General features: G+C 45.0%; 90 protein-coding genes, 1 tRNA gene and 2 pseudogenes (1 of these 93 running past the window's edge). 56 read left to right on the top strand and 37 right to left on the bottom strand.

Annotated elements, in window-relative coordinates; all coding sequences use genetic code 11:
• Positions 1 to 4,097, top strand: partial view of a PA14 domain-containing protein gene (locus RID09_RS19325; protein ID WP_446337549.1) — the 3' portion only. It extends 199 nt beyond the left edge of the window; only the last 4,097 of its 4,296 coding nucleotides appear in the window; its start codon lies beyond the left edge, outside the window; its stop codon occupies positions 4,095 to 4,097.
• A 175-nt stretch (positions 4,098 to 4,272) separates the two neighbouring features.
• Here the strand turns inward: RID09_RS19325 and RID09_RS19320 are convergent, their stop codons facing one another.
• From RID09_RS19320 to RID09_RS19310, 3 genes are all read right to left on the bottom strand, one after another.
• Positions 4,273 to 5,109, bottom strand: a complete 837-nt coding sequence (locus tag RID09_RS19320) for an ABC transporter permease (RefSeq protein ID WP_446337548.1) — start codon at positions 5,107 to 5,109, stop codon at positions 4,273 to 4,275.
• Between the two features lie 162 nt (positions 5,110 to 5,271).
• Positions 5,272 to 7,005, bottom strand: coding sequence for a diflavin flavoprotein (locus RID09_RS19315; protein WP_446337547.1), 1,734 nt, complete (start codon positions 7,003 to 7,005; stop codon positions 5,272 to 5,274).
• A gap of 57 nt (positions 7,006 to 7,062) precedes the next feature.
• Positions 7,063 to 7,656, bottom strand: coding sequence for a phosphate-starvation-inducible PsiE family protein (locus tag RID09_RS19310; RefSeq protein ID WP_446337546.1), 594 nt, complete (start codon positions 7,654 to 7,656; stop codon positions 7,063 to 7,065).
• 383 nt (positions 7,657 to 8,039) lie between these two features.
• On the opposite strand from RID09_RS19310, the gene RID09_RS19305 reads away from it, so the two are divergent.
• A complete protein-coding gene (locus tag RID09_RS19305; protein ID WP_446337545.1) occupies positions 8,040 to 9,719 on the top strand; it encodes an AIPR family protein in 1,680 nt (559 codons plus the stop codon).
• Positions 9,720 to 9,747: 28 nt separating this feature from the next.
• On the opposite strand, the gene RID09_RS19300 is transcribed toward RID09_RS19305, so the two are convergent.
• On the bottom strand, positions 9,748 to 9,900 hold the full coding sequence (locus tag RID09_RS19300; RefSeq protein WP_446337544.1) for a hypothetical protein: 153 nt from the start codon (positions 9,898 to 9,900) through the stop codon (positions 9,748 to 9,750).
• Between the two features lie 219 nt (positions 9,901 to 10,119).
• Here RID09_RS19300 and RID09_RS19295 point away from each other — a divergent pair, with 219 nt between their 5' ends.
• Both RID09_RS19295 and RID09_RS19290 read left to right on the top strand, forming a co-directional pair.
• Positions 10,120 to 11,022 carry an Rpn family recombination-promoting nuclease/putative transposase gene (locus RID09_RS19295; RefSeq protein ID WP_446337543.1) on the top strand — a complete coding sequence of 301 codons (903 nt, stop codon included), beginning with the start codon at positions 10,120 to 10,122 and terminating at the stop codon, positions 11,020 to 11,022.
• An 85-nt stretch (positions 11,023 to 11,107) separates the two neighbouring features.
• Positions 11,108 to 11,911, top strand: coding sequence for a PhzF family phenazine biosynthesis protein (locus RID09_RS19290; RefSeq protein ID WP_446337542.1), 804 nt, complete (start codon positions 11,108 to 11,110; stop codon positions 11,909 to 11,911).
• 86 nt (positions 11,912 to 11,997) lie between these two features.
• Here RID09_RS19290 and RID09_RS19285 read toward each other — a convergent pair whose 3' ends face one another.
• The 5 genes from RID09_RS19285 to RID09_RS19265 all read right to left on the bottom strand — a co-directional run bounded on the left by RID09_RS19285 (position 11,998) and on the right by RID09_RS19265 (position 16,766).
• On the bottom strand, positions 11,998 to 12,555 hold the full coding sequence (locus tag RID09_RS19285) for a hypothetical protein (RefSeq protein ID WP_446337541.1): 558 nt from the start codon (positions 12,553 to 12,555) through the stop codon (positions 11,998 to 12,000).
• 226 nt (positions 12,556 to 12,781) lie between these two features.
• Entirely contained in the window at positions 12,782 to 13,372 is a 591-nt protein-coding gene (locus RID09_RS19280) for a hypothetical protein (RefSeq protein ID WP_446337540.1), read from the bottom strand.
• A gap of 141 nt (positions 13,373 to 13,513) precedes the next feature.
• Positions 13,514 to 15,151 (bottom strand): WD40 domain-containing protein, encoded by a 1,638-nt coding sequence (locus RID09_RS19275; protein ID WP_446337539.1) that lies wholly within the window; start codon positions 15,149 to 15,151, stop codon positions 13,514 to 13,516.
• A gap of 59 nt (positions 15,152 to 15,210) precedes the next feature.
• Positions 15,211 to 16,608, bottom strand: a complete 1,398-nt coding sequence (mgtE, locus tag RID09_RS19270) for a magnesium transporter (protein WP_446337538.1) — start codon at positions 16,606 to 16,608, stop codon at positions 15,211 to 15,213.
• Positions 16,609 to 16,625: 17 nt separating this feature from the next.
• A complete protein-coding gene (locus RID09_RS19265; RefSeq protein WP_446337537.1) occupies positions 16,626 to 16,766 on the bottom strand; it encodes a hypothetical protein in 141 nt (46 codons plus the stop codon).
• A 384-nt stretch (positions 16,767 to 17,150) separates the two neighbouring features.
• Between RID09_RS19265 and RID09_RS19260 the strand changes: the two genes are divergently transcribed.
• Positions 17,151 to 18,782 (top strand): histidine kinase dimerization/phosphoacceptor domain -containing protein, encoded by a 1,632-nt coding sequence (locus RID09_RS19260; RefSeq protein ID WP_446337536.1) that lies wholly within the window; start codon positions 17,151 to 17,153, stop codon positions 18,780 to 18,782.
• 139 nt (positions 18,783 to 18,921) lie between these two features.
• Here the strand turns inward: RID09_RS19260 and RID09_RS19255 are convergent, their stop codons facing one another.
• Positions 18,922 to 19,212 carry a hypothetical protein gene (locus tag RID09_RS19255; RefSeq protein WP_446337535.1) on the bottom strand — a complete coding sequence of 97 codons (291 nt, stop codon included), beginning with the start codon at positions 19,210 to 19,212 and terminating at the stop codon, positions 18,922 to 18,924.
• 182 nt (positions 19,213 to 19,394) lie between these two features.
• Positions 19,395 to 20,354, bottom strand: a complete 960-nt coding sequence (locus RID09_RS19250; RefSeq protein WP_446337534.1) for a GAF domain-containing protein — start codon at positions 20,352 to 20,354, stop codon at positions 19,395 to 19,397.
• 771 nt (positions 20,355 to 21,125) lie between these two features.
• On the opposite strand from RID09_RS19250, the gene RID09_RS19245 reads away from it, so the two are divergent.
• The 3 genes from RID09_RS19245 to RID09_RS19235 are packed head-to-tail and all read left to right on the top strand — an operon-like array spanning position 21,126 to position 23,537.
• Complete coding sequence (locus RID09_RS19245) at positions 21,126 to 22,445, top strand: hypothetical protein (protein WP_446337533.1); 1,320 nt, start codon at positions 21,126 to 21,128, stop codon at positions 22,443 to 22,445.
• 12 nt (positions 22,446 to 22,457) lie between these two features.
• Positions 22,458 to 22,877: a hypothetical protein gene (locus RID09_RS19240; protein ID WP_446337532.1), complete on the top strand. Its 420-nt coding sequence runs from the start codon at positions 22,458 to 22,460 to the stop codon at positions 22,875 to 22,877.
• Positions 22,878 to 22,913: 36 nt separating this feature from the next.
• Positions 22,914 to 23,537, top strand: a complete 624-nt coding sequence (locus RID09_RS19235; RefSeq protein WP_446337531.1) for a hypothetical protein — start codon at positions 22,914 to 22,916, stop codon at positions 23,535 to 23,537.
• Here the strand turns inward: RID09_RS19235 and RID09_RS19230 are convergent.
• The 4 genes from RID09_RS19230 to RID09_RS19215 form a co-directional block, all read right to left on the bottom strand.
• Entirely contained in the window at positions 23,515 to 24,741 is a 1,227-nt protein-coding gene (locus RID09_RS19230) for a VWA domain-containing protein (RefSeq protein ID WP_446337530.1), read from the bottom strand. The genes RID09_RS19235 and RID09_RS19230 overlap by 23 nt on opposite strands.
• A 65-nt stretch (positions 24,742 to 24,806) precedes the next feature.
• Positions 24,807 to 30,578 carry a GAF domain-containing protein gene (locus RID09_RS19225; protein ID WP_446337529.1) on the bottom strand — a complete coding sequence of 1,924 codons (5,772 nt, stop codon included), beginning with the start codon at positions 30,576 to 30,578 and terminating at the stop codon, positions 24,807 to 24,809.
• Between the two features lie 266 nt (positions 30,579 to 30,844).
• The gene (locus tag RID09_RS19220) at positions 30,845 to 31,600 is read right to left on the bottom strand and encodes a Uma2 family endonuclease (RefSeq protein ID WP_446337528.1); all 756 of its coding nucleotides are present in this window, start codon (positions 31,598 to 31,600) and stop codon (positions 30,845 to 30,847) included.
• 165 nt (positions 31,601 to 31,765) lie between these two features.
• Entirely contained in the window at positions 31,766 to 33,118 is a 1,353-nt protein-coding gene (locus RID09_RS19215) for a histidine phosphatase family protein (RefSeq protein WP_446337527.1), read from the bottom strand.
• A gap of 390 nt (positions 33,119 to 33,508) precedes the next feature.
• Here RID09_RS19215 and RID09_RS19210 point away from each other — a divergent pair, with 390 nt between their 5' ends.
• On the top strand, positions 33,509 to 35,152 hold the full coding sequence (locus tag RID09_RS19210; RefSeq protein WP_446337526.1) for a CPBP family glutamic-type intramembrane protease: 1,644 nt from the start codon (positions 33,509 to 33,511) through the stop codon (positions 35,150 to 35,152).
• 152 nt (positions 35,153 to 35,304) lie between these two features.
• On the opposite strand, the gene RID09_RS19205 is transcribed toward RID09_RS19210, so the two are convergent.
• The 3 genes from RID09_RS19205 to RID09_RS19195 form a co-directional block, all read right to left on the bottom strand.
• Positions 35,305 to 36,381: a WD40 repeat domain-containing protein gene (locus RID09_RS19205; RefSeq protein WP_446337525.1), complete on the bottom strand. Its 1,077-nt coding sequence runs from the start codon at positions 36,379 to 36,381 to the stop codon at positions 35,305 to 35,307.
• A gap of 52 nt (positions 36,382 to 36,433) precedes the next feature.
• On the bottom strand, positions 36,434 to 36,583 hold the full coding sequence (locus tag RID09_RS19200; protein WP_446337524.1) for a hypothetical protein: 150 nt from the start codon (positions 36,581 to 36,583) through the stop codon (positions 36,434 to 36,436).
• A gap of 347 nt (positions 36,584 to 36,930) precedes the next feature.
• Entirely contained in the window at positions 36,931 to 37,056 is a 126-nt protein-coding gene (locus RID09_RS19195; protein WP_446337523.1) for a hypothetical protein, read from the bottom strand.
• 160 nt (positions 37,057 to 37,216) lie between these two features.
• Between RID09_RS19195 and RID09_RS19190 the strand changes: the two genes are divergently transcribed.
• The 5 genes from RID09_RS19190 (at position 37,217) to RID09_RS19170 (ending at position 41,608) form a co-directional block, all read left to right on the top strand.
• Positions 37,217 to 38,485: a GTP cyclohydrolase II gene (locus tag RID09_RS19190; RefSeq protein ID WP_446337522.1), complete on the top strand. Its 1,269-nt coding sequence runs from the start codon at positions 37,217 to 37,219 to the stop codon at positions 38,483 to 38,485.
• Between the two features lie 494 nt (positions 38,486 to 38,979).
• Positions 38,980 to 40,290, top strand: coding sequence for a URC4/urg3 family protein (locus RID09_RS19185; protein ID WP_446337521.1), 1,311 nt, complete (start codon positions 38,980 to 38,982; stop codon positions 40,288 to 40,290).
• Entirely contained in the window at positions 40,274 to 40,480 is a 207-nt protein-coding gene (locus tag RID09_RS19180) for a hypothetical protein (protein WP_446337520.1), read from the top strand. The genes RID09_RS19185 and RID09_RS19180 overlap by 17 nt, the downstream gene beginning before the upstream one ends.
• A gap of 446 nt (positions 40,481 to 40,926) precedes the next feature.
• Positions 40,927 to 41,226 carry a type II toxin-antitoxin system HigB family toxin gene (locus tag RID09_RS19175; protein ID WP_446337519.1) on the top strand — a complete coding sequence of 100 codons (300 nt, stop codon included), beginning with the start codon at positions 40,927 to 40,929 and terminating at the stop codon, positions 41,224 to 41,226.
• A complete protein-coding gene (locus RID09_RS19170) occupies positions 41,210 to 41,608 on the top strand; it encodes a helix-turn-helix domain-containing protein (protein WP_446337518.1) in 399 nt (132 codons plus the stop codon). Before RID09_RS19175 ends, RID09_RS19170 begins: the two co-directional genes overlap by 17 nt.
• 313 nt (positions 41,609 to 41,921) lie before the next feature.
• Here RID09_RS19170 and RID09_RS19165 read toward each other — a convergent pair whose 3' ends face one another.
• Positions 41,922 to 42,527, bottom strand: a complete 606-nt coding sequence (locus RID09_RS19165) for a hypothetical protein (protein ID WP_446337557.1) — start codon at positions 42,525 to 42,527, stop codon at positions 41,922 to 41,924.
• A gap of 193 nt (positions 42,528 to 42,720) precedes the next feature.
• On the opposite strand from RID09_RS19165, the gene RID09_RS19160 reads away from it, so the two are divergent.
• The 12 genes from RID09_RS19160 (at position 42,721) to thyD (ending at position 53,133) form a co-directional block, all read left to right on the top strand.
• Positions 42,721 to 43,116, top strand: a complete 396-nt coding sequence (locus tag RID09_RS19160) for a hypothetical protein (protein WP_446337517.1) — start codon at positions 42,721 to 42,723, stop codon at positions 43,114 to 43,116.
• Positions 43,113 to 43,328: a hypothetical protein gene (locus tag RID09_RS19155; RefSeq protein WP_446337516.1), complete on the top strand. Its 216-nt coding sequence runs from the start codon at positions 43,113 to 43,115 to the stop codon at positions 43,326 to 43,328. The genes RID09_RS19160 and RID09_RS19155 overlap by 4 nt, the downstream gene beginning before the upstream one ends.
• A 2-nt stretch (positions 43,329 to 43,330) precedes the next feature.
• The gene (locus RID09_RS19150) at positions 43,331 to 43,504 is read left to right on the top strand and encodes a hypothetical protein (protein ID WP_446337515.1); all 174 of its coding nucleotides are present in this window, start codon (positions 43,331 to 43,333) and stop codon (positions 43,502 to 43,504) included.
• A gap of 241 nt (positions 43,505 to 43,745) precedes the next feature.
• On the top strand, positions 43,746 to 43,973 hold the full coding sequence (locus RID09_RS19145; RefSeq protein WP_446337514.1) for a helix-turn-helix transcriptional regulator: 228 nt from the start codon (positions 43,746 to 43,748) through the stop codon (positions 43,971 to 43,973).
• Between the two features lie 277 nt (positions 43,974 to 44,250).
• Entirely contained in the window at positions 44,251 to 44,886 is a 636-nt protein-coding gene (gene upp, locus RID09_RS19140) for a uracil phosphoribosyltransferase (RefSeq protein WP_446337513.1), read from the top strand.
• Positions 44,887 to 45,081: 195 nt separating this feature from the next.
• Positions 45,082 to 46,119, top strand: a complete 1,038-nt coding sequence (locus RID09_RS19135; protein ID WP_446337512.1) for an acyltransferase family protein — start codon at positions 45,082 to 45,084, stop codon at positions 46,117 to 46,119.
• Between the two features lie 552 nt (positions 46,120 to 46,671).
• Positions 46,672 to 46,809: a uracil phosphoribosyltransferase gene (locus RID09_RS19130; protein WP_446337511.1), complete on the top strand. Its 138-nt coding sequence runs from the start codon at positions 46,672 to 46,674 to the stop codon at positions 46,807 to 46,809.
• 34 nt (positions 46,810 to 46,843) lie between these two features.
• Positions 46,844 to 47,374, top strand: coding sequence for an ureidoglycolate lyase (locus tag RID09_RS19125; RefSeq protein WP_446337510.1), 531 nt, complete (start codon positions 46,844 to 46,846; stop codon positions 47,372 to 47,374).
• A 43-nt stretch (positions 47,375 to 47,417) separates the two neighbouring features.
• A complete protein-coding gene (locus RID09_RS19120) occupies positions 47,418 to 48,599 on the top strand; it encodes an acyltransferase family protein (RefSeq protein WP_446337509.1) in 1,182 nt (393 codons plus the stop codon).
• 326 nt (positions 48,600 to 48,925) lie between these two features.
• Positions 48,926 to 51,715, top strand: a complete 2,790-nt coding sequence (secA, locus tag RID09_RS19115; protein ID WP_446337508.1) for a preprotein translocase subunit SecA — start codon at positions 48,926 to 48,928, stop codon at positions 51,713 to 51,715.
• Positions 51,716 to 51,830: 115 nt separating this feature from the next.
• A complete protein-coding gene (psb28, locus tag RID09_RS19110) occupies positions 51,831 to 52,220 on the top strand; it encodes a photosystem II reaction center protein Psb28 (RefSeq protein WP_446337507.1) in 390 nt (129 codons plus the stop codon).
• A 7-nt stretch (positions 52,221 to 52,227) separates the two neighbouring features.
• Positions 52,228 to 53,133: a thylakoid membrane protein ThyD gene (gene thyD / locus RID09_RS19105; RefSeq protein ID WP_446337506.1), complete on the top strand. Its 906-nt coding sequence runs from the start codon at positions 52,228 to 52,230 to the stop codon at positions 53,131 to 53,133.
• 186 nt (positions 53,134 to 53,319) lie between these two features.
• On the opposite strand, the gene murA is transcribed toward thyD, so the two are convergent.
• The gene (gene murA / locus RID09_RS19100; RefSeq protein WP_446337555.1) at positions 53,320 to 54,708 is read right to left on the bottom strand and encodes a UDP-N-acetylglucosamine 1-carboxyvinyltransferase; all 1,389 of its coding nucleotides are present in this window, start codon (positions 54,706 to 54,708) and stop codon (positions 53,320 to 53,322) included.
• A gap of 198 nt (positions 54,709 to 54,906) precedes the next feature.
• Here murA and RID09_RS19095 point away from each other — a divergent pair.
• Together RID09_RS19095 and RID09_RS19090 are read left to right on the top strand one after the other, a co-directional pair.
• Positions 54,907 to 54,990: transfer RNA gene (locus tag RID09_RS19095), tRNA-Leu, on the top strand.
• Positions 54,991 to 55,046: 56 nt separating this feature from the next.
• Positions 55,047 to 55,835, top strand: coding sequence for a TrmH family RNA methyltransferase (locus RID09_RS19090; protein WP_446337505.1), 789 nt, complete (start codon positions 55,047 to 55,049; stop codon positions 55,833 to 55,835).
• Between the two features lie 77 nt (positions 55,836 to 55,912).
• Here RID09_RS19090 and RID09_RS19085 read toward each other — a convergent pair whose 3' ends face one another.
• Positions 55,913 to 56,170 carry a hypothetical protein gene (locus RID09_RS19085; protein ID WP_446337504.1) on the bottom strand — a complete coding sequence of 86 codons (258 nt, stop codon included), beginning with the start codon at positions 56,168 to 56,170 and terminating at the stop codon, positions 55,913 to 55,915.
• A gap of 454 nt (positions 56,171 to 56,624) precedes the next feature.
• Here RID09_RS19085 and lpdA point away from each other — a divergent pair, with 454 nt between their 5' ends.
• The 4 genes from lpdA to RID09_RS19065 all read left to right on the top strand — a co-directional run bounded on the left by lpdA (position 56,625) and on the right by RID09_RS19065 (position 60,721).
• A complete protein-coding gene (gene lpdA, locus RID09_RS19080; RefSeq protein WP_446337554.1) occupies positions 56,625 to 58,058 on the top strand; it encodes a dihydrolipoyl dehydrogenase in 1,434 nt (477 codons plus the stop codon).
• Positions 58,059 to 58,171: 113 nt separating this feature from the next.
• On the top strand, positions 58,172 to 59,095 hold the full coding sequence (trpC, locus tag RID09_RS19075) for an indole-3-glycerol phosphate synthase TrpC (RefSeq protein WP_446337503.1): 924 nt from the start codon (positions 58,172 to 58,174) through the stop codon (positions 59,093 to 59,095).
• A 130-nt stretch (positions 59,096 to 59,225) separates the two neighbouring features.
• Positions 59,226 to 59,513 (top strand): DUF5340 domain-containing protein, encoded by a 288-nt coding sequence (locus tag RID09_RS19070; protein WP_446337502.1) that lies wholly within the window; start codon positions 59,226 to 59,228, stop codon positions 59,511 to 59,513.
• Between the two features lie 53 nt (positions 59,514 to 59,566).
• The gene (locus RID09_RS19065) at positions 59,567 to 60,721 is read left to right on the top strand and encodes a pyridoxal-phosphate-dependent aminotransferase family protein (protein ID WP_446337501.1); all 1,155 of its coding nucleotides are present in this window, start codon (positions 59,567 to 59,569) and stop codon (positions 60,719 to 60,721) included.
• 193 nt (positions 60,722 to 60,914) lie between these two features.
• Here the strand turns inward: RID09_RS19065 and RID09_RS19060 are convergent, their stop codons facing one another.
• The 10 genes from RID09_RS19060 to RID09_RS19015 all read right to left on the bottom strand — a co-directional run bounded on the left by RID09_RS19060 (position 60,915) and on the right by RID09_RS19015 (position 68,767).
• Positions 60,915 to 61,106 (bottom strand): DUF2949 domain-containing protein, encoded by a 192-nt coding sequence (locus tag RID09_RS19060; RefSeq protein ID WP_006100242.1) that lies wholly within the window; start codon positions 61,104 to 61,106, stop codon positions 60,915 to 60,917.
• 457 nt (positions 61,107 to 61,563) lie between these two features.
• Positions 61,564 to 62,130 (bottom strand): DUF192 domain-containing protein, encoded by a 567-nt coding sequence (locus RID09_RS19055; protein WP_446337500.1) that lies wholly within the window; start codon positions 62,128 to 62,130, stop codon positions 61,564 to 61,566.
• A 78-nt stretch (positions 62,131 to 62,208) separates the two neighbouring features.
• Positions 62,209 to 63,963: a hypothetical protein gene (locus RID09_RS19050; protein WP_446337499.1), complete on the bottom strand. Its 1,755-nt coding sequence runs from the start codon at positions 63,961 to 63,963 to the stop codon at positions 62,209 to 62,211.
• Between the two features lie 36 nt (positions 63,964 to 63,999).
• Positions 64,000 to 64,701, bottom strand: a complete 702-nt coding sequence (nblR, locus tag RID09_RS19045; RefSeq protein ID WP_446337498.1) for a response regulator transcription factor NblR — start codon at positions 64,699 to 64,701, stop codon at positions 64,000 to 64,002.
• A gap of 99 nt (positions 64,702 to 64,800) precedes the next feature.
• Positions 64,801 to 66,003, bottom strand: coding sequence for an RNA-guided endonuclease InsQ/TnpB family protein (locus RID09_RS19040; RefSeq protein ID WP_446337497.1), 1,203 nt, complete (start codon positions 66,001 to 66,003; stop codon positions 64,801 to 64,803).
• 383 nt (positions 66,004 to 66,386) lie between these two features.
• Positions 66,387 to 66,638, bottom strand: a complete 252-nt coding sequence (locus tag RID09_RS19035) for a UPF0175 family protein (RefSeq protein ID WP_446337496.1) — start codon at positions 66,636 to 66,638, stop codon at positions 66,387 to 66,389.
• A 15-nt stretch (positions 66,639 to 66,653) separates the two neighbouring features.
• Positions 66,654 to 67,265 (bottom strand): hypothetical protein, encoded by a 612-nt coding sequence (locus tag RID09_RS19030; protein ID WP_446337495.1) that lies wholly within the window; start codon positions 67,263 to 67,265, stop codon positions 66,654 to 66,656.
• Between the two features lie 12 nt (positions 67,266 to 67,277).
• Positions 67,278 to 67,829: a hypothetical protein gene (locus tag RID09_RS19025; protein WP_446337494.1), complete on the bottom strand. Its 552-nt coding sequence runs from the start codon at positions 67,827 to 67,829 to the stop codon at positions 67,278 to 67,280.
• A gap of 234 nt (positions 67,830 to 68,063) precedes the next feature.
• A complete protein-coding gene (locus RID09_RS19020; RefSeq protein WP_446337493.1) occupies positions 68,064 to 68,258 on the bottom strand; it encodes a hypothetical protein in 195 nt (64 codons plus the stop codon).
• A gap of 233 nt (positions 68,259 to 68,491) precedes the next feature.
• A complete protein-coding gene (locus RID09_RS19015) occupies positions 68,492 to 68,767 on the bottom strand; it encodes a helix-turn-helix transcriptional regulator (RefSeq protein WP_446337492.1) in 276 nt (91 codons plus the stop codon).
• Between the two features lie 247 nt (positions 68,768 to 69,014).
• On the opposite strand from RID09_RS19015, the gene RID09_RS19010 reads away from it, so the two are divergent.
• From RID09_RS19010 to RID09_RS18940, 15 genes and pseudogenes are all read left to right on the top strand, one after another.
• Positions 69,015 to 69,377 (top strand): hypothetical protein, encoded by a 363-nt coding sequence (locus RID09_RS19010; protein ID WP_446337491.1) that lies wholly within the window; start codon positions 69,015 to 69,017, stop codon positions 69,375 to 69,377.
• A gap of 4 nt (positions 69,378 to 69,381) precedes the next feature.
• A complete protein-coding gene (locus RID09_RS19005) occupies positions 69,382 to 73,188 on the top strand; it encodes a hydantoinase B/oxoprolinase family protein (RefSeq protein WP_446337490.1) in 3,807 nt (1,268 codons plus the stop codon).
• Between the two features lie 311 nt (positions 73,189 to 73,499).
• Complete coding sequence (locus RID09_RS19000; RefSeq protein WP_446337489.1) at positions 73,500 to 73,622, top strand: hypothetical protein; 123 nt, start codon at positions 73,500 to 73,502, stop codon at positions 73,620 to 73,622.
• Between the two features lie 385 nt (positions 73,623 to 74,007).
• Positions 74,008 to 76,164 (top strand): PAS domain-containing protein, encoded by a 2,157-nt coding sequence (locus RID09_RS18995; RefSeq protein WP_446337488.1) that lies wholly within the window; start codon positions 74,008 to 74,010, stop codon positions 76,162 to 76,164.
• Positions 76,165 to 76,452: 288 nt separating this feature from the next.
• Entirely contained in the window at positions 76,453 to 76,710 is a 258-nt protein-coding gene (locus RID09_RS18990) for an FmdB family zinc ribbon protein (RefSeq protein WP_446337487.1), read from the top strand.
• A 177-nt stretch (positions 76,711 to 76,887) separates the two neighbouring features.
• Positions 76,888 to 78,420 (top strand): hybrid sensor histidine kinase/response regulator, encoded by a 1,533-nt coding sequence (locus tag RID09_RS18985; RefSeq protein ID WP_446337486.1) that lies wholly within the window; start codon positions 76,888 to 76,890, stop codon positions 78,418 to 78,420.
• A gap of 264 nt (positions 78,421 to 78,684) precedes the next feature.
• A complete protein-coding gene (kaiC, locus tag RID09_RS18980) occupies positions 78,685 to 80,385 on the top strand; it encodes a circadian clock protein KaiC (protein WP_446337485.1) in 1,701 nt (566 codons plus the stop codon).
• Positions 80,386 to 80,474: 89 nt separating this feature from the next.
• Complete coding sequence (locus tag RID09_RS18975; RefSeq protein ID WP_446337484.1) at positions 80,475 to 80,789, top strand: circadian clock KaiB family protein; 315 nt, start codon at positions 80,475 to 80,477, stop codon at positions 80,787 to 80,789.
• Positions 80,790 to 80,857: 68 nt separating this feature from the next.
• On the top strand, positions 80,858 to 81,208 hold the full coding sequence (locus tag RID09_RS18970; protein WP_446337483.1) for a circadian clock KaiB family protein: 351 nt from the start codon (positions 80,858 to 80,860) through the stop codon (positions 81,206 to 81,208).
• Between the two features lie 106 nt (positions 81,209 to 81,314).
• Entirely contained in the window at positions 81,315 to 84,950 is a 3,636-nt protein-coding gene (locus tag RID09_RS18965) for a PAS domain S-box protein (protein WP_446337482.1), read from the top strand.
• The gene (locus RID09_RS18960) at positions 84,944 to 86,455 is read left to right on the top strand and encodes a diguanylate cyclase (protein ID WP_446337481.1); all 1,512 of its coding nucleotides are present in this window, start codon (positions 84,944 to 84,946) and stop codon (positions 86,453 to 86,455) included. The genes RID09_RS18965 and RID09_RS18960 overlap by 7 nt, the downstream gene beginning before the upstream one ends.
• Positions 86,456 to 86,484: 29 nt before the next feature.
• On the top strand, positions 86,485 to 88,059 hold the full coding sequence (locus RID09_RS18955) for an ATP-binding response regulator (RefSeq protein ID WP_446337480.1): 1,575 nt from the start codon (positions 86,485 to 86,487) through the stop codon (positions 88,057 to 88,059).
• Positions 88,060 to 88,144: 85 nt separating this feature from the next.
• Positions 88,145 to 88,297 (top strand): annotated as a pseudogene (locus RID09_RS18950) (HAD-IIB family hydrolase); the annotation flags it as partial.
• A gap of 393 nt (positions 88,298 to 88,690) precedes the next feature.
• Positions 88,691 to 89,026 carry a DUF760 domain-containing protein gene (locus tag RID09_RS18945; protein WP_446337479.1) on the top strand — a complete coding sequence of 112 codons (336 nt, stop codon included), beginning with the start codon at positions 88,691 to 88,693 and terminating at the stop codon, positions 89,024 to 89,026.
• 92 nt (positions 89,027 to 89,118) lie between these two features.
• Complete coding sequence (locus RID09_RS18940; RefSeq protein WP_446337478.1) at positions 89,119 to 90,534, top strand: MFS transporter; 1,416 nt, start codon at positions 89,119 to 89,121, stop codon at positions 90,532 to 90,534.
• A gap of 38 nt (positions 90,535 to 90,572) precedes the next feature.
• Here the strand turns inward: RID09_RS18940 and RID09_RS18935 are convergent, their stop codons facing one another.
• Positions 90,573 to 90,956 carry a response regulator transcription factor gene (locus tag RID09_RS18935; protein ID WP_446337477.1) on the bottom strand — a complete coding sequence of 128 codons (384 nt, stop codon included), beginning with the start codon at positions 90,954 to 90,956 and terminating at the stop codon, positions 90,573 to 90,575.
• A gap of 393 nt (positions 90,957 to 91,349) precedes the next feature.
• On the opposite strand from RID09_RS18935, the gene RID09_RS18930 reads away from it, so the two are divergent.
• From RID09_RS18930 to RID09_RS18910, 5 genes are all read left to right on the top strand, one after another.
• Positions 91,350 to 93,095 (top strand): LIC_10190 family membrane protein, encoded by a 1,746-nt coding sequence (locus RID09_RS18930; RefSeq protein ID WP_446337476.1) that lies wholly within the window; start codon positions 91,350 to 91,352, stop codon positions 93,093 to 93,095.
• A 220-nt stretch (positions 93,096 to 93,315) separates the two neighbouring features.
• Entirely contained in the window at positions 93,316 to 94,677 is a 1,362-nt protein-coding gene (locus tag RID09_RS18925) for a DUF3754 domain-containing protein (RefSeq protein ID WP_446337475.1), read from the top strand.
• A 158-nt stretch (positions 94,678 to 94,835) separates the two neighbouring features.
• Complete coding sequence (locus tag RID09_RS18920) at positions 94,836 to 98,216, top strand: ATP-binding protein (protein WP_446337474.1); 3,381 nt, start codon at positions 94,836 to 94,838, stop codon at positions 98,214 to 98,216.
• A gap of 260 nt (positions 98,217 to 98,476) precedes the next feature.
• On the top strand, positions 98,477 to 101,554 hold the full coding sequence (locus RID09_RS18915) for a type ISP restriction/modification enzyme (protein WP_446337473.1): 3,078 nt from the start codon (positions 98,477 to 98,479) through the stop codon (positions 101,552 to 101,554).
• Positions 101,555 to 102,030: 476 nt separating this feature from the next.
• The gene (locus tag RID09_RS18910) at positions 102,031 to 104,094 is read left to right on the top strand and encodes a prolyl oligopeptidase family serine peptidase (RefSeq protein ID WP_446337472.1); all 2,064 of its coding nucleotides are present in this window, start codon (positions 102,031 to 102,033) and stop codon (positions 104,092 to 104,094) included.
• A 47-nt stretch (positions 104,095 to 104,141) separates the two neighbouring features.
• On the opposite strand, the gene RID09_RS18905 is transcribed toward RID09_RS18910, so the two are convergent.
• The 4 genes and pseudogenes from RID09_RS18905 to RID09_RS18890 all read right to left on the bottom strand — a co-directional run bounded on the left by RID09_RS18905 (position 104,142) and on the right by RID09_RS18890 (position 107,409).
• Positions 104,142 to 104,492 (bottom strand): Mo-dependent nitrogenase C-terminal domain-containing protein, encoded by a 351-nt coding sequence (locus RID09_RS18905; RefSeq protein WP_446337471.1) that lies wholly within the window; start codon positions 104,490 to 104,492, stop codon positions 104,142 to 104,144.
• A 354-nt stretch (positions 104,493 to 104,846) separates the two neighbouring features.
• A pseudogene (locus RID09_RS18900) lies at positions 104,847 to 105,827 on the bottom strand (Rpn family recombination-promoting nuclease/putative transposase).
• Positions 105,828 to 106,289: 462 nt separating this feature from the next.
• Positions 106,290 to 107,222, bottom strand: a complete 933-nt coding sequence (locus RID09_RS18895; RefSeq protein ID WP_446337470.1) for an isoaspartyl peptidase/L-asparaginase — start codon at positions 107,220 to 107,222, stop codon at positions 106,290 to 106,292.
• 34 nt (positions 107,223 to 107,256) lie between these two features.
• Positions 107,257 to 107,409, bottom strand: coding sequence for a DUF2256 domain-containing protein (locus RID09_RS18890; protein ID WP_446337469.1), 153 nt, complete (start codon positions 107,407 to 107,409; stop codon positions 107,257 to 107,259).
• Positions 107,410 to 107,598: 189 nt separating this feature from the next.
• On the opposite strand from RID09_RS18890, the gene RID09_RS18885 reads away from it, so the two are divergent.
• Genes RID09_RS18885 through RID09_RS18875 form a run of 3 tightly spaced genes read left to right on the top strand, consistent with a single transcriptional unit; the run spans position 107,599 to position 110,843 of the window.
• Complete coding sequence (locus RID09_RS18885; protein WP_446337468.1) at positions 107,599 to 108,177, top strand: ATP-dependent zinc protease family protein; 579 nt, start codon at positions 107,599 to 107,601, stop codon at positions 108,175 to 108,177.
• Entirely contained in the window at positions 108,174 to 109,802 is a 1,629-nt protein-coding gene (locus tag RID09_RS18880; protein ID WP_446337467.1) for a UUP1 family membrane protein, read from the top strand. The genes RID09_RS18885 and RID09_RS18880 overlap by 4 nt, the downstream gene beginning before the upstream one ends.
• A gap of 6 nt (positions 109,803 to 109,808) precedes the next feature.
• Complete coding sequence (locus RID09_RS18875) at positions 109,809 to 110,843, top strand: alpha-L-glutamate ligase-like protein (protein WP_446337466.1); 1,035 nt, start codon at positions 109,809 to 109,811, stop codon at positions 110,841 to 110,843.
• Positions 110,844 to 110,857: 14 nt separating this feature from the next.
• On the opposite strand, the gene RID09_RS18870 is transcribed toward RID09_RS18875, so the two are convergent.
• Positions 110,858 to 113,920, bottom strand: coding sequence for a putative Ig domain-containing protein (locus RID09_RS18870; protein WP_446337465.1), 3,063 nt, complete (start codon positions 113,918 to 113,920; stop codon positions 110,858 to 110,860).
• Positions 113,921 to 114,338: 418 nt separating this feature from the next.
• Between RID09_RS18870 and RID09_RS18865 the strand changes: the two genes are divergently transcribed.
• Positions 114,339 to 115,127 carry an RNA methyltransferase gene (locus tag RID09_RS18865; protein ID WP_446337464.1) on the top strand — a complete coding sequence of 263 codons (789 nt, stop codon included), beginning with the start codon at positions 114,339 to 114,341 and terminating at the stop codon, positions 115,125 to 115,127.
• The last annotated feature ends 216 nt before the right edge of the window (positions 115,128 to 115,343 follow it).

Below are 115,343 nucleotides of genomic sequence, written 5' to 3'. Positions count from 1 at the left end.
GTCAGGTTCCTGGAACTGATGCTAAAGTCGTCATTTCTGAAGGTGTTCACGTCACCTACGACGCCGAGAGTGACACTCGTCTAGAAACCGTGCGTGTGGACGGAACATTGGAATTCGCCCACAACCGCAACACCAAAATAGTCGTAGACACATTCATCGCATCACCGACTAGCACCTTAACGATTGGCAGTGAAGCTAACCCAATTCAAGCCAACACAACTGCCCGAATTGTCATTGCCGACAACGGAGAAATTGATACCAATTGGGACTCAACCCTGATTAGTCGCGGCGTTGTTACTCACGGTAAAGTTAGAATTCACGGTGCAGAGAAACTCGATTTTATATCACTGGCGACAGATGCCTCAGTCGGTGACAATGAACTGGTGTTGAATCTGCCCGATGGCATGAATACACCCATAGGCTGGCGCGTTGGTGATCAATTAGTGTTAGGTGGAACATCCTACAATCCCGACGGTTCTGATGAAGATAACAGTCGGTTTCAAGATGAGGTGCTAACCATCACCGAAATTAACGGCAACCGGATTAAATTTACCAACAACGACATTACCTCTGGTGATAATAGCATCCTCCGATTTGACCACCAGCGTCCCCAGGGATTCGAGGACGAGGACTTAAAGCTTTACATTGCCAACACCAGTCGGAACGTTATCTTCGAGACCGAAAACGCTGAAACCGTACCCACTCAGCAACGGGGTCATGTGATGTTCATGCACAACCCCGATGTCGAGGTACAAAACGCTGGATTCTACAACCTAGGACGAACGGATAAAAATAGGTTGACTGATGACCCAATAGAAAATGTCGATGGTTCACCCGGTTCCGGGACAAATCCCCGTGGGCGATATGCCTTGCATCTCCATCGTACTGGGGCTGAGGATATTAATAGCACCCCCTCTCTGGTCAAAGGTAACGCCATTGTTGGCAGTCCGGGTTGGGGACTGGTGCATCATGACAGCCATGCCGTCTTAGAAGACAATGTTGTGTTCGACGTAGTAGGTTCCGGAATTGCCGCAGAAGCCGGAAATGAACTCGGTGCGTGGCGCAATAACATTACCATCAAAACTACAGGCGATGACCGTCCCCAAGCCGATTTTGATCTTTCGCCTCGCGTCCCGCTATTTGACTTTGGCTTTAATGGCGAGGGTTACTGGGTGCAGGGGGCTGCCCAAGTGGAAATGGTAGATAATATCGCTATTAGTGCCGCAGGTGGTGGTATTAATATCTTCAGTGGAGTTGATCAGGTGAGTCGTGTCAGAGACGCGGACACGGTTGCGGTTAAAAACCTATCACCGGAACTGCAATTCCTCTCCCAGGCTTCCTATGATAACGATGATCCAAACACCCTGGATGTAACCAACGTACCCCTACGTCGTTTATCTGGTTTCGAGAGTTATAACTCGGATTTGGGTATCGTCTTCTGGAATCACATGCGGAATAATGATGGTCAGTTGGGTTTTAACGGTCCAGGCACAAAAGAAGCCCATGACGCTCGCTCCCTGGTTGATAATTTCAAACTTTGGAATATCTATGGCGAGGGTATCTTTTTACAATACAGTTCACAGATTGATTTTGTTGATGGATTGATTGTCGGTAACCCAGAAAACCCTGTTCCTTTAAAGAAAGGAATAAACGGTAACGGTCGTGGTCATGGTATTGGTAGCAATACACTGTCTCAAAACCTTCTCTATAAAAACCTTCGCATCGAAGGATTTGAGCATGGTGTTCGTTTACCAAATGAAGGTAATAGGAGTAAATTAGTACCGTTTTTGGGTTCACGCCTTGAAGACAGTTATCTTGCAAACAATACCTATAACCTATCAAAAAAGGAGCATCAAGGTGACTTGCATGCCTTCCCAGATTCCTTCGATATCGTTAACACCGAATTTAACATCTCTGGTGCCAATATCGCTCCTACTGCTACTTTGAGCTATGAATCAATCGGCAGTCAGGGTGTTGTGACGTTTGATGCTAGTGATTCGTTCGATAGTGATCCACCAGAGGCACTAGAACTAGAAGGCAACGCGATCGCAAGTTACGGTTGGGATTTCGATAATGATGGTAATATCGACGAATTCGGTCGCCAAGTCAATCACAAATTTGACTCAACAGGTTCTCACGATGTTAGCCTGACTGTTTGGGATAGCCAAGGCGCAACCAGTACCATAACTCAACAGGTTCAGGTAATCCCAACACCATACCCTAACCTGATTACAGACGGCACGTTTAGTACCACTAGCGAATTGGGAAGGGCAATCAACCATACCTTTGACAGCACACGGACTAGTGAGGGCTGGATTGGGAACAATTGGTTACTCGATTCCAATATCGGCAATGGCGGTGCTGCGGTTGTCTCAGGTTCATGGAATGCCGGAATCGGTCAGATCTTTTTAGATAACGGTAGCCGACGTGGTAAGCAGACTCTCAGCATTGATATCAAAAACACCGAAGACACCAATAAAGCCAATGAAATTACCGTCAGTGTCTGGGGTGTCGATGGAGAATTTATGAGTACAGCCGGAAATCTCGACGGTCCCCAGCAGACTGGAGCGATCCCGATGACGAAGGAGAAGCTTTTGCAGCAGACTGTGGGTGGCTCTACTTTTGATTGGACAAGTTTCAATTGGGATGTAGATTTCGGCGAGGGTTACGAGTTCATCACTGTTCAAGTTGTCGCCAACGGAGTTCACCCGGATAATGGCGACTTCATTGCCATTGACAATATTTCTATCGGCGATCCTCCCGTTAATGGTAACGGTAACGGTAACGGGTTAAAAGCCGAATACTACAATAACCGCGATTTTACTGACTTAGCGCTAACTCGCACTGATGAAACCGTTAACTTTAACTGGGGTTCAGGTTCACCGGATGCAGCGATAGACTCCAATACCTACTCGGTACGCTGGACAGGTTCAGTCGCCCCCCTCTACTCAGAAACCTACGAATTCTTCACCAACTCGGATGATGGTGTACGCCTCTGGGTAGATGACCAACTACTGATTGATAATTGGACAAATCATGGGGCTACAGAAAATAGGGGTACAATTGACCTGCAAGCGGGTCAACAGTATGACATCCGCATGGACTACTACGAGAACTTTGGCAAATCAGTGGCACAATTGTTGTGGTCAAGTGAGAGTCAAGGTAAGGAGATTATTCCGGAATCTCAGCTTTATTCCCCTACTGTTACTGCTGCGAGTACAGATGTTAGTGATAACAGTCAAGGTAAGGAGATTATTTGGGAATCTCAGCGTTCTTCTCCTACTGTTGCTGCTGCAAGTCCAGATGTTAGTGGTAACGGTACAGGTTTAACTGCCGAATACTACAACAACCGCAATTTTACGGACTTAGCACTAACTCGCACTGATGAAACCGTGGACTTTAACTGGGGTTCAGGGTCACCGGATGCGGCGATAGATTCCGATACCTACTCGGTACGTTGGACAGGGTTTGTGGAACCCCTTTACTCAGAAACCTATCAGTTCAAAACCTCTTCTGATGATGGGGTTCGATTGTGGATAAATGACCAACTCCTGATTGATAATTGGACAGACCATGGAGTTACCGATAATCGTGGCACGATTGACCTACAGGCGGGACAACAGTACGAAATTCGCATGGAGTACTATGAAAACAAAGGAAAATCAGTAGCACAACTGGCTTGGTCAAGTGAGAGTCAATCGGAGGAGATTATCCCCCAAAGTCAGCTTTATGCTGCTAATTACAATGATTTTTCAGTGAATGAAACGATACAGAATAATGCTGGTACGTTGACAACTGTTGAGTCGGTGAGTGATGAACTTTTAGGCAATACAAGTGTTGATGTCTTCGACAATAGAGGAAACCCTCATCTGTTTATTGAGGAAGAGAACGGCAGTAATCAGGGTTTTGATGCTTCAATTGGGCAACCGACTTTAGCCAGTCATCAAGAAGTATTAGACTCCTTTACTGCGAGTGAAGCGATGCCAATTAACCTGATGAACAGTATCGGGATAGGATACTCTTCCACCAATGAGACGGTTGAAGCCCTCATTGAAATGCCCCAAGCTGAACTGCTGATGGTTCCAACTCTTGTGTAATATCAGATCCGGTTAAGTTTAGACGACGAGGGTGATATCGCAATCGCCATAGCGGTTAGGAAGCATCTTATGGTAGAGACGTTGCATGCAACGTCTCTACAACAGTTTGTTTGTCCTAATCGATGTGTCTACTGCTAGAATAGGGGACGGTATTGCCGTGTCCCTACCCTTCTACCTAACTATGGGGATCTAAAGCGTCTCTTAAACCATCTCCGAGTAAATTAAAGGCTAAAACGGTTAGGGTAATAAACAAACCAGGAAACAAAATTGTCCAGGGAGATGATAGAGAATAGCCGCCCTTAAATGCATCGGATAACATCGTTCCTAATTCTGGCGTGGGAGGTTGTGCGCCTAACCCTAAAAAGCCTAAACCCGCCGCTTCCAAGGTAGCCGTACCAATGGAAAGAGTCCCTTGCACGACTAAAGGACTCAAGCTAGCGGGTAAGATATGATAAAAAATAATCCGTCCCGGCGTAGCGCCAAACGATCGCACGGTTTGGACAAAATCCTGTTCCCGCAAGGATAGCACCATACTGCGAGTCAAGCGGATAAAAATGGGGACTTGCACCACACCCACAGCAATCATCACACTGGCGATACTTGGACCAGTTACCGTAACGATCGCGATCGCGAGTAAAATTGAGGGAAAGGCTAACAGGATATCGGTTACCCAACCAATCACAGTTTCTAACCCTCCCCGAAAATAACCCGCGATTAACCCCAACACGACTCCCACGATTAGCCCTAATCCCACGGAAACTAAACCGATAAACAAAGACGTGCGTAACCCATACCATACCAGGTCAAGAATATCTCGTCCTAAACCATCGGTGCCAAACCAATAATCTAAGTTGGGGGGTTGCAACCTGGCGGTATAATTCCGATCGGTTGCCGGGTTATAGGGATTGAGAATCGGTGCTAACAGCGCCAATATGATGATGGTGAACGTGATTCCCAGACCAATTTTGCCGGATGTTGATTGCCCAAATCGTTTAACGGCGTTGTTTTCCATGGAAACAGGGAACAGGGAGATAGGGGAGATGGGGGAGATGGGGGAGATGGAACGTCTGTTGTAGGGGCGGGTTTTACCATTAACGTTTCGTTTTCACCCTGATTTTACTAAACCCGCCCCGACTAAATAACAAATGACGAATGACAAATGACAAATGACAAATCAATAATGATTCCCCGATTTGCGGTGATGTACGGCAGTCATCCCCGTCGATTGCAATACTTTACCATTATCGATAACAGCATACACTAACCAGTGATCGCCACAGTCCATCCGACTCTGCACTGTACATTCTAAATAAGCCAAGGCATCTTTGATAATCGGACAACCATTTTCCGCTGTTTCCGTCTCTAACCCCGCAAATCGATCTTCCCCTGGGGCAAAGGATTGCAAGAAGTGTCGCCGGACATTCATCCCTTCTTTTAAAATATTCAGGACAAAGCTATCGCCCGTATGGCTTAGAGATTCAACTGCCCGATCTTTGGCAATGGCGACAGTGATCCCTGGCGGATTGAATGAGGCTTGGGTTACCCACGAGGCTAACATCCCACTGCGGACATTACCACGCTGCGCCGCGACAACACATAATGATCCGACAATTCGTCCCACAGCTTGGGCTGTTCGGTCAATTTGGGCACTGCTGACGGCTTGTTTGGGGGCGCGGAATTTCTTGGATTTTTTCAGCGCCTGGGCAAAGTCTGTGCCGACTTCTTTACAATATTGAATTGTCTCGTCGTCAGGTTTAAACTTAACCCGAATCGGTTCAAATCCCAGGCGATACCCCGCATCTAAGAGTTTGCTTTCAATTTCATCAACGGCTTCGCCACTCCAGCCATAAGACCCAAACACCCCTGCCAGTTTAGTTTTCGCGGCATTGGAGAGGACAATACCTAACGCCGTTTGCACTTGAGTAGGCGTATGTCCGCCCAGGGTAGGGGAACCAATTAAAAAGCCATCACAGCGTTGAATTGCGGCTTCAATCTCCCCAGGTTCGGCAAATTCACAGTTAATTGATTCGACGGCTGCACCGGTTTTGGTTATTCCTTTAGCGATCGCTTGGGCTAATGTGGCGGTATTTCCATAGGCTGATGCATAAATAAGCGCCACTGTCAAGTCTTGTTCGGTTTGCTGCTGACCCCATTGGCGATAGTCATGGAGGAATCGGCTGAGGCTATAGCGGACAATTGAACCATGACCCGGGGCATACATTTTAGCCGAGAGCGGGACTAATTTGTTCAGGGCGACTTCGACCTGTCGCGCTTGAGCGGCATGAAGACAATCATAATAGTAGCGTCGGTCTTCGTCTAGGCGTTTCCAGTTTTCATCAAAGAGTTCATCGCCGCAGACATGGGCGCCGAAGAGTTTATCGGTAAATAGAATACGGCTTTGGGGGTCGTAGGTACATTGTCCATCGGGCCAACGGGGTGTGGGGATGGGGATGAATTGCAGGTGATGACCTTGACCTAAGTCTAAGGGTTCCTCGCCTTTGGGTACCCAAACATTGCATTGGTGTTCCCGTAAGGCATTTTGTAACGCAACTGCACCGGCTTTAGAACAAACAAAGGTAATTTGGGGGGCTAATTCTAGCAAAGCTTTCAGCGTCACCATCCGGTTAGGATTAACGTGACCTAAAATTACATAATCCAATTGCTGCACATTCATGCATTGCTGCAATTGATTCAGGAAAATTTCGGTGAATGATTCCCCTGGCGGATCAATCAGCGCCGTTTTATCGGCTTGGATGAGATAGGAGTTTGCTGTTGTGCCACGTTGCAGGGAATATTCCACCTCAAACTTGAGTCTATCCCATGTCCGCGATCGCAACACGGTTGTATCCGTTCCTTCAATGGCGGCGACTTGGACATCACGGGGTTTAATCTCAGGTATTGTAGTCATAGATATTAGTGATTGGTGAGCAGTGATTAGTGATTGGCGAAGAGGTGACTTCTTGTATTAGTCTGTTGCATTGGTTATCGGATCTAAATGACCCATTTTATCTGCCACAGTAACAGTATGGGGATAAGGGTTTAACGGATTGTTATTAGAGTCTGGAACCTGACGCAGGGTCTGTTTTTTATATCGCAGTGATAACTGTTTCTCTGGGTCAATTCCATCGAAAGTTGGCGGCAAATACATCCGCACAATTAATAGTCCTGCCATCACAATTAAGAACGCACAGGCAGCTAAAATTTGAACCCATGAGGTTTCCAAGACTCCCCGCACAATCACTTCTCGCAGAACAGAGACAATCGAAACTTCTACCGCGACTCCAATCGATACACGCTGTTCTTGTAAGTAAATAATCAGCAGTCGGAATAACTCAACCAAAATCAGCAAGAACAGAATATCTGAAGTCACGCCTGGGAAATCTAACGGCGGTAGTAACTCCAAAAACATCTCGCGTAGCTGAATCGCCATAAAGGCAAATAAGCCAACACAGAGGGAAATGATAAATAAATCTTGAATTGTTTCCAGCGCCCGGACTATGCGATTCCGCTTGACCTGTTCATACCAGTTCGGCGGCGAGGAGGTTAGAGGATCGTGCATGGGAGGTTCCTTCTGTATCACTAGAACCTAGATTACATTTTATCCGCTTATTGCTGCAATACTTTTTCATTTGAAATTCTAATGTTTTGTATCAACAGATAGTGATGCTTCGGACTGTCCCCACCGTCCCCATTCAGGTGGTAATCTATCATTGAGAACGTCTCTGAGGGAAACAACCTGAAAATGCTTCGCCCCAACCAAAGGAATTTATGATAGAACGGTTGAGCAGTAATGGTTGACTAGGCGATCATCGCCGCTTCAATGAAGTTTGGCATTGTATGCTAGCCTCAAAATAGTCCTTCGCCCTGCATCAAGTCCTTAACTTTTCCCACATGAACCACTAGACTCCAGACTTCGTCTTGGACAGAATAGGTCGCGACTACATGAATATCAACGCATCTATTATTGATCAACGTTTAGAATCAGTTGTTAACGATATCCGTCAAAAGGCTGCTGAAGAGTTACGCATAAACGATCAAGGCAGACTCAAGTCTTTAGCGTTTGCTTACCTCTGTGTTAAAACCATCTTAGATTTAGAGAACGATAATGCTTTTGATTGCCTGACTGAAGGAGGTGGTGACTTTGGAGTAGATGCTATGCATATTTCTGAAGAATATGATGGTGAATTTACTGTTACTTTATTTCAAGCAAAATACAAAAATAATCTAGAAGGAAACTCGAATTTCCCTGAGCAAGGCATAGAGAGTTTAATAAAAGCCATTCAGTATTTGTTTAATCCAGCAGCTAGATTAGAACATATCAATCAACGACTACTTACCAAGGTGGAAGAAGCTCGTAGCTTAATTCGAGATGGCTATATTCCCCAAGTTCGAGCACTAGCCTGTAATAATGGACTGCCGTGGAATCAATCTGCTCAGGAAGCTATTGAACGTACTGGTTTCGGCGATCAGGTGACATGGGAACACGTCAATCACGAGCGCTTAGTCCAAATCCTTCAAGCTACTAGACCAGTAAAAGATACTTTGCAGCTAAGTGGAAAAGCTATAGTTGAAGATATGGAGTTTAGCCGAGTACTGGTAGGAAGAATTTCAGTAACTGAGATTGCAACTCTCATTGATCGGCATGGCGAACGATTATTAGAGCGTAATATTCGTCGCTATTTAGGCTTACAGGGTAATCGTGTTAACGAAGGTATTCGCCATACTTTAACCAGTCATGAAAAAAACAATTTCTACTTTTACAATAATGGCATAACTTTAACGTGCGACAACTTTTCCTATAACGCATTACAAGATGGTGATTATCAGGTGCGTGTCGAAAATTTGCAAATCATTAACGGTGGTCAGACATGCATGACCATATTCAAAACTTTGCAGGAACCAGATTTACTTCATCAAAATGCTCAAGCTTATGTTCTTCTTCGGCTTTATCAATTGCCTCGTGAAAATGAAGACTTAGTTAAAAGAATTACTTATGCCACGAATAGCCAAAATCCAGTAGATCTCAAAGACTTACGCGCTAATGATGAACGTCAGCAAAGATTAGAGATGGATATTCAGCAATTAGGATTTAATTATCGGCGTAAGCGCTCTGATACGAGTACCCGATCTACAGATATTACTTCAGGAGTAGCTGCTGAAGCCGTACTATCTGTCTGGAGAAAAAAACCGCATCAGGCTAAATTCTTCTCTCGTGAACATTTTGGGAAACTGTATGATTCAATATTTACGGATCAGTTGAACGGCTCACAGGTTATAATTGCTGTGCAACTATACAGAATCGCAGAAAATCGCCGCAAACGACCAGAGCCTAATGACCCGGAGTTCGTTCGCTATGCTTCATGCTTTATTGCTATGCAGATGGGGCGAAGAATGCTTGCTGATATGGGCATTCAAATGAGAGATATTAGCCATCACAATTTCCAAACTGCTAAACAGCTTATTGAACAAAATGCCGAAGCTTATTTCAACGACTCAGTACAGGATATTAACCAGGCGCTTCATAATCTTTATGGGGGACAAAACATTTCCTTGCAGCAGCTATCTGCAACCTTTCGACGCGGCGACTTAATAACTACGCTTCAGGAAAATGAAAACGACTAAAGAGTTAATTTGTCCATTTCCGACGAATTCATTTTATCGCCACACCAAAATACTCTACGCCATGCTTGGCGCTTGACCCAACTAAATCAGGAGCGTTTGTCCATTGCACTTGTTCCAGGAATCCTCCAAGTTGCTCAGGCAGAATACTCCAAAGCCACGGTTCCCCACTTACCTTGAGCATCCAAAGTAAAAGTCCCGTCCAAGAGCCAGCATCGGGCTGTCCGTCTGTACCTGTGCCAACATAGGTACAGCGTTTAAATGACCTTCAAGATGTCCGACTACTTATTTTTACAGTATAGTGTGTTTAAAATTATCAACTCTATTTTTTTGATATCCAAGGTATCAAGATGGGACAAAATCTGTCAAAATAGATTCAGTAGACGTTTCCATCGATGCCGTTATGCCCCAAACACACATCCGATTTGATTGGGCGATTAAAAAATTACTGAGAAACAAAGCCAATTACGGTGTTTTGGCAGGTTTCTTGAGCGAGTTGTTGAGGAAACCGATCACGATCCAATCAATACTTGAAGGTGAAAGCAATCAACAAGCCGAGGATGACAAGCTAAATAGAGTCGATATTTTAGCGGAAAATGACCAGGGAGAATTAATTCTCATTGAAGTGCAAAATAGTACAGAGCAAGATTATTTTCATCGGATGCTCTACGGCACATCCAGATTAATTACCGACTTTCTGGAAAGAGGAGAACCTTACGGCAACGTCAAGAAAGTCTATTCAGTGAATATCGTCTACTTTTCGCTGGGACAGGGAGATGATTATATTTACCAAGGGAGATTAGATTTTCGTAGTCTTCATTTAGATGATAAATTAGGTCTATCAATCAACCAGCGGAAGTTATTTAATATCCAAGAGGTCTATGAGATTTTTCCAGAGTATTATGTGATAAAAGTCAACAACTTTAACGATGTGGCGAAAGATACCCTAGATGAATGGATATATTTTCTGAAAAAGAGCCAAATCAAAGAAGAATTTACCGCCCAAGGTTTAGCGGAAGCGAAGGAAAATTTACTCGTCGATAGTTTGAGTGAAGAAGAAAGAGCCAACTACCTGAGATTTATGGAAAATCGGCGCTACGAAATCAGTCTAATAGAAAGTTCACGCTCAGAGGGAAGATTGGAGGGTTTAGAAGAGGGCATGGAGAAAGGTATCCAAGAGGGTATGGAGCAAGGCAAACAGCAAGAAAAGATTAACATAGCCAGAATCTTAAAACAACAAGGGACTGATCTTGACACAATCACAGCAGCAACTGGACTGACTAGAGAAGAGATTGAGAAACTGTAAATCATTTGAGTCTAAAATCGATGCCAGTAAGATCCGCGAATTCTTTGATAAATTGGGGATCGGGTAATCACTGACTGCTGAAACTATGAACCAGCCAATCATTCAAGTCGATGCCTTCACCCATACTCCATTCACTGGAAACCCAGCCGCTGTCTGTGTTTTGTCAACTCCCCAACCGGATAGCTGGATGCAGAATGTGGCACAGGAAATGAATCTGTCTGAAACCGCCTTTTTAGTTCCGCAAGACGATGGTTTTAATCTGCGTTGGTTTACCCCGACAGTAGAAGTTCCCCTTTGTGGTCACGCCACCTTAGCCAGCGCCCATGTATTATGGTCAGAAGGTCATCTTTCCCCCGATACCGCCGCCCGTTTCTATACCAAAAGTGGGATACTCATCGCCCAGCGTCAGGGTGAATGGATTGAGTTAGATTTCCCGGTGAATCATTCCCAACCCACAACCGCCCCCCCAGAACTTACTCAAGCCTTAGGCGTACCGATTAAAGCAGTTTTGCAGAATTCTTTGGGCTATTTGGTGGAAGTAGAATCGGAAGACATGGTGCGACAAGTGCAGCCTAATTTTGGTTTACTTAAAACTTTACCTATCTCCGATGTTATTGTTACCAGTCAGACGGATGCGGGTTCGGAGTATGATTTTGTTTCTCGTTTCTTTGCACCGGGATTAGGAATTGATGAAGATCCGGTAACCGGTGCAGCCCATTGCTGTCTAGCACCTTTCTGGCGCTTCCGCATCGGTCAAGATGAGTTTTTAGCGTATCAAGCATCCCGTCGAGGAGGCGTAGTCAAGGTACAGTATACTGGGAGCGATCGCGTCATTCTTGCAGGACTTGCGGTTACTGTCATGCGTGGGGACTTGATTTTAACAGATTAAATGAAGTGCGGAGTCTGGGTTTGAATTAATATCTCCATCTCCCTTGTTTCCCCCATACCCCACACCCCACACCCCACACCCTAGCTTCAGCGTCGAGAGGGTCCGGGATTGAGAAGTTGAACTTCGCTAATCCGAATCACGTAGGGATGATACTTATCTTTTTGAAAAGAACCAACCCAAACTTTATATTGTCCTGCTAACCACTGACCTGAAATTCCAGGATTTTTGCCTTCAGCGTCATCATTACACCAACTTCCGCCGGGTCCTTTAACCAATAGAGTTGTATCTTCAGGGCTTTCCACTTGCAAGCTGAGATAGTTGAAAAAAGAAGTTAGCTCTAGGATATGATCAGGCGGTTCATCAATATACCCAATACAAGAACCGGTTGGTGTTTCGGTACGACCCGAAACAGCTTGGGTTGAAACGGAACCGCCACTGATACCGCGAATGACCAACGGATCAGGTGAAAATCGTCGCCCCAGTTTTACGTTCTCAAATATTGGTTGCGGTGTGGCGGATTGAGCCTCAACGTCAGGAGTCATCACTAAGCCACTGGCAAATGCTGCTGTGACAAATGCTGTTCCCCAGCGCAAGAAGCTCAAGACACTCCCCGGAGAATGAGAGAGGATGGACAGAGGTGACATATTAGTAGGGGGAGTAGAGAGGGAAAGGTGTCTTTTATCCATAACTAACCGATTTCATCGTTTGGGAATCTCTGGTAATTGGGTTTTTGACTTGGGCACGAGGTTGTACTGATTGGCAAAGTGAACAGAGGCGTGTTCCTCTTGGATATTAACAACTCAATATGGTAGCTATGGACGCGGATGTTACAGGTTGGGTTCCAATCCTTGCCTAAGTCTCATAACGCGCTTACTGTTGAAGTTGCTCGAGTTCCTGTTGGATTTGCGCGATCGCACGTTCTAATCCTTCAACTCGTTCTGGGTTGAGAGCAACGGAGGTGCGCTCAGGCTGGGGAAGCTGATCAATGGTTTGTTTAAGTGCTACAATAATCCCGGCTAAAGTCTCAATCTGTTCTAACTCTGGACGTTGGGTAAATTTTTGATTCAATTCATCAAGTTTCGATTGTAGAGGAACCAAAGAACGTCGCAATCCCTTTTGCTGCTCATTAATTGCCTCAACGGTAGAGACAACAGCAGAAAGTTCCTCCCTAGATACCAGATTAGCCAAATCAGAATGATGTTGCTTCAGTTGAGCAAGTTCTGTACTCAAAGTTTGGATATCTCGGCTTAAGTTGTCAATTTGAGTGCGATCGCTGATCTTATGCCGAAGAAATCGGACAACACGACGGCGATTAATTAGATTGAGTAACAAGGAGATGGCTAAAGGCGCTAATCCATAAATCATCTGTCCAGATAGAACCGCTATGGCGACTCCCACAAATGAGACAGCAACAGCAACAGATTCAGCGATAAAAAGCCAATTATGTTTGTCATTCGTCATTTGTCATTCGTCAGGGAACAGGGAACAGGGATAAATACAGTAATAGTCGGGGCGGGCGTGAGTTACATCTTTTGTGAGCTAGGAAACGATAGTAGTGAAAAGAGTCCCTACACAAACCTGAAGACGCGCCATGGCACGCCTCTACAAACCTGAAAATTGCTGCCAAAGTTTAACTGTACCATCCCGATTGCCTCCAGCTAACCACTGACCATCTGGACTTAGAGCAACGGATACGACAGAACCAACAGTGTTATTGCCTAAGACAAGCAACGGCTCATCTATTCCTAGCCACCAGATCTTAATCGTACCGTCTGCATGAGCGGCGATCGCACTTTGCCCATTATCACTAAAAACAATAGACATCGCGGGTGCACAGGGACATTGCCACATCTCTACCAGTTCAGCCCTATCGAGTTGCCATACCTTCAGGGTACCATCAGTACAGGCGGCGGCTAACCGACGCCCATCGGGACTTAAGGCAAGGGAGTGAATCGAACTCAAATTGTCTGTAAGACTCAGTTCTAGATCAAAAGGATTAAAATGCCACAGATCAATAATGCCATCTCCGCCACCACTGACAAGGGTTTTGCCATCTGAAGTTAATCCAATCGCGGCTAATCGTCCAGCTTCTTGGACTAAATCCTGCAAAAATTCTCCCCGCTCTAATTGCCACAGCTTAATGGTTTGATCAAAACTAGCACTGATCAGGGTTTGGCTATCCGGCGTAATCACGAGCGATCGCACAGAACCATTATGACCCCTCAAGGTATGGGATAATTCTCCAGTCTCTAGATTCCATACCTTAATCATCTGATCAAATCCACCACTCGCCAGCCATTTGCTATCAGGACTTAAGGTAAGACAAAGAACTCCCTGCTGATGATCACTAAATGTGTGAATCAGATCACCCGTCTCTAGGTGCCACAGCTTCACAGTTTTGTCTAAACTACCACTAGCAATGATTTGCCCATCAGAACTCATTGCCAAAGCACTAATCCAATCCTGATGTCCTTTTAGGGTTAATCTAAACTTCCAATCGGGTATGATCGGTTCGGCGACAAAACGACTTGGATAAGCTCTAAAGTCCTCTCCCCCGGCTCCACCTGCTTCCCCTGTTTCCCCAGCTTCCCCAGCTTCCTCAGCTTCCCCAGCTCCCCCAGCTCTCCCAGCTCCCCCGGCTCTATGATCACTTATAGAAGAAACCGACTCGGAAGCGACAGGAAATAAAGACGGCTCACCCCCCGCCTCTGTGTACCAATGGGTTGAGCGTTCTGGATCGGTGGCAACAGGGATTTGGTACTGTATCTTATCAATATCGGCAGTGACTTGTGCGATCGCGGCTTCTAATTGCTCGATGTGGTGTGGCAATGAAGCACTATTGAGATAATCCACAACATTCCGCAGCGATTGTTCTACACTAACAATTCGAGCTTGAAGTTGTGCAATTTTGATCGCCCCTAATTCCGAAGCGGGGTTCTCAATTTGAGCCAGATAGTCGGGGAGTTTCGCTTGTAGAGATGCTAGCGCCTGATTAAGCTGCTGTTGGTACAAAGATTGACTCTCTTGGGACACTTGTCGATGCAGTTGAGCGATGGCTCCCGTGAGCCGATGTCGGCTGTGTTGCTCAAACCGTAGGCGATTGATCAGATTGAGCAACAGTGTAATCGACAACGGAACCGCTCCATAGACAATTTTACCAGACGCCGCTGCTACAACCCAGCCAATGATTGAGACAGCCACAAAGATACACTCGGCAATTTTAAGACGGTGAGTTAGCATTCCCTGTTCATGTCATGAGGATGTCACGAAGATGAATTATGAAAAAAATCGACAAATGACTAAAGAAGAACCATCTTGGCGATACTGAAATAAATCAACACACCTAACACATCAACCGCCGTCGTAATAAACGGTGCTGACATCAAAGCGGGATCTAATCCCAGGGAACGGAACAGAAAGGGTAACGCCGAACCCGCCACCGATGCAAGAATCGCGATTGCAACTAAACTGGTTCCCACCGCAAAGGCAACATTGATATCATCTCTGAGTAAATATGCCCAAACCGTCGCCACTACTCCTAAAATTGTACCCAGTATAGCTCCTGCCATTGCCTCGCGCCCGATCACCTGCAATGAACCCATATCGCGAATTTCGTCAGTGTTTAAACCACGAATCACCACCGTTGAAGATTGAGCGCCCACATTCCCCCCTGTACCCGTCAGCAGAGGAATAAATGCGGCAAGCGCCACAACTTTCTGTAAAATTTCGGATTGAGAGTTAATAATAGTGGCAGTCACACTGTTTGTCAGTAACAACACAAATAACCAAACCACTCGTTTACGAGCAACGGTAATTAAATTGGTTTGAAAGTAATTATCACGCCCGGATTGTACCCCACCGCCTAAGGCATAAATATCTTCCGTGGTTTCTCGTTCTAAAATATCGATCACATCATCAACAGTGACAATCCCCACCAAACGATGTTCTCGATCAACCACCGGTACCGCTAGAAAGTCGTAGCGTTGGATTAACCGCGCCACTTCTTCTTGATCCGTATCCGTGTGCACACAAACCACATCGCGAGTCATCACTTCACCCAGGGTTTTTTCCGGTGGAGACACGACTAAATCCCGCAATGAGACAATTCCACTTAGGTGTCGCCCTGCATCAGTGACATAAACATAATAAATCGTCTCTGTGGTACTGGCTAAACTGCGAATCCGTTCTAGGGTTTCGCCCAGAGTTAAGCTTTCTTTGAGGGAAATATACTCCGGGGTCATAATTCGCCCCGCTGTATCGACTCCATAACCGAGGAGTTGGGCGGTAGCTTGGCGTTCCTGGGGACTCAGTTGAGCAAGCAAACGGCGGACAACTTTTGCGGGTAATTCATCAAACAATCGGACTCGATCATCTGGGGACATTTTGTCCACGATGTCAAGTACATCTTGGCGTTTAAATTCCTCAATCAGCGACTGTTGGACGCTAGAGTCAAGGTACTCGTAAACTTCAATCGCCTCAGCTTTAGAGAGTAAGCGGAATGCGATAACCTGTAGGGCGTCTGGCAATCCTTCGATTGCGTCGGCGATGTCCACCGGTTGTACGGGAACTAATACCTGTTTAGCGCCCTGAAAATTTTCTTGTTCCAACAGCATTTGCAGTTGAGTCCGAACTAACTCCCGCAATTCACTGCGCGATCCCCTCTGGAGGGGAATTTTGTTTTCACTCAAGTCAGACATAATTAGCCTGGATATTTCTATACTGTGCTAGAGCCGGATTGCAAGAGTTGAATGGTTAGAGTTCTAGAAATAGATTGTTCCTCACTGAACCGGGCAAAGGAAATCAAGAATCGCTCAGCTAGCCATCGCCGCCGATGTCCGACAAAGATGTCGATCATGGATTCTTAAGTCTTCAGTTTAGCTTCAAGTGGTCTCTAGCTGTTTACTCAAGGATGAGGGATGAATGGTAAATTGTCCTCTAAAACTCAACGGGATCGCGATGAAATGCAATATTAGTGTTTAAATAAACTCACTATTTATGATGAAGTACTACAGCTTTTTTAGTCGTTGATTGGAACTCGACATTTGCGGCGTAAGTTTCCTACCCCCCAAGTCGGTTAAGAGTTCTCTTTAAGAAGTATTTATTTAGCATACCATCTTGGGTAGAACCAATATGCCTTGAGAGAGAGGCGAGAAAATTTAACTCCTGATACCTATTCAAAACCTGCCTTAATGAACTAAAATCAAATTTTTTCTGTTACATCCTTTCCCCGAGGAAAACCATGTCCGTTGATCAGCCATCCAACTCTCACCTAGAGGTAGACTCTCCTAACTCGACCCATATTACCGCATTAGAAAACGAACTTGTTGAACTGCGACGCCAAGTCTCCCGACAGACATTACTCAACCAAATTGTTCAAGCGATGCGGGGTACGTTGGTGTTGGAAAATATTCTCCAAACCACAGTCGATCAACTCCATGAAACGCTCAATGTCAGTCGCTGTTTGATTTTTCGACCGGATGATGAGTCGCAAATGAGGGCGCATCACGTTTCTGAAGCGACAGCACAACGGGAGAGTGTTTTGGGTGTCTACTGTGATTTTTATCGGTATCACCACCAGGAGTTAAGTCAGGGTCAGCCTGTGGTTTTCCCGCAAATTACTCCCCATTTGCCAGAGGTGTTAATCAAGGCGGCGCAGGATTGTGAAATTCGCGCTATTTTGATTGTGCCATTGCTTCACCAAAATTCCTATATTGGTGGAATTAGTTTACACCAGTGCGAGGATTCACGGGAATGGAACACAGAGGATATTGAGTTTGTCCAAGCTATTGCTGATCATTGTGCGATCGCGATTCATCAAGCCCAACTGTATGCTAAGTTACAATGTGAATTGAGGGAACGTCAACAGGTAGAAGAAGCACTACGGCAAAGTGAAACTCGCTTCCGCACGGCGCTCAAACATGCACCCTTGGTGGTGTTTAATCAAGATCATCAGTTACGCTACACTTGGGTCTACAATTCGGTTTCTGATGGCGAAGTGGATACTATCTTAGGAAAAACCGACAGCGAACTCCTAGCCCCCCAAGAAGCGCAACGGTTAATCTCCATTAAGCAACGTGTACTCAGCAGTGGAGTAGGAATGCGAGATCAAGTATCCCTTACCATTCATGGTAAACAGCGATACTACGATTTAACGGTCGAACCCTTACGCAGCTCAATCGGAGACATCGAAGGAATTACCTGCGCGGCAATGGATATTAGCGAGCGCAAACATATCGAGGATCAGCTTAAGATTTCTTTACAGCAAAAGGAAGTGCTGTTCCAAGAAATTCACCATCGCGTAAAAAATAACCTGCAACTTGTCTCTAGCTTGCTTGATCTACAATCCCAGCAAATTGATGATCCTGAGATTCTCGCACTCTTCCAGGCAAATCAGAACCGAATCAAATCCATGGCTCTTATCCATGAGGAACTCTATCAAGTCGATCACTTGGAGCGGATTAATTTTCTCAATTATATCGAAAATCTCACCTATCATCTGATTCAAACCTATACTATTCATCCCGAATCTATTATTGTAAAACTCAATGTTGATCAACAAATAAATTTTGATTTATCTACCGCAATTCACTGTGGATTGATTCTCAATGAACTAATTTCTAACGCATTAAAACATGCTTTGAGAAACAACGGACGCCAAGGGCACATTTGGATTGAAATTCATTCCCATAAAACAGAAAGTCACACAATTAAATTAATAGTGGGCAATACCAAGCCGACAAAAACTGAATTGATTGACTTTAATTCACCGAAAAAATTAGGATTACAATTGGTTTACGCTTTAGTCGCACAACTTAATGGTAGACTTGAAATAAAGAAAGCCCCTCACACAGTCTTTGAAATTAATTTTTAATGCTCTAATAGTTTATTCTTATCCATCTTACCAATAAACTTTCTATTTTCCGAGCTTGAGAAAAAGTTATTTTATTTTTTCAATGCCGGATAAGCTCGTGTTTCTCGCCGAAAACATTACCTGAATATCTATAGTTTAACTATCCTCCTTGTTCGCAAATTTCAAAAGCGTACTCTTGCGTTTCTTGCAGGTGTTGCAATATAGAGGTATCAATCGTCTGATTATCTGACTGACTTGAGTTAACTAATTTATCCTTAACTTGCTCAAATTGCTGCTGGGCTTCAGCAACAGCCGCTTCTGCCTCAGCGCAAGTTTGGGTAGTTAATGCATCGAGTTGATTATTGCATCCAGAAGAGAAAAGAACCAGCAATAATAATCCCGCACTGAACTGATTTTTTTTCGTTACCGGGGTCAGAGGATAAAATTTCATGACTAAAGAGTTAAAGACTTTAGAGTTACACTAATAGCTACTCAAACTCATCCAACTTTCAGGAATATTGATCGGTTTACCTTGTTTGTAAATAAATATTAAGTCAAAATTGAGGATGTTGATCCCATCCCTCCCAGACGTGCCATGGCACGTCTCTACAACCCCTGCTGCCCTTATTCCCTCTAGATCCGTTGGAGATGTTTCTGTAACTGTCGTTCTTGTCGCTGAAGTTGCTCGACCAATTCAACTTCTCGCAAACTACCGGGTTTAATATCAGTCGTTTCCCGGAGTTTTTGGGCAAGTTGGTAACAAAATTGACATCGTTCTATAATCTGGAGAATCGAAGGGGCAAACTTGGCAAATAGGACTTCATCGTCTGAGGTGAAGCCACGAGGATCAATCTTCTTGAGTAGATCATCTTCCGGCTGGTAGTTTGGCTTTAACTTATTAAGTAATTGCACCACCGCTACCAGATCTTTTTGCTCGTTTAATAGGGGCCAAGCCAGAATTGTATAAGTGCGGTATCCGGTGCGGCGATCCGTTTTCTGCGCCATCTCGGAGCGCGGATCATCATAGACATCAAAGGGAATGTTAATCACTTTTAAGGAAAAGGCGGCGAGACTGGCAATTCCTTTGTCAGCAGGAATATCAATTAAGAGACTACCACCGTCTCCATCCTCGGCAATCAGTGAACCTAATTCTTGTCGTTCTCGATCCAATAAGAAAATACTGGTGCGATCAGCACGAAGCAAACTCCCTACTTTGCGGGTGAGACGACCCAAGAGTTGACAGAGTGTTCTCACCAGTGTTTGTAAGGCTTGGTCAACCGCACTAATCCCATTGCTGTAGGAGTAAGCTAGGAACTTCCCCACTTCAAGCGGTGAGTCAAAAACCAGATCCGGCTGGCTATCTAAGCCAGCTACGTTCTGCCAGTCTAATTCTAAAACCTGACAAAGTTCGACAAAATTTAGTCCTTTAACGGGTTGTCCTTTGAGAAAGTGATTTAAGGTATCTAAGGATAGTCCTAGTGCTTCTGCTAGTTCGCGATCGCGTCCATGACTCTTATTGCGCCAAGCTTGTTTGACTGTGGGAATAGACTGGGGATGCACACTAAATGACCGAATCATCTTTCTTCGTGGCATTCCTCTCCCGTTTAATCAAAGATTATAATCGGAAAATAATGCCACGCCTCCATATAGGTTTACAAGTAGGTGACGTAACGAAGCAAGGGAGTGTGTTTGTCGGTTACACCTTGCTTGAGTCGCTTTTTGGTTGGAAAAAATCTTTCGTTCTTTAATCAGGGGTTAACTGTCTCTAACCCAAAGTCTTGCCCGTGATGCTTTGGTGGGTATCGCTGGCGTTCCATCCGGATTAAGACTGAGACAGGTTTGTTGAACATTTCTGTGCAAGCTTCCGTTATCATCTTTGATTTAACCAGAGAAGCTGACTGGTATCCATCTGAACGGTTGCTCTAATCCTAGATTAGAATGCTATCTGTTCCTTTTACTACGATTCGTGTGAAATCTTTACGCTATTGGTCATCTGTGAGGAGTAAGGATTGAGGAAAATTTACATAATGTAACATAGGGGCATGGATTGCCACCAACCTGCTGATCTGGGAATTTGACTAAAAAACAGAGTTTTCTTGAACTATAAAAAATACATTACGTTAATTAGTCAAAACGGCGAGTAAAAACCATAAATTGCCTAGCAAATTCTTCATTTTTGTCCGTTTTATACTAAATCCGGGTTAGCTACCCCCGTTATAACCTAGTCCGCGCAGGCGGACGAAAGTTTTTGTAGCAGCGATTCAATCGCCTCCTCTTGCATGGGGTAATGAAGGCGGATTTGGTATTACTGTTGATTTTTGACTTCACAACCTGTTGATTCCGGATCTTGTTCAGGAATCTCGTATGAATTACAGGAGAGAAGGCAAGACTTTTCTGGGGGAACATCTACGCCTACTTATCAACCCTTATGTATTCCGACTCAGTTCGGGTGAGATGAAAATTATGCGCCCTCCCAGTTTAGCAGTTTTTACCGTGACCGTAATTTTAGCTGGAGGCTTAACTGCACAAGCAGGTGAGACTTCAGATGCTGATAATTTTCCTTTAGAAACGTTTAATACTAATGGCAACCTGTCTGACATTACTCCTCAAGTCAGTCAATCCCTTGTTACTATTGAACAATTAGAAGAACAAGTGTTTTCCCAAAAAACCACCACGAACTCCTTACCTAAAACTGATCTGACCTCTCCTCCTGTTGTTCCAGAAACAGGGCAAATCAAAGGTGAAGATGAAACAGCAACACTAACTCCAACGAATCGAACAGAATTTTCAAATGCAAAGACGCTCAATCCTGAGACGATTCAGGAACAAACACTGAACCTGGATAGATTGGTTGCAGATGCTGCTACCAATACAAGGGTAAGTTGTCTAGAACAATCGACTGAAAATACTGACTTAGCTGGAGAAAGTACCTCTTATCAACTCGCTCAAGCTGGAACTCCTCGCCGTTGTCCTCGTCCCCAACCTGTTGCGCCATTAGTGATACCCGAACCTTTTGAAGAGTTTGGCGCGTCACCAGCGTTAAGCATTTATATTCCCGTGGGATATGGTGCCGATCGCAATACTCTATTTCTCAATGGTAGCTACCAAGCCACGGTGCGCGATGATGACGGTTCTGTTGGTACAGGCGGTGTCGGGATTGGCGTGGGTAATGCGGATAAAGCCGTGGGCGTTGAACTTTCCTATGCTTTAGAAACCACAGACGACAACTTCGGAGATGGTGGCTTTAATGCCAAACTTCATCGTCGGTTTGCACAAGATTTATCCGCTGCTTTGGGTTGGAATGGCTTTTTGAATATCACGCGCAACGATTTTGAACAGTCAAAATATGGAGTAATTACTAAAGTTTTCCGCACCCAAGAATCCCTTGACCAAGCATTCAGTCGCATCGCTGTTACTGTTGGTGTGGGTGATGGACAATTTCGTTCTAATGGTGCAGTAGATGATGGGGTTAACAATATTAACGTTTTCGGTAATATTGCCTTGCGAGTGGCGCGTCCCATCAGTTTTATTGCTGAATGGACGGGGCAAGATTTAGGCTTGGGGTTGTCCATCGCCCCCTTTAGAAATATTCCCTTTGTGATTACCCCCGCCGTGCGCGATGTTGCGGGTGCGGGTGATGAAGCCCGATTTGTTATTGGTGCTGGAACAGCACTGCGTTTTTAGAGGAATTAACCGATGGGTAAAATTCAATTTGTTCTGGTTGTCCCCATTTCAGCGATGGTTGCTAGTATTTTAACCGCGATGCCCGCCAGGGCTGACCGCAGTTATTCTGATATTACGGGGACGAATATTTGGAATAATACTGCACCCCTATTTGAAACCGATGGCGGCTTAGATCCGGCGTTACTAGAGAGAGTGCAACAGTTGAACCAAGAATCAGCCGACGCTTTTCAAACCTGCAACGCCGCGATCGCGCAACTTGAGCAAAATGCCGCAGATGTGCGTCGTTATGCCCGAGAGCCGGATACACAAATGTTACCAGTACCTGTTGCTTGTCAGCAGTTAGAACAACTCAGAACCGAAGCCGAAGCATTACGGGTCACCTTACAAGATGCTACCCGATCTCAATCAAATCCGGCGCTGTTGGGATGGTAAAGTTTTGAGGTTTTTTGAAAATAAAGGGAATTGGCAATGAAACAACTCTACAGCAAACATTGGTTAATTGGCGCGATCGCGAGTGGATTATTGGGTACATTGGCAACACCTGTACAAGCCCAGGATATCTTTGATAATCGGGCGATCCAATTCCCAGAGGATACGATTGTGGAATTTGAGTTCCTGCAATCTCACGGATCTTACCAAGCCGCCTTGGGTGTGCGGAATGAAACAACCGGAGAAGAAAGGATTCTGTTTCAGGAAGCCAAACCCTATGATGCTTTTGGCACAAACCAGTCTGTGGAAACCTCTCGCGGTCAAAATGATCTGGGGACTCGATCAGATTTTGTCGGAACAGTTGAGGGGGGAACTGTACCCAATCGATTCAGCGAGTTTCAGTTTAAAGCCAATAACCGCTATATTTTCTTCCTCGAATCGGTGAGCCCTACCGGTCAAACCCGACGCAGTATTCTTTCCACCCAAAACTTTGCTCGGTTTAATGGTAGTTTAGCCGGGGGGAGAAGTGGCAATATTACAGGGACTCGCGTGTCTTGGGAAGATGGAGGACAGGTGGAAGTCGGGAGTGATGATGATTTCGATGATTTTGTGCTTGAAGCAGGGGGATATTTAATTGATCTCAACTGTCCACGGATTCAGTAATATCAATTTCCCTGCGGCTTACTACAGATTCACTCCCCATTGTCACCATACCCCGTGCTGCCGCCCATTGAGTGATATCTTGCCGCTTAATTGCTGCTGCCATTAAATCTGGAAACTGGTTAGGTGTGCAAGCCATCGCCGGAATACCCAATCCAGCGAGTTTCTCAGCTACCCAATGATCATACATGGGCGCACCTTCGTCATTGAGGGCAAGCAACGTGATCAACTGAACTCCTAATCCCAGCAGTGCAGCCACGCGCTTGAGCATTTCTTCCCGGTTTCCCCCTTCATATAGGTCACTAATTAACACTAAAATAGTTTCCTGAGGGCGGCGCACCAGTCCTTGGCAGTAGGTGAGGGCGCGGTTAATATCTGTTCCGCCTCCCAGTTGAGTGCCAAAGAGTAAATCTACTGGGTCTTGTGCTGCGTCGGTTAAATCTACGACCGAAGTATCAAATACGACAATTCGGGTTTGTACTGCCCTGAGAGAGGCTAGCACCGCCCCAAAGATTCCAGCATACACAACAGAAGTTGCCATGGAACCGCTTTGGTCGATGCAGAGGATAATATCTTGTAAGGAACTGCGTTTGCGTCCGTAGCCAATTAGGATTTCGGGGATAATGGTGCCGTATTTAGGTTGGTAATGTTTGAGGTTAGCGCGGATAGTGCGGTTCCAGTCGATTTCATTATGGCGGGGACGGCGGTTGCGAATGGCACGATTGAGGCTACCGATTATGGCTTGGTGGGTGGGGTTGGTTAGTTCACCCTGCAATTTTTCAACCACCTGACGCACCACGCGGCGGGCGGTTTCTTGAGTTTTGCTTGGCATAATACTGCTGAGGGATAGCAGATTCGCCACAAGATGAACATCCGGCTCAACGGCTTCTAGCAGTTCCGGTTCCAGCAGCATTTGTTGTAGGTTAAGGCGTTCTAAGGCATCTTTTTGCATCACCCGCACAACTGATGAGGGGAAATAGGTGCGAATGTCGCCTAACCAACGGGCAACATTGGGGGAAGAACTACCGAGTCCGCCACTGCGGTCAGAATCGTAGAGGGCGCTTAGGGCATTATCGATCGCGTGGTCAGTTTGAGTTAGGCTGAAGGAACCTGCTGCTTCTGTCTCACCATTCCCCTGGCAAATACCATCGGCGTCTCCACTCCCTAACAGAAGTCGCCAACGGCGTAGCCGTTCTGGCTGGGTCATTGTTTTTAGAGTTAATTAGGGTCTGCTGATTGAGTTATTATATCCCAGACTCCGCACTTCAAGAGTCAACACATCAAAAGCTGACGTTTATTTTGTAACGCCACCTTTACCTGTTCATACTCCTGATCGATTTGTGTCAATAGATTAATGACTAACGTTAGTGGATTATCCGTTTCAGCTTTAATGTTGACCCTTTCTAACTGCTTACACAGTTCAGACAGGTAAATTGCCCCAACAGTGCCACTGGTCGATTTGAGACTGTGAGCAGATTGTTGACAAGTGGTTAGCGTCTGGGGTGAAAGTGTGGTTTTCTGTGAATCCAGTGCTTGGTGCATCACCCCCAATAACTGGGCGGCTTCTTCCAAAAAACTATCAATAACTTGGATTAAGACATGATCGTCTTTGACCATATCGCACAATTGCTGAAAAGCTTGGGCATCAATAACATCATGTCCGTTTAAACCGTGATTATGTCCTTCTACCTTGCCTCCTTGCTCCTTCCCTGGAAGCCTCTGCCCTCTTTCTGGCTTCTTGGATTGTTCTGGAACCCCCTTCAACGCTCGCACCAGTTCCTCAACCCGAATCGGTTTACTGATATAATCATCCATACCTGCGGCTAAACAGGTTTCGCGATCGCCTCGCATGGCATTAGCTGTCATTGCCACAATATAAGGACGGCTTTGGGGTGACCATTCCTGACAGATACGCTCAGTCGCGGTCAAACCATCCATTTCCGGCATCTGCACATCCATTAATACCACATCATAAGACTGACGGCGCAATGCTTCGAGAACTTCTAACCCATTGGCGGCTACATCCGCCCGATATCCCATGCGCCCCAGAATATGCAACCCCACTTGCTGGTTGACCACATTATCCTCCGCCAAAAGAATCCGCAACGGCAGGTTTAACCCCATATACGGATCGATCGTCGGTGAAATCTCACAGGCTGAGCGCACTTTCACCGGCTGACCGACTAATACGTCCATCAGCACATTATAGAGTTGGGACTGCTTAATCGGCTTAGTCAGAAACGCCGAGAACTTGGCTTCATCCAGTTGACAACTATTTTCCGGCTTGCCGATTGAGGTTAACATAACCAGGGGAATCTCTTTCCCCTGGGGCTGTCGGCGTATCTGTGAGGCGAGATTTACCCCATCCATTCCGGGCATGTGCATATCCAGAATCGCTAAGTCAAATGTCTCACCTTGCTGTAGCCAGCCTAATGCCTCACCCCCTGATGATGCTGCACGGGTAACCACACCCCAAGATTGACCTTGTAGGGTTAAAATGCGGCGATTGGTGGCATTATCATCCACAATTAACATCCGCTTGCCTTCAAGCTGAGGTTGTCTGAGATCCAAATGACTGGGATTATCAATTTGACAGACTGGGGCAATGATGGTGAAGTAAAAGATCGAACCCTTCCCCACTTCACTTTCCACCCAAATTCTGCCCCCCATCATTTCACTCAACCGCTTGGATATCACCAACCCCAATCCTGTACCCCCATAGTGGCGACTGGTGGAAGAATCGACCTGACTAAAAGCCTTAAATAAACGATCTAAACGATCCTGGGGAATTCCGATCCCCGTATCTTTAACTGCAAACAAAATTTCATACTGTTGTTCCTTGTGATTCGTGGAGAGGTGGTCTAGTGATTGGGGACTAACCGCCTGGGACGAAACCGAAACCGTAACTTCTCCGGTATGGGTAAACTTAAGCGCATTACTCAGCAAATTGACGATAATCTGGCGCAGTCGGGTAATATCGCCGCGAATGGTGCTGGGGGTTTGGGGATCAAACAGATACGCCAGTTCTATCCCCTTTTCTGCTGCTTTGGGAGTCAGCAGATCAAGAGATTCCTCAATGCAGGTTCGCAGATTAAAGGGTTGTTCCTCCAACTCCAGTTTGCCGGACTCAATTTTGGAGAAGTCGAGAATATCATTAATAATCGTCAGCAGGGCTTCACCACTGTGGCGGATGGTTTCGGCAAATTCGACTTGTTCGTGAGTCAGTGGCGTGTCCAACAGCAGTCCCGTCATGCCAATTACCGCATTCATCGGCGTGCGAATTTCATGACTCATGGTTGCGAGAAAGTCACTTTTGGCACGGTTGGCGGCTTCGGCGAAGTGTTTTGCTTTTTCTAAAGCAAGGTTTTGTTCGGATAATTGCTGGCGTTGACGCTTTTCTTGTTCCAGGAGTTGGGCTTGGGCAAGGGCAATCCCCACTTGATCGGCAACGGCTTCGAGTAATTCAATTTCATCATGACTCCATTGACGAAACTGATCACACTGATGCAGACAAATCACGCCATTGGGTTTTTCCTTATAGGATGTCCGCACGACGAGCATAGACTTCAGGTTAACCTGGTCACATACAACAGTAGCAGTTTGTAACCAGGGATCTTCGTAAACATTGTTCGAGGCGATCGCGCGATCTGCGGCTAACACCTGCTGAATGTGAGGATTTTGCTGAGTGGGAATCTCTACATCTAGGATGGATGAGTAACCGGGCTCTAAGTACTCAGCCACAACCGGAATTTGTGGGGAAGGCTCTTCGACGTAGGTATGAATCACACAACGGTTGACGCGAAAGGCTTGACCAATTTGAGTGGCGGTGGTTTGGAAAATTTGTTGCGCGTCTAAACTTTGGCGAATGTCTTGGGTAATTTGTTTGAGCAGTAGTGAGCGCTGGAGTTGCTGTTGTAATGCAGCTTCTGCTTGTTGGCGTTCGGTTAAATCTGCCTGGGCTTGGTGATACAGTTCCGATTGCTGTACAGCAATGGCGACTTGAGTGGCGAGTTGCACCAGCAATTCTGTCTCTTGAGACTGCCAATGTCTGGGCAGATGAGAGTGGTGGGCAATCAGCAGTCCCCACAGTTTAGCACCCTGTAGAATCGGGACGACTAAGTTTGCCCTCACCTGTAAATCGGCTAAAAAGTTGCGATAACAGGGTTCAATGTTAGCGGTGTGGATATCATCTAGGGTGTGAATATAACCCTGTTGGTAACGCACCGCCGACTTTTCACCAAAGCAGGGATCAAAAATTGTGCGTTCCAATACCGATAACTCGTTCACGGTGACAGACTCGACTTCTACCACGCCACTCCAGTCGGGATTGAAGCGATAAATTAACACCCGATCCGTTTGCAGGAACTGCCGCACTTCTGTCACCGTGGTGTTAAGAATCTCTTTCAATTCCAACGACTGACGAATGCGACAGGCGATCGCACTAATTAACCGTTCCCGTTCGGCTTGCTGTCGCAGTGCGGTTTCCACCTGTTTACGTTCAGTTAGTTCTGTGGATAACTGCTGATACAATTCAGACTGTTGAATCGCGATCGCGACTTGGGTGGCTAGTTGCTGAAGTAAGTCAATATCAACGGTTTGCCAATGTCTGGGACAATGACAATGGTGGGCAATCAGTAGCCCCCACAATCGGGTACCTTGTAAAATCGGTACGACTAAGTTTGCCCTCACCTGTAAACCGGCTAAAAAATCTTGATAACAGGGTTGAATGTTGGCGGTGTAGATATCCTCAACGAAGTGAATGCTACCCTGTCGATAACGCTCAGCCAATTTCTCACCAAAGCAAGGGTCATAAATGGTTTGTCCCAATACCGATAACTCTTGTGATTCAACCGCCTCTACCGCTACCACTCCACTCCAATCGGGATTGAAGCGATAAATTAATACTCGATCCGTTTGCAGAAACTGTCGCACTTCAGTCACCGTGGTATGGAGAATGTCCTCCAATTCCAACGACTGGTGAATCCGCAGCGCGATCGCTCGAATTAACCGTTCCCGTTCGGCTTGTTGCTGCAACTTGGTTTCAGCGTTCAGGCGATCCGTCACATCTTGAATTAAGGCTAAGATATGACTCTGACCCTCTGGGGTTTCGATTCTGGATGTGGAGAGCGATATTATGCGGTTACTCCCATCAGCACAAATGATTTCCCATTCCTCGCCGATTAAATCCTCCCCTCGTTGCATCTGAGCAATCCGCTTGATGGCTTTAGCTCGTTTTTGCGGATCGGGATAGAATGTCTGATACCAGCCCCGATGGTTGATTTCCTCAACGGTATACCCGGTAATCTCCACCATCTGCTGATTCCAAACCGTAAATCGGATATAGGGATACGTCTGAATACTATGGCAGACACAAACCCCTTCTGCCATCCGTTCAATTAGCTGGGTTTTAAAGGAATACTCGGCTTGTAGGATTGCCTCAGCTTGCTTGCGATCGGTAATATCGGTATGAGTCCCCACCATGCGGATCACTCGACCGGCTGCATCTTTCTGGTGAATCGCCCGGGACAAAACATAAACGGTTGAGCCGTTTTTATGATGGAAGCGTTGGATGGCTTGGAAGCGAGAAACTTTACCACTGTTATAGTCTTCAATCAGTTTTAAGGCGGCAATCCGATCCTCGTCAAAAATTACTTTCTCCCAAGAGGCTAATTCATTGGGTAATTCCCAATCGGCGTAACCCAGCATTTCTTTCCATCGGGAAGAGAAATAGATTTCCCCAGTCATCATATTCCAGTCCCAAAATCCATCCTGGGAGGCGCGGAGGATTAACTCCAGCCGTTCTGTAGCTGTTTTGACGATATGGGCAACCTGAGGCGGCTCAATTGGATGATCGCGGGGAATTTCGGCTAATGAGGAGGAGGGAAGACAAGGGGAGGCTGAGTCTCTGTCTGTCAACTCACCGAATTCACTTTGCCCGTCTCTCCCGTTTGATGTGGGAGTGCTGGCAATTTTCTGAATTAATTGCAAACGCTTATGGCTATTTTCTAGAGTCGTTTCGGCTTGGCTTAAGTCATGAATGGTTTGCTGAAGTTGGCTGGCTTGTTGGCTAATGGTGGCTCGTAATTGCTCAACTTGATTTAGCAGTGCGAGGGGGTTAAGGGCTTTTATGATGTCAGTTGGAGTAAAAATACCGAGGAGGTTTTCCGGAGATTGGTAGACTAATTGAGGGATTTGTCCGACTTGCCGCATCTGTTCAAGTCCCTGCCATAATGAATCATCGGGATGGAGACTAAACAGAGGTTTTTTGATCACCATAGAAACTGGCGTTTTTGACAAATCCAGTCCAAATACTGACAGTTGCAAACAGTGAATTAAATCATGTTCTGTAATTAATCCTACAGGTATAGAATTAGCAAAAACCGAGGATGAGTTTTTCGCGATCGCACTCTTTTGAAACTCTCTCCCATTGCTTTCATTCCCCATGTCCGTTTCCGGAATCACTACCGCACAATTTCCCTTAGCCTCGATTAGCTGTTTTGCCAGTTCCAGGATAGAGGTGGTTAACGGGACTTGCAGCACAGAAGTCGTCATTGTCGCCGCTACAGGTTGCGACTGGAGCAAATTCAGGGCAGGTAACCCTTGACAAATACTATTGGATGTGATTATACCGATAAGCTGACCCTTCTCATCCAAAACCGGGAGATGATGAATCGAATAGCAATCGAATAGGGATAATGCCGAAAAAAGATGACAGGAATCGGATAGGGTTAAGGTAACAGGCGATCGCACCATCACATCAGCCACCGTGGTGTCTTGGAAATTCACCCCAGCTAGGATCAGTTCAATCAGTTTTCCCGTTGTCACCATGCCAATCAACGCCGAGTTTTCAGTCACCAAGACGCAGCTACGTGAAAATTCCGGTTCTCTGGCAATTTGCCCAAACTTGTACCCCGACAAGGATTGTCCTTGATTTAATAACGCGATCGCTTCAGCTAGGGTTCCTTGAGCATTAATACTTAGGGGATGATAGTCGATGAAACAATCTAAAGCAGGTAAGGTGATGGGAGTGGTGTCAGGCTGCATAATGATTGGGTAGGGTGCAGGCTGTAGCTGGTACAAACAGACTCCAAGATAGGAGGCTCCAAGGCGCTCAAGTTTATGGTATTTACTTTTTCACCTCTTTATTAACTGTAGGGCTATTTCCGCCAAGCTGCATTCTTTGGCAGATCCTTATTCTTTATACTGCCAAAAGCTTTAAAAATCCGCAGCTTCTTCCCCAGCGGTGAAAACTTATTCTTTCTTAACTTGTCGTGGGGGTTTGGGGGAGTTTATGCTAAATCAAAAAACCCCTAAACATCCAAATCCAAATCCGGTTCAACACCAAGCGATCGCAATTGTTCAACCAACCTCTCTACCCGTCGCCTTTCTCGTTCTACTCCTTGTCGTTCTCGTTCTGAGGGAGTCAAAATCCAGTTACCCTGTGCATCATACCAACGCAACCAGATGCGATCGCATTCCCCATAGAAACCCTGCCACAGTCCTAACCCTAGCTGAATATCGTTCATCCACACACGCGGTTCGCTAACGTCTAACTCGGTGTAGCGACTACCCATTAATTGAAACGCTCTTAGCTGGTTCGTGCGACCATTAAACACTATATAATAGGGAACACGCAAAATCCGTTCATAGACATCCCACTTTGTTGGCGGTTGATTCGCTTCCCGCAGCGTTTGTCCCAAGTCTTCTTTCTCAGTACCCGGTGAAATCAGTTCTACCACGACAAAGGGATTAACTTCTTCTTGCCACACCACATAGCTCATTCGTAAATCCCGTTGTTCGTAGAGTCTATCAACCCCCACTACAGCAAACCAGTCGGGGCGTTTGTACCAATTGGGTTGGCGTGGATTGTAGTAAAGATTCAAATCGCTGGCAACAAAAATGCGATCAGTTGGGTAGTTGGGAGGATAGAATGTATCTTCAAGGAAACGCGCTTGTAGTAAATGATATTTGTCAGGCAAACCAGATTCCTCTGGGTCTTCACTCTTGAGCTCATACATTGTGGGCAAAACTTTTTTCGGGTCTTGAGGCGGGTCGGTTTGAAACATGATTTCCAACTACTAAGTAGGTAAGAACAATAAAAAACTCCAGAAACAGGGCGGGTTTACATAAGTTACCCCTTTTGGCTTGCATATTATCTGTAAAACCCGCCCCTACAGACGATTGGGTCGCCCTTTCCTCAATCTTCTATGTCAAAACTTATGTCTCAGGAGTTATAACGCACCAGCAGCCGTTCGGTCGAAAATATCTCCAGAAAGGTGAGTCGTGATATTCATCGCCTGAACAACAGGTAACTTCTCTAACCCTTGAGCATATTCAATCACACTCACACCCCCATTCCCTTGTTTAATACTCCAGAATGATTCTGAACTCAATCCCAAGACATGACAAAGAATAACTTTATTAATCGCATCGTGAGCAACAACCAGACCCGTTTTTATTTCTGTCGAAGCTGATACAGCTTTTGATTCAATCATCCTATCCCAAGCGGCTGTAGCTCTCTCCCATACCTGGGTTAAATTTTCGCCATTGGGCATTTGTACAGTAGCTGGGGCGACTTTCCACTGATGCAATAACTCAGCGTACTCCTGGTTAATTTCTGACTCTAACTTACCCTCCCAAAGTCCATGATTAATTTCGCGAAACTTTTCTTCAAATTCTAGCGTAATGCCACGGTGATGCTGGAGAATCAATTCAGCCGTTTCCTTGGGACGTAGCATGGGACTGGTAACGGCAAAATCAATGGGGATATCTTTGAGAAATTCAGCCACCCGCTGTCCCTGTTGGCGACCATTCTCATTTAATGGTATATCAATACCCCCTTGGAAGCGGGAGACACGATTCCATTCCGTTTCCCCGTGACGTATCAGTAGAAGACGCAAACCCCTATTATTAGGGCGAGGCGTCGGTAAAGGCGTACCGACATGAGAGGTTTGATTGAGAGACTCTAATTGTACAGATTCACCCCAACCGCCCGTAAAATTTAGAACATTAATGCAACAGTTTGATTGCAAGATGGATTGGTAACGGGCTGGAGAAATACCCAAGGCGCTACTAATCAAACAGCGATTAATGCCATTGTGTGCCACGATTAAAATCGCGCCGCCTTGGTGGCGGGGTAGAATCTCTTGCCAGAATTGCTGCGCTTGTTGATAAAGTGCCAAGACGGGAAAATGTTTCCGGGTTCCCTCCGGCGTAGAAATCTCCATATAGAATTCATCCGGGCGTTCTTTCCAGCACCGATATTCCGCCGGGAATTTTGCCTGGGCGTCTGATTTAGCCAATTTTTCCCACAAGGGTAAATCGACTTCCATCAGGTTTTCTGCTGCCTGGAGAGGGGGTGAGCCAGACAAATAGGGTAGAATGACCTCTGCTGTCTGCTTCGCTCGTTGGAGGGGAGAGCAATAGACAGCATCAAGGCTCAGGCTACTGAGAACAGCACCCACCTTACGAGCATCGGCAGCTCCTTTTTCGGTCAACACGGACTCATCACAGCGTCCTTGAATGAGTTGCTGGGAATTATAGCTGCTTTGACCGTGCCTTACAATAATGACGCGAGTAGTCAATCCTTTTGCTCCTCTGTTACTAAATCTATGAATAGTAGCCAGATTAACCCAAATCCTGGTAGCATCCTTGGGGTATCTTCAAATATCAGGGTCATTTTCAGTTTAACCGCACATCGGTTGTACAAAAAGGCGGGGGAGCTTGCTTTTCACGGCATCTGGCTGAATGAAGGTGAGGAACAAGTCAATTTATCCTCCTCATCTCCTCTATCTCCTAGACGTTCCACCGGAGGAGTCTCAGTTTCCTCATCTGGCTTACCAACTCAGTTGCAAGACTTCCCGTGAAAAGTCAAAACGCGACAGATCACGTCTGAAACAAAAACAGTGACATTTGTTACTAAACCTTTTTTTATAATTTATGACTTATGACTTGTTATTTTTTGGGGGGGGTTCATGAACACTGGGTTATTACTTAAACGCTTGATTTTGGCAGTGCTGACGATTGCTGTACTCTTACAAGTCAGCCTCTCTTTGGTTGAAAGCTGGGGTAAACCTCAAATCCAAAGTCGCTTAGAACTTTACCAAACAAATTTGTTACTCCATGCAGCCGAGGGGCAGAGTTTAGTTACATCAGGGGAAGAGGATTTGACAGCAGCGCGGAATGCATTGCTCGGTGATAATCCTTTTGAAAACGCCCAAAACCAATATGAACAAGTGCTGGAAACAGCTCAGACGACTCAATCGAAAATAATCGCTAAACTGGAACAACTCTCCTCCAACAAGGATGTCGCGACATCTATCGGTGATGAGCTGGCTAAACCGCAAATGCAAATCGCTCCCATTGACGAGGTTCCGATGACCTCCCAGCAGCGAAAGCAGTTGCAAAAATCATTGTCTCAGACAGAACAGCTCATTGATGAACTGAATGTGCGCTTGGGACTGCTGCAAGCTCAACAGGGTAAAACAGAGGTGGCGATTCAGACATGGAATGAGTTGATTGAGCAAGAAACTCTCGAAAGTACCGCTCCAGCGACAACGCCATCTGCCCAAATTGCAGCCGTATTAGCAGGTCTTTGGCATGATCCACCCCGTATCTTACCAGATGCTGAGTCAAAAATTCAACGAAATTTAGATAGCTGGTTCCAGTATCGAGCATTGCTTCAGCTTTATCAATTGCAACAGCGTCAAGATGCTTTATTGTCCTTACAAGCTCAAGAACAACAGAGAGCAAAACAAGCCCTGCTTAAGTTAACTCTCATTAGTGCCATTCCCGGAATTGGGGGTATTGTCGGGGTGGGACTCTTGCTATTTTTGCTGGGTCAGTGGCTACTTCAAGGAGAGCGATCGCTACTAGCCACCAACAGCGATATGCCTTGGGATACGCCTTGGGATGGAGAAACGATTTGGCAAGTCTTGATTCTCGGCTTTTTCTTTATTGGTCAAATCCTCCTTCCTATTTTTATCCTGCCAATTTTTCTGGTCGTGTTCCAGCTTGAGCCGGCTAATTTCACAGTACGGATGCAAGCCTTCTATATTTTAATGAGTTATGTCTTGCTAGCCGCCGCCGGATTGGGAGTACTTTACCTTTCAATCAAGCATTTTTTCCCCTTGCCAGAGGATTGGTTTCAGATTAAATTCCGCAGGAAAGGGATTCTTTTGGGCTTAGGTGGCTATCTTGTGGCTCTACCTCTGGTCATTTTGGTCTCACTCATTAACCAAAAATTATGGCAGGGGCAAGGGGGGAGTAATCCGATTCTTTCTCTGGTGCTAGAAGGACAGGATACAGTTGCTATCGTGATATTTTTTAGCACCGCTTGCATTGCTGCACCCCTGTTTGAAGAATTTATGTTCCGAGGGTTTTTATTACCTTCCTTAACGCGCTATATGCCTGTTTGGGGAGCAATTGTGACCAGTAGTCTCATCTTTGCGATCGCGCACCTGAGTCTGTCGGAAGTCTTACCCCTCGCCACATTAGGAATTGTATTGGGATTCGTGTACACGCGATCGCGTAATCTTCTAGCGCCTATGATCGTTCACAGTCTCTGGAATAGTGGGACGTTATTGAGTTTAATTATTTTAGGCAGTGGTGGAAGTTGAGGAAGCTGGGGGAGCGGTGTAGAGACGTAGCATGCTACGTCTGGGAGCTGGGGGAGAATGTGTAGGGGCGGGTTTTACAACTATCCTTTATGAACTTACCCAAATGTGACTAAACCCGCCCCCATACTGTTCATTTCCCCAGCTTCCCCAGTTTATTCCCTATTTCCTGTTCTCCAAATTGCGATCGCGCCATCATTACTCCCGCTAACCAATATCTGACCGTCACCACTAAAGCCGAGGGAAAAAATCGAACCTGAAAACCCTGTCAGCGTCGTCATCAACTCACCGGTTTGCAGATTCCATAATCCTAATCTGCCATAAGGACCTAACGCGCTTGCCAAGATATTACCCGATGGATGCAGCGCCAAGGCATTCACAAAGACAGGTTTAGGATTTGTTACAGGTGTCGAAAGTAATTCCCCGGTTTGGGGATTCCAAAGGTTAATAGTTTCGGCAAAACTCTCACTCACCAAGACTTGTCCATCCTGATTAAACGCCAACGCTCTTAAAGACTGAGGATGCTGGAGGATATGCCGGATTTCCCCACTCTGCCAATTCCATAAATGAATTGTACCGTCCTCAGAACCACTGGCAAGGAGTTCTCCATTGGGACTAAAAGCAAGAGATAGGGTTAAATTTTCAATATCAAACTGAAGCAGTTGTTTGCCTGTTTCTAGATTCCAAAGCGTAATTTCCGAGACAAAACCTAAACCTTCTCCTCTCCTCGCACTGGCGAGAGTTTTTCCGTCTGGGGTAATCGCCAAGGATGGAATCATGCCTTCTTTCTTCTGGAAAGTATTGATCAATTCACCAGTTTTCAGATTCCAGAGTTTAATTGAACCGTCCTCGATACCCCCCCCACTCACCAGTATTTCTGCATTTGGACTGATGGCTAAGGCAGTAATTTGATCAGAATGTCCAGAAAACGTCCGCAATGGCTGACCTGTATTTAGGTTCCAGAGTTTAATCGTTTGATCATCGCTACCCGTGGCGAGGAGTTGTCCATCTTGGCTAATCGCGATCGCGCCTACTGCGTCTGCATGTCCCTTAATATTACGCAACAATTTGGCATCTTGCCATTGTTGAGTCGGCGTAGCGGCGATGAGAGCAGCATTTCCAGAACTGGGGGATAGAGAATGCGATCGCGGCACGTTGGTGACGATGACAGACAGGACAGTTATAACCGTCAGTACGACGAAAACCGCGTAAGAACTTGACCTGCGACTCATACTTAACCCTTAAGAACAACACCATCCCACCTGAATTGGTGAGATTGTTCCCTTAGACGACAGATAATGCCAAAAAGTATCCCATAAATATTATTCCCGTGCCAACAACAGCACAAAAAATCAGAGAAATTAATTCGGCGACGGTATAACTTACAGAGAGTCCAAGCATCGTGACAATCCAACAATACGGTAACGATGCCATGATCACCTGAAATGGAGCGTTCAACCTCATACTTTTGGGTTAAATTAAATAATCTGGTTAAAAAATTTAATGAATATTTAATTTTTCAGTCGGATTAGTTGGGCGTTGCTGGCGAATAATATTCACAGTCTTGGTTGTTGTGTAGGGGCGGGTTTCACTACTATCATTTATGCCCTCACCCAAATGTAACTAAACCCGCCCTGACTAAATTGATAAAATTTTTAGTCAGCATTTGGTCAAGCCTAGAATGACTCAAGATGCAAGATGGGCAAGAGTGTTCACAAATTGACAATGGATAATGAACAATGGATAATGACCTCTCCTTAAATTAAAACCCTTGCTCCAGGCTAAGTTGCACCATCAAAGAGTGCTGAAGGCATCGCCATAAATCCAGGCGAGCCATCTGCCATCTGCCTTTGTTGTGTCAGTGACGGGGAACCAGAATTCCCCTGTGGTTGTGTTCCTCGCACCATAGCCTCTGAGTCATTACGTTGTATTTTGAAATACTACAGGGTGTTGACACCCTGTTCCATCAGGTTCATCCATAACCAAACTCTAATTGCTATGATTGGAGCTTGCTTGAATTAAACGACTCATACGTTAATTTGAGGTGCATTCTACATAGGAGCCATCATGCAACTATCACAGCCTTTGTCGAAGTCGAAACTAAAGCATATTGTTTTGACCTCTCATCCAGGGCGTTCCCGGGAACAACCCCCTCGCCTGCATTGGGGAGAAATCGACCCCCTCAAGCGCAGACCCATTATTGGTACGGTGACGAACCTCGCCCATCGTAACGTGATCGGCACTCACTCCGGTTCCTATTCCGTCTATCGGGCATTAGCCGTTGCCAGTGGAGCGCTGCATCCCAATCACAGAGCGGATTTGACCAATACATCTCCCGTTGTGGCGATAGGTCCCCATCCCAGTTGGGCTAACCCTAATCGCATTGTGTCTCTTGATCCCTTTGGGGGAATGGTGGGGGATGTCTACGCCAATTTCTATGAGCAAGGATACGACATTCGACCCACGATCGCAGTCACCCAAGCCCATGTCAACTTGCCGGAAATCCAAGAAGCGATCCAGAAAAATCGCTTATCAGTTGACGGTAAAATTGTCAAGCCCAATGGCAGTTTAGTGGTCACCAAAGTAGCCATTGACCCCGTGTGGTATCTGCCAGGAATTGCTCACCGACTCAACGTCAAGGAAGGAGAATTACGCCGCGCCCTCTTCGAGCAAACCGGGGGAATGTTCCCTGAACTGATAACCCGCACAGATTTACAGGTTTTCTTACCTCCGATTGGTGGAATTACAGTTTATTTAATTGGTGAGGTTGACGCGATTACTGATCCCAATCGCCAACTTGCGGTGCGAGTTCATGATGAATGCAACGGTTCCGATGTCTTTGGTTCCGATATTTGCACCTGTCGTCCTTATTTAGTACATGGGTTGGAAGTTTGTGTGCAAACTGCACAAGCCGGAGGTGCAGGGGTTTTGGTTTACTTCCGCAAAGAAGGGCGGGCATTAGGTGAAGTCACCAAGTTCCTGGTTTATAATGCCCGCAAGCGACAAGAAGGCGGCGATAGCGCTTCTTCCTATTTCAACCGCACCGAATGTGTCGCAGGTGTTCCCGACATGCGTTTCCAAGAACTAATGCCGGATGTACTACACTGGTTGGGAATTACACGGATTGATCGGTTTGTCTCCATGAGCGACATGAAATACAATGCGATCACCAACTCTGGCATCGAGATTGTCAAGCGCGTCCCGATTCCTGACGATTTAATTCCCGAAGATGCCATGGTCGAAATTGCTGCCAAGCAAGCGGCGGGCTATTATACCGAAACAACCGCACCCGATGCAGTAAAATTAGCGACGATTAAAGGGCGTAGTATTGGCTGATGGTTTTGGATTCGTTATTGCAAATTGGGCATTTGAGTAGAACCAATGACGAATAAAATGCCGAAAACAACAGATGATTGCAGATTTGATTTCAGGCAACTTCTTTGTTATTCTTGATCCAGTGACTTAGCTTCCTCATAGTCAGCAGTGTTTCCTTCAATTCAGAACAGTAAGTGTGTCTAATCACAAGTAGAGTGTGTACTCCCGCACTGGCGTCTGTAGTAAGTTATACCGACAGACAGTTATTCAGGGGTACACACCTATAAAATAGAAATTATGAATTATGAAAAAGTTTTGAGTATTGTGTAGGGGCTCTTTTCACTATTATCGTTTCTGACCTCACAATAAATATAACTAGACCCGCCCCGACAAATCTAAAATTTATCCATAAACGACATCACCGGAACTGGGCGAAGCATTTGGGTAAAACATTTTGGACAAGTATTATAAGATGGCTCCCCAAATGCTTCGCCCCTACAGGTTACAAATGACAAATGACAAACGATCAACAAACTATTGCTTACCTGAGAACACCAAAGGCGATTCGAGAACGGTGCGATCGCGTCTTGGATCTCGCTGAGGCAAATCGGTTGCATTACTTCCGTTGCGATTTAACCCAGCTAGAAAATGTAGCCAGTTATGTGATTCAAGTGATGCAGGATGAATATCCTGATTTTAATATCCCGTTCCACAGTCGCTGGCGACATTTTGAAGTCGGGAACGTGCCACGCCTTGCTGAATTATCACAAAAATTAGCCGGATTCACTCCCCGGCAAAAAGCCCAAACTAAATTTGATTTAGCGATTGTTAGTGTCTTATTGGATGCGGGGGCGGGTGCTGATTGGCAATATTTTGAAACCCAAACGGGACAAGTGTTTCGCCGTTCTGAAGGTTTAGCTGTTGCTAGTTTCCGGATGTTCTATCAGGGTATGTTTTCCAGTAATCCAGAATACCCCTTACAAGCCGATGCTCAAGGATTGCAAAACTTAACAGTTGAGCAGTTAGCTCACGGATTTCAAGTTAGTTCAGCGAATCCCCTTTTAGGTTTAGAGGGTAGGGTAAAACTCTTACAGCGCTTGGGAGAATCCCTACAGACTCATCCGAAATTGTTTGGTGATCAAAATCCCCGTCCGGGTAATTTGGTCAAGTATTTGTTGAGTCTTTCAACCCGTGAGGGAGAACCGATGGAGGGGAGTTTGACAGATAAGGTTATGGAAACAACCGATAACTTATCTAAACCCAACGTTATCGGCAAGCTACCCGCAAAAGTCGTACTATCGGCTGTGTTAGAGGGGTTAGGTGATATTTGGTCAGGACGACTCGCGATCGCGGGAGTGAATTTAGGCGATGTCTGGCGTCATTCTGCCCTCTCCGGGGAAAAGCCGAGTGATCAATATATACCGTTTCACAAACTTTCCCAGTGGTTAACCTACTCTCTTTTAGAACCCTTACAAGAATTAGGGTTAGAAATTACTGGATTAGACGAACTCACCGGATTAGCCGAGTATCGCAATGGCGGTTTATGCCTCGATTTAGGACTGATTGTGGTGAAAGATCCGGCTATTTTGCAGCAGCGCCACTTACCGGGTTCTGAAGTAATTGTCGAGTGGCGAGCGCTGACTGTAAGCCTGTTAGATCGAATTGCCGAAGCTATCCGAAAACAGCTAAACTTGACAGCAACCCAATTACCATTAGTCAAAGTTTTGCAAGGTGGGACTTGGACAGCCGGACGAAAGATTGCGGCACAATTAAGAGAAGGGGGGGTTCCGCCGATTCAGATTGAGAGTGATGGTACAGTTTTTTGAACGAAATAATCAGTCGGTGCGATCGCCCATTGCCGTAGGTTGGGTTGACGTAGGAAACCCAATATTCACTCTCCTCCAACATCAACACCAAATGTCGCGATCGCGCTTATTTTGTAGTGGCGCTGTCTTCGCCATCAACCATGCGATCGCGCTTAGTCGAGTTGTGGGAATATCGGATGATAGCAGATAGGATCTAGGGATAGAGACATCAACACTAGCGACAACAGCAATCAATGTTTCAAACTCCCTTCCAGAAAGAGTCTTTACCTCCAGCGCTTGAAAGTGGCGATCGCTTAAATCGTTAGGGCAGTGATGCCAGACAACTTAACTTACGTACAACTTACTATTACTTGGCGTAAACTAAGATACGAGAAGTGCGGAGTGGGGGAATCGAACCCCCATTAGCGTTGTTCTTGGGTAAGTATAGAGTTATCCCATCTTGACAAAATACTCTCAAAATGAGAGTATTGGTATACGGGAGCATATTCGAGAAAGCAAATAATGTTCACACTAACCCGCTGAGTTGGGTTTCGTACCTCAAACTCAGCCTAAAAAGTGATATGTACCCGCATGAACTGAATGATACTAAATCCGATCTCTTCCTGCCTATGACACTAGAAACTAAAGTAAAGACATATGCACCTAATTGCAATTAGTAACCTTCGTACTAATGCTGCCCAGTACCCCGATGTCAAAAACCAAATTGATGCATGGTACGCAACACTCAAGAAGGCACAATGGCAAAACTTAGAGGACGTTCGGAAAATTTACCGAGACGCTGAAGCGGTTGGGAACTTTACCGTTTTTAATCTCAAAGGCAATGACTATCGTCTGATTGTTGGTATCGACTACGAAAATCAAACAATTTACTACAAATATTTTTTAACTCATGCCGAATACGACAAAGGCAAGTGGAAAAATGATCCTTACTTTTGACCAAGACGCTTATCGCCATCTACTCGCACAAGTCGCGCCCAAAGTGATTGAGACAGAACAGGAGTATGATCGCGCTCTAGCAGAGGCAGAACGGCTAACCTTTGCCAAAAACCGAACTCCAGAGGAGAAAGCGTTACACAAGTTGCTCGTAACGCTGATTGAAGCCTATGAGGAACAGAACTATCCGATGGATCAAGCTGCACCTCATGAAATTCTCCAACACATCATGGAATCCAGTGGCACTCGTCAAGCTGACTTGGTGGGTGTTATTGGATCGAGTGGTGTAGTGTCTGAAGTGGTAAATGGCAAGCGATTCATTAGTAAAGCACAAGCTAAGGCACTTGGCGATTACTTCCAGATTTCGCCAGCGCTGTTTATCTAACGATTGCAGGATAGTGCTATCGCCTATCACTGTAGGTTGGGTTGACGCGCCGAAACCCAACATCCACTCCAATCCAACATCAATGCAAAATAAGCGCGATCGCTCTTAAAATCAAGTCTAATACTAAGTAGCGTTTTAATACCAAATACGGGTTAACTACCCCCGTTATAACCTAGTCCGCGCAGGCGGACTTTGTTTGTGTAGCAGCGATTTCAATCGCCTCCTCTTGCAGGGGGTGATTTCTTAAGTAAAATGTCACTTAATTAGGCGTTGGTAATAGGCGAAGCGAGGGATGGAGGTGAAGACAGCGCAACTACAAACCTACTCTGAAAGCATTTTTCCATTCTTCCATCTGACGATAGCTGATGAATTGTCCTCCTTTATCCAGGCGATGGACAAAGATAACATAGAGCCAGGATTCTACTTTTACGATGAGGGAAGCGGGAATATTTAAGAATTGTTCGTTGGGCACATCGAAAAAGACTTCAAATTCAGCATCCGGTATAAAACGCTTGAGAAAGCGTCGGTAATCCTCTGCATCTTGACGGTTGAAAAATCTCGCCACTGTATGCCGTCTGGCATCAGGTAGGAGTCGGATAATTGCCCAAGGGCGGGAGTTATTTTCTGGTTGTGAAGTGGGTTTGGGCAGAGTTTTCCTGGCTTCCCCTTTGATAGTGCTTAAGGTGCGTTCAATGAGTTGCCAAAGCTGTTCCCATTGTGGGCTGGTATCCTTGGGCATCAAATTCCATTCGTTGATGGGTGCTGGTAGCCATCTGAGCATGTAATCGTTTTGACCCGTTTTAGAAAGTTTCCAGGATAGGCGTCGAGTCTGTTTGCGGTAGACATAACCTTGTTGGCGCAAAATTGCACAGACGCTCTCGCCTTCGGATTGAAGGCGTAGCCAGTCGGAGTGTTTCATCGTCAAAAGCTGGATAAGGTTGTCACACAAGAGCGATCCGCCCTGTGCGCCTTGTGAAATCGCAGCGCTCTGTTACGCGATCGCCTGAACTTGTTTGATCGACGTATGTAAAAATCGGTATTTATATTTTATGTATGTAATAATAAAAAGTCAATATCCTATTTGTATATATGAGATAATGCACAGACAGGTTATGGCACATTCAAAAAAGTATGACGAGCAAGCGCGGCAGACCCAAGTCAGCCAGGGAAAACGCAAAAAACGTATCGCTGATGATTACGCCGAAGGGGTGGACGCTTCTACAATCTCAAGCGCAGCAACTGGGAATAACCAGATCAGAACTGGTGGAGCGATTTGCCAGAGGAGAGATTCAGGAGAACCTTTCGCAACTAGCCGAAGAACGATTTCTGGGGGAATCCTTCGCCAACTGATAGAGGAGAACGCGATTCAGTTGGCTCATTACCGATCAGAAGTGGAACGGCTGGAAAAAAGGCAGCGCCAGCTTGAAGAACTGTTTGACCAGTTAAGGGTAAAGACGGGCGAAAACCTTGATGATGAGGACAAGGTTAGCGACGAGGAAGGAGAATGACAAACAAACGTGGTAGACCGAAATCAGACCGGAAGACAATCAGCGTGGGGATACGGCTCGAACCCAAGGATTGGGAAAACCTCAATCAGCTAGCAGCCAGTCTGGGAATGACCCGCACGGAACTGATCACCCAAATATCCAGAGTCCAAAATCCACAAGACTTACAAGGTTTTCAAAAGGCGAAATATCTGGGGGAATCCTCAGCCAATTAATCTTGGAAACCCAAGAGGAATTGGCATATCTGGAACAGAAGTTACCTCGATTGAGGGCGCGGCTTAGCTGTCTTCAACAGCTATACCGGGATTTGCAGCAAAAAACCCGTGAAGACTTCGACGAGGAAGACAAGGTTGGCGATCGCATGAATAACACCAGTGATGAGGAACAATAGAACTGGTGGGTTGGGTCGGTCTAAAATAGTTGGATAAAAGATTGCGGTTCATGAATTGTCCTGATTAATTCCAGATAGATTTACACTCATGCGATCGCATGAGTGCGTAAAATGACAACGGATTGAGAAAAGGCAGCAATACTCTAGAACGCTTTCTCTGGTTCAATGAGCGCTGTCTTTCTTTAGTCTGTCTATGCCTAGAGTAAAGCAATTTACGCTAACCGTCAACTAATTTACGCAAATGACCGACAAACCTGAACGATCGCCGCTAATGAGACTAAGAGTGCGACAATTTCTCACCCAAAAGCAGTTAGCGGATGCACTCGGCGTAACGGAAACAACCATAAGGAATTGGGAAGCAGGGCGATCAGTGCCAAAACTTACCCCTGTTCAGTACAAGACTTTACTGAAAATTTTGAAAATTACGTCTGATGAGTTACCCGATCAATTTGGAGTTCCAGATAGTTAACCGGATCAGGCTAAGTAAAACTATCAGGACTTAAATAGCCACCCTATCCACGGTAGGGGCAATTTTAAACATAACTTGAATAAATCTTATTTAGCGACAGAAAACCTATAATACTATTCTTGTTTTTGTATTGATTATGATGAATTAATAAATACATGATCAACGTATAGTTTATACTGTATTCCTTCCTGGACTGTGATTTGGCAACAGGAGTGGTATACTCTCAGGACATGAAGATTAACTTCTATACAGATAAAAAGCTGTCTACTATTAACAGATGACTCCTCAAGTTACAGTAATCGATCACCCATTCGTGCAACACAAGCTAACCCTTATGCGTCAGGCGGATACCAGTACGGCTAAGTTTCGTCAACTGATGAAAGAAGTTGGTAGCTTGCTGGCTTACGAGGTAACACGGGACTTACCGCTTAAATACGCAGCGATTAAAACACCCTTGGCTCCCATGCACGCTCCCATGCTGGCTTCGGATAAGAAAATGGTGATTGTTTCGATTATGCGGGCAGGGCAAGGGCTGGTTGATGGTATCTTAGAACTGATTCCTTCCGCCCGCTTGGGGCATATTGGCTTGTATCGTGAACCCACGACTCGGATTCCGATTGAATATTATTGCAAACTGCCTCATGATATCGAACACCGAGACATTTTGGTTGTTGATCCCATGGTGGCGACAGGGAATACAGCCGTAGCCGCCGTGGATCGGGTGAAGGATTTTATCCCGTTGTCCATCAAGTTTTTGTGCTTGTTAGCTGCACCGGAGGGAATCGCGAATTTCCATGATCATCATCCTGAAGTCCCTCTGTATACTGCCGCTATTGATGAAAGCTTAGACGAGCATGGCTATATTTTGCCCGGACTTGGGGATGCAGGCGATCGCCTGTTTGGGACAAAATAGCAGTAAGCTTTGTGTTGCACCATCGACATCTGTCATGAATCGCACTATAATTTCACAAGAAAGGCATTAGACATCTCCGGAAATGAGATTTTAACCTAGACAGAATAATGATTTCAGAGTATTTCCGGAGATATCTATTCGACTCCAATTAATAGCTTCATCCGTAAAATAATGCAATTTATAGGTAGATAAACTGTGTTAACAAAAAATCGAATTAAATGGCTCGATGTATGTAGAGGTATTGGCATAATTACGGTTGTTATAGTACACACAAATATTGCTATAAAAGAATATTTATTGTGGTTTAATATGCCCTTATTTTTTTTCCTTAGTGGATATTTTTATAAGCCTAGAACTGATTATATAAAATTCCTAAAAGTCAAACTAATTTATTTTCTTGTTCCTTATATGGTATTTCTTGTTTTGCTTAGCATTCCTGAGTATACTAGCTATACAATCCAAATGTTTCAAGATCAAGATCCGGAAATTGACTGGATTCGTAAAATAATTGGCGTATCAATTTATAAACTTTATGGAGGCAATAATCTTTGGGGCTGGTTTGGGGTTTTTTGGTTTATAACTTGCCTATTCTTTACACAACAGTTTTATAATTTAATTTATAATAAATTTGGCTCCAGAAAAATGCTTTTTTTCGGAGTAATAATCAGTTTTTACTGTTTGGCTATGTTAGATCAATGGTTTTTAAAAGGTGTAAATTTTCCCTGGAACATTAATGTAGTAGCAATGGCTTTGCCATTTTACTGCCTGGGACATCTCTCTGCTAGATATCCAACCAATAGTAATCAAAAAATAATCAATTTAGCCGCCATTATAATATTTGCAACAGGGATTATATTGGCTCACTGGCTGAAACTAAATTTAATTCTCAATATGAAAATAAAAATGTATGGAATTTTCATTGTAAATATATTGCTGGCAACTTCTGGGATAATCCTTGTACAAAATACATCTAAATGGATTGGAAATTTTAGATATATTGAGAATATTTTAATGGAACTTGGCAAAAGTTCTCTAGTGATAATGTATTTACATTTATTAGTATTACTCACGTTAAAAAATGTATTTAATATAGAAAATGAACTGGCGAGAATAATTATTGCCTTGATCATACCTTATTTACTATACAAAATAATATCACTCAATAAAAACCTACGCAAATTATTCTTGGGAGATTTCAAACAAGATACTGTTCCTAATAAATCAGCCAAATAAACTTTTCATCATTTAAATCACTTATGCAGATTTGCTGTAAATACTCAGGCTTAAGAGTTTGGCATTTTACTAATACACAAGGTTAGAGGCGTGACAGCACAGTTTAATGGCAAAATACTGTTTTGAATATTTGTTGGTATTCGGTCGGTAATTATGAGAGAATTGAACAGAAAGATTAGTGGCTTTTTTATGTTATCTCCCCCACGAAGAGTATTTTTAACTCTTCATCAAGAAGAAACATTATGTGAATTAAGTCGAGACAGCTAGGTCAATCAAAGAACAAAAGATAGAGCTTCGGCAATACGACTGTCATCGATGGGATGGCAAGTTGCCAAAATAGCGGTTTATTTAAAATGGTCAAAACAGGATGGAAGAATCACTCTTGATTGGACGCGATCGCAAACCCCCCTCCCCCAGATTTGCCTTTCTCCACAACGGATACCCGACAAGGATTACAAAACTTCATACAGTACCCTTCATACAGTGCCGTTTTCTTTTGCCCAACTACTTAGTACTGAATTAAACCCCATTCTATAGTATAAATTCAAAACAATGGTCAATAAAAGGTTGAGGGTTTTTCCTCGCCAATTAACAATCAAAACCGCCGCTATTGATGAAAGCTTAGACGAGCATGGCTATATTTTGCCCGGACTTGGGGATGCAGGCGATCGCCTGTTTGGGACAAAATAGCAGTAAGCTTTGTGTTGCACTATCTATATCTGTTATGAATCCCACCATTTTGGTGAAACAACTTCTACTAGAAGAAATTAGCGCCGAATGCTTTCAACCCTTCGGTCAGTTGATCACGCCGACAGCCGATGATAAACCCTATGATGCGACAGATGCTCAATTAATGTTGCACAACGGTACTCCCCGTTTTTACATCATGCGCTTGTACCAAAGAGGTCGCAAATTTCACAAAATCACGCGCCATCGCCAATGTACCCAATGTTTAGGTTCTCTAGAAGGGAAAGACTGGTGGATGGCGGTTGCACCGGCTTGTGAACGTGAACAACCCGCCATTGATGAAATTAAAGTTTTTCGGATTCCGGGAAATTGCTTTATCAAGTTAGAACTAGGGACTTGGCACGCGGGTCCTTATTTTGAACATGATTTTGCCGATTTCTATAATTTGGAACTGAGTGACACAAATGAGGTTGACCACTTTACGCATGATTTTCGTGAAAGCCACAATTTAGAATTTGAGATTGTTGATAGAAGCCTAAAACCCTATAGTATTTTTAGGAAAAAGTAGGTACAACTCTAAATAATGAACAATTAAAAACAGCATTAGTTTTATGCAAGTAAAACCGAACAATAGTAGAGATATCCGATTTGATATTCTTAAAGTTATTGGCATTGTCGGAATTTTTGCTGCCCATGCCATTTATGGAAATAGTCAAAATTCCATTGAAATGGTCGTACAAGAACTCCGAAACTTTGATGTCCCACTCATGGTCATCATCTCAGGAAGTGTTTTTTATCATTCTTCTGGTGATAAACAATATTCATTCATCACTTACCTGAGAAAAAGAATTCCTCGATTAATTATTCCAGTATGGTTTTTTCTTGTAGTATTTTTTATTTTTACATATCTAGTCACTTTGGCTCAAGATGAAAATCAGGTATTCCCTTTTACTTTAAAAGAAATAATAGGAAGCTTTTTTTTGTTAAATTATATCAGTATTGGATATGTTTGGATTATTCGTGTCTTTGTCTTAGTCGCCATTGTTTCTCCACTTTTATTAAAATTTAAGCAAGCCTTGTCAAGTCGGCTATTGTTTTTGATGTCTTTGGCAATTATTTATGGCGCTTATGAAGTATTGGCTAGTTTTATCCTCAATTTAAATGTAGAAGATACGGGCATCGCTAATCCTATTCTTGATTTCATTTACGGCAGATTATTCCTCTTTGTATTTTGGCAGCAAATTTGTTTTTATTTAATTCCTTATGGCTGTTTATTCGGACTGGGGATGATAATGGCAAGGATGAAAAATAGCTCAATTTTATTAATTTCTATTTTCGCTGGTATTGTGTATCTTATTTTAGGATTAAATTATTATAGTGACGCAGGATCTTTTGTTTCAACCTATATTGCCAAGTTCCCGCCGAGACTTTACTATGTGTCTTATGGTATATTCATGTCAACTTTAATATATTTATTTGTTGACTTTTGCTTGAATCTATGGAATAAATTAAATTATCATAAGAATCAGATAGATCAGATCAAAAAAATTATACTTTTTATTAGTTCTTCGTCACTATGGATCTATTTGTGGCATATTCTATTAATTTATCATGGAGGAGCTATTTTTAGAATAATTAACATTAAATCACAAGCAATTGAACGTTTTTTGGTGTGGTTAATACTTTCGGTATTGATTACATATTTACAAAAAATATTTATATCTTATATCATTAAAAGAACGACATACGGTCAAAAATATTCTGAAGCCTTATCCGTGATGTTTCTTAAGTAAAATCAATAGCTTATTGGGGCGATAATAGGGGGTAAATCCAATTTTTGCCAAAACACCATCTTATTATAGGATTAGCATCCTGCCCACGGGACAAGAGTATCCACCAGCATTGTTCGAGATCCCCGTACCCCCTCAATCCGAGCAAAAATGGTAGGATGATCATAAAAATGCCGCCCTAAGCGGTGGTTTATCATGGGTTAGCCGTTAGTCACTGGGACTCGTGCAAGATTGCCTGTGAACCCTTCCCTCCCCTATTCATGCCCTTAGTCTTGAGTGTCTAACCTTAACCCTAGACCAAGCGCGATTAGACGTATCCCTCTCCTGCTATGTTAAAAAACTTACTTGGCGATCCAAATACCCGCAAACTTAAAAGATACCAACCGTTCGTTGCCGATATCAACGTTCTCGAAGAAGATATCCGATCGCTCTCCGATGAGCAACTCCAAGGGAAAACCGCAGAATTTAAGCAGCAGCTTGAAAAAGCAACAACGGATCGTGAGCGAGAAGAGTTACTTGAGGATCTCCTACCCGAAGCCTTTGCAGTAGTGCGGGAAGCAGCACGGCGGGTTCTGGGAATGCGCCATTTTGATGTGCAGCTATTAGGTGGCGTGGTGCTGCACCGGGGAGAAATCGCGGAGATGAAAACGGGTGAGGGGAAAACCCTGGTATCCACCCTACCGGCTTATCTCAATGCACTCTCAGGTAAAGGTGTACATATTGTTACCGTCAACGATTACCTAGCCCGTCGGGACGCGGAATGGATGGGACAGGTACACCGTTTCCTCGGATTAACGGTGGGACTGATTCAGTCGGGTATGGGTCCTGCGGAACGACAGCGCAATTACGCCTGTGATATTACTTATGCCACAAACAGCGAGTTGGGCTTCGACTACTTGCGGGACAATATGGCAACATCGATGAATGAGGTGGTGCAGCGTCCCTTTAATTACTGCATCATTGACGAAGTAGACTCCGTACTCATTGACGAAGCCCGCACCCCTCTGATTATTTCTGGGCAGGTGGAACGCCCCACCCAGAACTATATGAAAGCGGCTCAAATCGCTAAGATGCTTCAGCCAGAGGAGCATTATGAGGTCGATGAAAAAGCTCGTAATGTGATCCTCACCGATGAAGGCTTCATCCAGGCAGAGAAACTCCTAGAGGTTGAGGATTTGTATGACCCAGAAAATCCCTGGGCGCATTATATCTTCAATGCGATTAAGGCAAAGGAACTATTTACCAATGACGTAAACTACATCGTCCGTAACGACGAAGTGGTCATCGTCGATGAGTTTACCGGACGAGTCTTACAGGGACGCCGTTGGAGTGATGGACTGCATCAGGCGATTGAGGCAAAAGAAGACGTCGAAATCCAAAAAGAAACCCAAACCCTAGCTACGATTACCTATCAAAACTTCTTTTTGCTCTATCCCAAGCTAGCTGGGATGACGGGAACCGCGAAAACAGAAGAAGCCGAATTTGAAAAAATCTATAACCTACAAGTCACAATTATTCCCACCAATAAGCCCCCCGGGCGGCGGGATATGTCGGATGTAGTGTATAAAACTGAGGAAGCCAAATGGAAAGCGGTTGCCCGAGAATGCGCTGAAATGCATGAGCAAGGACGCCCAGTCTTGGTGGGTACAACCAGTGTGGAAAAATCAGAAGTGCTTTCGAGTTTGTTAAGCCAATTAGAAGTTCCCCATAATCTGCTCAATGCTCGACCGGAGAACGTGGAACGGGAATCAGAAATTGTCGCACAAGCGGGTCGTAAAGGGGCTGTGACAATTGCGACAAACATGGCAGGACGCGGAACCGATATTATCTTAGGCGGTAACGCTGACTACATGTCGCGGCTAAAAGTGCGAGAATATTTCATGCCCCAGATTGTCATCCCTGAAGAAGAAGATTCTTTTGCGGCTATGGCATCCGGTAGCGGAAAACGCTCCCAAGCTCAAGGGTTTGCCCCAGGGAAAAAGGTGAAAACTTGGAAGGTGAGTCCCCAGATTTTCCCGACTCAGTTGTCTCAAGGTACGGAACAAAAGCTGATTGAGGCGGTGAAGTTTGCGGTGCAGCAGTATGGGGAGCGCAGTCTACCGGAATTGGAAGCGGAAGAAAAAGTGGCGATCGCGGCGGAAAATGCCCCCACTGATGACCCGGTGATTCAAAAGCTGCGGGAGGTTTGTCGGGCGGTGCGAAAGGAATACGAAGCCTTTACCCATAAAGAACATGATGAGGTGATTAGCATCGGCGGATTGCATGTAATTGGTACTGAACGCCACGAATCTCGCCGGATTGATAACCAACTGCGGGGACGGGCGGGACGCCAAGGTGACCCAGGTTCGACGAAGTTTTTCCTCAGCTTAGAAGATAACTTGCTGCGGATTTTTGGGGGCGATCGCGTGGCGGGGATGATGAATATGTTCCGGGTTGAGGAAGATATGCCCATCGAATCGGGAATGCTGACTCGTTCCTTAGAAGGGGCGCAGAAAAAAGTTGAAACCTTCTACTATGACACCCGGAAACAGGTGTTTGAATATGACGAGGTGATGAATAATCAGCGGCGGGCAATTTATGCGGAACGTCGTCGGGTTTTAGAAGGATTAGATCTCAAAGAACAAGTCATCCAGTATGCGGAGAAGACCATGGATGATATTGTAGATGCTTATGTCAACCCTGATTTGCCACCAGAAGAATGGGATTTAGCCAGCTTAGTGGCAAAGGTACAAGAGTTTGTCTATTTGCTGCAAGATCTCCAGCCAGAGCATCTGGATGATATGACAGTTACGGAGATTAAAACCTTTTTGCATGAAGAAGTCCGTAAAGCCTATGACATTAAAGAAGCCCAAATCGATCAGATTCAACCGGGATTGATGCGACAAGCTGAACGGTTCTTCATCTTGCAGCAGATTGATACCCTGTGGCGGGAGCATTTGCAATCGATGGATGCTTTGCGCGAGTCTGTCGGGTTACGGGGGTATGGGCAGAAAGACCCACTGATTGAGTATAAGCAAGAAGGGTATGAAACTTTCTTGGAGATGATGATTGACATCCGTCGCAATGTGGTGTACTCGCTGTTCCAATTCCAGCCGCAAGTGCAACCGCAAGCCGTGTAGTTTTGAGTCATTTCTCGTGAGCCTGAGATCCCTGACTTCTTGAAGAAGTCGGGGATCTCTTCTGTGAGAGGCATAAAGTTTTGTATACTGAATAATATAGTATTTGCAATTTAAAATGACTTCCCAAACGCCATCGATTCAATTTTTTGAAGGACTTCCTGAAGAACTGAGTAATGTTAGCTTACGGCGAAATCAGAGTTCGGGCGTGCGTTCAGTATTAATGAGTTTCGATTCCTTAAAAGCGATAGAAAAATTCCAGAGTTATACCAAGCGATTCGCTAACGCCTTGCTCTTAATCGATGAAGAAGGGCAAATTAGTGTTGAGCCATCATCGGTTAAATTTATATTCAGTGGTCCAGAAGGTGATGATTTGAAGCGGGTAGACTGCGAATTTGACATCGAACAGCAAGATCACTGGGATCGTTTCATGCGCTTTATGCACCGCTATGCCGAAGCCAATGATATGGCTTACGATGACACAAAACAAGGACAGGGAGCAGAGTAACTTAATCGTGAAAATCGCTATTACTGGAGCCACTGGATTTATTGGCTCTCGCTTAGTCAAGCGTCTGCTTGAGAAAGGGCATCAACCCTTAATTTTAACCCGAAACCGAGCCAAAGCGACTAGGCTGTTTCCCAATTTAGAGATTGTGGGTTATACTCCCACCGAATCCGGAGCTTGGCAAGACGCGATCGCGTCTTGCGATGGGGTGGTGAACTTGGCGGGAGAACCCATCGGTGAGAATCGTTGGACACCGGAACGTAAGCAGGCGATTCTCAATAGCCGCCAACTGGGAACCCGGCAAATTGTAGACGCGATCGCGAAAGCTCAACCCAAACCTAGGGTATTAGTGAATGCGTCGGCTATTGGCTATTACGGGACTAGCGAAACAGCAACATACACTGAAACCAGTCCCCCTGGAGACGATTTCCTCGCCCAAGTCTGTCAGGCTTGGGAAGCTGAAGCCGAAAAGGTGAAAGATGCCGATGTTCGGTTGGTTATCCTCCGATTTGGCATCGTTCTCGGCGATGGTGGCGCACTGGCAAAAATGCTACCCCCATTTAAACTCTTTGCTGGGGGTCCGATTGGGAGTGGGCGTCAGTGGTTCTCTTGGATACACCGAGATGACCTCGTGAACCTGATTATCGACGCACTCACCCGCAACGACATGGAAGGGGTATTCAATGCAACAGCACCCAACCCCGTGCGGATGTCGGAATTTTGTCAAACCCTAGGGGATGTGCTGAATCGTCCCTCCTGGTTACCCGTTCCCAGCATTGCCCTAGAAGCATTACTGGGAGAGGGGGCTAAAGTTGTTCTCGAAGGTCAAAACGTGTTGCCTAAGCGGACGACTAGCTGTGGTTTTAACTATCGCTATCCAACACTCAAACCCGCGTTAGCCGATATTGTTACCTGATAGTAACGTTCCGCTCTACAGTTCAACAACCCTAACCTAGCTATCGCTGCTCTGTTAGGGATTGCCGGACAAACGACAATTTAAACCGTTGAACACCGCATAGAGTCTCAGTTCGCAAGCAGAGTGGGGAGGATGTCAACGTCTAGGATTAAAGCGACGGATATCAGCCACAAAGATTTTTGATCGTCACAGCGTTTTAACTGGACTTTGGGTTGCTGAGGAGTCTTTTAGCGGTGAGTTATCCGACACCCGTTGTAATCGTGCGCCAAGTTTCTTTAACTTCGCCTCTAGCTTCTCATACCCTCTGTCTAAATGATGCAGTCCCTGAATCGTGGTTTTACCATCGGCGGCTAGGGCGGCTAATACCAGTGCGGCGGATGCGCGTAAGTCAGTCGCAACGACAGGGGCGCCTGATAACAGAGGCACACCACGTACAATCGCATTATTGCCTTTGATCCGAATATCTGCCCCCATGCGATTGAGTTCGGGGACATGACCTAGACGATTTTCAAACACGGTTTCGGTAATCACACTATCCCCATCACTCAGCGTTAATAGTGCCATGAATGGGGCTTGCATATCCGTGGGAAATCCTGGATAGGGTAAGGTTTCAATATCCGTAGCGCGAATTATCCCTGTTGGGACAATCCGTAGACAGTCAGGGGCTTCCTGAATCACTCTCATGCCAATGTTTTGGAGTTTCGCGATCGCGGCGGTAATATGTTCCGGTACAACCGGGGAAAGAGTGAGTTCTGACTGGGTAATTGCCCCAGCCACTAAAAACGTACCCGTTTCGATGCGATCGGGAATAATTGAGTAGTCTACCGAATGTAAACTGGGAACGCCAGAAATGATAATCGTGTTTGTCCCCGCCCCCCGAATCTTGGCACCCATGGCGTTACAAAACTTTGCCAAGTCCACCACTTCTGGTTCTTGGGCAGCATTTTCTAAGATCGTTTCCCCTGAAGCCAATGTCGCTGCCATCATCAGGGTTTCCGTTGCTCCCACGCTGGGATAGTCGAGATAAAATTTTGCCCCTTTTAACCGCTGCCGCCCATTCCCCCTCACATAGGCATTAACCATACCATGCTCAATCTGCACCTCAGCACCTAGGGCTTGCAATCCCCTAACATGGAGATCGACAGGTCTAGCGCCGATGGCACAGCCACCCGGTAAAGGAACTTGAGCCGCGCCCAATCGTGCCAGCAGAGAACCAATCACAAAGAAACTGGCTCGAAGCTGATTAACTACCTCGTAGGGCGCTTTTGACTGTTCCAGGTGACGCGCATCGATATCCAAGATATCCCCATGATGGTTTAGTTTAACACCCAAAGCCGTCAGCACCTGACCCATCCGCGCTATGTCTACCAAGGAAGGCACATTACGCAGTCGGCAATCTTGAGGACACAGCAGCGCCCCTGCCATAATTGCCAATGCCGAGTTCTTCGCGCCACTAATGGTCACATGTCCTTTGAGGGACGAACTGCCCCAAATCTCTAGAACGGATGGGTTCCCCTTGGGTACAGATCCAGTATCTGTCAGATTAAGAGAGTGGTTGATAGGTCTATCCTCCAGAATCGGTGAAATCTTGGCATTTTTTAAAATTTGGTTTTGATTCTACCTGAAACAGGGCAAATGTCTAGATTTGCTTCCCAAACTGGTGAATCAACCAGCATTGAATTTTACCTTGTCCGATGCCGAAAATCCGCAAAAAATAAATTAGTTGACAAAGGCGTCAGTATAGTCGCATAATGGAAAACTGCATGGAAAGAAGCGGAACTGGCGGAATTGGTAGACGCGCTAGATTCAGGTTCTAGTGTTCGCAAGAACTTCCGGGTTCAAGTCCCGGGTTCCGCATCGAAGATTGTAGAGACGTAGCATGCTACGTCTCTACGCTGACCTTGAACTTGATAATGCTGACAAGTAGCAAGAATCCTCTAGTTAAGGCAATTCGGAAACTGCACACAGCCAAAGGGCGGCGGGAGGAGCAACTTCTGCTGTTAGAGGGAACCCACCTGTTGGCAGAAGCTTGTGCGGTCAATTATCCCCTAGTCACCCTTTGTTGTACACCAGATTGGCAGCAAACTCATCCGCAACTTTGGCAAGACGCCACACCTCAGTGTCAGCGCGTTGAAATTGTTGAACCCTCTGTTCTCAAGGCGATGGCGACAACTGTTCAGCCAGATGGCGTGGTGGTAACGGCAAAGTCTTCATCCCTCGTCCCTCCTCAGATTCCCTGTTCCCTCGGTTTAGTTTTACAGACGCTGCAAGATCCGGGAAACTTGGGAACCATCATTCGTACCGCAACCGCCGCAGGTGTTGATGGTTTATGGCTGAGTCGAGACAGTGTAGACTTAGAGAATCCCAAAGTATTACGGGCTTCAGCGGGTCAATGGTTTCGTCTGCCCATGAGTAGCAATGCTAATCTAAGTCAGGTGGTTAGGCAAAGTCAGGATCAAGGGGTACAAGTTGTGGCAACTCTACCCAAGGCGACATTGAGTTACTGGGAAATAGACTGGCGCTGTCCTAGCTTGATTCTACTGGGCAATGAGGCGGCGGGACTGCGCCCTGAGTTAGCCGCACTCGCTGATAAATCGGTGCAAATTCCCCTCAGTCAGGATGTAGAATCTTTAAATGTTGCGATCGCGGCGGCTTTAATCGTCTATGAAGCGCTGCGCCAACGGGTAGGGCATGGCGCGTGAGTTTTAAGTTAACTCCCCCATCTCCTTCATCTCAACCATCTCCCCCTGCACTTTGGCATCTCGGCTCTGTTGTCTTCCTATTCATCCTCTGGTAACTCAGTGTCGCCAAAAAATGCATCGAGATCAGCCGCAGCTTCTTCGAGAAGATCCAGATCGAAAATGTCATCGTCTGACTGGGAGGATTTTGATTGAGGAGTAGGGGCAATCGAAGAAGAACGACGGGATGGCGATTGGGGAGGAGGGGATGGGTGCCCCAAGAGATTCTCAAGTTGGTCAAGGGATTCCACAAAGGCTTTAGCTGCTTCATTTCGATGATTTTGCTGAGGTTCGCGCATAATAGTTGATTTCCTAAAGCTAGTGTTTATGGAGATGAACGCTACTCATTAGCCTATGTCGGAGAAACTAGCACCCTTACCGTTTAATCCTATGGTATAGTCTTTTAGGGGCTAACGATTAGAGCTTGATTTACAGGTAATTTCTAGATATTTCCCGAAAAATCTTTTGAGTGGATTTGTCGGGAGAGACAACCCTTTTGGCTGTAGGATAAATATCTAAGCGGGTTTTCCGGTGTGACAACTTTGGGGCGAGAGTGCGATCGCGCGCGACATTAAACGCATCGTTCAATGTGGAGCAAGCCGCCGTAGGGGCTTGGTTACCAAGCCCGTACTGGTGGGGGAGAGCCTGTAGACTGGTTTAGTGCCGACACTGAAGCGAGTGAAGCAAGAAGTAAACGGCAGGTTCTACCGGGTATTGGTAGATTTGTGTAAGTTTTATGTAACGGAAATGGATGTGAGTCAAGAATTTGATTACGATTTAGTGATTATCGGTGCTGGTGTCGGTGGGCATGGCGCGGCAATACATGCTGTCAGTTGCGGATTGAAAACCGCCATCATTGAAGCCTCCCAAATGGGCGGTACTTGTGTAAATCGCGGTTGTATCCCGTCAAAAGCCCTATTAGCCGCATCAGGGCGAGTACGGGAGTTACGCAATACCCATCATCTGAAATCCCTGGGAATTCAGGTGGGTGGCGTAAACTTTGACCGAGACGCGATCGCAAACCATGCGAATACCCTTGTGAGTAAGATTCGCGGCGATCTCACCAACAGTCTCAAACGCTTAAATGTTGATATCATTCCCGGTTGGGGTCGGGTAGCTGGACAACAAAAAGTAACGGTGACGACAGACAGTGGCGAAAAAACTGTTACCGCCAAAGACATTATCCTCTGTACAGGTTCCGTTCCCTTCGTCCCCCCCGGTATTGAACTCGACGGGAAAACCGTATTCACCAGCGACGACGCCCTAAAGCTCGAATGGTTACCCCAATGGGTGGCAATTATTGGCAGTGGTTATATTGGTTTAGAGTTTGCTGACATCTATACAGCTCTAGGGTCGGAAATCACCATGATTGAAGCCCTCGACCAGTTAATGCCCACATTTGACCCAGATATTGCCAAACTAGCCACCCGGGTGCTGATTTCTCCCCGCGATATTGAAACCTATTCCGGCATTCTGGCACAAAAAGTGACTCCCGGTTCACCCGTTGTAATTGAACTGGCGGATGCCAAAACCAAGGAAGTTGTGGATGTCCTAGAAGTTGATGCTTGCTTAGTCGCCACGGGACGGATTCCCGTGAGCAAGGATTTAGGCTTAGAATCAGTAGGTGTGGAAACAGATCGCCGAGGATTCATCCCCATCAATGATCAAATGGCAGTTTTATCCGGTGACGAAGCCATTCCCCATCTGTGGGCAATTGGTGACGCCACAGGTAAACTCATGCTGGCACATGCGGCATCAGCTCAAGGGGTTGTCGCCGTGGAAAATATCTGTGGGCGTCATCGTACCATTGACTATCGCAGCATCCCCGCCGCCGCCTTTACCCATCCAGAAATTAGTTACGTGGGACTGACTGAACCCGCCGCCAAGGAACTCGGAGAAAAAGAGGGATTTGAAGTTGCCTCAGTGAGGACGTATTTTAAAGGAAATTCCAAAGCGATCGCACAAGGAGAGTCGGATGGCATTGCCAAAGTTATCTATCGTAAAGATAGCGGTGAAATCCTTGGTGTTCACATCTTGGGCATCCACGCCTCTGATTTAATTCACGAAGCCTCAAACGCCATCGCCCAACGACAGTCTGTAAATACTCTGGCATACTTAGTCCATGCCCATCCCACATTGTCAGAAGTCCTCGATGAAGCCTACAAGCGAGCCGTTGCTAGTCATTAAACCTATTGTGATCAAGAACAAATAACGTAGTACAAGAAGGCAGAGGACTCCACGGTTCCAGGGCTGTAAACTTTAAAGTATGTGCTTTTTTGCCTGTTGTTAACTCTTGACCAATGACCAATGACCAACGCCGAATGACAAATGACCAACTACCAATCCGCCGCCGTCCACCCAATCCGGCGGTTGACCTGAATATCCTGCGCTATCAAGTCGTTCTCCCAGACGCCCAGCCGCGCCATATTCTGGAAGAAATTGTCTGGCATAAAGAAACAGAAGTTGACCGGATGCGGGAACGGCTACCCTTAGCTGAACTCCGGAAACAGATAGAATCGGCACCACCGCCGCGTGACTTTAAAGCGGCGTTATTAGGGGCAAAGACTCGTCCGGCATTAATTGCTGAAGTAAAAAAGGCATCTCCCAGTAAAGGCGTGATTCGGGAAGCGTTTGACCCCGTGGCGATTGCCCGTTCTTATGAACAAGGTGGTGCTTCTGCCATATCCGTGCTGACTGATCAAAAGTTCTTTCAAGGGAGTTGGGAGAATCTCAGCCAAGTTAGGGCTCAGGTCAACTTGCCAATTCTGTGTAAAGAGTTCATCATTTATCCCTATCAACTCTATCTGGCTCGGAGTCACGGTGCTGATGCGGTTTTGCTGATTGCGGCGATCTTGTCGGATCAAGACCTACGCTACTTTGTCAAAATTGCCAATGGGTTATCCATGACCCCTCTTATCGAAGTGCATACCCTGGATGAATTAGACCGCGTGTTATTGGTAGATGGCGTTACCCTAGTAGGTATAAACAACCGCAACTTGGCAGATTTCTCAGTTGATCTCCAAACAACCTGCCAACTTCTGGCAGCGCGAGGTCAGCAGCTCAAAGAACGCGGTATTCTGATTGTCAGTGAGTCAGGAGTGCAAAAAAAAGCCGATTTAGAGCAGGTCGCATCGGCGGGTGCTACCGCTGTACTAATTGGTGAATCATTGGTTAAACAACCTGATCCAGCCCAAGCCATCACCAATCTATTGCCAAGTTCGTGAGTTCTGTGTAATCAATCGTCCTTGCCTGTTGATTATTGTATTAGTTTTATAGAGCAGGTCAGATCATCCGATACGCTTGTCGAACGTGAAGATTAATCGCAATTCGTCCATTTAAGGTAAGCCAGGTTTCATGGAGCCAATACCCCTTCCGTCATATATTCACTACGAACTGCTACTACAGATGCTAGAGCGTCATACTGCCTTTGCCACGAATCAAAACCCGATGATTCGAGAACAGGTGCATCAGTTGATTGCCACTCTCCGCAAAGCGTTAGCCCAGCAGAAACAACTAGAACAAACCTGTGGGCGCCTCAACTTACCCGTTGAGTACCGTTGGTCACTCAATAATGTCAACGTTGAGTCAAAATCATCGGATAATGGTTTTCCTCTAGATTCGGAAACCAAAACTCAGTCATGAGATAGTGGTGTCATTCTGAATTATGTGATACTCAACGATTGAGGATAACGCTCATGGATAATAAGTTGATGCTGATGATTCCCGGACCAACACCGGTGCCCGAACAGGTATTGCTGGCGTTAGCCAAGCATCCAATCGGGCATCGCAGTGGGGAATTTAGCGCCATTATGGCAGAGGTGACCCAAAACCTAAAATGGTTGCACCAAACTCAGAACGATGTTTTGGTGTTAACGGTGAGTGGTACGGGTGCCATGGAAGCCGGGATTATTAATTTTTTGAGTCCTGGCGATCGGGTTTTGGTCGGAACTAATGGTAAATTTGGCGATCGCTGGGCAAAGATGAGTGCAGCGTTCGGTCTAGAGGTGGAGACGATTACGGCACCGTGGGGTCAACCCCTCGATCCGGAACAGTTTCGCCAAAAGCTGGTGGCGGATACGGATAAGACAATCAAAGCCGTTATTGTCACCCACTCAGAAACCTCCACAGGTGTACTCAACGACCTGGAAACGATTAATCGTTACGTCAAAGAACACGGTCAAGCTCTAATTATTGTAGACGCGGTAACCAGCTTAGGCGCTGTCAGTTTACCGATTGATCAGTGGGGGATTGATGTGGTAGCCTCAGGTGCCCAAAAAGGCTATATGGTTCCCCCTGGATTAGGGTTTGTCTGTGTCTCGGATAAAGCTTGGCAAGCTTACGAGACAGCCAAACTGCCTCGCTTTTATTTAGATTTGGGTGTGTATCGTAAAGCGGCAAAAAAAAATAGCAATCCGTTTACCCCCCCAGTCAATTTAGTGGTGGGACTGCAAACAGCGTTGCAAATGATGCAAGCTGAAGGGTTAGATAATATTTTTGCCCGTCATCAACGCCTGATGCAAGCAACTCGGGCGGCGATTGAGGCGCTTTCCCTTCCCCTATTTGCTCCGGATATCGCCGCCAGTCCAGCGGTAACGGCTGTGGCGCCTGTGTCGATTGAAGCCGAACAAATTCGGGGCGTGATGAAAAAGCGCTTTGATATTTCCCTAGCTGGGGGACAGGATCACTTGAAAGGCAAAATATTTCGCATTGGTCACCTAGGCTTTGTTTGCGATCGCGATATTCTGGCGGCGATTGGGGCGCTAGAAGCGACGCTGCGAGAGTTGGGTTATGAGTCCATGACAGCAGGAGCAGGAGTGTCAGCGGCGGCTCGCGTCTTGACTCAATCTTAGGCTAAGCCATAAACGAAATACACTAAAGACGCCAAAAAAAAGCGGGTCAACTAGCGACCCGCTCTTTCTTGTAGAGGAATCAATGGTCAATGGATAACATTGTATGAAATTGAACGGTTTAGACTTGAATGGATTATTCCCAAAGCATAAGCACTTAGGCATTATTATATGCTCCTGACCGATTGTTTTAATTTCAGACTGTTTCCAGCCAGTCATAGATTTGGTCTAATTGCTGCAATGTGACTAAACCGTACTGCCACAGAATCATCGGTAATGGTCCTGGGTCTTGTTCCCGACGCCGTTGAGCGATCGCAATGGAATCGGTGGAAATTGCCAATTCCTCTTGCAGAAATCGTAAAAATTCAGAATAGGTTGCAGGTGCCATAACTGCTATTCACCTCCTTATCGGATCTATTGTGGAATCAGCGTCCTGCCTCTTTTAGCAATGGGTAGACACATTTAATACTGTCTACTAGCTGAGGGTTCTTTGCTTATTGTGATAGGTTAATCCGGCACTGCTTGTGTCCTAGATCACTGACCATCTAAGATGTTGATTGATCGAGTTGACAACTCACAGGATGTACTGACCAGGTATTGTTTGAACCCTCACCCCCCATCGACTCTTTGTGTACTGTTTCGCCTTGCCTCACCTCACACCACTAAAAGGCTGTTCCAGACTACACCCGTACTTGGTCGCTTTGATGGGTATCCACCACTAATGCAGGTTACTACCTCGTCGTCAATGGTCTTAGATTAGAAATCTATCTTACGAAATGTTAACGTAATTTCGTAGAAAAATCTTTACATCGTTTATTTATTTTCTCAATGATGTTAATCAAAATTTAAGATTCTGGCGATGGATTAATCTCATCCTCTAGGATGGTGATTGTGATGCGATCGCCCACCTTGAGACCCAGTTGAGCGGCTCGTCCACCGGCAAGTTCAATCACTTGGTCAACCAGAACCCCCGGACCGTAGGTAGGACAGGGATTAGCAGTGCAGGGGGGAACATTTGCCGCGATCGCTTTGACTTCGCCATCTCGCAAAAAGATCATATCCAAGGGGATTTTCACATTCTTCATCCAAAACGTAGCAGGTCGCGGCGGATTCAAGGGAAACAACATCCCTCGGTTTGGTGCTAAAGCCGTGCGATACATTAATCCAATCTGCTGTTGTCCAGGTGTTCTAGCGACTTCGAGTAAAATCTGCTGATCACCGATCTGAGTTTGAGCGCTAATGGGTAACATCTGACCGGAATTGGGAGGTGACGAGGAGAGGGATGGCGGTTCTGGAAGCCGTTCGCCGGACTTCAAGAGTGTTCCATCGGCGACATTGTTTGAGCCGGAAGCCGAACATCCAAGCAGTATCAGACTCAGGGTTATTCCGAATAGGCGAATATGATAGTTCATGAATCAGTAGGGTTTGCTGAATAAGTATTGGTGCAATTAATGATAAATATCCTAACTGTTTAGCACTGAACCGAGGTTCTAAGAAACTCTGGTTAATGGCGCTTTTGTTGGTAGCTTGCCCGCCCGTTGTAGTTGTCGCGTCAATTGCCAGCTAAGCAATCCTAGTATATATAACTCGCAAAGAAACAGGGGTAAGAGGAAAAATTCAATGCCGAACTTCCCCAGGGAGAAAGCTATGGTTATTCCGATAATAGTTATACCTGGAATGCTGATGCCAAGGGATGTCCGAATTGCGAGTTGAGCAATCAGTGCTGCAACGACGAGAGTGGTGCAGAAAATGATAAAAATTAGACTGAATTCACTGTATCTACTAGAGCGAAACCCCCAAGACAGACTCAGACCAAAATCATAACCAGCGAAATTAGCGACAACAATCCAAAAGATGATTACCCCCGGTATGCAGAGGTTTGAGAGTGCGGGGCGGCGAGTGGGTACGAGTATCATCAGTTGAGCAATTGCCGCAAAAATCAAAATCATACATGCCTCCAAAGGAAGCGCCAGAAACGCTTCCGGTTTAATATGCTTGAAATAAGAATCGGGCCAACTCCAAATCCAAGGAACAATGCAAGGGACAGTAATAAGTAGATTAATGGCAAGGGTTAGCAATGCCGGACTTTTTTCATCCCATAGCAAGTCCTTAAGTAAAGCGCGATTCCAGAAATTCTTGCCCCTTGTGCGCCTCTGTTGATGATAGCGTGTCCAATCCAGCAAAGCTTGGCGGCTCGGTGACAGTGCGACGATGAGAAATAGGAATAGACAGAGCTGACCAAGAGACGGACTAATTACCCCATCTAAGTGATCCCCAAAATCGAAATCTGAATCATAGCGGTGATGGTCTAAAGCCGAGCCGAAGCGCAAGACCCCAAAGCATACAGCTAGCACATAACTTTGTCGCTTCGTCAGCAGCGTTGCATTAGGGTTAGGAAAACAACGTTCGAGAGCTTGCCAAATCCAGTACGTCCAGAAGGCATAGTTAAATAAAATCAATCCGATTAAGGTAATCAGCCTTTCGCCAACGGGAACGTAAAACCAGTGTACGAATTGCAAAGGGAAACCGATTAAAATGAGTAGAAATTTCGCATCCTCAAGATAGCTCAAATCATACTCAGGAGAGTCAAAAGCTATAGAAACCAACGTGTTAGCAGGTGAAAGCAGGTATTGAGCGTGGGTTGTATCGAATAGATTGAGCCAAAGAAATGCCCAAACCATACCACTGAACAGCCAAGGCTGAATTCCACTAAGCCAGTCCCCCACTAGAGCATAGAGCAGGGCAACACTGTAAAAGAAAAAGCAGCTAACAACTAAAACTCCGTAGAAACTGAAAATTCGGCTCAAGGGAATCTGACTCGCTAGTCCTGCCCACAAATGCAAGGGTAGTGCAAAAATAATGATGCCATAAAGTACGATTGGCACTCCCAGCATCTTACCGATGAGAATACTCTGGGTTGATCGAGGACTAAAGCGAATAAAGTCAAGCGTACCGTTTTTTTTCTCGCTGGCTAAATCCTTAACCAGCAGATAGGTTCCCGCGACAATTAGGAGCCAAATTCCGACTAAACCGAGATTGAGAAAGAGATTTTTCCACCAGCTTTGCCAGTTAATCGGAGCAGAGGTAGACGATGTTGGACTCCAGCAGTACAGGCTTACTAATAGTTGAGCGATCAGAGAAATGGCTAGAGCAATCCCAAAATTGGAGAGATTTAGACGACTTCCGAGTTCTCGCAAAAGTTGCGGATTGCAGTTGCCGATGCGATCGCGTAGAGTAAGAAGCATAGTAGTTCATTTGGCTTGTGGCTTTTGACTTTCCCTCTAGGATTCTCGCAAAACATAACCCACACCCCGGACTGTTTGAATCAAGCGCTTGTCGCCCTCATCTTCAATTTTGATACGTAGATAACGGATATACACCTCAATCACATTAGACTCCCCCAGAAAATCGTATCCCCAAACATTTTCCAGAATCTGTTCGCGAGTTAGAACTTCACGGGGATGAGTCATCAAATACTTAAGCAGTTCAAACTCTTTCATCGTCAAATCGATCACTCGTCCTCCCCGCATGGCGCGGCGCGTCGTCAAATCTAACGCCAAATCCCCAAATCTGACTTGTTCACTCGTATTGGTATCGGGTTCTAGATACAGACGTATCATCTGCAAAAAGGCGTCAGCGCGATAGGGTTTCAGGAAAAAATCATCAGCACCCGCTTCTAAACAGGCGACTCGATCCTCGATCGCGTCGCGAGTGATGAGTAAGACTAGAGGGACACGAGAACCCGCTTTTCTCAAGCGAGTACATAAACTCAAACCTGATTCTCCAGAACCAGAAAGCGATTGATCTACAACCATCATAGCGGGTTGGAGTTGACAAGCTTGATGCCAGCCACTGGGCGCATCTGTAGCGATAACCGTATGATAGCCAGCTTCTGTTAGATCTAGGCTCATGCGTTGAGCTAGGGTTTCATCGGTTTCTACGAGCAAAACACAGGGATTACCGTCAAGGGGAGCAGATTGCATAGATGGCGCTGGTGATGAGTCGTTGGGTTTAACACCGGAATTTCCTCTATTGTTCTAGCTTGACATCCTCCCTCGCCGGAGACGAGGGATTCCCAAACCTCACGATTTGAGTTTCTGCTTCCTACCCCTGAGACTAGCGAGAGAGGTTTTTCGCAACTGCCCTTTGGACTTATGTCCATCGGGTCTTATGTTCGCTCCACAGACTATCACCGCAAGCCCTGCGGCTAGAATATTGTTTGCGGCATTAATGTCTCGGTCGTGGTGAGTTCCACATTCTGGGCAATTCCACTCCCTAACATTAAGCGGCAATTTATCAACGACGTGACCACAATGTCCACAGCGCTTAGAACTGGGAAACCATCGGTCAATCTTAACCAGTAATCGACCGTACCACTGGCACTTGTATTCCAACTGTCTAACCAGTTCGCTCCAGCTTGCGTCAGCAATTGCTTGAGCTAACTTGTGGTTTTTCATCATATTCTTCACTGCTAAGTCTTCGACAACAATCGTTTGATTTTCACGTACCAGTCGAGTCGTTAGCTTGTGAAGGAAATCTTTACGGGCGTCGGCGATTTGAGCATGGATTCGGGCAACCTGCTGCCTCGCCTTTTCCCTATTATTTGAACCTTTAACTTTGCGAGACAATGCTTTTTGAGCTTGTCTCAACTTGCGTTTTAGCCGCTTAAAATGCTTTGGATTAGCAATCTTTTCCCCATCGCTGGTCGCTATCAAGGAGGTGACGCCTGCGTCAATTCCAATAGCTTTGTCAAGTTGAGGAAGCGTCTTAACCGTATGATCCTCAACTAATAGAGAGACGAACCATCGTCCAGAAGCATCTAGCCTTACTGTAACCGTAGAAGGTTCACAGTTTTCTGGAAGGGTTCGACTCCAGCGAATTGGTAAAGGTTCGCGACATTTTGCTAACCATAGTTGCCCATCTTTCCACTTAAAAGCAGAACGGGTAAACTCAGCGCTACCACCGTTACGCAACTTCAAGAAGTTGGGATACTTAGCACGACCTGCCCAGAAATTGGTAAACGCTTTTTGCAAGTTTCTCAATCCCTGCTGCAATGGTACGCAGCTAACTTCATTGAGAAACTGCAAGTCTTCTTGCTTTTTCCAATCTGTCAGCATGGCGGATGTCTGTTTGTAGCCAATCCGCTCCTGCCTTTCGTACCAACCTTCAGTTCGAGTATGCAACGCCAAGTTGTAAACTAGACGAACGCAACCCAACGTGCGGCGCAAGAGTTGTTCTTGTTCCGACGTTGGGTAAAAGCGGTATCGGTAGGCGCGTTGAGTCATACCTCACATTCTATCACATTCCCTGTAAAAACTGTAAACGGTAACCGGAGGCGCGGCTTTCCTCCCGTCGCTAAAAGCGAGGGTCTCCAGCCGCTTGCGAAAGATGACTGGGCGTTGGCTGAATTATCCTGCTCCTTTTGGAGTGGGTTGTCACTCACCTCTTGAACCCGCCTCAATACATAAATTTGATGTAGGGTGGGCAAGAATTATCACCCTGGAAATGCTTATGTTATCGTTTGTTGCTCTTGCCTACCTCACGGTAACTTGGGATTTATTATTAGTCGTCTTCAGACGACTTTCGCTATGAGCCTCGGAATTGATTCCGAGGCGGAGTAACTTGGTGGAGATAGAGTAGGGGTGATATGTTGACAATGAGCAGGGATTCAAGCATTGTTGACATCCTGTTCTAATTCTTCTGGGGTTAAAGAGAAGGAAGATACCTGATAACGCCCTAGTAACATCAGAAATTCTACTCGTGAGATTCCGGCTAATTGAGCGGCGCGTCCAGATGAGAGTTTTCCCAGTTCAAAGAGTTTTACGGCGGCTAATAGCTGGAGTTCTCTAGCAATGGTTTCGGGTGTGTCTTTGAGAATGATTAATATTTCTTCAGGAATATCGAGTTGAATTGTACTCATGAACACACCTAACCTCTAGTAACCCGATGTACTCACCGTCGGAATCTCACCTAACTTCTGAGTTCCTTGCTCTATAATTTCTTTCATCGCATCTACCCAGCAACTCTGTCTTTCTATGGGAACGACAAATTTATCGGCAATCTGCCCTCCTTCCTTGATAGTGAATTCAACATTTCCCGAATCATCGCGTCTGACTTTCCAGATATAATCCCCAATTAAAAACGTACTGGGAAAATCATTTTTCAAAAACGCCGAAACAATATGATTCCCCATTCTGAATGCTTCTGATACAGGAATATCTATCGTCACAAGTAACTTAAAATCTTGCAATCGATAGCTATTCATAGCCGCGACCCAAAATACAATTAATCCATCGCTGGCAAACTCAATTTTGAGGGGGGTGTCGTGAGAATTTACCTGTTTGGCTAGATTAAATGCTGCCGTTGAAAATAAGTTCGCGTCTTTCCATTCTTGCCAACATGACCGATGTACAAACCTTCTTGCTAACTGTGCCAGGGAGCTTGAGACCTTTGGATGAATATAAGGGAGTTGTGCTGCATCATAACGATTATCAATTACCTGATCGCAGATAGCACATTTTGTTACATTTTGAATAAAAAATGGCATGGTTTCATCCTCTTAAGTTTCTGGTTTGACCCATCCACTGTACTTAAGTTCCCTGACAATCCTTGCCACACTACATGAAGGTGTATCCCTGGTGAAACGGTAGACTGTTCCATCAACTGTGACCATATAGCTGTAACGTTGATTCAAGTACACTAAAGCGTTTACATCATCCTCAGAGATGAATTTTGCCATTCCAGTGCCATGATCATCAGGGTGTGAGTGCATTAGTAGTATTTTAGTGTTAGGTGGTAGCTCTCCTCCTTTGTAAGAACCCATATTAATCAGAACTCTTCTGTTATCTGTTAATATAACAATTGCGTGTTCGTATCCTGTTAAGGCTGTAAGTGCTGCCAGATCTGTTGCTGTAACCTCGCGCTTGCCTACCTCAGCCAATCCTATACCAAAATCATCCTGAGCGGCTAGTCGAGCTAAAAAATCCTGCCAGCGTTGAGTAATTTCACCTTGTCGTATGCGGACGAATTCTGAGGGATTCTCTGCAACACCCGATGCAACACGAACTCCCTTTTGACCTACCCGGCTATATGCAACAGCTTTTTTTAGCATCACTCATCTCCTGTTATGTCCTATGTAGGGACTGTGTACGCCTTCACTTGTACAGGAGATGCTGAAGCAATTAGTGTGTAAGATCACGTACCTCACCTAAATTGGTGGAGGCAAAAGTGATTTCGGTGGTTTAATCAGGGTCTTTTCGTGGCTTGCGATCGCACTGGTGCTAAGTTAATCCTCAATCCACCACAGCAATCCCCGCCGAAATTCTCGCCTCTGTGTCGCTAAAGCTCAAATTTCGCCGTTGATTTGCATCTGATGGACTTTATCGGCTAATTCCTGGCGGCGCTGTTCGCTGAGTTCATCAATCGCCAGCATTCCCATGTAAATAACCTCTTTGAGGGTCAATCGGGTTGATTGCGCCTGTTTCTGTACTTGTTCCTTAATAACGGGACTAACCCCTATAGCAGTGCTGGCTCTAGGCACTCAAGTTCGCTTTCTAATTAACACTTCGCCTAAATGGTAACACCTTACGATTCGTTACAGTTGGCTTTCTCGCTTAAACAAGTGTTGACACGCTTAAGCGTTTAGGATTATATTTAAGTTCAAAGCAAATAGTCACGTTCTCAAGGAGTAAGTAAATCTTTGAACCCGTTAAAACGGGTTTAAGCTTTTATTCTCGAAGAGTACTTTAGTTCAGGGCTTTGAGGGCTTCATTCTCAATCATCATCAGATTGCGATCGCGGATTGTCTTTAGCCGAAACTCGCACCGGTCCCAACTGATCGGGCAATTCCTCAATCGGGATACCCAACTCCCGACATAAGGCTTTGACTTGGGGAATCGTCGGTCGAGGAGTCGCCTCACCCGTCTCCCAGCGCACATAGGTTCGCAACGGAATGCGACACTGTCTGGCTAACTCCTCTTGGGTTAAATTGAGTTGTTCTCTGAGTATCTTTAACGGAGACTCAGCTTCTTTTGACTGTTTTTTGGTCATGGTGTTACTTTTTGTCACGCCAACATGTCATCTTGACAAAAGCAATATAAACGTGACACGATAACATGTGATGACAACAGAAAAGACCAGACGATTGAAACAGTTGCGTCAAGATAGGGCGTGGCTGGCTGGTCTTACCTTCTCAGTGTCTCATCTTAATCAACTATTCGCCGAAAAAATCCCAAGTGACCGAAATTCATCGCGTCGCCACGGATGTTGCAGCCATCAATCAACAGGGTAAGCCATCATGACACCTTTATTTCGCCGCCTCCAACCCGCCCAGAAATTCCGGATCACCGTCACCAGTATCGCCCGACTCCTGAAAATCCCCAAACACCTAATCGTGCGTGTGGAATCTTGGGCATATATCGTCTTTGTTCATCGCCGCGACAAAGGCGGACAATTCATCAGCTATCGCCAATTACGCCAATGGTTCAACGCCATCGCCTGCCAAATTCAACACTGCACCACCTGCCAACAACTGCAGCAATTGTGGCTTACTATTGAGCGCGATCGCAAACGGCACAATCAGCAATACAATGACCAGGATGCCGAATTATTATACAATTTTTGGAAAAGGTGCTGGCATACAGTAGGGCATTCGCAATAGACCCATGACATCTAATAACGGCTGGCAATTTTGGATTGATCGCGGCGGCACATTTACCGATATTGTGGCGCGTCGCCCTGATGGACAATTGGTAATTCACAAGCTACTCTCAGAAAATCCCGATCGCTACACCGATGCGCCAGTACAGGGAATCCGCGAGGTGATGGGAATTAAAGCTGATGCACCAATTCCCACCGAACAGATTGACGCCGTGAAAATGGGGACAACTGTAGCCACAAATGCCTTACTAGAGAGAAAAGGCGATCGCACCATTTTAATCATCACCAAAGGCTTCCGAGATGCCCTCCGCATCGGCTATCAAAACCGCCCCGATATTTTTGCCCGTGAGATTATCTTGCCAGAAATGCTCTACGAACGGGTGATTGAAGTCGAGGAACGCTACAGCGCCCACGGAGACGAATTAATTCCCCTTCAGATAGACGCCACTCGTCAGCAGTTACAAGCCGCTTATGATAGCGGAATTCGCAGTTGTGCCATCGTCTTAATGCATGGCTATCGCTATAAGAGCCACGAACAGGAACTTGCCAACTTAGCCCGTGCGATCGGGTTTACTCAAATCTCAGTCTCCCATGACGTCACACCCTTGATGAAAATAGTCAGCCGGGGTGACACCACCGTTGTCGATGCCTATTTATCCCCCATTCTCCGGCGGTATGTTAACCAAGTTTCCAATCAATTAACCGGAGACATCAACAGTCAACAATCAATAATCAATAATCAACAATCGATCCGATTAATGTTTATGCAGTCCAATGGTGGACTCACAGACGCCCGCACATTTCAGGGAAAAGACAGTATTTTATCCGGTCCTGCGGGTGGTATTGTCGGGGCAGTACAAACCAGTCAACTAGCCGGATTTGATCAGATTATCAGTTTTGATATGGGCGGTACTTCTACCGATGTCGCCCATTACAACGGCGAATACGAACGCACCTTTGAAACCGAGATTGCAGGTGTCCGGTTACGCACACCCATGATGTCCATTCATACCGTAGCGGCGGGTGGCGGTTCAATCGTGAAATTTGATGGGGCGCGGTATCGAGTTGGACCCGAATCAGCGGGGGCAAATCCCGGTCCTTCCTCTTATTCTCAGGGGGGTCCGTTAACCGTAACTGATTGCAATGTGATGGTGGGGAAATTGCAACCTGAGTTCTTTCCTAAAGTGTTTGGATCTGATGGCAATTTACCCTTAAATGACCAGGTGGTGCGAGAGAAATTTAGTCAACTAGCCGCAGATATTGGAGATAACCGAACACCCGAAGCCGTCGCCGCAGGGTTTTTGGCAATTGCCGTCGAAAAAATGGCAAATGCGATTAAAAAAATCTCCTTACAACGAGGCTATGACGTATCAAACTATACCTTGTGTTGCTTTGGTGGCGCGGGGGGACAACATGCCTGTTTAATTGCTGATGCCTTGGGGATGAAACAGGTATTTCTTCATCCTTATGCGGGGGTATTATCTGCCTATGGGATGGGATTGGCAGATGTGCGGACATTGCGGGAACGTTCGGTAGAAGCCCAATTAACCGAGGAGTTACTATCGGTAGGGACACCAGATATTACTCCGTTAGCGGAAATATTCGCCGAGTTAACAACAGCCGGTAAAGATGAAATTGCGACGACTCATATAGGAGAATCCACACCACTTGATAGTGAAGTCATCCGCAAAGTGCATTTGAAATATCAGGGGACAGACTCACCCTTAATTGTCGATTTTGGTAGCGTGGATGAGATGCGGCAGCAATTTGAGGAGGCGCATCGCCAGCGTTATGGTTTTATTGTGGAAGAGAAAGCCTTAATTGTGGATTCGGTATCTGTGGAAGTGATCCAACAGATGGATGTGCCAGAAGAACCCGTGATTCAGCGTCACCGCTCAGAACCGCCGCAATCTGTCGCCAAGGTGCAAATGTATACAGCCGATGCATGGCACGAAACACCTGTATTTAAGCGAGACGATTTACAACCGGGAGACTCTATTACCGCGCCAGCATTAATTATTGAAACAACGGGAACCAATGTGATTGAACCGGGTTGGCAAGCTGAAGTAACTGAACGGAATCATTTAATTTTAAAGAAGACGCAACAATCAACAGTCAACAGTCAACAGTCAACAGTCAACAGTCAACAGTCAGAACTTTCCCAGCCTGATCCGGTTACGCTAGAAATCTTTAATAATCTATTTCGTTCCATTGCCGAACAAATGGGAACCACGCTACAAAATACCAGTTACTCGGTAAATATTAAAGAACGGTTAGATTTTTCCTGTGCTATTTTTGATGGACAAGGACAACTGGTTGCTAATGCCCCTCATATTCCCGTGCATTTGGGTTCAATGAGTGAAAGCGTTCGCAGTTTAATTGAGGCGTATGGTGATAGTCTCAAACCTGGAGATGTTTACGCGATTAATAATCCCTATAATGGTGGGACACACTTACCTGATGTCACGGTAATTACCCCAGTTTTCCTGGAAGAAAGTGGGATTAGCGATACTTTTGATAAAACCAATCAATCTTCGACAAAACCCACTCCTACATCCTCCCCTGACTCAAATACACCCCCCTTTGAAAGGGGGGCAAGGGGGGATAAAAATTCGACACCCTTATTCTACGTCGCTTCACGGGGACACCATGGGGATATTGGTGGAATTACCCCTGGTTCGATGCCACCGGATAGTACAACTGTAGACGAAGAAGGGGTATTAATTGATAATTTTAAGGTGGTAGAGGCAGGACGTTTCCGAGAAAAAGAATTATCTAAATTACTCCTATCTGGCACTTACCCAGTGCGAAACATCACCCAAAATATCGCGGACTTACAAGCTCAAATTGCTGCCAATGAAAAAGGCGTGCAAGAGTTGCGGCGAATGGTGGCACAGTCGGGTTTAGACACAGTACAAGCCTATATGGGTCATGTTCAGAATAATGCGGAAGAGTCGGTGCGGCGGGTGATTGATGTTCTCAAAGATGGCAGTTTTACCTATAAGTTAGATACAGGTGGACAGATTCAAGTTGCCATTCGCATTGACCGGAAAAATCGCCGTGCTACGATTGATTTTACCGGGACATCCGCCCAGTTATCGAATAACTTTAATGCCCCGGCGGCGGTGTGTAAAGCGGCGGTTCTCTATGTCTTCCGTACTTTAGTCGATGATGATATTCCCCTGAATGCTGGATGTCTCAAACCCCTAGACATTATTATTCCCGAAGGTTGTCTATTAAATCCCCGTTATCCGGCGGCGGTTGTGGCGGGGAATGTGGAAACATCCCAGGTGATTACCGATGCGCTATATGGGGCATTGGGGGTAATGGCTGCATCTCAGGGGACGATGAATAATTTTACCTTTGGTAATCAGAATTATCAATATTATGAAACCATTTGTGGCGGTTCTGGTGCTGGGGCGGAGTTTGATGGGGCGGATGCGGTACATACCCACATGACTAATTCTCGTTTAACGGACCCAGAAGTTTTAGAATGGCGGTTTCCGGTGGTATTAGAACAGTTTGGTATTCGCGGGAATAGTGGTGGAAATGGAAAGCATTGTGGGGGAAATGGTGTAATTCGGCGGATGCGGTTTTTGCAACCGATGACAGCCGCAATTTTATCGGGACATCGGATTGTTGCACCATTTGGGTTACAGGGTGGTGAAGCGGGTGCTGTGGGGAAGAATTATGTGGAACGTCAGGATGGAACGGTTGAGGAATTAGGAAATACGGCGGTTGTGGAAATGGAGGCGGGAGATGTTTTTGTGATTGAGACGCCTGGAGGTGGAGGATTTGGTGTTTCTGATTAAAGGGATATCGGGTGATTTTTCTAAGCAAGATGGATGAGGCTTACGCCCGGAAATACTTGAGCAGCTTCGTAGATACGATGAAGCAGGGGGAGCATGTAGAGACGTGCCATGGCACGTCTGGGAGCAGAGGGAGCTGGGGGAGATGTTAGCTGTTGGCGTTATTTCTGCCTTCTTGCACTAGGTAAGTAGAGTCAACTACCCCCGATAAATGACAACGAACAACGAATAGTTTCTTAGTAAGTTTAAGTTATATTAAGCATAAATTAAATCTATATTAAAAATATGAATTGATGACCAAATCCCTAATTATCATGAAGTCACAACTTCGGTCAAGTTCAGAGAAAAATGTTCAAGGGAATGACTCGTCCAGTGTGGGAAAAGCCAATAAGCCTGTAATCAGCCCTAAGCTAGGAAAGGTGAATGCATTTACTTAAGGGATCACTGATACTAGGTTTTTGACCGACTTTGTGGGTGTCGTCTTACTGCCTCTAGAGTACCCGTTCAGTTATTAAAATTGTAGGCTGGAATTCCTGAAAAAGAGTAACAAAAGCTACAAAAAATACCCGCGTTCGGCGTAGTTTCACCTCCAACTTTGGTTATTGAACTGAGGTTCTATTTAGAGCAAACCCATTACCAAATTTATCTGGATTTGAATAAATTGGCAGAGATTTTAAAGCATTTTGAATAAAAATTATAAGCAGAGTAGGCGTGCTAACTGTAGTTCAGTTAATAAACTATCACAGTTTAACTTGTTACAGCACTATCTTCCCTCTTAAATAACAGTCCAACTGAGTAGAAACAGATTCTTAGGCATATCTTATGTTATCGGTGCTAGACCCTACGCTCAACCCGAACCCTATATCGCTAAAGGTTCTCATCGTCGAAGAGGGTTACCAAACCCTAAAACTATTGGGAGAAGGATTATGTTCTGAAATTCAATATTCGTTTATTATTCAACAAGTTAGGCAGAGCCGTCAAGCCCTAGCTCGATTAAGTCAGGAAGAGTTTGATCTTCTCGTTGTTCATGTTTCCCCGACTGATCCTCACCTTTTCGATACTGTTACTCAGATCAAACATTTAGGCTTAACTCTGCCAATTCTCGGATTAAGCACTAAGGAAGAGGAAGATCAAATAGTAAACCTACAAGTTATTCAAGCGGGGACACCCGATGATCAGGTGACAGAAAATCTCAAAAGTTACCGATTTATTCGGGCATTGCGTCATGCTATTGACGAACAGCAACGCCAAGAATCTCAACGTCTGAATCAGGAAAAATATTGTTCCGTTCTTGATAATGTCAAAGAAGTCATTTTCCAAACCGATACCCAGGGACATTGGACATTTCTAAATCGGGCTTGGACAGAAATTACTGGCTTTTCAATCGCTGAAAGTATCGGTACATCATTTTTAAAGGGTATTCATCCTGATGACTGGCAAAAGGGGCGAGACAACTTTGATTCCCTGATTACTGGAGTTAAACAATCCTGTCGCCCTACGGTGCGCTATCTGACAAAATCGGGTGACATTCGCTGGTTGGAGGTACAGGCGCGGACAAATTTTGCCGCCGATGGTACGGTTTCTGGAACCACAGGCACCCTTAATGATATTACGGAACAGGTTTTAATTCAGTCAGCCTTACGCATTTCCGAAGAACGACTGCAAATGGCGTTATCTGGTAGCGATTTGGGTTTGTGGGATTGGCAATTAACCACTGGATATATTTATTTTAATCCTCAGTGGAAAACAATGCTGGGGTATGAACAAGACGAGATTGAAAATAACTTTAAATCCTTTCAGAAGTTGGTGCATCCTGATGATTTTATGAGAGTGAAAGCGGTATTGAATGCTTATCTTGATCGGTTAATTCCTACCTATGAAGTCGAATTTCGTATGCAATGTAAAACTGGGGAATGGAAGTGGATTTTGTCTCGTGGTAAAGTCTTTGAGTGGGATGAAGCGGGTAATCCAGTACGGATGACGGGGACTCATCGGGATATTAGCGATCGCAGAAAAGCTGACGAGGCTTTGCGGGAGTCAGAAGCCGGGGAACGAAAAAAAGCCTATCAGTTAGAACTTGCCTTGTGTGAACTTAAAAATACCCAAGCGCAGTTGGTACAAACGAAAAAAATGGCATCCTTGGGACAGTTAGTGGCGGGTATTGCTCATGAGATTAATAATCCGATCAGCTTTATTGCCGGAAATGTTAGCTTTGCCCATCAATATGGGCGGGATTTGCTCAAGTTGATCGATCTCTATCAACAGCATTATCCTCACCCAAATGCCCCAATTCAAGATGCAATGGAAGCCGTTGAGCTTGACTTTCTCAGGACAGACTTTCCCAAAGCCCTCAACTCTATTCGAGACGGCGTAGTTCGGATTCAGCAAATTGTGCGATCGCTACAGCATTTTTCGCACTTAAATGAAGCACAAATGAAGACAACTGATTTACATCAGGGGTTGGATAGTACTTTAATACTTTTACAGAATCGATTCACTAAAAAGCCCAACCGAGCGGCGATTGAAGTCACTAAAGTATTCAGTAAATTACCTAAAATTGAATGTTATCCGGGTCAACTTAATCAAGTATTTATCAATATATTGAATAATGCCATTGATGCGTTAGAAGAAAAAAACAAACAGAATGATTCCTTTCAACCCCAGATTAAGATTAGTACGGAAATTTCTGAGTTAAATTCGACCGCTATTATTCGGATATCCGATAATGGCTTAGGCATTCCCGCCCATTTGCAAGAGCATTTATTTGAACCGTTTTTCACCACCAAACCTGTAGGACAAGGGACAGGATTGGGATTGGCGATAAGTTATCAAATCATTGAAAAACACAAAGGAAAAATTACCTTTAATTCTCAATCTGGTATCGGGACAGAGTTTATCATTGAAATCCCCATAAAGCTAACCCATAAAACGGAACAATGGAGTCAAATTCAATGGTTACGTCAAGCCATCGGCGCTTGAGTCAGATGAGTGATTGATTTTTGTAGTTAATTATACAGTAATAATTCGTTCTTTTCTCGTTGAATAGTTATAACGAAATAATCCATTTATTAAAGAATTCTATGCCCGACGTTTTATTTAAAGTAGACCTAACTAAACCCATGTCAGAACAGGAGTTAGTCGGTCATAAAGGCAGAAGTCTATTGTTAAGGGGTTAGTTATTTCTACCCTACTTAAGTCGAATAGCACGCTCAGATGAGGCGGGTGGGCAATGCCCACCCTAGGATATATAAAAGGAGAGAAAAAGATATGCCGTTGTATGAGTTTCGCTGTGATACTTGTGGGGATTTTGAGAAATGGCGCACATTGGCAGAAGCGGGAACACCAATGCTTTGTCCAACCTGTCAGGTAGTGGCGAAACGGGTATTTTCTGCGCCCATGGTGAATTTAAGTTCGGGAAGTTTACCCAAACAAAAGGAACCGCGACGGGTAAAGCGTTCTACGGAATCAACAACGCCCCAGTATAGTCAGCAGAAGAATGGACGCCCTTGGATGGTGAGTCATTAACATTAATTAGCACTCAAGCGACAATAAATAAAGATGACTTGATAACGAAAATAGGGTGATAGAGAAAATAGGATTGAGCAAAAGGGTACAAAGTCTGAGTTCAGACCCGCCAAATTATGTAAAAATGAAAATGGCAACCTGCCGCTTTTTGCCCAATTCAGTCATGCCAGTCCTTTCATGTCCTCCCTATTGCCCAAAATATTATTAGTTGATGATACTGTGGCTAATCTTCAATTAGTCTCAGATTGTTTAATTAAGGCAGGGTTTAACGTCCTCGCGGTTAAAAGTGGTGTCCAAGCGTTAAAAACTTTGGCAATAACCTTACCGGATCTGATCTTGTTAGATGTGGTGATGCCAAAAATGGACGGGTTTGAAGTCTGTCGTCGTTTAAAATCTCAGGAGAAAACTAAAGATATTCCCGTTATTTTTATGACGGCGGTTGCCGATCGCGCGAATCCCAGTTACAAGATTAAGGGGCTAAAGCTGGGCGCTGTAGACTATATCAGCAAGCCGATTCAGCTTGAAGAGATTTTAGCTCGCGTCAAGACTCACCTGAAACTGCGGGCTTTAACCCAGCAACTCACCGAACAAAATACCTGCTTACAGCAAGAGATTCGTGTACGTCATCAGACACAACAGATCCTGCAAGAAACTGAACGTCGATGGCGCTCGCTGTTGGAGAATGTGCAACTGATGGTTGTCGGCTTAGACTGGAAGGGGGATGTGGAGTATATGAATCCCTTTGGCTTAGGCTTAACTGGCTATACTCAAGACGAAGTTTTAGGCAAAAACTGGTTCAATACGTTTATCCCATCCTCCGATCAGCAGCAGCTTAAACAGGTTTTTCATGAACTCTTATACCACAACAGCCACACCTACTATCAGCACTTGATTCTGACGAAATCCGGTGAAGAACGACTGATTGCTTGGAATAATACTGTGTTACGAGATATTACTGGCGCGATCGCAGGAACCATGAGTATTGGTGAAGATATTACCCAGCGTCAAGCCATAGAACGGATGAAAAATGAATTCATCTCCCTAGTTAGTCATGAACTTCGCACCCCCCTCACCTCAATGCGTGGTTCTCTGGGTTTACTCAAGATGGGAGTCTATGACAATCAACCCGAAAAAGCCAAACGGATGCTAGAGATTGCAGCGGGAGACTGCGATCGCTTAGGGCGCCTGGTGAATGACATCCTCAGCTTAGAACGCTTGGATTCCGGTCAAGTGACGCTAGTCAAGGAACTTTGTGAGGTGACAGATTTAATCCAACATTCCGTGGAGGCGATAGAAGCGATCGCGGATGCAGCAGGAATTTCTATCCGGGTGACTCCCCTATCGGCTAAAGTCTATGTTGCCCCTGATACCATTATTCAAACCCTGACAAATCTGTTGAGTAATGCAATCAAGTTCTCTGATAGCAATACGACGATCACCGTGAGTGCCAACTATTACTCAGATTCTATTTTATTTCAAGTTACAGATCAAGGACGCGGAATTCCCCCTGAGCATCTTGAACGCATCTTTGGGCGATTTCAGCAAGTCGATGTTTCCGATTCTCGCCAAAAAGGAGGTACTGGTTTAGGATTGGCGATTTGCCGCAGTATTATACAGCAACATGGGGGGAAAATTTGGGCAGAAAGTACCCTCGGTTCTGGGAGTACCTTTTATTTTACATTGCCAGCTAATAAAGCGTCGGTTCCGTAATATCTAGTTATTCGTCATTTGTTGCTTAAGAAACTTCTCCAGGTGCCCCTCCCGTCCCCTCCCCTACCCCCCTCTGCGCCCCTCTGCGCTTTCCCTCTGCGTTCCTCTGCGTTTTAACGATAATATCATGTCCTTCTCGCCCGTCATCATTTCCTCCTGCCTCCGTCATAAATTCCTCATTTTTTCCCGATAAAATGAGGTGATGGATAATGGTGGCTAATTTTCACCAATCCACGACTGACAAAATTCTAGGAGAGGCAATCCTTGTCAAAAACCACATTAGCCAAAAATCAACTTCGCAAATGCCCCACGGGGATCAAAGGATTGGATGACATTACTGATGGGGGATTACCCTTAGGGCGAACAACCCTGGTTTGTGGAACAGCCGGGTGTGGTAAGACCTTAATGGGGATGGAGTTTCTCGTCCGGGGTATCCTAGACTACTCACAACCCGGTGTGTTCATGGCGTTTGAAGAAACGGCGGCAGAATTGACCCAAAATGTCGCCTCCTTGGGTTGGGATTTGGACGAACTGACGGCGGAGAAAAAACTCTCGATTGATTATGTTTATATTGACCCGCAGGAGATTGAAGAAACCGGGGACTATGATTTAGAAGCTTTATTTATTCGCCTCGGGAGTGCCATTGACACCATCGGTGCTAAGCGAGTTGTTTTAGATACCGTTGAAGTGCTCTTTTCCGGCTTATCGAATACAGCGATTGTCCGGGCAGAGTTGCGGCGGTTATTTCGCTGGTTGAAAACAAAAGGGGTTACAGCGATTGTTACGGGGGAAAAAGGGGAAAAATCCCTGACTCGTTATGGCATTGAGGAGTATGTTTCCGATTGCGTGATTCGCCTCGATCACCGCCTCTTTGAAGATATCTCAACCCGCAAGTTGCAAATTGTCAAGTACCGGGGTTCTAATCACGGCACAAATGACTATCCTTTTCTGATTAATTCAGAGGGGATTACTGTGTTACCGATTACATCAGTGGGATTAGATCATACCGTAACCGAGGAACGAATATCGAGTGGTATTGAACGCCTCGACACCATGCTGGGAGGGGAGGGATACTTTCGCGGTAGCAGTATTCTGATCACGGGTACGGCGGGAACGGGGAAAACTACCCTAGCCGCCCATTTTGCTGAAGCCACTTGTCGTCAGGGCGAACGCTGTCTCTATTTTGCCTTTGAAGAAGCCCCGCAGCAAATTATCCGCAATATGCGCTCAGTTGGCATTAATTTGGCAGAATTTGTCAGCCAAGACTTGTTAAGGTTTCAGGCGAGACGCCCGACGGCTTTTGGCTTAGAAATGCACCTGGTACAAATCCACAGTTTAATCCAAGAATTTCAGCCAACGGTTGTGATTATTGACCCAATGAGTAATCTTGCCATGGGGGGTACTGTCTCTCAGGCAAAAGCCTTTCTTTTCCGTTTGATTGATCTGCTAAAATCTCAACAAATTACCGTCTTCTTGACAAATTTAATTCAAGGAGGGATGCCGATGGAGCAGACTGAGATGGGTGTTTCCTCGTTAATGGATACGTGGTTAGAGGTGCGCTTTGTGGAGACTAATGGCGAACGCAACCGTATATTTTTTATCCTTAAATCTCGTGGGATGGAACACTCCCATCAGGTGCGGGAATTAAAATTTACCAACCAGGGAGTCGAGTTAGTCGATGTGTATTTGGGAGAAGGAATCGTGCTGACGGGTACGGCGCGAAGAATTCAAGAGGAAAAAGAAAACGCCGCCAATTTGACCCGAAAACAGGAGTTTGAACGCAAGCGCCGGGATTTTGCCCGCCAGAAAGCGGTTATCCAATCCCAAATCACCGCCTTGCAAGCGCAACTGGAACGGGAACAGGAAGATATAGAGACGATGATACAACAGGAGCAATCCCACTACGATAATCTACAACATAACCGAGTCGCGATCGCGCAGCTTCGTCAGGCGGATCTCCCTTGAAGGGGCGGGTAGTTTTTGGGGTGTGGGGAAATTCTTTTCCCTAGTATCAGTCGATTAAAACTAACAGATCCTATCAAGTATTTTTAATTATGGAAATTCAAACAGAAATCAGCATTCCCGTACCAGAGATTTGGCAATTGCGCCTCTATGTGGCAGGACAAACTCCAAAATCAATTAAAGCCTTTGCTAACTTAAAAAAAATCTGTGAGGAACACCTGAATAGTCAATATCATATCGAAGTGATTGATTTATTAGAAAATCCTCAACTTGCCAAAGGAGACAAAATTGTGGCAATTCCGACATTAGTGCGAAAACTCCCGCCACCGATTAAACAAATTATTGGTGATTTATCCAATACCGAAAAAGTTTTGGTGGGACTCGATTTGCGGCGAGCCACTACATGAATGCAGAGGCGAGGAGGTAGCAGGCTTAAGGGCATAGGACTATTATGGTAAAGAAATAGGATAAAATCATGGACGAAAAAAATCTAAAAAGTTCCACAGACGCCTTTGAGCAAGCTCTGATTCAAAACAACAGGGTTGAATACTGTCTCCGCTTGTATGTTGCTGGAACGACGTTAAAGTCTATCCGCGCCATTGAAACAATCAAGAGTATCTGTGAAGACTATCTTCCCCAACGATACACCTTGGAGATTATTGATATTTATCAACAGCCGGAACTGGCTCAGCAAGCGCAAATTTTTGCCACACCCACCCTGATTAAAACACTGCCCCTGCCATTACAACGAATTATTGGTGATATGTCCAAGACCGAAAAAATTATTGTGGGGTTAGATATTGTACCGAAAAATTATCCTATATAAATTACCCAATATTATACCATTTATCTCTAATCGTGTAATGAATAAATTCTCCTATCCCAGAGGCTTAGGATAGGGTGCAACATCATGGAAAATTGGTATTAAATCGATGAAAGAAAAAACACGGGAGGAATTAGAACAAGAAATTAAAGACTTACGCGATCGCCTGAGTGTCGCGGAAGAAACATTGCAGGCAATTCGCCAGGGTGAGGTGGATGCATTAGTCGTATCCGGACCTGAAGGCGACCAGATTTTTACCTTACAGAGTGCCGATGAACCCTATCGACTCTTTGTGGAACAAATGAAAGAAGGAGCCGCTACCCTGACATCTACAGGAATGCTGCTGTATTGTAATCATCGTTTAGCCAAGCTTTTGAAAAGAAACTTAGAAACCGTTATTGGCTCTAACTTTCAACAATACCTACTCCCCCTGGAAATGCCCCCATTTGAAGCCCTATTGCAGCAAGATGAAGCGGGATGTAGTCAAGGGGAATTCTGCCTCATCGCCAGTGATAAAACAGAGATACCCGTACATCTATCGGTCACTAAAATAGCCCTAGAGGGAGTTGATATAAATTGCTTAATCGTAACAGACTTAACTGAAAATAAACGACAAAAAAAAATAGTAGCGGCAGAAAAACTGGCTCGTTCTATTCTAGAACAAGTGGCTGATGCGATTGTGGTCTGTGATCAAAAGGGAACCATTATCCGCACCAGTCTTGCTACTCATAAACTTTGTGGAAAAAATCCTATATTTCAACCCTTCGATGTAGTGTTTCCACTTGTTTTTTCCCCATCTAATCAGAGGGAAGATGAGACAGATGATATTTTATCATCGTCTTCTACCTCAAGCCAACCCTTTTCGATGACAACTATTTTGAATGGGGAAACATTTCAGGGGGTTGAAGTCATTTTGGGGCGAGAAGATGGGCAACAATTCCATTTGCTCCTAAGTGGGCGGGCGTTGTTGAACTCCAACAAACAGGTTCAAGGGTGTGTGGTGACGCTGACGGATATTACCTCTCGTAAACAGTCAGAACAAGCGCTGCAAGAGAGTCAGGAACGCTTTCGTCGTGCTGTACTCTATTCACCCATACCGATTATGCTCCATGCTGAAGATGGCGAAGTTGTGCAGATTAACCAGGCTTGGACCCAACTTACAGGTTACACCCATCAAGACATACCCACGATCGCACATTGGATCCAAAAAGCCCACGGCACTCGCCAAGAGTTAATTCGGGAAAACATTGATCGACTCTATAGCCTGGATCACTCCATTGCCGAAGGCGAATATACCATCATCACTCGTAATGGCTCAACTCGCATCTGGGATTTCTATTCCGCCCCCTTAGGTAAGCTGAGTGATGGGCGGCGCATGGTGATTAGCACCGCCCTGGATGTGACGCTTCGCAAGCAAGCCGAACTCGATCTGCAAAAGGCAAAAGCCACCCTAGAAGTTCGGGTAGCCGAACGCACCAAAGCACTGCAACAGCAACTGCAAATCCGCCAGCAAATTGAACAGAAACTTCGGGCTTCCCAGGCTCGATTTGCGGGCATTCTGGAAATCGCCAGTGATGGGATTATTTCCGTCGATGCCAATCAACGGATTATCTTATTTAATCAAGGGGCAGAAAAGATGTTTGGCTATAGGGTGAGTGAAGTGTTGAATCAACCCTTGGCTTTACTTCTACCCAACCGCTACACGATTGCTCACCATCAGCATATTAAAAGCTTCAGCCCGTCTCAGGGGAAAGCACGGCGTATGGGAGAGCGCCAAGCTATTTTTGGTCGCCGCAAAGACGGCACAGAGTTTCCGGCGGAAGCCTCTGTCTCTAAGCTAATACTAGGTAATCAGGTGGTATTCACCGCCTTTGTGCGCGACATTACCGAACGCAAACAGTTTGAGGCACAACTCCAGCACAGTGAAACCCGACTCAAAACCATCATTACCGCTACCTCCGACGGGATCATGATAGTCGATAACCAGGGTCAGGTTTGTTTTGCCAACCCCGCCGCCGCTCAGCTTTTTGATATGACTCCAGACACGTTACTTGAGTATGAGTGGGGAATGCCCTTGGCAGAAACCACAGAAATCGAATTGGTGCAATCGAGTGGGGAATTGCGGATGGCAGAAATGAAGGCAACTCCGATTCAATGGTTCTCAAAACCTGCCTATGTGATTGCCTTACGAGACATTACTCAACGCAAACAGACAGAGTTAACTCTACAACAGGCAAAAGCCGCCGCCGAAGCCGCGAATCAGGCAAAAAGTATGTTTCTGGCGAATATGAGCCATGAATTGCGTACTCCCCTCAACATTATTTTGGGGTTTACCCAGGTGATGAGTCGTGATCCGGTGATTACCCCAGAGGAACAAGAAAATTTGGACATTATTAATAAGAGTGGTAATCATTTACTCAGTTTAATTAATGATGTCTTGGATTTATCGAAAATCGAAGCCGGATGTATTAGCATCGATGAGAGCCGTTTTGACCTGATTGCCTTGGTGCGATCGCTCCAGGAGATGTTTCAGCAAAGAGCAGTGGCTAAAGGGTTGCAGCTTTACTTGGATATGGCGGCTGAGGTTCCCCAATATATCCAGGCAGATAGTAACAAATTGCGCCAAGTTCTGATCAATCTGCTCAGTAATGGGATTAAATTTACCCAAAAGGGTAGTATTAGGTTACGAGTAGCGCTCCACCCTAAGCCTCAGCAGGCAGAAGGCAGAGAGCAGGAGGAACAAGCTTACCATCTTCGCTTTGAAATTTCCGACACCGGCGTGGGAATTGCGCCAACGGAATTAGGAATTATCTTTAATGCCTTTATCCAAACTCACGCCGGGAAAGTGGCAAATGAAGGGACAGGTTTAGGGTTAGCAATTAGTCGTAAGTTTGTCCAACTCATGGGTGGTGATATTCAGGTGAGTAGCCAACTGAATCAAGGTAGCACGTTTAGCTTTGAGATTCCGGTTTACCTGGCTGATGCATCAGATATAGAACCCGTTCAAACTTACCGCCGAGTTATTGGATTGGCTCCCAATCAACCTTGCTACCGGATTCTCGTTGTTGACGACAAACCCGAAAACCGCCAAATTATCCTCAAGCTGTTAACCCTTCCAGGATTAGAGGTGCGTGAGGCGAAAAATGGACAAGAAGCCGTGACATTGTGGCAGAAGTGGCAACCCCATCTGATCTGGATGGATATGCGGATGCCGATTATGGATGGCTATCAGGCGACGCAACAGATTCGTTGCCAAGGAGACGGTAAAACCCCTATTATTATCGCCCTAACTGCTTATGCCTCCAAGGGCGATCGCACCTCGGCACTTCAAGCTGGCTGTAATGATTATGTGAGCAAACCTTTTCAAGTCGAAACGTTGTTTGCCAAGATGGAAAACTATTTAGGAGTACGCTATATTTATGCAGATTCTGACTCAAAAGATCAACCCGTTAACGTTAATCAGCTAACTTCTGAACGGTTATCGGTGATGCCTCTATCCTGGATTGAAAGGCTCTCTGAAGCGGCACAGCTTTGTGATGATGAAGAAATCTTGTCGCTAATTGAGAAAATTCCGCCAGACCAAACTCTTGTGATCAATACTCTAAGGCATCTTGCCCACAATTTCCAGTTTCATCTGATTATTCAGCTCGCTCAATCCACGATTAATCCCTTAGCTATGACAACGATGAACCATCAACTATCCAGAGAAAATACTAAACCAACAGGAGGAGGGCAGCAATGTTAGAGGTTAAAGCGAATATCTTAATTGTAGATGACCACCCCGATAATCTCCGCTCTCTGGCTGCCATCCTCAGCCGCGCTGGGTATAAAGTGAGAAAAGCGATTAGTGGCAAGATGGCATTAGAAACCATTCGTTCCCACCCGCCTGACTTAATTCTCCTTGACATCAAAATGCCGCAGATGGATGGCTATACCGTTTGCTCAACTCTAAAAGCCAACGCCGCCACTCAAAGGATTCCAATTATCTTTTTGAGTGCCTTAGATGATATAGCGGATAAACTAAAAGCCTTTACTGTTGGTGGGGCGGATTACATTGTCAAACCCTTCCAGGCGCAAGAAGTATTAATCCGCGTTAACAATAACTTAATAATCGCCCATCAACGCCAAGAACTCCTCGCTCAAAAAAAGAAACTTCAGGAACAAAATGCTCAATTACAGCTTTTACTCACCCTTACCCACAGGATTAGTCAAACCGATGATTTTCATTCTGCCCTAACCATCACGTTAACGAAAATTTGCCAGACTATCGGTTGGGATTTTGCCGAAGCTTGGATTCCCAATGCCAAAGGAACTATCCTCGAATGTAGTCGGGGATGGTACAGTCGCGCTCCCACCTTTGACTTATTCAGATATCATCGAATAACCACCACGTTTGCCCCGAATATAGGACTACCGGGGCGGGTTTGGTTGTCGAAAAAGCCAGAGTGGAGTACAGAGATTTCTGCCGAATCGGCTGGCTGTTATCTTTGTGTTGAGAAGGCGTTAAATCTGGATATGAACACGAGTGTAGGTGTTCCGATTTTATTTCGCGATCGCGTGTTAGCTATTTTAGTCTTTTTCAAACAAGCCAGGAGTGAACCCGAACCCGGATTAATCGAATTGATTCAGCTTATCGCGGCTCAGTTAGGCACATTGATGCAGCGGATCAAAGTCGAAACTGCCTTATTTGAGGCAAATCAGAAACTCAAACAGTTAGTGACTATCGATGGCTTAACCGGAATCGCCAATCGCCGCAAATTTGACCAATACATTCATCGAGAATGGAAACGACTCTTTCGAGAGCAACTCCCCCTTTCCTTAATTTTAGGGGATATCGATTTTTTTAAGCTCTATAACGATACTTACGGACATCAAGCCGGAGATGATTGTCTGCGAAAAGTAGCCACAAAAATCCGCCTAATAGTCAAACGTCCCGCCGATTTAGTCGCCCGATACGGCGGTGAAGAATTGGCGGTCATTTTACCCAATACAGATGCTCAGGGGGCGATTCATGTTGCCGAAACTATCCGCCAAAGCGTGGAAAATCTCAAGATTATTCATGCTAGTTCAGATATCAGTCACTATGTCACTTTAAGTTTAGGCGTGTCCAGTCTGATTCCTAACCCTTTAGTTAACATTGAAACTTTAATTAATCAAACCGATAAAGCGCTGTATCGAGCTAAAGCCGGAGGAAGAAATCAAACAGTCGCTGAATACTCCATTCCGGCTAATTTATCCTGCCAAATTTAAAATAAGTTCAACGCGATAAGAGAGGATTTATGTCAGAAAAACTAACGAGTATTTTAATTGTAGATGATAATATAGATAACCTGCGATCCTTGGCTGCCATTCTCAGGTTAGAGGGTTACAAAATCAGAAAAGCAATTAGTGGACAGGTTGCATTAGAAACCGTTCGTTCTCACCCGCCCGACTTAATTCTCCTCGACATCAAAATGCCGCAAATGGATGGCTATACCGTCTGCTCTACCTTAAAACAAGACGCAGCCACTTGTTCAATTCCTGTCATTTTTTTTAGTGCTTTAAATGAAACGGCTGATAAACTAAAAGCCTTTGCCGTTGGTGGTGTTGACTACATTACTAAACCCTTTCAAGCCCCAGAAGTCGTGGCGCGAGTTGAGAATCAATTGCGTCTCCAGAGACTTTCTCAACAACTCGTTGAGCAAAATACACAGCTACTGAAAGAAATTCAGATGCGCCAGCAAACCGAAGCCGCATTGCACCAATCACTTGAGCAAACTGAAGCCGCCAATCGAGCCAAAAGTGTGTTTCTCGCTAACATGAGTCATGAACTCCGTTCCCCACTCACAGGGATTTTGGGTTACGCTCAACTACTGCAAAAAGCTACAGAATGCACTCCTTTGCAACAGAAGGGGCTTGGCGTTATTTATCAGTGCGGTAGTCACCTACTCACGCTGATTAACGATATTTTAGATCTATCTAAAATTGAAGCTCAAAAACTCGAATTATTTCCCGATTATATTGATTTTTGTTTGTTTTTAACGAATCTCGCTGAACTATTCCAGTTCAAAGCCCAAGAAAAAAAACTTAAATTCACCTATCTTCCCTTCAATTCACTGCCTCCAGAAATATATATTGATGAAAAGCGACTGCGACAAGTTTTAATTAATCTGCTTTCTAATGCGATTAACTTTACTCATCAAGGTACTGTCACTTTAAAAGTGAGTGTCATGAGTTACAGTTGTGAACTGAAGCAGCAGAAAAGTACCTTACCCAATAAAACGGATAAAGCCCAAATAACTTGTGCAAAAATTCGCTTTGAAATCGAGGATACAGGTATAGGAATTATTCCAGAACAATGGGTAAAAATATTCTTACCCTTTGAGCAAGTGATGGAGAGTTCACATAGTACAGAAGGAACCGGATTGGGACTAACCATTAGCCAAAAAATCATCGCATTGATGGGAAGCAAAATTTTTCTGGAAAGTACTCCTAATGTGGGCAGCAAATTTTGGTTTGACTTAGACGTACCTACGAACTTACCCGGGTCATATTTTACCGGGATTGATGCCAACCCGAACCCAACTCTATCTCAGGAAGTTGGTGATAATTCAAATCAAATTATAACAAGTTTTTTTACAGAATCAGATATAATAGTACCACCTCTAGAAGAACTGCTTCCGCTGTATGAAGCTGCTCAAATTGGTGACGTTGAAGGTGTACAGCAGGTAATTGAGAGACTCCAACACTTAAATTCTGACTATTTTGCCTTTGTCACGCAGGTGCTGAAACTGGCGGATAATTTTGACTATGAAGAAATTATACAACTAATTGATAATTATTATGTGGAGCATAAGAGTCTCTTGAGACTGTAGAAACGTATCATCCTACGTCTCTCGTCTCCAGAGAGTCTTATGTGTCCTAACATCCTTGGCGGTTGCTATACTATAAAATCATAGGATGGGTTTAGGAAATAGTCCCAATGACTTGGAGATGCTCAAAGCAGTGGATATTCCTGTAATTGTTCCTGGAAACAAAGGGATTCATCCCGGATTATCCGGTAAAGGATGGCAAGTCGCACCCGGTTCTCAGGGTTGGGCGGAAGCCGTGAGCAGTTATCAGTTATCAGTTATCAGTTATCAGTTATCAGTTATCAGTTATCAGTTATCAGTTATCAGTTATCAGTTATCAGTGAGCAGTTATCAGGAGCAGGGGAAGATGGGGAAGATGAGGGAGCTGGGGGAGAGTGTGTAGGGGCGGGTTTCACCACTATCTTTTTGGTTATACCCAGATGTAACTAAACCCGCCCCGACTAAATGACAAATGACGATCTTCACCGTTAGCTTTTATTGTGTCCACCTATTTAATGTGAGTTTATGGTTCAACACGTCGTAAAATCCGCCATCGGTGTTCGGTTGCACTCACTAGGCGATGGCGATGAGATTGATTAAAGTAAGAGATAAGAGATAGAAAAACAAACGACTCTACCCATTTTCGATTATTACCATGAACAATCTGTCAAATCGAGCTCCAGAATTCTTTGGTAGTGAAGGCGAAGGCGGTAACTTCCTCTGGCAATATGTCCAGTCTCTGCATCCAGAAACAATTGCACAACTCTCTAAACCCGATCCTGCAGTGATTCAGGTGATGGAACGCAACCTAATCGGAATGTTAGGCGCCCTACCTCACGAACATTTTAATGTCACCGTTACTACCAACCGTGAAAATCTGAGTCGGTTATTAGTTTCTGCAATGATGAACGGTTACTTTCTCCGCAATGCTCAACAGCGCATGGAATTTGAAAAGTCGCTGCATGAAGTAGCACAAGTGCATGATAATTAATTGATAACCTGTGCAGGAAGGACAAAGGACAAACTTGTCATCTGCCATCAGAAGTGAGATGATCACTCATGCATGAGTTGTAAACATCCCTGATGGCTAATCCTGTCCCCCAGAAAAGTCTCCCTGATCAATTGAATTTGCCCACCAAACTCGCTTATGGAGCCGGAGAACTGGGAGGGGAGATTCCAGGTAACATCTTAGTCTTTTTCTTGCTGTTTTTCCTAACCAATGTCGCGGGATTAAATCCCACCTTGGCGGGGAGTGTTTTGCTGATTGGCAAGGTTTGGGATGCGATTAACGATCCGATGATTGGGTATTTAAGCGATCGCACTCGTTCCCCTTTGGGAAGGCGTTACCCGTGGATGCTGATCGGGGCGATTCCCTTGGGGATTGGTTTTAGCTTGCAGTGGTTTGTACCCCCAACCTCGAATCAGTGGCTACTATTTGCCTATTACGGCGGAGTTGGTATTCTGTTTTATGCCGCGTTTACCTCGGTTGTCCTCACCCATAATGCGTTAGCGGCTGAACTGACTCAAGGTTATGATGAGCGCATTGGTTTAATTAGCTTCAAAGCCGCGTTTAGTATCGGTGCGAGTATTTTTTCCCTGGGTTTAGCCCAGATTATTTTTGCCCGAGTTGATGATCCAGCTCTTGAATATCGGATTCTGGGAACAATTTGTGCAGTCGTCGCCACCTTAGCGGTTTTCCTCTGTGTTTGGGGAACCTATAAGCGTTATAAGCAAATCGAAGCCCAACGGGAACCCCTGACTCAGGTATCCTTTTTACCCATCACCCAACAGTTTCGGATTGCTTTTAGTAACTTCCCTTTTATTTGTGTAATTGGGATTTACTTGTGTTCTTGGTTAAGTCTGCAAACAACGGCGGCGATTCTCCCCTATTTTGTGATTCATTGGATGGGATTACCCGATCATCACTTTACCCAAACCGCACTAACCGTTCAAGGAACAGCCTTGAGCATGACGTTTGTCTGGAGTGCGATCGCAAAGCGTGTGGGTAAACGTGCTATCTATGGGATGGGTATCCCTGTAACCGTATGCGCGTTGCTGGGACTGTGTTTCTTACAACCCAATCAAGTGGGATTAATGTATGTTCTGGCGATATTTGTGGGACTGGGTTTGTCTACGGCTTATATTGTACCCTGGTCGATGCTTCCCGATGTCGTTGATTTTGACGAACTCAACACCGGACAACGACGTGAGGGCATTTTCTATGGGTTAGTTGTACAATTACATAAAATGGCCGTCGCGATCGCACTGTTCCTCGTGGGTAAAGCCTTAGATATGTCTGGATTCATCTCCACCACATCTGAACAGTTACCCACGACTCAACCAGAATCAGCGTTGTGGACGATTCGTCTGCTGATTGGTCCGATTCCCGCTATTGTCCTCATGGGAGGTTTAGTTTGGGCGTACTTCTATCCCATTAGTCGCTCTTTCCATGGAGAAATCCTCCTGAAACTCATCGAACGCAGGAATACGGGAATGTAGATGCAGAGGTAGGATCTGCTCCAGTTCCTAATCACCAATCAGCTTACAGCTCGATGATGGGACTTTAACAATTTCTTTACAGTCTCGACGATTTCTTGGGGATGACAAGGCTTGGCTAAATAAGCATCCGCCCCTTGCTTCATCCCCCAGTAGCGGTCAAAATCCTCTTTTTTCGCCGAACACATTAACACCGGGATAGTCTGGGTTTCCGGTTCCGATTTCAGGCGACGACAGACTTCATAGCCATTCATGCGGGGGAGGACAATATCCAAAATCACCAAGTCCGGGGGAAATTGCTGAATTTTCTCCAGCGCCTCCACACCATCCCCAGCTACAATTACCGTCAGCCCTACACGCTCAAGCAGCTTCGAGAGCAAATGTTGTTGGGTGAGATCGTCCTCTACGACTAACACTGTACTCATAAAAACCTATACCTACCCTGGCTCTCTAGCTTTCAAGCATTATAACATTTACTCTCTCGCAATAAATATCGCCATAAGGCGGATTCTGGTGACTCCGGTTCCGCAATCTGGCTGAATTGGGGGGAGATGGGAACTCAAAACTCGGTCAGGGCGGGTTTGAGGAAAGGTTATCATGAGTAGCTTGCGATCGCATCACCTAAACCGCCCCTATACATTCAACACTCTCTGTTCTTTCATCCGTGTTGTGTCTTTTTCCACCTCCGGTTGCACTTGCAAGAAATCCCCCAGAATCCTAGCCACTCAATCCCCAAAGCCCAATCTCTGTTGATAGACTTCTAAATGAAAATAAATAGCAACGATCGCGATCGCGCTCATTAGGACTAGAGGTACTGAATGCTTTATTTTATGATCACTTGGCTTTTTCTGATTGGTGTTTGTTTCTCAATTGGCACAGCTATTGTGAATCGGTTGAAAGCCGATCGCATTGATCGTAGAGGCGATCGCTTCATCGCCGCCGTCTGGCTGGGAATCATTGTCCTGTGTGTCTCCCTGCTGGCAACTTCCTTGATTTTACCATTATCTAGCGCCGTTGGCTTCCTCCTTGCCCTCGGTTTAGTCGCCCTATCTGTGTTGTCTCAGCCAACCCGGAGTGAACTGGCTGCGGTGCGATCGCGTCTTTCTCCCAGCCCTATCGTTGGATTTATTACCTTAGAACTAATTATTGCCGCTTTTACCAGTCAAAAAATAGTCTGGTTTGACACCGGACTCTATCACTTTGGTTCTATGCGATGGATGTCTCAATTTGGCGCGGTTAATGGATTAGCGCTAATCAATGCTAAGTTTGGCTTTACTTCCTCTTGGTTTGCTCTCGCTGCGCCGTTAACTTCACCAATTTTTGGCAGTCGAGTCAGTGCGATTACCAATGGCTTTATCTTCCTTATCGCTATTTTACAATCTCTAATTACGCTGAATCAAATACTCAGCCGTAAAGGACGCTTATCGGACTGGTTTTTATTGATCTTTTCAGCTATTGCCATTCTCGTTTACACGGGAACCGTATTGACGGGTTCACCAATACTCATCTCATTTTCTCCTGATGTCACAGTTGCTTTCCTTATTGGAGTGACAGCCTGGACAATTCTGGTTATTTCACACAACGCTCAGTCTACTTTAGGGAATACTAATGCCAAAACGCCTCTTTTCGATGCTAAAACTATCCCTCTAATTCTATCAGCCGGAGCCGTAACCATTAAGCTTTCGGCTCTACCGCTGCTCCCCATAGGATTTCTTTTTTATCTAATGGGTAATCAGTTTAAAGTACGAATTAAGCGGCTATTGGCAGGTGGTGCTATTACTATATTAATCCTATCACCCATAGTTTTATATAGCCTGACCACATCCGGATGCCCCCTGTATCCTTCAACCTTTATGTGCCTCGACCTGCCTTGGTCAGTTCCCATCGAAAAAGCCATAAAGGAAACTAAACCCATCAAGTTTTGGTGGGTGTTTTCGGATTCAGAAGAGTCAGGATTGACGGCTATAGCTTTAGGAGTTTGGCGATGGCTAAAAGGTTCGGTTAAATCTCAAATCATGGCTTTAATTACAATTTTTGTCATTCTTTTCTCTATCCCTATATTCCGTCAATTTAGAAAACACCTTAAATTAGGGACTGCCTGGATATTATTATTAGGATTACTCGGTATTACATTTATTATGATTCAAAGTCCTTTGCTCCGGTTTGGCTTGGGCTATTTTCTGCTTATTCCGGCTTTATTTGGGGCAATATATGGTCAAAGACTGTTTGAAAAAATCCCCTTTAAATTGACCCAGCCCCTGTCTCGATTCACTCACACCCTAAAACAACCTCAAACAATCTTATTGGCTTCCCTATTTGTCATTGGCTTGACTACTGTTGGTCTGATTCAGGATAATGCTCAATCCCGATTAATTTTACCTCCTCCCTTACCGAGTGCTAATCTAGTATCTGACCAAGTGAATGATGTTACTTATGTCTATCCAGCAAACTGGACAGTCCGATGTTGGGCATCTCCATTACCCTGTTCAGCCGTACCGATTAAAAATATCAGGCTTCGCGACCCGTCACAGGGAATTGGTGCTGGGTTTGTGTATATGAAATAAGTACCTAGACATCTATTTTGTTGGGCTGATTTAAAGATTAATCACCCTGAAATAAGCATTTTTAGATCGCCGAAACCCTTGATATACCGTAGGGTGGGCACTGCCCACCAGCATACCAGTCATTCCCATTCGAGTTAAAGATTGTCAAAACCAGGTTTCCTATGCGCGAAGTGAAGGGTCATTTCTGTACCCTGTTCCCTAGTCTCAACAGTAAACTTTAATGAAAGTCCGACTACTTAGTCTATTGTCAGATATGGCGACTTATCAAGACCGAGAAGCATTCATTCCCTATCGTCGCAGCGATTTAATCGAACTGTGCCTAGACGATGGACAGTTGCCTAACGAGAAGGTGCAACAGTTCCGGGATTTCTGTACTTTACTTTCCGCCTATTATCATTTTAAGTTTCATGCCTATTTGGAACGGTTAAAGAATAATTATGATCCGTTTAATCCTGATGCTGATACTCAATCGAGAGTTGAACTCACTCCCGATAAATTAGCCGAACGCGAGGCAAATGTGGTTACAGACTTTCAGACGATTCTCGAACGCGCCAATTATGTTCCCCTCTCTCCGAATAGTTTACAACGCGCCTTTAAAGAAAAGTCCTTAATTCAACTGAAAACTGATGTTGATTTTGATGAATTTGACCAACTCGTCTGCTACTGTCGCGGGGATTATGAAGAAACCATTCAGATCAAAAAGTTTATCAGAAAAAAAGATAAAAAAATCAATGTTTTTGAACGAGTCGTTTTGTTGATTAAATTCAAAAGCGCCGATTATTTTCAAAGCAAAGGTGACAAATTAGCCTCCCTCCAGTTCACACCAGGGAAGATGTATCTCTATTTTTACAAGAATATCCCTAAATTTGATCTAGAACTCCTCTTCCCCAATATCAAAATTAGCATGACCTGGAAAGACCGTCTCCTCTTAATCGTTCCGGCTGTTGGTGCCGCTATTCCAATCATCCTGAGAGTTCTGCCTAAACTTCTCATTGTTATTGGGGCTATTTTATTTTTTACGATGGGACCATCGGTTTTGGAGATAGTCCAGGCAAGTGAAGAAGATGTCCGGGATATTATGCCCGTCCTCGTTGCTGTGTTATCGCTACTGGTGACATTAGGGGGATTTGCCTACAAGCAGTATAGCAATTATAAGAGTAAGCAGATTAAATTCCGCCAAACTGTGACCGAAACCCTATTTTTTAAGAATATGGCAAATAATGCCAGCGTGTTTCATGCCTTAATTGATGCGGCGGAAGAGGAGGAATGTAAAGAAATAATTCTGGTTTATTACCATCTGTTAACTAGCCCTAAGCCCCTAACCCCTGAACAGTTGGATAACCAAATTGAAACCTGGATGGATGAGAACTTTGGCACAAAGATTGATTTTGATATCAATGGTCCGATTCATAATTTAGAAGAGATTCGGGGTAAATTGGTGCAAGATGGTAAAGATACGGCAAGTCTTTCGGAAATCCCCTTATTGACAAAAGATAAGCAAGGATGTTGTCAGGTTTTGCCTTTAGATGATGCTAAACAATTAATTGATTACATCTGGGATCATATCTTTCTTTACACCTAAATCATCAAGCGCTTCGTTTAGGGAACAGAGAATAGGGAACAGGGAATAGGCAATAGTGCGCCGAACACTAACTCAAAACCAGGTTCCCTGAACGAAGCGAAGGGTCAAAAATTGCTACCCTGCAAGGAGAGGTAATAGCGCCGATAGAGAGGGACACAATGAGGTTTAGAGTCAGATGGAACCGTACTCGGATTGCCTTAACCCTAGGTGCTTTCTGGCTGGCTGTACTGTTTGGCTTACTGCTTTGGCGGACGCCGAATCAGCTTCCGTCTCAGCGTTTCACCGAGTCGCCGCCTATCCAACTGACTCAAGGATGGCAATATCGTTGGGGGGATTCTCCAGTCAATGAGGATGGTGTTCCGATTTGGACACAGGAGGATTGGTATAATTCTGCTTGGCAACCCTTTCAAGTTCCTGGCAAACTTGAAGTGCCAAAGGGGGAACGTGTTGCTTGGTTGCGGGTAAAATTACCCCCAGGTCAATGGCGATATCCTAGCTTAGATAGGCGTGGTATTTCCTATCTAGAAGCCTATCTGGATAGTCAGCTTATCGATGAATTTGCCGTAGTTAATGCTTCAAATCAGCTTAAATTACTCAATCCCTATTGGTTTCTTATTCCATTGGACGCCAATTTTGCCGGAAAAACACTTTATTTTAAAGTTCATGTAACAAAGCAGGAGCCTATTCGAGTTGGAACCTATCGCTCAGTCAGCCTGGGATCTCAACGGACGTTGATGCAAAATTTAGTTCAACAAAATATCAGCAAGTTTGTTTTGGGCTGCTTTTTTACCCTAATCGGCTTGGTGGCTATTGGCTTGTCTTGGCAGCAAAAGGAATGGAAATCTTACTTTTTATTTGGGATTTTAGCCACGGTCATTGGTGTATTTAGCATTTTAGGCAATGAACTCACGTTTCTATTCTTTCCGTTGCCGCGCTCAGTAATTCTTTATACCTACTTTGCTTCATTCTATTTAGTACCTGTGGTTGTCTGTCTATTTTTTGAGCAGATATTTGGGCGAGGCTATAAGGGAATCGTGCGGCGGTTATGGCAAATTAATTTAGTTTGTGCCATGATTGCTTTTACCTTACTCGTCATCCAATTAGAGTATGTCAAGCCGATTAATACTTTTCTGCAATTTTCTATTTTAGCGACAATTCTTGTTATCCTGATCATTGCCCTGAAATTTTCGGTGCGGGGTAATGTCGAGGCAAAATTATTTACAACCGGATTTATTATTTTTTCCCTTTTGGGAATTCATGACCTTTTAGTGGGAATTAAAGACCTATACAATCAGCAAGAACTTTACCCTTGGGGAATGTTAGTCTTTATCCTCTGTCTGGGATTGATTTTAGAACGTCGGTTTATGGAAGCCCGCGTGCGGCTGCAAGCGTATTCCCAAGAATTAGAGTCTAAAAATGCGGCATTAGAACGCATGGATAAGCTGAAAGATGAGTTTTTAGCCAATACCTCCCATGAACTGAGAACGCCGTTAAATGGCATGATTGGCATTGCTGAATCGATGATTGATGGTGCGACAGGTTCCTTGACAGAGGAACAACGAGCGAATCTGTCGATGGTGGTATCCAGTGGTCGGCGTCTGTCTCATTTGATTAACGATATCTTAGATTTTGCTAAGCTGAAACATAAAACTATTGAACTGCAAATTAAACCTGTAGGAATTCGGGAAGTCACCGATATTGTCTTGCGACTGTCTCAACCCCTATTGGGTAAAAAACCCATCCAGCTTATCAATAGGATTGGCATAGACATTCCCCCAGTTAAAGCCGATGAAAATCGGGTGCAACAGATTTTGCATAACCTGGTGGGAAACGCGATTAAATTTACCGATAAAGGGGTATTAGAGGTTTCTACTAACGTGGTGAACTCTTACTTAGAGATTACAGTTTCAGATCAGGGAATTGGTATCCCGGAGACGCAACTCCCGCGAATTTTTGAGTCCTTTGAACAAGCCGATGGATCAACTGCGCGGGAATACGGGGGGACAGGTTTGGGATTGGCAATTACCAAACAGTTGGTGGAATTACATGGGGGTCAAATTTGGGTGGAGTCAACATTGGGGGTGGGTTCCCGATTTACATTTACTTTACCGCTATCTGAATTTGTTGAATCCTTGGATTCTGATAAATTAACGGCACCTCAACCCGTAGAATCTGCTACTCCAACTCTATGGAAAGGGTTCACCCTGAATGGAAGTGCAACAGAGGTTAAAACAAACCCAATTGTCACCGATGAAATAACCACGACTGCGGCTGAATTTGCGGCAAATCAGAACAAGTTAAAAATTTTAGTCGTGGATGATGAACCGATTAATATTCAGGTTTTGGTGAATCATTTATCCTTAGAGAACTATGCGATTACCCAAGCATCTAATGGCATAGAGGCATTAAACATTATTCAAAGAGGATTTAAACCGGATCTAATTTTACTGGATGTGATGATGCCTCGAATGACAGGGTATGAGGTGTGTCAAAAAATTCGCGAACAGTTCCCGCCGAATGAACTGCCGGTGGTGCTGCTAACGGCAAAGAATCAAGTCTCTGATTTGGTGGAGGGGTTGGAATCGGGGGCGAATGATTATCTGACGAAACCGATTTATAAAAAGGAACTATTGGCACGGATTAAAACCCATATCCATTTATCAAAAATTAACTTAGCCTATGGTCGTTTTGTGCCGCGTGAGTTTTTGCGCTTCCTCCAAAAAGAAAGCATTTTAGATGTGCAACTGGGTGATCAGGTTCTGGAAAATATGACGGTTTTGTTTTCTGACATTCGCGACTTTACCAGTTTGTCAGAAAATATGTCACCCAAGGATAATTTTAACTTTCTCAACTCCTACCTGAAACGAGTCGGTCCTGTGATTCGCAATCATCAGGGATTTATTGATAAATATATTGGGGATGCGGTGATGGCGCTGTTTCCAGAGTCAGCCCAAGCAGCGGTGAGAGCAGCGGTGGAAATGCAACGACAAGTGGTGATTTATAATCAACATCGTGGCAGTCTTAGCTATGCCCCGATTGCTATTGGTGTGGGGTTACATACGGGAACATTAATGTTAGGCACAATTGGCGAAGAACAGCGGATGGAAAGCACGGTGATTGCCGATGCGGTGAATTTGGCATCTCGGTTAGAGGGGTTAACTAAGGTTTATAAGGCTGGTATTTTAATCAGTGAACAAACGTTATCTTGTCTGGAACAACCTGGGGAGTTTAGTTATCGATTTTTAGGGCAAGTGCGGGTGAAAGGGAAAAAGACGGCGGTGGGCGTGTATGAAGTGTATGATGGTGAGCCACCATCGTTGATTACGTTAAAGACGCAAACTCGTGGGGAGTTTGAGCGAGGTGTTTGTCTGTATCATCAGGAGCAGTTTGCTGAGGCGCTGGCAATTTTTCAGTCTATCGTGCAAGTGAATTCTGGTGATCACGCGGCTAAATTCTATGTGAAACGTTGCCAGCAAATGCAGATTTATGGTATGTCTCAGGATTGGCATGACGTGGAAACGTTAAATGATACGTTGTGAAGAAATTAATCAGATATGACTTAGGATGCTTACATTCTGGTAGAATGACCTATACGCGATCGCACTCCACCAAAAGACTGACGTTTGCCTTATGGTACATCTGTAGGGGCGGGTTTTACTATTATCGTTTCTTCGCCTAACCCCGATGTGACTAAACCCGCCCCCTACATCATGGCGACTATTCAACTTCCCATTCAAAGCGGGTTAAGCTAGATTCAGTCCTCAATTTGCCCAGGTGTTAGGATTGCGGGAGTCGCTGTATGTCCAGATTGCTGATAACGCAATATCAAGCAGAAGTTGAAAAAATTATTCGCTACGGGGGTTCTCGTAAGGAAACCAGCATTCGCAATGCCTTTGAGCGTCTGCTGAATGACTACTGCAAACCTCACAACTATCTTCTGATCCCTGAACTGGATTTCAAAACCAAGTTCAATACCACCGTTTTCCCCGATGGCACGGTGAAGGATGCCATCCGCCTAGATCATGGGTGGTGGGAGAGCAAAGATCAGTACGATAATCTTGATGAAGAAATTGAGAAAAAACTTGAGAAAGGTTATCCCGACGAAAATATCCTGTTTGAAGACTCCCAAAGTGCTGTCCTGATTCAGCACAGTCGAGAGCAGTTGCGCGTCTCTATGGGAGATGCCGAAGCCTTGGATAGTCTGATTACCACTTTTGTGGAGTACGAACGCCCAGAAGTGCGGGACTTTCGCTCTGCTATCAACAAGTTCAAAGAAGACATTCCCCACATTCTGAAAGCTCTGCGGGACATTATCACTCAACAGGAAGCCAGCAATAGAGAATTTAGGGAACGCCGCAACGCTTTTCTGGAAGTCTGTCGCCAGTCTATCAACCCCGAAATCGAGATTTTTGATATCCATGAGATGTTGATTCAGCACATTCTCACGGAGGATATTTTTACCAATATTTTCCATGAGTCACAGTTTCATCGGGAAAACAATATTGCGCGGGAACTGTCGGAAATTATTAACACGTTTTTCACGGGAGCCACTCGGAAGAATACTCTCAAGAGCATTGAACACTATTATGTGGTGATTCGTCGTAAGTCAGAAAACATCGCTAACCACCACGAAAAGCAGAAGTTTCTCAAAGCAGTCTACGAGAATTTTTATAAGGCGTATAACCCCAAGGCAGCAGATCGGTTGGGCATTGTCTACACGCCTAATGAAATTGTCCGCTTTATGATTGAGAGTGCGGACTATCTGGTGCATAAGCACTTTGGCAAATTACTGAGTGATCCGGGGGTGGAGATTCTTGACCCTTGTACGGGTACGGGAACCTATGTGACCGAACTGATCGAATATTTGCCGCCCGATAAGCTGGAACATAAATATAAGTACGAAATCCACTGCAATGAAGTGGCGATTTTGCCTTATTACATTGCCAATTTGAATATTGAATTTACCTATCAGCAAAAGATGGGACAGTATGAAGAGTTTAAGAATATTTGCTTGGTGGATACGTTAGAGCATTGCGGTTTTGAAGGGAAGCAGCTTGATCTATTTGCTATGAGTGTGCAAAATACAGTACGAATCCAGGATCAAAATAGTCGTAATATTTCAGTGATTATTGGAAATCCACCTTACAATGCAAACCAAGAAAGTGAGAATGACAATAATAAAAATCGTTATTACAAAGCAGTGGACGAGCAAATTCGCAAAACTTATGTTGCCGAGAGTAATGCTCAAAAAATGAAAATATACGATCCGTATTCTCGCTTCTTTCGATGGGGAACAAGTCGTTTAGGAAATAAGGGAATTATTGCATTTATAACAAACTCATCATTTATTAATGCTAGAGGATTTGACGGTTTTAGGAAGGTTCTGGCACAAGAATTTAGTGACATTTATGTCATAGATTTGGGTGGTGATGTCAGGAAAAATCCTAAGATTTCAGGCACGAAACACAATGTTTTTGGAATACAAACAGGTGTAGCAATTGCTTTTTTGGTAAAGCAACCTAAAGATAGATGCAGTAGCTCCAGAATTTTTTACGCAAGGAGACCAGAATTTGATATTTCTGAGCAAAAGCTTGAATTTCTCTCTCACACAGATTTTGAGAATATTTATTTTGAGCGCATTTCACCTGATAAGGACAACTATTGGCTAGAACAAGCTGGTAATGAATTTGAGAATCTACTAGAAATCTGTAGCAAGAAATCCAGAGCAGCGGATGAGGAATTAGATGTTGAATCCCTTTTCAAGCTGTACTCGATTGGAATTTCTACAAACCGTGATGAGTGGGTATATGACTTCAACCCCAATGCATTAGCCAGTAAATCAAGGTTTTTTATGGAGGAGTATAACAAAGAAGTTGATAGGTGGCATAAATATAAAAAGGAGAAAAAATACTTAGATACTAAAGCAGAATCTAATCCTATCTTAGACAACTTTTTGGAGGATAGAAATTTAATAAAATGGAGCAAAATGATAAAGAGAGATAAACTCAGAAAAGGAAAGAAAGATAAGTTTAATTTTTTGAAAATTACTAGAGCTGCATATCGTCCATATAGTCCTAATTTTTTGTATTTCGACTATATTCCAATAGATATATTTGGCAATCAACGTGAAATTTTTCCAATTAACAAAGTATTAAATCATTTGATCTGTTTGTCTGGTCAATCTTCTTCTAAACCCTTTCAAGTTTTAGCAACTGATTATCCGAGTAGTCTCGATTTACTCGAAAAAACTATCTGTCTTCCCCTCTATCGCTACGACGAAAACGGGAACCGCATCGACAACATCACCGACTGGGGTTTAACCCAATTCCATAAACACTACAACGATACCACCATCACCAAACAAGACATCTTTCACTACACCTACGCCGTTCTCCACCATCCCGCCTACCGCACCAAATACGAAATCAACCTCAAACGTCAATTTCCCCGCCTACCCTTCTATGTTGACTTCCATCAATGGGCAACCTGGGGCAAAGTTTTAATGAATCTGCATCTTACCTATGAAACTGCCGAACTTTACGGTTTAACTCGCAACGAAATCGCCACCAAAGCCATCCCCAAAGCCAAACTCAAAGCAGACAAAACCAAGGGCGTGATCATCCTGGATGAAAATACCCAACTCACAGGTGTTCCCGCTATTGCCTGGGATTATAAACTCGGCAACCGCTCCGCTCTGGAATGGATTCTCGACCAATACAAAGAGAAGAAACCCAGAGATCCTACCATCCGCGAAAAATTCAATACCTACAAGTTTGCCGATTACAAAGAACAGGTGATTGATTTGCTCCAACGAGTCTGCACTGTCAGCGTTAGAACAATGGAAATTATCCAACAAATGCCCGAAGATTGCGTCTGAAACACTCAGCGAATACTGCAATGAAGCAATTATTCCCACTCTAAATCATTCCCCTAACAGTCATCGGCATCCTGACCTTTATATAATTCGCGATCGCTCTTACTAAATTCTGTGCTATTCATTCCATCGGGGATTGGATACCGATAGAACGTTGATTAAATAATACACCTCCCAGTTAACATCGGTGGGTTAGGTTGGATTGTTCATTAAATGGTTATCGCTTCCGTTGAAATCCCGCCTAACCCACCCTACGTTACGACGTTACTTGTGTTCTGGTAAACTGTTCGGCATTTAAACCTTAATGTTAACAATGGTGAAATCCTTGTAATGCGAGCATCTTGCTCGCTACTAATACCCAATTTAAATGCATGACAGCTTATGGTAATCTTTACGCGATCGCACCCTATCCCCCACACGCTTCCTAACCCTTCCCCAAAGAGCGCTACACTAGAAAACGCTGCCTCACATTCCAGACTATGCCATCTTCTCACCAACCTCTGACCTACCCCACCACCCGCCAAGCTGACCAAGTAGACGACTATCATGGCACGAAAGTCGCTGACCCCTATCGCTGGTTAGAAGATCCCGACTCTGACGAAACCAAAGCCTGGGTAGAAGCGCAAAATAAAGTCACCTTCGGCTATCTCGAAGACATCCCCCAACGGGAATCCCTGAAGCAGCGAATCACCAAAGTCTGGAATTACGAAAAATATGGCATTCCCTATAAAGAAGGGAACCGCTACTTCTATTTCAAAAATGATGGACTTCAGAACCAAAGCGTTCTCTACACCTTAACCTCTCTCGATGGAGAACCCAGAGTCCTGATTGACCCCAATACCCTCTCCGAAGACGGGACTATCGCCCTATCGGGTGCCGCTATGAGTGATGATGGGAACCGTATGGCGTATGGTTTATCCACCTCCGGTTCCGATTGGCAAGAATGGAAAGTGCGGGATGTGGAAACGGGAGAAGATTTATCGGATCATCTCCAATGGGTAAAGTTTTCCGGTGCATCCTGGACAACGGATAATCAAGGGTTTTTCTATAGCCGTTATGACGAACCCAATGATGCCACAAAATTAGAAGATGCTAATTATTATCACAAACTCTATTATCACAAACTCGGCACAGCCCAATCTGATGATCTGCTAATTTATCATCGCCCTGACCAGAAAGAATGGATGTTTAATGGTTCAGTAACGGAAGATGGTCATTATCTGATTATTTATGTCAGTCAAGGAACTGATCCGAAGAATCTGGTTTTCTACAAAGACTTACAAACCCCCGATTCTCCCATCGTCGAATTGATTTCAGAATTTGAAGCGAATTTTAGTCTGATTGACAATGACGGGTCAATCTTCTGGTTCCAAACTGACTTAGACGCACCACGAGGTCGGGTGATTACCATTGATATTCATAACCCAGCACGGGAGAACTGGCAAGAACTGATTCCCCAAGCCGAAGAAACTTTAGAAGATGTCGGTGTTCTGAATAACCAATTTGTCGCCGATTACCTCAAAGATGCCCGTTCTGCCATTAAGATTTTTGACCTCAATGGCGCCTTGGTTCGGGAGGTGGAATTACCGGGAATTGGTTCAGCCGGGGGATTTGGCGGGAAACGTTATGATACGGAAACCTTCTATGTGTTTACCAGTTTCACTACCCCAGCAACGATTTACCGCTACGATATGGTAACGGGGGAAAGTTCCCTATTTCGCCAACCGACCGTAGACTTTGATCCGACTCAATACGAAACGCGGCAAGTGTTTTACCCAAGTAAAGATGGAACACAAGTGCCGATGTTTATTACCCACAAAAAGGGGTTGACGTTGGATGGCAATAATCCCACCTATCTCTATGGTTACGGTGGTTTTAATGTCTCCCTAACTCCCAGCTTTTCGATTAGTAATCTGGTGTGGATGGAGATGGGAGGCGTGTATGCGATTCCGAATCTCCGAGGCGGTGGAGAGTATGGCGAAGATTGGCATCAAGCTGGAACAAAGCTGAATAAGCAAAATGTGTTTGATGATTTTATTGCCGCAGCGGAGTGGTTAATTGAGAATAAATATACTCGTCCGCAAAAACTGGCAATTGGTGGGGGAAGTAATGGTGGTTTATTAGTCGGGGCTTGCATGACTCAGCGCCCAGATTTATTCCGTGCTGCCCTTCCTTCAGTTGGTGTCATGGATATGCTGCGCTTCCATAAGTTTACGATTGGTTGGGCGTGGTGTTCTGATTATGGTTCACCGGAAAATCAGGAGGAGTTTAAGGCGCTTTATGCCTATTCTCCGTTACATAATCTCAAGCCAGGAACGGCTTATCCAGCAACATTAATTACGACGGCGGATCATGATGACCGCGTGGTTCCAGCCCATAGTTTCAAGTTTGCGGCGGCGTTACAAACAGCACATTCTGGGGATAATCCGGTCTTAATTCGCATTGAAACTAAGGCGGGTCATGGTGCGGGAAAACCGACGGCTAAGATTATTGAAGAGATTGCCGATAAGTGGGCATTTTTGCTGCGCGTAATGGATGTATAGTCTCCCATGACGTAGCTTGCTTCTCGCGTAGCGAGTATGACAAATGACTAACAATAAGCACTGATATCTTCCCCACATTGGTCAGCCAAGTAGCAAAGGGCGCGAAAGCGAAGGCTAACGAATTCGTCATAGAAAGGATTGAGTTTGCACAAGGGAGGAATGTGAGCAACCCGACGCCCAAACAGGCAGATATCGCGTTCAAACGGGCACTGGGCGGGAATCATTTTGCAGAAAAATCTAGCTTTGGCGGGGTTGTGAATTTCGATGTTCTCTAACCATTGCTTGATGGTTTGCAGTGGCTTGATGGGTTGTTGGGGTGAGGTGGGAGAGTTGGTGGGGTTTGTCTTGGTTTCAACAGGGGTGCAATTGATCAGTCCGTTTTGGTAGGTGGTAAACATGGTTTGATTTGCTCCGTGTGGTTTGTTTGTCTCTATTCATAATGTAAACCAATTTCGCTGCGGTGCAAATATAAAAAACTATTATCATTGATTAGCTTTGCTTTTAGGCATCCTTCTGTTGGGAGCTGGGGAAGCAGGGGAAGCTGGGGGAGCTGGGGGAGCTGGGGGAGCTGGGGAGGCAGGGGAGGCAGGGGGAGCTGGGGGAGCTGGGGAGGCAATGATACATTTTCCCTGATAGCGGTGCAAGGGTATGAAAGGGTTTTACCCTATTTCCTTGAATATGATCCAATGTCCATGCTACTCAAAGCCTTGATAGATAAGGGTTTTGCCGTTATGCAGCAAGCCCTAACCCAATCACCTGTTCATCCCATTGTCTTCTAACCAGTTTGATAATTCTTCTACACTATTGAAGTCTAAAACATCATCTCCTAGATGTTCCAATTGTTCAAAAGATAAATTTTGAATCTGGTTAATGATTTCTGGAGACATTGACCCAAACTGTCGCTCCAGTAAACGTAATATCGCTCGGATTTCTCCCTCTCGACGCCCTCGTTCTAATCCTCGCTCTAATCCTTGCACTTATCCTTGCTCTATTCCTTGCTCTAATCCTTCTGATAATCCATCCTGCTTTGCCTTGATAATAAAACCTCGTTGGTCTTCGAGAAACATTTCTTGCTTACGCAATTTTTCCAATTCCTCTACACTTAAATTCGCTTGATTCGCGATATTCATGGCTTTATCCAGTTCCGGAAGTTGCTTAAAGGTGGGTGGAATGACTTCCAAGCTGGGAGCCTCTTTAATAAAGTAAATCCATTTATCAGTTAAACTGTCTAATTCCTCAAGGGTTTTAGTAAATTTGGGTAATTCCACAAAGATTAACTCGATTTCCGGATCAGGATAATCAAACAACTCCTGTTTTTCCTTTAAGCAAAAGCGCGTCAGGAATCGTTGAGTCTGGTCAAACATTGGGAAATCGGTAAGGGTTAAGGCAATGGCTGGTTTAAGGTGAGAATATCCTTCCCCATATTTTAATTGATTCGCATAAGTTTTGGTCAGGTTATAAATGACGCGCTTCTCAAAAAACGCCACATTTAGTACCTGCATTTCAATTAACACTGTTGAGCCATTATCCAGCAAAGCTTTGACATCTAGATAGCTATCTTTGAGATCAACGACATCCCTGGGATTATAGGGATCAATGATTTCTAAATCCTGAATCACTGGATTGCTCTCGTAAATCAAGGCATTTAAAAAGCTAATCAGAATATCTTTGCTGTCGTTTGATCCAAATATTTTCTTGAAGGCAAAGTCAGTTTTTGGGCTAATAAATCTCAGTGTCATAATTTCTCAATACTTTAAATTCCAACGCCGCTTGAAAACTGACTTTATCCGGATTATCCAGTCATTCAATATAGCGACGAATTACCGTTGATCTCGATCCACCCCGCACCCCTTCCAATTCCTCACGCCAACTTGATGTATCATTCATTTCTTGGGCGAGAAATGCAAGGGAAAATCGTGGGAGAACCCTCTGCGAAAATTTACCGATCGCGACCCTTATAAAGATTTGCAAACAAAACTTGACTCAAGGGAGTTGATCAGCGAAACTACAGACAAGAGCGTAATACGTCTGTTTTCACTGTATTACGTCAGTTGTGGTTAACTCGACTAGGCTGATTTATCCAAAATTAGCTGGAAGCTGAGATGGAACAGCATGTCTTGCCCAGAAATACTGTCCCCATCCAGGCAACCTGCGAGATTGGTTGATGCGAGCCTATTGATGAAGGATAACCTCTGCTATACCGTTTGCACCTCCTCAATTATTTCGAGTGTGTCTCCCTTTTGGTGACCGGTATGGTAAGCAGCGAGGAGAATTTGGCTGGTTTTGCCCCAGGCGATCGCACCTGTAGCATCAATCGCGATCGCACCTAAATCCCGCCGATTCTCCTTTGCTTCTTTTATGGAACGTGCCATGGCATCGGCTAAGGATAAACCGTCGGTGACGCGCACCACAACCCGTGCGGCGAAGCATTCATCAATGATATCTTCACCAATCCCGGTACAGCTTACACCGGCTTTCAGGTTGGCGTAATTCCCCGCAGGCATTGCCGAATCACTGACCCGACCAATCCGTTCAAACCCTTTACCTCCGGTCGATGTACCCGCCGCCAAGCATCCCTGACTATCTAACGCGACTACCCCAATCGTACCCCGTCCGGCTTCCGAGGAAAGAAGTTCAGGTTCGCTAACCACATCCGCCATCGCCCGTTCAAAGTTGTCCTGTCTCTCCTGTAGCCACTCCTGTAATCGTTTCTCGGTTAACGGGTTGTAAATGGGTGCATTCACTTCCCGCACCAGTTCCGCCGATCCATAATCCGAGAGGACGCGATCGGGACAATCTTGCAAAATCTTCGCCAACTTGATGGGATTTTTGATCCGCGATACATTAATCACACCGCTAAAGCGCTGATATTTACCATCCATCAGCGACGCACTCATGCGAATCTGTCCATCAGATTGCAATACCGAACCCGTTCCGGCATTATAGCGAGGTTCATCTTCTAGGAGTTGACAGCCTCGAATCACTGCTTCACGGGCATTTGCACCGGCTAATAACAGAGCATATATCTCATCGAGTATTTTATAAAGAGAATCGCGCACCGCTTGGGTGGCGTCTTTGGTTTTCAGGGCGCTTCCTGCACCACCATGGATAATTAATTTGGGTTGCATCGAATTCACGAACCTCCTTTATGGCTTAAGACAGCTAACTGGCTTGGGATTTGCGTCGGCGACAGCGTTCCGAGCAGAACTTCACATTATCCCAGCATTTTGCCCATTTTTTGCGCCAAGTAAAAGGACGTTCGCAGACGGGGCAGATTTTAGTCGGTAGATCTGACTTAGAACGAACTCGTGCCATCTTAGGTTAAAGAGCCTTATAAGGTTGAAATCATTGTACTGTGTACATTTTGAAGTTGTCAGGCTGGCATTTTTCTCAAAACACATCACATCTTGCCTAGCCCGACATCAATCTTTGGAAGGATTTTGTTATCAATGATACAAAGTATATTTAATTAGCGACTATAATCGACCGTCTTTTGAGGACTCAATGTTGAAGAGTGACTTTTATTGGTTGACACCAGCCACAACCAAGAAAATTTTAGCAGTGATCTTCATCTGTGTATTCTCTGGAGCCGGATGCAGCATCCAAAAGATACAAGCAACTGACGTGCAGGGACAAGAACCTCAAATAGTGGGCTGGGTCGAGAAGGGAAAGATTACTGGTGTATCAGAAGAGATAAAATTCAAGCTCGATACAGGTGCAACAACCTCTTCAATTAACGCCGAAATAATAGAACAACCTGATCAAGAAACAGAATCAGGTGGGATGATTAAATTCCGCTTTACCGATGAAGACCGAGTCACAAAAACCTTTGAGCTTCCAATTGTGAGATGGGTTCGCATCGAAAGCCGCACCAAAGATTATATCCGTCGTCCAGTAGTCCGAATGAAAATCTGTGTTGCGGGTCAGTGGATTGAGGAAGAAGTAAACCTGGCTGAGCGAGACGATTTCAACTATTCAGTTTTAATCGGACGCAATATGCTTTCCGCCGGAAAGTTAGCCGTTGATTCATCGGCGACATTTACTCAAGAGCCATCCTGTCCCACAGAGGAGGCAAAACAGTGAATCGCACGTTTAAAGCTTTGCTCCTGACATTATTTTTGGCGGCGATTGGTTTAAGTATTTTTATTCACAAGCTGATCGCTTCAGATGTGCCACTCTTACCTAATCAGGCGTTTAAAAGTTGGTATATTGAGGCAAAAATATCCTTCGTTTCGCAACCCTCTCCCCTCATGGAGGAAGAGTTACCGACTACCGTTAAATTTCATCTTCCCCAAGATTCCCAACGCTATAACATTGTTGAAGATGATTTTGTTAATGAAGGATTTACTCGCGAAATCGAAACGGATAAAAAGTCAGCCAATCGTCTAGCTGTCTTCACGAAGCAGGATAGTAATGATGTTAGTGACTTTATATTTTATCGAGCTAATATTAAACGAAAAGCTGGACTAGATCCGATTGAGAAAGACGTACCAATTTCCGGACGGCGGCTCGTTGATAAGCAGATGATTAGGTTTGGCGAAAACACCGAGAGAGCTAAGGATAACCTACAGGAAAATCTGCCCGTTACTGAGATTATCAATTTGATTCAGGAGGCTAACGCTAAGTCACGCGATCGCTTATCGTTCGTGCAAACCATCTATCAACTGGCTCTAAATCCAGAGGATATCCGGATTAAAGCGATAAGTCGCAATGTCAGAAAGCCAGACTCTACAGTACAGGTGGCGGCATTTTTGTTAGATCGAGCCGAAGTTCCGGTACGAGTTGGTAATGGCATTTTCTTGAGAGGTGAAGAGGTTTACTCGACTGATTTTGTGGAGTGGTTAGAGGTGCGAGACGGCGATAAATGGCTGGTTTTTGATCCGTTAGATCAGAGTTTTAAAGCGCAAAACAATTATCTAACCTGGTGGTATGGAACCGATCGCATTTTACAAGCTCAAGGTGCGAACCAGGTCGATTTAGAGGTCGTTGTTCAGCCGGATACGAATCAAGGACTAACGCAATCAATTTTGGATGACGAAAAGCCCAAGAATCCCTTTTTAGAATACTCATTTCTCCGGCTACCTCTGGCGACTCAACGGGTCTTTCAGATACTGGTTCTTATTCCTATTGGTGCTTTGATTATCTCCATTTTGCACCAAATGATCGGGTTGCAAACATTTGGCACATTTACACCGATTCTAATTTCTCTGGCTTTTCGTCAGACGGGACTAATTGTGGGGATTCCCCTATTCGTTTTGGTGGTGATTATCGGACTTTTGTTACGGGGCTATCTCAACCAATTACAACTTTTAATTGTACCGCGACTCGCTGCCATTTTAACAGCAACGGTCTTGATCGTAGGTGGGCTAGCTGTTGTGATGGAAAGTTTCGACATTAGTTTGGGTTTATCCGTTTCGTTGTTCCCCATTGTTATTCTGGCGATGACAATCGAGCGGGCATCAGTCATGTGGGAAGAAAATGGCGCAACCGAAACTATAGTTGCCGGACTGGGTACAATTTTTGCCGCGATTCTCGGTTATTTATTTATGGTTAATGACTATGTGCAGCATTGGACATTTGTCTTCCCGGAACTGTTACTCGTGGTTCTTGGCATCACGATTTTGGTGGGACGTTACAACGGCTATAAGCTGATCGAGTATTTTCGCTTCATGTCACTCCAGAAACAGTTGAATCAAAATAAGGCATAACTTTAAATGTTTCCCTTTTTCGGCAAAAACCAGGGAATATTGGGGATTAATTCCCGGAATCTAGACTATTTGTTTCCCAATAATCCTCGTCGTCTTTATCGTCTGGCGGACTCGAAACTAGAAACAAAGAAAATGGCTCACAGCCTTGGCGTAGCCGTTCCTGAAACTTATGGGGTGATTACGTTCCAAAATGAGGTAAAACACCTATCCAACATCGTCGGCGCTCGCCAATCTTTTGTGATAAAACCCGCTAGGGGTAGCGGTGGGGATGGCATCTTAGTAATTACAGCGGTGAACGATGAAGGCTATCATAAAGCGAGTGGTTCAATTTTGAAACCCGATGACCTGCACTATCACCTGTATAATATCCTGGGCGGCATGTTTTCGCTGGGAGGTCAAGGGGATGTCGCCATTATTGAATATGCGGTGCAGTTCGATACCGTTTTTGATGAAATTGCCTATCAAGGGGTTCCTGATATTCGCGTCATTGTTTATCAAGGGGTTCCGACAATGGCAATGTTACGCCTACCCACCCGGCTGTCTGACGGTAAGGCAAATTTACACCGAGGTGGCGTTGGGGTTGGTATTGATCTGGCGACAGGTAAAACATTAGCAGGTATTCAGAACAACCGCTATATTGACAATCATCCTGAAACCGGATATGCATTGTGCGATCGCACAATTCCCCATTGGCAAAGCATATTGGAAATGGCGGCTAAATTAGGGGATAAAACTGAGTTTGGCTATCTAGGAGTAGATATTGTTCTCGATCGCGAAAAAGGACCGCTTTTACTGGAAATCAACGCCCGTCCCGGATTGTCAATCCAAATTGCTAATCGAGAGGGACTGATACCGCGACTCAACGTGATTGATTGCGCTTTACCCAAACTCTCAGGTATCCCAGAAAAAATTGCTTTTGCTCAAGAAACATTAGCCTCAGGAAAGGCAAGACTATTTTTATCCAGTCAACTGAAAAATTCTATAAATGATCTCCCCAAGCGGAACGGAAACAGGCAGTTGCTTGGGGAGAAAATCAGATAATCTGAACCCAGAAGTTAGGCAACAGTTAAATCAACCTGGAAGGTTAAATCATCAAAATCATTGTCACCACCTCCATGCAAATCCTCAAAGCCAAAGGTGTTATCACCCAGTAGGCGAATGTGATCAACTTTATCAGGATTCGCACCCAAGTAGGCAAAGTAGGCAATGGGTTCTCCATAACCCAGGTACTGATTCGTTGAATTCTCGGTTAGCCATTCCTCCGTCGTGCCATTGGCAATAATATAAGGAGCGAGAAGACTTCCTCCCTGTAACTGGGTGTTAAACGTCACCATACCTCGATTCACATCGCTAACCACCCGTTGGTCAATGGCAGCTTGGGCATAACCCTCGTTTCTTGGGTGAATTAGTTGACCTGTCATTGGGTCTTTAACCGCCCCATCTTCATTTTCAATCACATACAAGCCGACAGAATTATCAAAGCGAGCCTCACTCTTAATCTCGATAAAATTCGCCTCTACCGGACTGGTTTGTCCTCGTAAATCAATGAGTTCTTGTTCCCCTTGTAATTGAGTTCCTAAGACAGGAGACTCATTCGTTGGTTCACCTGTTAGGGTAAGACTATCGTTACCCTCTGCCATCGGGTTTTGCCCATTGGGAGTAAACTGATTGCTGTCCAACCGATCATTTTGGGGACTGAGTTGAGGCTTGGCATTGCCGTTATTCCTTGTCCCACGATTTACCGTTAAGTCAAAGACATCACTGATTTCTCCTCCATTACCATCATTAGCGGTGAGAGTAATCGAATTCGTGCCGACGGCTTTGTTGCGGGGATTGCCACTAATTAAACCCGTTTCCGGATTCAGGTTTAATCCTTTGGGTAAACCGATAGCCGAGTAGGTAAGGGAGTCACCATCGGGGTCAGTGAAATAGTCACTGATGTCTAAACTGTAAAATTGTTTGGTTTGAGCTGTTTGGTCAGCAATGGGAGAGAGTAACGTGGGGTCATTGTTAACCACAGGTGCGGCGGCGATATCGAGTTTAAACCCATCGCTTTTTGTCCCACCTTGACCATCATCGGCTGTGACCAAGATATTCAGGGTTTCATCCCCACTATTCGGTGTACCTGTGAATGTACCTTGATCTGGGTCAAAACTTAACCACGAAGGAAGTGCGCCTCCATCTTTTAACGTGGCGCTGTAGGTTAATTTATCGCCATCAGCGTCACTAAACTTATTGGTGATATCTAAACGGAAGGATTCGTCTACCTCAACCGTTTGGTCAGCAATGGGAGAGAGTAACGTGGGGTCATTGTTAACCACAGGTGCGGCGGCGATATCGAGTTTAAACCCATCGCTTTTTGTCTCACCTTGACCATCCGATGCTGTGACCAAAATATTCAGGGTTTCATCCCCACTATTCGGTGTACCTCTGAATGTACCTTGATCTGGGTCAAAACTTAACCACGAAGGAAGTTCGCCTCCATCTTTTAACGTGGCAGAGTAAGTTAAATCCTTGCCATCAGCGTCACTAAACTTATTGGTGATATCTAAAGTGAAGGATTCGTCTACTTCAGCCGTTTGGTCAGCAATAGCGGTGACTAACAGGGGAACATTATTAATCACATTACCGCCACCAGTTAAGCCGGAATTTACCAATAAAGCCCCCACTTTAACCAGGGGATTCCCCACAGTATGCGTCGGAACTAGACCACCGTTATCCTGCAACGGATTCAGTTGGGCATCGATAATTTTAATCCCGGCAGTTGCATTGTAATCATTCCAGTTCTTTGTGGCTTTCGGCGGATACTGAACATTCCCACCCTTGTCAATTAATTCCTTATTCGTGTGTTGTTGAATTCCCCAATCATTTGTGCCATTATCTGCTGTATTCTCGTAAAAGATGGTATTCTTGACGCTGACCTTAGCATTCTTACCAGCCGATACACCGCCACCAACCCAGCTAGCGTTATTGTAAGCGATGGTTGAGTTGGTAATTTCGGTGGGACTGTAGAGTGTCATTCCACCACCGACACTCCCTGCTGTATCTCCAGTGGTTTGATTACCCGAAAAGGTGCTGTTAATAATTTTAGTTGGAGCGTCATAAGTCCATAAAGCGCCGCCCTGATTGGCTGCTTTATTATTGGCAAAGGTTGTATCGCGGACGACTAATCCTTTGTTGAGTCCATTGCTGAGTTGAACAACGGCACCTCCGTTCCCTTTATTTCCTCCATTAGGGAGTGCTAAAACTTCGTTATTTTTAAAGAGGCTACCTTGAATACTTACATTGTCTTGCGTACCCGTGTAGAGATAAGCTGCACCGCCTTCAGCCCGACCTTTATTCCCGTCAAAGACACTATTGATAATCCGAATTGTGCCAGAGGTTGAATTACTTGGACTACTGGCGCGGTCTGTGTAAACTGCACCGCCGTAACCTCTTAAGGACGGATTTTTGTTTCCCTTGTCATAAAATGCTGCCGTGGTATTGTTGTTGATGAACTTCGAGTTTTCGATGGTTAACTTGCCTTGGAGACTATTAATTGCCCCACCGTTAATGCCTTGGTTGTTGGTAAATTCACTATTGGTAACGGTAAATTTTCCGGGACTGACAAAGGCAATAGCACCGGCGCCGCGTTCATCATTTCCAGCAACGGCTTTATTTTTATCAAAGGTACTGCCATTAATCGTTAATTCGGTTTCCCAGGCGCTGTAGATTGCGCCGCCACCGTTATCAGCGACGTTGTTCTTAAATTGAACATTATCGACCGTTAAGGCGCCTTGGTGAGTGATCTCGATCGCGCCGCCGCGTTCCTTAGTATATCCGTTGATCAGGTCAAGGTTTTTTAAGGTCAGGCTGGCGTTGAAATCTTGATTTGAGTTAACAAAAAATAGGCGGGATTGTTTGTTCCCGCTAATCTTCAGCCCTGGAGCGTCAGCCCCATCAATTGTTATATTTTTCCCTGGGCGAATTTCCAGTTGACCTGTTCTGAGGGTAATGGTCTTTCCGGCAAGGCTGGAACTGAATTTAATCGTATCTCCTGATTGCGCTAGGAAAATCGCATCTCTTAAGGAACCTGAGCCATTGTTTTTTGTATTGGTAACAATGAGCTGTTGTGGCATAATTCAATCTCCGAAAAATTTTTGCGAATTACGGTCTTTTTGTCGTTTTCAGCAGGTTTAAGGTAGGAGAGAGTCGTGTAGCGATAGGTGATGAATTATTCTTCTCCAACAAAATGAGATAAACAAGTTCCGCTCCTGTTTCTAGTTTAACGCATCGGACTTACACCCTCTATATCTATCAATAGGACAAGAATCAAAAAATGACAGGTTGAAGTGACGATACTTTACTAAATCTTCATAAAGTTTTTGTGTTTCTATGATGAAGGCTTTATCAAGCTAAAGTAGAATAAACCTGAAGACAGGGAAGAGAAAGGCTGGAGAAGAGGGTTTAGGCGATTGTGTGGGGAAAAAGCCGCGATTTATCCGAGAATAGGAACAAAGGCAGTAAATTAGCAGACTATCTGTCCGCAGACAAGGCATGACATTAGCGAATGTGCGAATTATCTTGGTTGAACCCGCAGGTGCTTTAAACATAGGATCAGTTGCCCGTGTGATGAAAAATATGGGATTGCACCAGTTATGGCTTGTCAATCCCCATTGTAATCCGAAGGCATCACAAGCGCGGCAGATGGCGGTTCATGGTGTCGATGTTTTAGAATCAGCTCAACAGGTGGCAACGTTGCCTGAAGCGTTACAGGGATGTCAACGCGCGATCGCAACCACTGCCCGTACTCGTCATTTGCCGACGACTCTGGAGCCTCCCCGCTTGGCATTACCCTGGTTATTGGAGGATGATATCACCTCTGCCTTGATTTTTGGACCCGAAGATCGGGGGTTAAGCAATGATGAACTCAACTATGCCCAGCGATTTGTCTGTATCCCAGCCAATCCAGAGTATCCCTCGTTAAACTTAGCTCAGGCTGTGGCAATTTGCTGTTATGAGCTGGCTCAACTCGCCTCCCCATCTTCTCAGATGAGCCATGGTACGTCTCTACAGGCTCCCCAGACGCACCATGGTACGTCTGTACATACCACCGCTTCCTTAGATGAAATAGAGGCTTACTTCCAACACTTAGAAGCCGTATTATTAGAGATTGGCTACCTACACCCCCACACCTCGACATCCCGCATGGAAAAGTTCAGACGCCTGTATTACCGAGCCATGCTCACCCCAGAAGACGTCGCCATGCTTAGAGGTATTCTCCGTCAGACAGAATGGGCGGTACAATTTATGCCGAGGTCACAACAGGATGAGTCAGAATCCTAGCTACTGTCTTAGGATATAGACTTTTAGTCGATAAATTGTGAAAATAGCCATGTTCACACCATCAGGAATGTATTGGTAAGCAACCCCGGTCTAAAGACACGGAGCTTCAGCTAATTAGCTGAGGTTATGCTTACCAGCCTAAGTGTCACGCGCACTACGTTATCGGCAAGAGTTAAAGACCTACCAGTAGATGCGATAGCCAGTCTACTGCTCTAG

Origin of the sequence: Coleofasciculus sp. G1-WW12-02, from assembly GCF_040219735.1 — a bacterium.
Classification (GTDB): Bacteria; Cyanobacteriota; Cyanobacteriia; order Cyanobacteriales; family Coleofasciculaceae; genus Coleofasciculus.
This window is presented reverse-complemented; position numbering and strand designations above follow the sequence as displayed.

Excerpts from the sequence above, each read along its gene's own strand:
- RID09_RS19305 (WP_446337545.1), top strand. The coding sequence starts at position 8,040 with ATGAATATCAACGCATCTATTATTGATCAACGTTTAGAATCAGTTGTT.
- RID09_RS19125 (WP_446337510.1), top strand. The coding sequence starts at position 46,844 with ATGAATCCCACCATTTTGGTGAAACAACTTCTACTAGAAGAAATTAGC.
- RID09_RS19245 (WP_446337533.1), top strand. The coding sequence starts at position 21,126 with ATGAATTACAGGAGAGAAGGCAAGACTTTTCTGGGGGAACATCTACGC.
- RID09_RS19300 (WP_446337544.1), bottom strand. The coding sequence starts at position 9,900 with ATGCTCAAGGTAAGTGGGGAACCGTGGCTTTGGAGTATTCTGCCTGAG.
- RID09_RS19220 (WP_446337528.1), bottom strand. The coding sequence starts at position 31,600 with ATGTTTCAAACCGACCCGCCTCAAGACCCGAAAAAAGTTTTGCCCACA.
- RID09_RS18890 (WP_446337469.1), bottom strand. The coding sequence starts at position 107,409 with ATGGCACGAGTTCGTTCTAAGTCAGATCTACCGACTAAAATCTGCCCC.
- RID09_RS19170 (WP_446337518.1), top strand. The coding sequence starts at position 41,210 with ATGATCCTTACTTTTGACCAAGACGCTTATCGCCATCTACTCGCACAA.
- RID09_RS19180 (WP_446337520.1), top strand. The coding sequence starts at position 40,274 with ATGGTACAGTTTTTTGAACGAAATAATCAGTCGGTGCGATCGCCCATT.
- RID09_RS19275 (WP_446337539.1), bottom strand. The coding sequence starts at position 15,151 with ATGCTAACTCACCGTCTTAAAATTGCCGAGTGTATCTTTGTGGCTGTC.
- RID09_RS19035 (WP_446337496.1), bottom strand. The coding sequence starts at position 66,638 with ATGAGTACAATTCAACTCGATATTCCTGAAGAAATATTAATCATTCTC.
- RID09_RS19310 (WP_446337546.1), bottom strand. The coding sequence starts at position 7,656 with ATGCACGATCCTCTAACCTCCTCGCCGCCGAACTGGTATGAACAGGTC.
- RID09_RS19225 (WP_446337529.1), bottom strand. The coding sequence starts at position 30,578 with ATGCAGCCTGACACCACTCCCATCACCTTACCTGCTTTAGATTGTTTC.
- trpC (WP_446337503.1), top strand. The coding sequence starts at position 58,172 with ATGACCAATGACCAACGCCGAATGACAAATGACCAACTACCAATCCGC.
- RID09_RS18870 (WP_446337465.1), bottom strand. The coding sequence starts at position 113,920 with ATGCCACAACAGCTCATTGTTACCAATACAAAAAACAATGGCTCAGGT.
- RID09_RS18995 (WP_446337488.1), top strand. The coding sequence starts at position 74,008 with ATGTTATCGGTGCTAGACCCTACGCTCAACCCGAACCCTATATCGCTA.
- RID09_RS19040 (WP_446337497.1), bottom strand. The coding sequence starts at position 66,003 with ATGACTCAACGCGCCTACCGATACCGCTTTTACCCAACGTCGGAACAA.
- RID09_RS19265 (WP_446337537.1), bottom strand. The coding sequence starts at position 16,766 with ATGATCGACATCTTTGTCGGACATCGGCGGCGATGGCTAGCTGAGCGA.
- RID09_RS19055 (WP_446337500.1), bottom strand. The coding sequence starts at position 62,130 with ATGAACTATCATATTCGCCTATTCGGAATAACCCTGAGTCTGATACTG.
- RID09_RS19195 (WP_446337523.1), bottom strand. The coding sequence starts at position 37,056 with ATGGTGCGAGGAACACAACCACAGGGGAATTCTGGTTCCCCGTCACTG.
- psb28 (WP_446337507.1), top strand. The coding sequence starts at position 51,831 with ATGACTTCCCAAACGCCATCGATTCAATTTTTTGAAGGACTTCCTGAA.
- RID09_RS18895 (WP_446337470.1), bottom strand. The coding sequence starts at position 107,222 with ATGCAACCCAAATTAATTATCCATGGTGGTGCAGGAAGCGCCCTGAAA.
- RID09_RS18910 (WP_446337472.1), top strand. The coding sequence starts at position 102,031 with ATGCCATCTTCTCACCAACCTCTGACCTACCCCACCACCCGCCAAGCT.
- secA (WP_446337508.1), top strand. The coding sequence starts at position 48,926 with ATGTTAAAAAACTTACTTGGCGATCCAAATACCCGCAAACTTAAAAGA.
- RID09_RS19000 (WP_446337489.1), top strand. The coding sequence starts at position 73,500 with ATGAAGTCACAACTTCGGTCAAGTTCAGAGAAAAATGTTCAAGGGAAT.
- RID09_RS18945 (WP_446337479.1), top strand. The coding sequence starts at position 88,691 with ATGAACAATCTGTCAAATCGAGCTCCAGAATTCTTTGGTAGTGAAGGC.
- RID09_RS19235 (WP_446337531.1), top strand. The coding sequence starts at position 22,914 with ATGAAACAACTCTACAGCAAACATTGGTTAATTGGCGCGATCGCGAGT.
- RID09_RS19185 (WP_446337521.1), top strand. The coding sequence starts at position 38,980 with ATGACAAACGATCAACAAACTATTGCTTACCTGAGAACACCAAAGGCG.
- RID09_RS19065 (WP_446337501.1), top strand. The coding sequence starts at position 59,567 with ATGGATAATAAGTTGATGCTGATGATTCCCGGACCAACACCGGTGCCC.
- RID09_RS19120 (WP_446337509.1), top strand. The coding sequence starts at position 47,418 with ATGCAAGTAAAACCGAACAATAGTAGAGATATCCGATTTGATATTCTT.
- RID09_RS19285 (WP_446337541.1), bottom strand. The coding sequence starts at position 12,555 with ATGTCACCTCTGTCCATCCTCTCTCATTCTCCGGGGAGTGTCTTGAGC.
- RID09_RS18935 (WP_446337477.1), bottom strand. The coding sequence starts at position 90,956 with ATGAGTACAGTGTTAGTCGTAGAGGACGATCTCACCCAACAACATTTG.
- RID09_RS19295 (WP_446337543.1), top strand. The coding sequence starts at position 10,120 with ATGCCCCAAACACACATCCGATTTGATTGGGCGATTAAAAAATTACTG.
- RID09_RS19255 (WP_446337535.1), bottom strand. The coding sequence starts at position 19,212 with ATGAAATTTTATCCTCTGACCCCGGTAACGAAAAAAAATCAGTTCAGT.
- upp (WP_446337513.1), top strand. The coding sequence starts at position 44,251 with ATGACTCCTCAAGTTACAGTAATCGATCACCCATTCGTGCAACACAAG.
- RID09_RS18990 (WP_446337487.1), top strand. The coding sequence starts at position 76,453 with ATGCCGTTGTATGAGTTTCGCTGTGATACTTGTGGGGATTTTGAGAAA.
- RID09_RS19030 (WP_446337495.1), bottom strand. The coding sequence starts at position 67,265 with ATGCCATTTTTTATTCAAAATGTAACAAAATGTGCTATCTGCGATCAG.
- RID09_RS19240 (WP_446337532.1), top strand. The coding sequence starts at position 22,458 with ATGGGTAAAATTCAATTTGTTCTGGTTGTCCCCATTTCAGCGATGGTT.
- RID09_RS19200 (WP_446337524.1), bottom strand. The coding sequence starts at position 36,583 with ATGGCATCGTTACCGTATTGTTGGATTGTCACGATGCTTGGACTCTCT.
- RID09_RS19250 (WP_446337534.1), bottom strand. The coding sequence starts at position 20,354 with ATGCCACGAAGAAAGATGATTCGGTCATTTAGTGTGCATCCCCAGTCT.
- RID09_RS18940 (WP_446337478.1), top strand. The coding sequence starts at position 89,119 with ATGGCTAATCCTGTCCCCCAGAAAAGTCTCCCTGATCAATTGAATTTG.
- RID09_RS19260 (WP_446337536.1), top strand. The coding sequence starts at position 17,151 with ATGTCCGTTGATCAGCCATCCAACTCTCACCTAGAGGTAGACTCTCCT.
- RID09_RS18975 (WP_446337484.1), top strand. The coding sequence starts at position 80,475 with ATGGAAATTCAAACAGAAATCAGCATTCCCGTACCAGAGATTTGGCAA.
- RID09_RS19175 (WP_446337519.1), top strand. The coding sequence starts at position 40,927 with ATGCACCTAATTGCAATTAGTAACCTTCGTACTAATGCTGCCCAGTAC.
- RID09_RS19005 (WP_446337490.1), top strand. The coding sequence starts at position 69,382 with ATGACATCTAATAACGGCTGGCAATTTTGGATTGATCGCGGCGGCACA.
- RID09_RS18875 (WP_446337466.1), top strand. The coding sequence starts at position 109,809 with ATGTTTCCCTTTTTCGGCAAAAACCAGGGAATATTGGGGATTAATTCC.
- RID09_RS19130 (WP_446337511.1), top strand. The coding sequence starts at position 46,672 with ATGGTCAATAAAAGGTTGAGGGTTTTTCCTCGCCAATTAACAATCAAA.
- RID09_RS18955 (WP_446337480.1), top strand. The coding sequence starts at position 86,485 with ATGTCAGAAAAACTAACGAGTATTTTAATTGTAGATGATAATATAGAT.
- RID09_RS18905 (WP_446337471.1), bottom strand. The coding sequence starts at position 104,492 with ATGTTTACCACCTACCAAAACGGACTGATCAATTGCACCCCTGTTGAA.
- RID09_RS19205 (WP_446337525.1), bottom strand. The coding sequence starts at position 36,381 with ATGAGTCGCAGGTCAAGTTCTTACGCGGTTTTCGTCGTACTGACGGTT.
- RID09_RS18915 (WP_446337473.1), top strand. The coding sequence starts at position 98,477 with ATGTCCAGATTGCTGATAACGCAATATCAAGCAGAAGTTGAAAAAATT.
- RID09_RS19290 (WP_446337542.1), top strand. The coding sequence starts at position 11,108 with ATGAACCAGCCAATCATTCAAGTCGATGCCTTCACCCATACTCCATTC.
- RID09_RS19145 (WP_446337514.1), top strand. The coding sequence starts at position 43,746 with ATGACCGACAAACCTGAACGATCGCCGCTAATGAGACTAAGAGTGCGA.
- RID09_RS19280 (WP_446337540.1), bottom strand. The coding sequence starts at position 13,372 with ATGACGAATGACAAACATAATTGGCTTTTTATCGCTGAATCTGTTGCT.
- RID09_RS18960 (WP_446337481.1), top strand. The coding sequence starts at position 84,944 with ATGTTAGAGGTTAAAGCGAATATCTTAATTGTAGATGACCACCCCGAT.
- RID09_RS19090 (WP_446337505.1), top strand. The coding sequence starts at position 55,047 with ATGCTGACAAGTAGCAAGAATCCTCTAGTTAAGGCAATTCGGAAACTG.
- RID09_RS19155 (WP_446337516.1), top strand. The coding sequence starts at position 43,113 with ATGACAAACAAACGTGGTAGACCGAAATCAGACCGGAAGACAATCAGC.
- RID09_RS19210 (WP_446337526.1), top strand. The coding sequence starts at position 33,509 with ATGAACACTGGGTTATTACTTAAACGCTTGATTTTGGCAGTGCTGACG.
- RID09_RS18985 (WP_446337486.1), top strand. The coding sequence starts at position 76,888 with ATGTCCTCCCTATTGCCCAAAATATTATTAGTTGATGATACTGTGGCT.
- RID09_RS18965 (WP_446337482.1), top strand. The coding sequence starts at position 81,315 with ATGAAAGAAAAAACACGGGAGGAATTAGAACAAGAAATTAAAGACTTA.
- RID09_RS18885 (WP_446337468.1), top strand. The coding sequence starts at position 107,599 with ATGTTGAAGAGTGACTTTTATTGGTTGACACCAGCCACAACCAAGAAA.
- RID09_RS18925 (WP_446337475.1), top strand. The coding sequence starts at position 93,316 with ATGAAAGTCCGACTACTTAGTCTATTGTCAGATATGGCGACTTATCAA.
- RID09_RS19165 (WP_446337557.1), bottom strand. The coding sequence starts at position 42,527 with ATGAAACACTCCGACTGGCTACGCCTTCAATCCGAAGGCGAGAGCGTC.
- RID09_RS18865 (WP_446337464.1), top strand. The coding sequence starts at position 114,339 with ATGACATTAGCGAATGTGCGAATTATCTTGGTTGAACCCGCAGGTGCT.
- RID09_RS19230 (WP_446337530.1), bottom strand. The coding sequence starts at position 24,741 with ATGACCCAGCCAGAACGGCTACGCCGTTGGCGACTTCTGTTAGGGAGT.
- RID09_RS18920 (WP_446337474.1), top strand. The coding sequence starts at position 94,836 with ATGAGGTTTAGAGTCAGATGGAACCGTACTCGGATTGCCTTAACCCTA.
- RID09_RS19070 (WP_446337502.1), top strand. The coding sequence starts at position 59,226 with ATGGAGCCAATACCCCTTCCGTCATATATTCACTACGAACTGCTACTA.
- RID09_RS19025 (WP_446337494.1), bottom strand. The coding sequence starts at position 67,829 with ATGCTAAAAAAAGCTGTTGCATATAGCCGGGTAGGTCAAAAGGGAGTT.
- RID09_RS19015 (WP_446337492.1), bottom strand. The coding sequence starts at position 68,767 with ATGACCAAAAAACAGTCAAAAGAAGCTGAGTCTCCGTTAAAGATACTC.
- RID09_RS19085 (WP_446337504.1), bottom strand. The coding sequence starts at position 56,170 with ATGCGCGAACCTCAGCAAAATCATCGAAATGAAGCAGCTAAAGCCTTT.
- nblR (WP_446337498.1), bottom strand. The coding sequence starts at position 64,701 with ATGCAATCTGCTCCCCTTGACGGTAATCCCTGTGTTTTGCTCGTAGAA.
- RID09_RS19010 (WP_446337491.1), top strand. The coding sequence starts at position 69,015 with ATGACACCTTTATTTCGCCGCCTCCAACCCGCCCAGAAATTCCGGATC.
- RID09_RS18970 (WP_446337483.1), top strand. The coding sequence starts at position 80,858 with ATGGACGAAAAAAATCTAAAAAGTTCCACAGACGCCTTTGAGCAAGCT.
- RID09_RS18930 (WP_446337476.1), top strand. The coding sequence starts at position 91,350 with ATGCTTTATTTTATGATCACTTGGCTTTTTCTGATTGGTGTTTGTTTC.
- mgtE (WP_446337538.1), bottom strand. The coding sequence starts at position 16,608 with ATGTCTGACTTGAGTGAAAACAAAATTCCCCTCCAGAGGGGATCGCGC.
- RID09_RS19160 (WP_446337517.1), top strand. The coding sequence starts at position 42,721 with ATGGCACATTCAAAAAAGTATGACGAGCAAGCGCGGCAGACCCAAGTC.
- RID09_RS19190 (WP_446337522.1), top strand. The coding sequence starts at position 37,217 with ATGCAACTATCACAGCCTTTGTCGAAGTCGAAACTAAAGCATATTGTT.
- RID09_RS19050 (WP_446337499.1), bottom strand. The coding sequence starts at position 63,963 with ATGCTTCTTACTCTACGCGATCGCATCGGCAACTGCAATCCGCAACTT.
- RID09_RS19060 (WP_006100242.1), bottom strand. The coding sequence starts at position 61,106 with ATGGCACCTGCAACCTATTCTGAATTTTTACGATTTCTGCAAGAGGAA.
- RID09_RS19320 (WP_446337548.1), bottom strand. The coding sequence starts at position 5,109 with ATGGAAAACAACGCCGTTAAACGATTTGGGCAATCAACATCCGGCAAA.
- RID09_RS19315 (WP_446337547.1), bottom strand. The coding sequence starts at position 7,005 with ATGACTACAATACCTGAGATTAAACCCCGTGATGTCCAAGTCGCCGCC.